Below are 115,343 nucleotides of genomic sequence, written 5' to 3'. Positions count from 1 at the left end.
TATTATCCTTTTAGTATTTCCCAAAATCTGTATTACTCAAAGATATTTTTGGCTTACTTTTAGTTACAGCTGCTTCATCTTGAGCTAATGATCTATTCTTTACCTGATTTAAATTTATCCTATCCCCTAAAGATATTTCATTATGAGTTACAGCGGTACCTCTTTTGAGATTGAATTTTTCAACCATATTTTTAAGCATTATTGCTTGTCCCGAGAGTTCTTCACTAGCCGCCGCACTTTGCTCTGCAGTTGCTGAATTAGTTTGTACCACATCTGAAACTTGCTCTATTCCCTTGTTAATTTGATATATTGCTGTTGCCTGCTCATTTGAAGCAGCCGCTATCTCTCCTACTAAAGTCGCTGCCTTAGATACTCCTATGACTATTTGATCAAGTGATTCTGCAGTATTATTAGCAATTTTTGTCCCAAACTCTACTTTCTTAATAGATCCTTCCACTAAATCTGTAGTTTCCTTAGCTGCATTCGCGCTTCTTGCTGCAAGATTTCTTACTTCCTCTGCGACTACCGCAAAGCCTTTACCATGTTGTCCTGCTCTCGCCGCTTCAACTGCAGCATTTAATGCTAACATATTAGTTTGAAAAGCAATATCATCAATAACCTTAATTATTTTTGAAATATTAGAAGAAGATTCATTGATCTCCTCCATAGATTTAAGCATTTCTTTCATATGAGAATTTCCAAGTATAGCTCCTTCTTTAGCGCTAAGTGCAAGTTCATTTGCCTGACTTGCGTTAACGGCATTTTGTTTAGTCTGAGATGCTACTTCTGTAATTGAAGAAGTTAGTTCTTCTATCGAACTTGCTTGCTCAGTAGTACCTTGCGAGAGTGCTTGACTTCCATCCGATACTTGATTTGAGCCTGACGATACCTGATCTGCAGCATTATTTATTTCTGTGAATACTTCATTATAAGATTGAACTATAAGGTTTAATGCGTCCTTAATCTTTGCAAAGTCACCCTTATATTCATTATTAATTGATAAATTAAGATTGGAATTAGACATTTCAATTAAAACCTCTGAAATTTCAGTTACATAAGATGCTAGCGAATCTATAGTATCATTTAATGCATTTTTGATATCTGCATGGTCCCCTTTATAATCTCCTTTAACATGTACCTTTAAGTTACCATTTGCTATTTCATGCAATACTTCTGATGATTCCCTAACAGGTTCAGTAATAGCATCCAATGTGTTATTTATACCCTCTACTATCTTTTTATAATCTCCAACGTGCTTAGTTGCATCTGCTCTTATGTCTAGCTTACCGGCTATTGATGCATCCACAAGCATATTCGTATCGCTTACAAGTAACTTTATAGCTAAAATCATTTTTCCAAATGACTGTGCTAAATTTCCAACTTCATCCTTAGTATTTATATCTACATTAACATTTAAGTTTCCTCCTGAAATATTATCTGCTACTTCAAGTAATTTTTTTATTGGTTTTGTAATCGATCTTGAAATTAATATCCCTAAACACATAGATAAAATTACACCAGCTATTATAAATCCAATCATTATAATTTTTGAACTTATAGCCGTAGCAGCATCATCATTAGAAGTTGTTTTTGCTAATTCAACCTTCATTTTAGTAAGCGCTGCCATATCATCTTCAACTGAGGCATTAATTTTCACTACGTCCCCTCTAAGTAAAGCAACCGCAGCATCATCCTTATTCGCTTTTGCAAGAACAATTACCTGAGCTATTATTTGATTATAATCTGCAAATGACTCGGTAACTTTATCATTTAATACTTTTTCATCAGCTGTAAGATATGTTTGTTTAAAAACAAGACTATTTTTATTGAAAACATCTTTACTGACATTATACCTAGACTCGTAAAGCTCTATATCTTTTGCACTCTTAGCTATTATTATATCTCTAACATCCACTCTCATTTTTACAAAGGATTCCGTCATATTGTAAAGATTACTCATTGGTGCAGTCATATTTTTATAAAGTTTTGTATCATTTTTACTTATTAAATCTATATTACTAACACCTATTATTCCAATTACTGCAGCAATAATCGATACTATAAAAAATCCTGTTAATATTTTCTTACCCAATTTAAAATTATTAAAAATTTTCAATTTAAAAGCCCCCTTTAATTAGTTTATATTTCTAAAATACCATTCACATCTAAAATAAGACTGATATTACCATCTCCAAGTATGGTACATCCAGCTATGCCTTTAGCTTTCTTAATATAAGTCGGTAACGCCTTTACTACTACTTGTTGTTGTCCTATTAAAGAATCTACAAATAAACATGCTGTCTTTGTATTATCTTCTACTAAAATCATTATGCCTTCATTTGAAGTGGTTACATTAGTATCGATATTAAATATTTTATGAAGTCTATATATTGAATAGGCTTCACCACGTATCATTATCATTTCATTTCCCGCGCTATCCGAAATCACTTCATTTTCTTTTGGCTTAAAAGATTCCCGAATCGCTGTAATAGGGATCGTATATTTTGATTTCCCAACAGCTACCTCTAATCCATCTATTATAGCCAAAGTTAAAGGGATTTTAATAGATATTTCACTGCCCTTTCCTTTTTCACTTTCAATAGATATAGATCCACCTATATCATCAATATTTTTTTTAACTACATCCATTCCAACCCCTCGGCCGGAGTACTCTGTAACATTTTCATTTGTAGAGAATCCAGGCAATAAAATGAATGAGAAGATTTCTTTATCTGTTAATTCTTCCTCAGCTTTACTAACTAATCCTTGAAGTTTTGCCTTATCATATATTTTTCTTTTGTCTAAACCTTTCCCATCGTCGCTAACGATTATAAACACATCACCGCCAGCATTTTTCGCCTCCAAAGTAATCTTTCCCATTTCTGGTTTACCAGAAGCTAGCCTCTCCTCTTTTTCTTCTATTCCATGATCTAAAGAATTCCTCACAAGGTGCATCAAAGGGTCTGAAATATGATCGATAATATTTTTATCAACCTCAGTTTCTTCACCAATAATCTCAAGTTCAACCTCTTTATCTAGCTTTTTACTCATATCTCTAACAATTCTATTCATCTTGTGAAAAGTCATAGATACTGGTATCATTCGTATAGACATTACTATATCCTGTAATTCATTAGTGAGTTTTCCTAGTTGCCTTGCTGCTTTATTAAAGTTATCCAAGGTCAGTCCCTCTAAATCCGGATTTTTTGCAACCATCGCCTCTGAAATCACAATTTCACCTACTAAATCTAAGAGCATGTCCAATTTCGAAATATTTACACTTATAATACTTTGTTGCTTTCCACTTTTAGCTATAGGTTCAGCCACTTCTTTATGTATTTCCACCTTATCTAACGGATCTTCAAGATTAATTACTTTTTTATCCTTTTTAGCTGTTGTTTCTTCAACCACAACTCCATGATTATCTTTTATAGCTTTAATTTCTTCTGGGTACTCATCTACTTGTAACAATTCTATTTCCCTTGAAAAAATAATTTCATCAAACTTTTCTTCGATTTTTTCTTTTTCTAGATTTGTAGCAAATCCCATTAAAAAACCATTTTTTCTTATGTTTTGAACACTATTGCTATTTTCTATGATATCTTCAGGGATATGATACATCTCACTAACTACATTTTTAAGATTGTGAACTACAGTGTAAGCTCTTACATTCTCCATCTCGCAACCGTCTTCGTAAAAAATTCTTGCAATATACTTTTGGTTAACTTCTATACTTGAATTCGGATAGGAATCTATCTGATACTTAGTATCTTCCCCTACTTCTAAATTATCGTTCTTTACGATTACTCCACTAGATTCTTTCATAACTTCAAGAATCTTTGAACCTCTTAGCACAAGCGACTCACTTGATCCATTTGCTTCTTCATTGTTTTCAATTTTTGCAACTTCCTCTTTGATAAAATCAATCCCAGAAAGCACCAAGTCAAATAAGCATGCAAAGTCTATAGTTACATCTTTATTTTCTCTTATAAAATAAAATAAGTCCTCCAGTGAATGGGCTAGAACAGCAATATCATTAAACATCATCATTGCTGATGAGCCTTTTATAGTATGCATTATTCTAAATATCTCATTTATCGCTTCTGTACTAAGATTTTCACTTTTTTCACATTCAATACTTATTTCTTCAAGTTGTTCCATTAATTGTGTTGCTTCGAAAAGATATATTTCTAGCATTGGCTCTCTAGTGATTTCATTATCAGACATATTTGTAACCTCCCTTATTAAACTATTATAATTTACTCAAAGATTTTACTATTGTTTCTTCATTAAATGGTTTTATCAAAAATCCTAATGCACCCGAAATCACAGCTTCTCTCACAACTGATTCTTGTCCCATTGAAGAAATCATCAAAACTTTTGCATTTTTATCAAAAGCCCTTATATGCTTTAATGCATCAAGTCCACCCATTACTGGCATTGTAATATCAAGAGTTACTATATCAGGTTTAAGAAGTTTGTATTTTTCAATAGCGCTAAATCCATTTTCTGCCTCTCCAACTACTACAAAACCATTCTTTTCAAGTATATTTTTTAATGCTACCCTTATAAATAATGCGTCGTCAGTAATCAAAACACGTTTAACCAAATCTATCTCCCCCTAAAAATTATTAAACTAATCCAAGCTTCTTCATAGCTATCTCTAGATCCTTTTTATATACCGGTTTTTCAATGTAAATATCATACCCCTCTGTTAAAGAATCAGTTACAAATTGAGTCTCAGATAGTGCAGTTATTACCATTACTTTTACCCGTTGATTTTTTTTCACTCTTTTTTTTCTCTCCATTTCACGTATGGAGTTTAAAACTTTGACCCCATTTACCTTAGGTATCATTATATCTAAACTGATTAAATCGTATGGCATACCTTCTTGTAAGGCTATTAAATATGCTTCTAAAGTTTCCATACCATCAACGGTTATATCACAATCTCCATACTTAGAAAGAGCCTTTTGTAAAAACATTCCACTTGCTTCGTCATCTTCAACTATTAGAATTCTCATTATTTTTATCTCCCATAAATTTAATCATTATCTTGTTAATTATCTGATACTCATCATTTAATTTGTTCACTAAGTTTTCAACTTTCACACCATCACCTTTTCTAGCAGCAAGCTCTATTTTAAAAGCTATAGTTTTTAAAGATTCTGCCCCTATTCTATTTGACAAAACTTTAATTTGATGAGATTCTTTCTCAATAAAAATTAGATTTTTAACTTGTAATAGTTGATTTACTTTATCCATAGATATATGTATTTCTTTAAGTTGCTCCAAATCTCCCTGCATAAGCTGAATATGTTCATCAGATGATACGACAAAATTACCATTAGCACTAACCTTAAATTTATTGTACGGAACTTCTAAAAATTCATCCTCATGAGTGACTTTATTTAACTTTAATTCGATTGGGAATTTTTCATCTTGTTTACTTCCAATTTTATAATCAATAATAAAACAGAAATCACTTCCCTTGCCTTCTTTACTTTCGAACCATATTTTGCCACCCATCATTTCAACAAGTTCTTTAGAAATGGCTAGGCCTAGACCATTTCCACCATATTTCCTTGAAAAAGAACCATCAACTTGACTAAAACTTTTAAATAATTTTTCTTTTTTATCTTCAGCAATACCAATACCAGTATCCGTAACCGTAAATTGTATTTCTATATTACCTTTTCTATGAGAAAGTTTATCAATTCTAAGACATACTTCTCCCTTATTCGTAAATTTAATAGCATTATATATCAAATTATTTAATACTTGTCTCAGTCTATTAGGATCACCAGTTAGATATTTTTTTATTGGAGAGGAATATTCTAAATTAAGTTTCAAGCCTTTTTCTGCTGCTAAAAATGAATGCACTTTGATTACTTCTCCTATGAGTTCTATAAAATCGAATCTAATTGTTTCTATTGCAAGTTTACCAACTTCTATACTAGAAAAATCAAGTATATCTTCAATAATCTTAAGCAAGTTTTTAGTGCATTTCTGTGCTGTTTTAATATATCCACTTTGTTCATTATCACTGTCCGTAGAAAGTGCTAAATCAAGCATCCCTGTAATTCCATTAAGCGGTGTTCGAATTTCATGACTTATATTTGCCAAAAATTCACTTTTTGCTTTGTTAGCCGCTTCAGCTTCTTCTTTAGATTTTTTCAATTCCACTTCTATTTTCATGATTCTTGTAATATCACGAAATATCATTACAGCTCCTGAAACCTTACCTTGCGAAAGCTTTATAGGTGAACAACTTGCGGATAAATATTTTTTTGTTCCATCTTTCGCTATAAGAACAGTTCGATTTCTAAGTCCAACTGAAGTACCTAACTGTAATGCTAATTCCACTGGACTTCTCATTGGCTCATTATTTTCGATATCAACTAAATTAACCACTTCATTAAATTTTTTCCCTCTTGCTTCATATACTTTCCATCCTGTAATAAATTCAGCCACATCATTCATAAAATCAATAATTTCATTATTATCAGTGGAAATGACACCATCTCCAATGCAAGTTAAAATTGCAGCCATACGTTCTTTACCCAAGTAATTATCCTGCTTATATTTTATATTAATCAATATCCCCTTCCTTCTTCTAATTACACATTCATTTGTTTCGTTTTAATAATATTTTTGAAGTCATTAATTTTGAATCTCCCTTCGATGAATTAATATTTTTTAAATGCTTCTAGAAAAACGTCAAGGGTACTTAGTACCTGTTCTTTAAATTTAAATTTATAGTCGCTTTTTCTCCATCGATATACAATAGCTAAAAAGGAACCTATCATTAAATCTGTTAAAATTCTACTATCTATCACGGGGTTCAAATTGTCAGATTTTTGTGCTTTTTCCATAAGTATTCTAAAATAAATTATTCTTTTATCTATTATTTCAGCCTCTTTCTTAACTAGTTCTCCCTGGTGCAACAACATACCTGAAATATTTATAAGACATGTACTTTCTGGATAATTCTCATAGTTTTCAGAATAAATAGAAGCAAAAAGCCTTATAGCTTCAATGGATGATAAATTTTTCTTCTCTACCGTTTCAATAATAGATGCATCAAGTTCCGTATGATACTTTAAAACAGCTAAAATAATTTCATTCATATTTTTAAAATGGCTAAATAAAGTTCCTTCTGATATTTTTTCTCGTTTTGCAATTTCTTTGCTTGTCAAACCTTGTATACCAAGTTCACTTATAATTTCTACAGTTGTTATAACTACACTATCCTTACGACTTATTAATGTTTGTCTCATATTAAGCCACCTTTTATATAAGTTGTTAAATTAATGTACATCTTTTATATACTTACAATTTTCCGAGTTTATACTCGATGTTTTAATTATATATAATAGTAATAATATGTCAAGCTTTTTGTCGACTATTAGTATAATTTAATACATTTTAAAGTTTTACAGTAAAAAAAGAATGAAATAACCAACAAACTTTCTTAATAACTTTATCCAAAATTAAAGAGTTTTAATTTTCTATAATAGCATCTTTATTGCTGCCAAAAAACATCTGCTCCCATAATCCTTCTTTCTGAAAAACCTCTATATTTCCATTTTTTTCAACCGTTAATTTGACTTCACCAATACATCTTATATAAGTAGGATTGACCCCCAAAGCTTTAACTATAAAGTTTCTTATTGGAGCAATTCCCAATCTATCAAGCATATTGAAAGCTAAAATATCATATTCTCTTTTAAATTCTATTTGATATTCAATTCCATTATCCTCTTGATGTATAAACGTCAAGTTATTATCAATGAATTTTTTAGTTATTTGGTGATATTTAGTATTCAATCTTTTAATTACTGTCTTTTCTTCATTATCATCTACTATAATCCCATCCTTAGCTATCATCATAACTGGCAATCTAGTATAGGCGTATTTCTTTTGCGTAATAATATCACACGCTATGATTGTATAAGGACCAATATTTGCACGACACCAATACCAATGATTCATGAGTTTTCTCATATGTATATTACCCCAGTTATGATCGTGATATCCATAACCATTTAACTCAAACTTTTCTCCTTTGTTCTTTAAAGTTGCACTAATATCTGCAGATGGTTGTGCAACAATCCATGCAAAATAATGTTCCTGTTTTTCTCCATAATACCAATGTCCTGTTCCCGGGCGCCACATTGGTAATTTAGGTTTCATTGTACAAGTATATTCAACATCGCCATCTATAAAATGTATTAAATAATTCCCTTTTAAATATTTAATACTGCTTTGACCAATTAATACATCACATACCTCCTTTGAAGCACGAATCTTTTGTCCCTTACCCTCAGAAATACGCTTTAATATCTTTTTCCCATTTGGAAAAGTTATCTCAAGCGATGCCGTTGGATTTGCAAGACCTCTTACATCAAATCCATTTTTTGTATAAAATATAACAACTACTTTAGTACCATCTGAGTACTCAGCATCAAAATACCACCATTCGTATGTACCTCTACCACCAGTGCTTCTCATTCCATCTTCCCAGGCTTCGACTTCTTTATTAATGCCTAATCGCTGATAATAGCTAATACTTTTGCCTAAAATTGCTTTTTCACTCATATCTCACCCTCCTTACCCTGATCCAATAATTTTTATAACTGTTTTGGCATTGTCAAGCTGCACTTGATACTTTCTCCATTAAATTATACTCCCAAACCATACACAATAAGAAAACCCACAACTTATTAATTAGTTGTGGATTTTACCTTTAAATCATCTCCCGGACATAAAAGAAGAACCAGATTAATAAAACCTGATTCTAGTTTTTCCATATTTAAAACATATTATTTTTCTAATATATTTTTAATTGTTTCTTTCATTTCTTCACATTTACAATTATCAAAGAAATATTCTTTGAATTTTTCTCCGCCTATAGCGCCTTTTAAAAGATCTTGATCAATATCTTTTAAAATTGTTGCCATATCTTTATATGTTACTTTTTTAACTTCATCTAATATCTTTTTATTTCTTTGTTCTGGAACAACTCTTTCTTTTGGATATCCCTTACCGCTTTCGCCTTGGAATAATCTTCCGAATATGTCTTCCAAATTTAATTCTGCTCCCCATCCAAATCCCTTAGCAAAAGGCATTGCGATAGCATTTCCATCATTAACTTGTGCAAACATATATGCATCTGAAGGATCTTGTACATGACCACATAATACTCCAGGAAATGAATTGCATGCTAGCATTGCTCCTTCGCCAGTACCACATCCAGTTATTACATAATCAGCTGCTCCTGAATTTAAAAGAATAGCTGCTAAAATACCATTTTGAACATATGTTAATTGCGCCTCATCATCTGCGCTGTACATTCCATAATTAAATACCTCATGGCCTTTTGGCAACACTACTTTTTTTAATGATTCATATATGATCCCATTTTTTCCTGCTTGGCTATTCTCGTTAATTAAAGCAATTTTCATTTATATTCCCCCTATTATGGCTATTGAAAACACTATCTTATTCTGGTTGTTTTCCAAGAGTAGCGAGTATTCCACCATCTACATATAACACATGGCCATTTACAAAATCTGATGCATCAGATGCGAGGAATACAGCTGGTCCTACTAAATCTTCTGTTGTTCCCCAACGTGCAGCTGGAGTTTTCCCTATGATAAAATTATTAAATGGATGTCCCTGGGTTCTAAGTGGTGCAGTTTGAGGTGTTGCTATATATCCGGGTCCAATTCCATTACATTGAATGTTGTATTCACCATATTCAGCTGCAATGTTTTTAGTTAACATCTTAAGTCCACCTTTTGCAGCCGCATAAGCTGAAACGGTTTCACGTCCTAGTTCACTCATCATTGAACATATATTTATTATTTTACCATGTCCCTTTTTAATCATTGCAGGTATTACAGCTTTGGATACTATAAATGGTGCGTTTAGATCTACATCTATAACCTTTCTAAAATCTGCCGCTTTCATATCAATCATTGCAACACGCTTAATTATTCCTGCATTATTTACAAGGATATCAATTACGCCAACTTCTTTTTCTATTTTTTCAACTAATTCATTTACCATCTGTTCATCTGTAACATCACATACATATCCAAAAGCTTTTATACCTTCTTCTGCATAAGCTTTTATTCCCTTATTCACAAGTTCTTGATTTATGTCATTAAACACTATTGTTGCTCCTGCCTCACTATAAGACTTTGCAATAGCAAATCCAATACCATATGATGCACCTGTAACTAATGCAACTTTACCTTCTAATGAAAATTTCTTAATTATATCCATGAAATATTCCTCCTCGAATTTATAATATTTATATATGTTAAAGAAATATATATTATTTATATGTTTCTTTAAAATTTTCAATTATTTTAACGTACCATTAACACCTTACAAAGTAGATTCATTCCAATTTACAATACACTCTAATACTTGTTGACCATTTTCATCATTTTTACTTTCAATTTGGTCTATTAAAATGTTTGCTGCTTGTTGTCCTTCCTTAAAAGCAGGTTGCACAATAGTTGTTATGCTAGGCGTTGCAAAATTAGTCCACTCAGTATTATCAAATCCCATAAGACCTAAATCAGGCATTAAAAAATAATAATCTTTTAGTGCAATAAATACCATTGGTAAAGCCCAACAGTTAGGAACAAAAATTAATTGTTTTTCTTTTTTATTAATATGTTTAACAAGGAAATCTAATATCTTTTTAGGATTCTTTTCATCATTATCTTCAACAATTAATTTTTCATAAGCTAAATCATTATCTAATAAAGCATCAATATAACCAGAAGTTCTTTCAATGCGAGTGCTTAACAAACTAGGATCAGCTGTTATTAGAATGAATTTTTTATACCCTTTATTTATACAAACAACAGTAGCTTCATAAGTAGCATCATAATTATTTGTTTTTACCCATTTTGTTTTATAATCGTATACATTACTATCAAAAAAAACCATTGGTTTTTTTGCTTTTTTAGAAATTTCCTTAAATTGAATTGTAGGTTGTACAATAAACCCATCAACACCCATAGATAACATTCTACCTATAAGATTTTCTTCCCTAGAATAATCATAATTACTATTTGCTACAATAAGTTGATAACCTTTTTTACTTGCTATATCTTCAATTCCTTTAACAATTTGGTTTGAAAATGTATTAGTAATATCTCCAATCATTATCCCAAGCAACTTGGTACTTTTTGAATTTAGACTTCTAGCAGCAATACTAGGTTTATAATTTGTTTCTTTTATTACCTCTGCTATTTTTTGTCTTGTTTTTTCAGACATTTTCTCAGTTTTACCATTTAAATAAAAAGAAACAGTCGTTTTAGAAGTACCTGCTAAATTTGCAATTTCTCTAATCGTAATCTTACCTGAATGCGTCATATCTAACCCCATATTTAAATAATTTATATTCCTATATTATTATATTAACATAAAAAAATAATTTAGTAAACTAGTTTACTAAATTATTTTATTTGTTTAGATATCTCCATCTACTAGCTGCTTAAAATTTATACTTTCTAGTTCTGCATTTAAACTTTTTTGTACTTTTGTCATTGCTCTATGCACAATGCATACCCCACTTATATTCAAATTACAAAAACTTGGTTCAATTACACACCTATTAACACATATAGGACCATCTATTGCTTCAATAACATCTCTTAAGTTTATTTCCTCTGGCAATTTATTTATAGCATATCCTCCCTTTACTCCCCTATAAGATTTTATAATATCTGCTTGTATTAGCTTCCTTAAAAGCTTTAAGAGAAATCTTAGCGGTATTCTCTCTTTTTCTGAAATTACTTTTGATTCTACCTTTTCGCCATAACCTAATTTACATAAATAAATTACTACCCTAAGACCGTAATCTGCTTCTTGTGTTATTTTCATAATATATCTCCCTAACTATACTCATTTGGTATACTTTATACTTTAAGATATTTACTGTATTTTGTCAACAAAAAGGTAATAAATGTTTAATATTAACATTAAAATCAAAATGGACCTACTCACGAGTTTTATTCATGAGCAGGTCCCAAATTTATATTTTCCTAAAATTACTTCATTGACTCGATGATACTTTCAGCAATTGCATCCATTGAATCCACATCGTCCTCTTTCATACTGGAGTTTAATGAGATTTCATTGTCTAAAATAGTTATTTCTTTCATCTCACCCAAAAGTTCACGCATCAGCTTACCAGATTGAGGAGCCCATGAACCATTTTCTATAAGAGTAAAATTACGTTTTTGAACATTTAATGCTTTCATATCCATTATATAAGCAAGCATTGGTGGATATATCTTAAGGTTGTATGTTACAGAGGCAAGAACCACATTACTATATTTGAATGTCTCAGAAATCAAATATGAGACATGAGTTTTAGAAACGTCGTACATCACGACATTTGTCATTCCCTTTTCCACGAGCCTTGTTGCTAAATCACTAGCAGCAGCCTCAGTATTTCCGTACATTGTTCCATAAACAATCATTACACCTTTTTCCTCAGGTGCGTATCTGCTCCACTTGTCGTACTTACCTAAAAAGTATCCCAAATCATTACGCCATACCGGTCCATGTAGTGGACAGATAATCTTGATGTCGATAGTTCCAGCCTTCCTTAAAAGGTCCTGAACATGAGGGCCATACTTGCCTACAATGTTTGTATAATACCTTCTGGCATCGTCAATCCAATCACGGTCAAAGTTAACTTCATCATTAAACAACTGGCCATCTAAGGAGCCGAAAGAACCAAAAGCATCTGCTGAAAATAATACACCATTTGTAGTATCAAATGTCACCATAGCTTCTGGCCAATGTACCATTGGAGCAGCCACAAATGTAACTACATGTTTTCCAAAGGACATTGTATCGCCCTCTTTAACTTCTATTACGTTTTCATCGATATGGAAACCGAACTGATGCATGAACAAGAAAGCTTTATGGTTACATACAATCTTTACATTCGGATAACGAAGAATAATCTCTTCAATGCACGCTGCATGATCCGGCTCCATATGGTTAATTACCAAATAATCTAAAGATTTACCTTTTAAAACTGATTGAATATTTTCAATGAACTGACGGCAAATTGACCAGTCAACTGTATCAAAAAGTACTGTCTTCTTGTCTATTAGTAGATAAGAATTATAGGAAACACCCCTTGGAATAGGATGAATGTTTTCAAAAAGGGCAAGACGACGATCGCTTCCACCAACCCAATAAAGATCCTCAGTTATATTTCTAACACAATACATATATATAATCCTCCTTTACACTAAAAACATATTATTATATTTAATTATTATAAAAATTAAACCTCTATAAACATATCTTTTTCTTCACCGCAAGCAGGGCAAGTCCATTCGTTTGGTATATTTTCAAAGAGAGTACCCGGAGCTACTTCGCCTTCATCATCCCCTACGCCAGGATCGTATTCATAACCGCATCCATTACATACATAATGTTTCCAAGTTGGAATAACTTCCTTCGGAGCTGCTGACTTCATCTTCACCATTGGTGGAGCATCTTTCTTTGCTTCTCCATTATCTAAAGCAGCAGTTAGAAGTGGTAATATTTCCATTATATCACCAACAATACCATAATCTGAATTTTTAAAAATTTTAGCTTTAGAATCAATATTTATAGCCACAATTGTACTAGCATCCTTTATACCTTTCAAATGCTGACCTGCACCTGAAATACCGCAAGCAATATAAAGATTTCCTTTAAATTTTTGACCAGACATACCCACATAACGATTTAGTGGTAAATATTTAAGGGTTTCAGCTACTGGACGAGAAGATCCTATAGCTGCACCGGCTTGAACTGCCAAGTCTTCTATAAGCTTCATATTTTTCTTTTCACCAATACCTAGACCTACACTAACTACCCTTTCCGCCTTAGTAATAGGAGTGTCCATTGGAATCCCAACTGTAAAATCATATTTATCTGCCTTAAGAGCTTCCACAAGTGCATTTACTTTTTCACTTGAAGTTCCATCGCTAAAAATTATTTTTTTACGATAACCTGTAGCAGGTCCACGCTTAGTAGCTTTACCTGGGTTCTCATTTTTTGGCATCTTACCTATGATGTGAGCAGCGATAACGACACGTTGGATCTCATTAGTTCCTTCATATATTGTACAAATCTTAGCATCCCTGTAAGACCTTTCGACTTCCATACCCTTTAAATAGCCGCTTCCACCAAATATTTGAAGTGCATCATTCACAATTTCAAGGCAAACGTCGGAAGCGTATTGTTTCGCCATAGCAGCTTCCATACTGTAGTTCTCATGATTTTCCTTAAGCTCTGCTGCACTGTAAATAAGTAATCTAGCTGCGCGAAGTTTTGTTGCCATATCTGCCAACTTAAAAGATATAATTTGTTGCTGACATATAGGTTTTCCAAATTGAACTCTTTCCTTTGAATACTCAAGAGCATTCTCATAAGCACCTTGTGCAATGCCCAGTGCCTGAGCTGCAACACCAATACGGCCACCATCCAAAGTTGCCATAGCAATTTTAAAACCACTACCTTCAGCGCCTAATAGATTTTCTCTCGGAACCTTCACGTCATTGAATATTAGCTCAGCAGTGACAGATGAACGAATACCCATTTTATCGTAATGCTTACCGAAGGTAAAACCTTCTGTATCCTTCTCCACAATAAATGCACTTATACCTCGAATACCTATGTCCGGCGTAGTAATTGCAAATACAATATAAATATCAGCCTTACCAGCATTTGTGATGAAGATTTTTTCACCATTTAAAATATAATTATCACCATCGAGTACTGCAGTGGTTTCAGTACCTCCAGCATCACTACCAGCATTTTCCTCGGTAAGACCGAATGCGCCAAGTTTTTCTCCCTTTGCGAGTGGCACCAAGTACTTTTGTTTTTGCTCATCTGTTCCATAAGCTGAAATTGGGTAAGAACCTAGTGATGTATGAGCTGATAAAATTACGCCTGTCCCACCATCAACTCTTGATAATTCCTCAACGGCAATTGCGTAGCTTATTATGTCAAGACCTGCTCCACCGTACTCTTTGGGATATGGTATTCCCATCATCCCCATATCTGCTAACTTATTAATAACCTCGCCCGGAAATTTGTTTTCCTGATCTAACATAAATGCAATAGGTTTAACTTCCTCCTGGGCAAACTCTCTAATTTTAATCCTCAAATTTTCATGTTGCTGCTTAGTCTTAAAAAGCATATATAATACCTCCCTTTAATTAATCTGTTTAATAAATATAAATTCGTAAACGTCTTCTTAAAGTGTACCTAAATTGTATACTTTCATTGTATACCTAAGAAATACACATTGCAACCTTAATTCCAACTTTTTTCCTTTTTCATTTATTATACAAAAAAGAACCTATATTAATAGATTCTTTTTTGTATCTATAATATATGTTCCATTTTATTGCTACACTTATTTCGTTTTCAGTTTGCAATATACACAATAAATGTTAAATATTCCAGTGTTCTATATTAACGTTTACTATTCCTCCTTCTGCATAAAAGAAAATGTTTTTGCTCTCCTTCTTAGGGTAAATTCTAGATGAAAAAGTTTCTTCGCCTTTATTTATGAATATTTCAACAGATGATTTATCCATGAATAAACGTATGCTTAATTTTTTACACTTCTCTATTTTGCACTTTCTCACACCCGTTTTACTTAATCCACTTTTGCATCTGTCCAATATTATTTTTTCCTCTTCTGTATTATAGTATAACAATGTTTTCTCATTTCCATTGTCATCACATCTAAGTTTAATCCCAAATTCCAAGACATTTTCCCATGAAAAATCACAAATCAGTTCAAAACAATCTCCATAAATATTATCCAATTTAATCTGTTCATTATTTATTAATACATTATCATACCTAGTTTCATTAGTTCTAAGTAATTTTATTTCTTCTACTGGAATTTGATAGATTTTATTATTTTCAAGATGAAGTTCTCTAACAATTGTTAGACAGTGAAGCCAATTATTCTTTACCGTAGGGCTATCTTCTTCCTCTGGAATACCCATCCAACCAACCAAGAGTAACCGTCCTTTTTCATCTCGTGAAACTTGAGGAGCATAAAATTCAAAACCTCTATCTAACTCAATAAAATCACCATAGGCTAATTTCCCCGTTTTATAATCTAATTTACCTAACAAATATCCACATTGATATCTATTATTATATAAGTCACCCTTAGGCTCTACCCCCTGAGGACAAAAAAGTAATATATCTTTTCCATCTAAGTTAAATAAATTTGGACATTCCCACATATAGCCTAAATAATTCAATCCATTTGTATTTGCACCAGCAACTTCTCCAATTTTATTCCAAGCTAGTAAGTCCTGTGAACTATATAAAAGTACTACTCCTTCTTCTTTCTCTGTTTGGGTTCCAATTGCCATATACCATAGCCCATCATATTTCCAAACTTTAGGATCTCTGAAATGCGTTGTATAACCAGTAGGCACATTGCTTATAACAGGGTTGTTTTTATATTTAACAAAGTGTTCGCAATCAATGCTTTGTGCAATACACTGATAGGTTTCTCTTTTCCCTAGTTCATTTTTTACATTTCCTGTATAAATCAAAGTTAATTTACCATTATTATTTACAGCCGAGCCAGAATAACATCCATGAGTTTCATACCACTCACTTGGACAAAGTGCAGGTGATAACATACTCCAATGAACTAAATCCGAACTTTTTACATGAGCCCAATAAACCATTTTATCTTTAGGATACAAAGGATTAAACTGATAAAACAGATGATATTCACTATTAAAATGAATAAATCCATTAGGGTCATTCAAAAAACCTACACTTGGCATTAAATGATATTTTAATCTATAGTAATCATTATTTCCATTCATAATATCACAACCATTTCAAATTTTATTTTTTTATTTTAAAACTTGAAAGAGAGAATGATTTCCTCTCTTTTTTAGTTAATTCCAACTCGCATTAATTCTTCCCCTTGTTTAATCTTACCAGATTTTAACTGATTAACAAACTTCATAGAGTCAGAATTTGTAATGACAAGTAATACAATAGGTGATTTAGCTTTTTCCTTCACTAAATCCAAATCAAATTCCATTAGTTTTTGTCCCTTCTTAATCACATCTCCAGAATTAATAAATGACTTAAAACCCTCCCCATTCATTTTGACTGTATCAATTCCTATATGAATTAGTATTTCCATTCCATCACTAGTTTTAATTGCTATTGCATGCTTTGTTTCAAACAAACATACTACAGTTCCGTCTACTGGTGAAACTACTATTCCATCTTCTGGATCTACTCCTATTCCTTTTCCCAATAATTCATCAGAAAAAGTTTTGTCTGGAACATCTTTAAGTAATATGACATTTCCATTTACAGGTGATACTAAATTTGAAACAGTATTTGCTTTTACTTCATTATAAAGTAAAATAACTTTATTATCCTTATCATTATTACCTTTCTCTTCTTTTTCTTCTTCTTCTTTTTCTTCTTCTTCTTCTTCTTCTTCTTCTTTTTCTTTTATTCCAAGGACAGAAGTAACTACAAAAGCTGTTGCAAAAGCTATAACCATACCTATTACATAATTCAAAATAGATGATGGTGGCACAATCGTTGTACCCGGTATTCCACTTACGCCCATGCCAGTCATTACTACTTTAGTAAATACTACATAACCACCACCTATAGCACCGCCTATAGCTGCCGCAATAAAAGGCCTCCTGTATCTCAAATTTACTCCGAAAATTGCCGGTTCAGTTATGCCAAGCACCGCTGACAATGATGCTGGGCCTGCTATTGACTTCATTTTAGCATTTTTCGTGATAAAATATACTGCAAAAGCAGCTCCACCTTGTGCAACATTAGCCATTGACCAAATTGGTAATAAAAAATCCCTATGAATACTCGGGTTAGCAAGTAACCCTGCCTCGACAGCTTGGAAACTTTGATGTATCCCGGTAATAACTATAAATGAATAAAATCCTCCAAATAATATACCAGCAAAAACACCTGCTGTATTGTATATCGTTACTAAACCAAATGATAGTCCATCTCCTAGAAATCTCCCTGCTGGTCCTATTATAAAAAACGTAAAAAACCCTGTAATCAATACTGTTAAGAATGGTGTTAATAAAATATCTAATATATCTGGAACTATTTTTCTTAAGCCTCTTTCTATATATCCCATAACCCAAACAGCAATTAGTATTGGAAGCACTTGGCCTTGATAACCAACCATACTTACATGAAGTCCATAAAAATCCATTGAATTTTTAATTCCCGTTCCTAATGTCCAAGCATTCTGGAGATCAGGATGTATCATTATGCCTGCTAATGTTGCTGCTAGAAAAGGATTAGTTCCAAATTGTTTAGCCGCGCTAAATGCAATTAAAACAGGTAAAAATACAAAAGCGGCATTCGAAAACATATTTAATAATATATACATCCCACTTTTAGAATCAACCAAATGAAAATTTTGAAGCATTCCTAAAATCCCCATTAAAAGCCCACTAGCAACTATTGCTGGTATTATTGGAAGAAAAATACTTGATAACATTCTTGCAAATCTCTCAAAAGGATTCATATTTTTCATTGCAGCTTTTTTATTATCACTTAAACTCGACTCTCCTATTTTAGTTCCTTCAATAAAAGCATTATATACTTTATTTACTGTTCCTTGACCAATAATAATTTGTAATTGACCCCCACTATTAAATACACCTTTAACAGCTTCCATTTTCTCAATTTTTTTAATATTTGCCTTTTTGTCATCATTTAGAACCAATCTCAATCTTGTAGCACAATGTGCAGCACTTGCTACATTGTTTTCTCCACCTAAATACATTAAAATTTCTTTAGCTATTTTGTTGTAATCCATTTTTACCCTCCTATATTTTTATCTGCACAAAAGTAATTATTGTATTATTTTGTGTCCATTAAGTAGCTGTTGCTAATTTAAATAAAAAAAACCTAGATTGAATTAATACAACTAGTGTATTATCTTCAACTTAGGTTTTGCCTGCATAACCAGTAACAATCCTGATATTAACTTTTTAATAAATGTATAAGTCTATAATTTTTCAGAAGATACCTTATACTTTATACTAGAAATAACTCGCTGAATATGAAGACTCAAGTAAACTATTTCTCCATCATTTATTGTGTAATAATAATTTTTCTCAATAAATATTTTTATCTTTAATGCACAAGTATATGGTTTATGATAATTTATTTCTACCATCTTCAGAAATTCATTACTATCTTCTGGTAACCTATTATTCGAAATTACCCTTTGTGAAAAATACTTCAAGTGCGTAACAAGTCTATCATAAGAAATATCGTTTTCATCAAATTCTATGTTGAAAAAGTATTTTATTATGTTTAATATTTCTTGAACTATTGAAATAATGTTTATTGTATTATCCATGCTTTGGTTAAGGGCAGCATCTACTAAATGCAGAGCAATATAACCCGCTTCATCTAAATCCATTTTAATACCTATTTCATCTTCAATACAATCCAGTGCCCATAAACCAACTTCGTATTCTTTTTTATGTATCCTTTGTATTTCCCAAAGCAGCTGATTTTTTAAGCTAATACCTTCTTTGTATCTTTTAATGGCAAAATCAATATGATCTGTTAATGCAATATAAATATGATCATCAAATTGTGTATTCAATTTTTCTTTCCCATAGCTTATAATTGTCTCTGATAATTTTATATGCTCCATCGGGATCTCATTTATCAATTTTAAAAATTTCTCATTCTCTATTTTATTTTCCAAAATAAAGACTTTTTCAATTTTCAAAACATCGACCATATCTCCATTTCTCTTTTGGAAAGCAATTCCTCTGCCCATAATTACCTTTTCACGCTTAGATTTTTCATCTATAGCCGTAACTACATTATTATTCAATATCCTTTTTATAATAATAGTATTCACCCCAATGCCACTATAATTATTAGATTTGTATTCAAATATAAAGCTGAAATTTCACACTAATATACAATTAAATTTACATTATTATTGTATGCTCACAAGGCAATCTTCTTTAGTTGCAATAAAAAAACCCAAAACAAGACAAAGTTCACACTCATCTCAAATTAGGTTTTGCCTGCTAATCAGTAACAATCCTGTTATTTAATTTATATGTATGATAACATTTTCATTGTTGTATGTCAATACATTTTTTATACAATATAATAAAAAACTAAGCACCTTAATATTCCTCTATTAACCATTAATTTATAAATTTACGCTTTATCGATTTCTATTGTAGGAAATTTTAAATCTTTATATTTACCAAACTTCTCTTTAACAATTGATAACTTTTCATCTGTGTAAAATCCACCTTGTGTATGATAAATTTCTTCTAAATGGTGTTCTCTTCCTTTAATAGTAGTACGGTCACGACTTAATCCATCTTTCGCAATAACAAATTTCCATTTACCAGTTTCTGTTTTCTCTAAGTCTCCACCAGCGCCACAAACTTGACATTCGATTGGGAAGTGCAACCCGTCCCATTGGACTTCCCCTAAAATCAACGCATTAGAATGACAATTTGGACACCAACCCATATTTTCATCTCCTAACCACACTCTTTTTTCTACTGTGGTATTTAATGATTTCATAACATTGTTACCAATTTCTTCAGCACGTTTAATCATATCATCATGTAATAAACATTGTTTTGGAGCTGGCACACGAGTAGCCAAATACATATCAATAATTTTAAAATCATTTGTAAAACAAGTTGCCTGCATAGCTTCTAATGCCATCGACTGCCATGAACGAGTAGATCCTCCCACAGCAATTAAAGCACCAACTCTATCTTTATGCTCAATTTCACCAATTGATTCTAAAAATGCAGATTCATAACTTAAATTTCTATGCATAAATTTTAAAAATGTTGCAGTTGGCATCAAATCATATGTAGGTGCTGAAAATATAACAGCATCTTGATTTAACATAACTTCCATAATTGCTTTTTTATCATCCTTTTTATCTAAGCTGCACCCAACGTTTTTACCAATAGTCATACCATTTGTACATGCTGTACATCCTGTACAATCCATAATGTTGTAATTCCTTAGATTAATCATTGTGATTTCTGCCCCTTGTTGCGCGCAGGCTAAAAGTGCTTCTTTTAACAAAATTTCAGAATTTGAATCTTTTCTACCAGCTGTAACGCCCATTACTTTAAAAGTCATAATAAAATCTCCTCTTTATATATCATATATATTACTATATTATTGTTAATACATGTTTTTTTTGTTACACTAACAAGTGAACATTTATAATATTAACATAAATTAATACACCATTCATCAGAAATAATTATGAAACTGCCATGATTTAATGGTATTATTTTAAAAATTTTTCTAATCCACAAAAGGAGGTAATTTTTTGGCTAAACTAAAAACATTATTAAATTTTCTTAAAAATAAACCAAACATTAAAATTTCGGGAACCCATAATCCGGATACTATTATTGATGAAGTATTTTTTTTAAAAGATAATATGGAGTTTTCTCCAAATGCTTTATATTTGGCAACAAAAAACCATAAATCTTTATTAATTAATAAAGCCAATATTTTATTTATCGTAAATAAAGCAAGTGAAAACATTCATATTTTACAGATTGAGACTAAAAGTAGTATAGAAGAAATTTATAGATTGATTTGTGAATTTATGTTTATAGACTATAAACTGTATGTAAAAAAATTAGATATTTATAATAGCCTATCTGCTTATAATGATATTAATAAAACTTTAAATATATGTGAAAGCTATTTAAATAACCCTATTTTTATTTTAGATACTAGTTATCGTATTATTGGTCGTTCCACTTTTGCTAATTCTATTACGTCTAATATAGAAACTTATAATGATCAAGCTTATCTGTTAATCGATACCGTTAATATTATGAAAAAAGATAAATGTATAGATAATATTTATAGTTCAAGTACATCTTTTTTTCACTTTTCTGATAAAAGTCTTATCTTTTGTGGTATTCGTATTAATAACGTTACTGTTGCGTATATATGTATTTTACAAGAAAACCGAGAATTTGTTGAAGAAGATTTAGAAATAACCAACACTTTGGTACAAACTCTTTCTATACAAATGCAAAAGGATAACTTATTTATAAATAGTTCAGGACTCGAAGAAGAATACTATTTAATGGATTTATTAAAAAATTCAATTAATAATCTAGACTATATAGAAGAAAGACTAAAAAATATAGATTTTAAACTACATAAAAATATATTATTAATTGTTATACCTTTTCGTCAAACATATCAAGATTACCGTCATAATTTTGGATTAAAGCAGTTAATTGTTACTACTAAAAATATATTTAGAAATTGTATTTCTGCTTATTATGAAGATAGTATAATTCTCATGGTAAGTAAAGAAAATGATGAAATATTTTCTGAAAACACAAAAACAAGGTTTATAGATTTTTTAAAACTCAACAATTTAAAAGCCGGGATTAGTTTAACATTTCAAAATATACTTGAAACAAAGGAGTTTTATAAACAAGCTACTTACGCCTTAAAATTAGCAGAGAACTTAAACATAAAGGGTTTCTTATTTTATTTCAAAGACTATATAGAATATTATTTATTTAATATATTGCAAAGCACGGATAATAATATTGAAAAAATTAAACTACACACATTAATTGATCCATCGATTAACAAGCTTATATGGATCGATAAAAACAATAATTCAGTATTATTACAAACATTAATAGCTTATTTAGAAAGTAATAGGAATGCAAAATTGACCTCAAAAAAACTAAATATTCATTGTAGCACATTTTTTTATCGTTACCATAAAATAGAAGAATTATTGAAAATTTCACTAAGCAACAGTGATATTTTGTTTAAATTTGAATTATCATTAAAAATTCTAAGATACCAAAAATAAGAACTGTATTGAATATTTCAATACGGTTCTTATTTTTGGTATGGATAAAACCACCGACTATTATTAAATCGGTGGTCTAATAGTAAATATTTTACTCAAGTTCAAAGGCACCAGTATAGAGCTGATAATACTTTCCTTTCTGTGCTATTAACTTTTCGTGGTTACCACATTCAATGATTCGGCCTTCATCAAGCACCATAATTTCATCAGCATTTTTCACTGTAGAAAGTCTATGAGCAATTACAAATACCGTACGACCTTGCATAAGTGAATCCATACCTCTTTGTACAATCGCCTCTGTACGAGTATCAATGCTAGAAGTGGCTTCATCAAGAATCATTACTGGAGGGTTAGCAACAGCAGCTCTTGCAATGGACAATAGTTGTCTTTGACCTTGTGATAATCCAGATCCATCTCCTGATAAAATAGTATCATAACCCTTTGGCATCATGGAAATAAACCCATCAGCATTTGCAAGCCTTGCAGCTGCATAAATTTCTTCATCCGTAGCATCAAGCTTGCCGTATTTGATATTTTCCATAATAGTTCCAGTAAATAAATTCGTATCTTGAAGCACAACTCCAAGGGAACGACGCAAATCACTTTTTCTAATTTTATTAATGTTTATATCATCATATCGAATTTTACCATCTTGAATATCATAGAAACGATTAATCAAATTAGTTATGGTGGTTTTTCCAGCACCAGTTGCACCAACAAACGCTAACTTTTCACCAGAATGTGCATCAAGGGTTACATTATGCAATACAGTTTTTTCTTCATTATAACCGAAATCCACATCGAAAAATTGCACATCTCCTGTTAATTTAGTATAGGTAACAGTACCATCTTCATGAGGGTGCTTCCAAGCCCATATTCCTGTCCGATTTTTAGTTTCACATAAAATATCACCCTCATATTTAGCATTTACTAGTGTTACATAACCTTCATCCTCTTCGGGTTTTTCATCCATCAATTCAAAAATACGTTGTGCACCCGCCAGTGCCATAATAACAGCGTTGAGTTGTTGAGAAATTTGACCAATAGGCATGCTGAAGGTTTTACTAAGCTGCAAGAATGAGGCAATAGCCCCTAGTGTTAATCCACCGATTCCACTTAGTGCTAAAACTCCTCCAACAATGGCAACCAAGACATAAAGAAGATTACCTAAATTAGACATAATAGGCATAAGTATATTTGCATAATTATTTGCTTTTGTAGCATTATCACAAAGTTCTTCGTTTAGAAGGTCGAACTGTTCTTTTGAATCTTCCTCATGGCAGAACACCTTAACCACATTTTGTCCATTAATCATTTCCTCAATAAATCCATTTGTTTTACCCATAGACCTTTGCTGTTTAATAAAAAATTCAGAACTCCTCCCAGTAATTTTTCCAGTAATAAACAACATAACTACCACCATTATAATTACAAGCACAGTTAAATGCCAGCTGACATAAAGCATGGCCAAAAATACACTTACAATAGTAATTGCAGAGGAAAACATCTGTGGAATACTTTGAGACAGCATCTGTCTTAAGGTATCTATATCATTAGTATAGCGACTCATAATATCGCCATGTGAATGAGTATCGAAATATTTTATAGACAGAGTTTGCATATGAGAATACATTTCATCTCTAATTTTCTTTTGTACTCCTTGGCCTATGGTTACCATTAATCTGTTATAGAGAAATGTCGACACAACGCCAATACAATAAATACCAGCCATCACAAGTATAGCTTTTAGAAGTCCAGAGAATACAGGATTTGAAACTTTAAGTAGCGGAGTAATGTAATCATCAATCACTATTTGAAGAAAAAGCGACCCCCCCACCCCTGCAAGAGCACTGAATAGTATACATACAATAACAATTATAAACTGTATTTTATAAGTACTTGTAACATATGAAAATAATCTTTTCATGGTTTTTCCATTTGATTTAGGTTTGGACTTATTATTATTTTTCATTTGTCTCTACCCCTTTCATCTGTGAAGTATAGACTTCTTGATAGATTTTATTGGTTTTTAAAAGTTCATCATGAGTCCCTATGGCATCTATTCTACCAGCATCCATTATAATTATCTTATCTGCATCCTCCACCGAGGATATACGCTGAGCTATAATAATCTTTGTGGTATTTGGGATTTCCTCTTTGAATGCAAGGCGGATTAGAGAATCTGTTTTCGTGTCTATAGCACTAGTAGAATCGTCTAAAATTAATATTTTAGGCTTCTTAAGCAGTGCACGTGCAATACAAATCCTTTGCTTTTGACCTCCAGAAACATTGGAACCTCCTTGTTCAATGTAGGTGTCATATTTATGTGGTAATTTCGCAATAAACTCATCCGCTTGTGCTAGCTTGCACACTCTTATGAGTTCATCATCCGAAGCATCTTTATTTCCCCACCTAAGGTTCTCTTTTATTGTTCCTGAAAAAAGTACATTTTTTTGTAGAACCATGGCAACTTCATCACGTAAGGCTTGTATATCATATTTGCGCACATCTACCCCACCGACTAAAATATTGCCACTTGATACGTCATAAAGTCTAGGAATTAGTTGAACAAAAGTAGTTTTTGCACTTCCAGTACCACCAATGATACCAATGGTTTCACCAGCCTTGATAGAGATATCAATTTTTTTAAGGCAGAGTTTATTTTTGTCATCATTATAGCTAAAATCTACATTTTCAAAGTTCACACAGCCATTAGGCACTTCATAAATTGGCTGCTCTGGGTTATGCAAATCACTTTTTTCATCTAGAACCTCTACAATTCTTTCTGCTGAAGCACGAGAAATTGTAATCATGACAAAAACCATTGAAAGCATCATCAAACTCATTAAAATTTGTGCAGCGTAAGCCAGTAAACTCATTAATTGACCTATGGTCATAGTTGAACCTACAATCATCTTTGCACCAAACCAGGAGATTAGGAGAATACATGTATACATGGTAAACTGCATGAGTGGACTGTTAAAAGCTAATAATTTTTCTGCTTTTGAAAAATCACTATAGATTTTTGTGGATACCTCTCCAAATTTGCTTTTTTCATGTTCTTCACGAACATAAGATTTTACAACTCTAATACCACTTATGTTTTCTTGTACAACATTGTTTAGATGGTCGTAGGTGCGGAATACTTTCTCAAAAATAGGATGGGCGTTGATAATAATTAAGTAAAGCCCAAATCCTAAAAATGGGATAGCTACAAGAAATACTAAAGCTAATTTTGCATTAAGGTTAAATGCCATAATCAAAGAAAAAATAAGCATTAACGGACTTCGTACTAAAATACGAATAATCATCTGGTAAGAATTTTGAACATTGGTCACATCTGTAGTTAACCTAGTTACTAGGCTTGCAGTTGAAAATTTTTCAATATCGGAGAATGAAAAACTCTGTATATTGTAATACATTTCTCTTCTTACATTTTTTGCATATCCTGCAGATGCTTTGGCTGCATATCTTCCTGATTGCATACCGAAAAAAAGTGAAAATATAGTACACAGCACTAGGACAATACCCATTTTACTGATATAACCTAAATTTCCTTTTGAGATTCCGTTATCAATAATTTGTGCCATTAGGAAAGGTACTATAACCTCCATAATAACCTCAAATGTTACAAAAACGGGCGCAAGGATGGTGTCTTTTCTATACTCACCTACGCATTTTGCAAGTCGTTTAATCATAATTTGGTAACCTCCATACATTAATATTTGTCATTATCCATACAGTTAGGTAACTAACAACACAGCAAAAAAATAACCGTCTGTCTATGCCTAACAAGATAGTTAACTATTCTATATTTTTTGAAATTTTGTTCACAAGCCGAAGGAAAGTTTCAATTTCTTCATTTGTTAACCCCTTCGCAATTTTTTGTTCTACTTGAATAATTTGGGCTTCTATCTTTAGATGAATGCCAAAAGCTTTTTCAGTGAGAATAAGTTTTTTTAATCGTGCATCGCAAGACACCGCTTCCCTAGTTATCAGTTCATTTTTTTCCATAAGTTGTAAAATGACAGTAGCTGTAGACCTCCTAATGTTAAACGCAATCTCAACATCTTTTTGGAAAACATCTCTTTTATCTACGTTATCACAAAGATAACCAATGATCCAGCACTGCATTCCTGTTATGCCATCAATCTCACATTTCGAAACACTAATATCAATTTGGCGTTTCACTTGATTAGAAAGTGTTTTTACTACAAATCCTATGGCCTTTGAACGATCCATAAAACGCCTCCCCATTATGTTAGTATACTAACAATTTTAATACTTGATGCTATAATTGTCAAACTTTATTAAAAATGACCTTAGCAGTTATATAATTATTTGAGGTTTTTACTGGTAGAGGCAGTGCGGTACCTTTAAAATACTTTTATCCATAATTTTCACAAAAAACAATTATTGGAGCAACTAAAATTTGATTTAGCTCCTCCAATTTATTATCTAATTTTCTTGCTGCACAATTTTATAATAAGTCTTGGCTGTCAATCCATAAACTACAGCGTATAACACTGCAAAAATTACAACAGTGCCAGCTATTGCAAGTATTAATGTACTGTTGCTATATAGACCAAACAAAGATAGTATTTTAGATACAACGTTGAAAGCAACGGCAATGTGGATTGCTGCTACTGCTAGTGGAAGGAAAAACACCATAAGTATTTGCTTGTTTATAGTATTTTTAACCTCTTTCTTGCTCATACCTACCTTTTGCATGATTTTAAATCTTTCGCTATCATCATACCCTTCAGAAATTTGCTTATAATAAATTATTAAAACCGTTCCCATAGTGAATAATAGCCCTAAAAAACATCCAATAAATATGAATCCACCATTAAGTATATAAAAATCTTCTCTGTCTGTATAAATACTTTGAAAATTACTGTTTTTCATAGCATTTACATGGCTTTTTAATGAATCACAGAATTTTATAATATCTTTTTTATTACCATCAATATTAAATGCAATACTATCATCCGCAGTTTCTAATTCTTTGACATTTTTTTCTTCATAGGTATCCTTTAATGTGTTCATATCCTTAACTACAATTCTATATTCATCTATTATATTGTTTTTATTTTTATTCGCTATCTTTATTTTATTAAGTTTGTCTTTCACTTTAAACTTTTTATCATTTAAAACAATAGAATCATAATTAAATTCCTTACCTACTGAAAAGATAAGTACTTCATTATCTTTTAAAGCCACAGCTTTACCTTCCATTTTATTATAATCTCCTAAGGTATAAATCTTTATACTTTTTATATCACTCATAACAGATACATCTGCTTTAGCAATTTTGAATGAGTTTTCATTTTGTGATGCCATTAATTCTTTATTATCAAATTCTACTTGGTTTTTTAGTGTTACATTACTTTTAGCAGCTTCTTCTTTTATCATATTTGATACGCTATCCTTTTCTTTAGCTGTTGTATTTCTTATAGTTATTGCTACATCTAATGGATAAGTAATTTTTAAGCTGCTTTCTTGTCCAGCATATAAAGCGACAGTTGTTGATATTGTTAGTAATACAGCTGTGCTTAAAATGCAAATATTAGCCAGACCTACAGCATTCTGCTTCATACGATAGATCATTCCAGATACTGAAACAAAATTCTTTGTTTTGTAGAAAAACTTCTTATTTTTCTTTAATGTCTTCAAAAACGCTATACTTCCAGCTGTAAAAGTACTATAGGTTCCAACAATAACTAAAATTACTGCTATAAAAAATATAACAAATGCTTTCAATGGTGATTCTAAATTAATGGCAAGGCCATACCCAACAGCTAATTCAATAACACCAGAAATAGCTAATATCCAAGATGTCTTTGGTTCTTTTTCCCCTTTTTGCCCACCTTTTAGTAATTCAATAGGATTTGTAAGCTTAACTTGTAGAAGATTTCCTATTAAAATAGCTACAAAAATTATACTAAATAATTCTATAGTTTGTGTTATTGCTGGCACTGATATTGAAAATGAAGATGAAATAGTAATATCCAGTTTCATTAAATTTATTAATATTAAAAATATTAATTTTCCGACTATAATTCCACCTAAAATACCTAAGACTAAGCTAATCGCAGCTACTATTACCGTTTCAATAGAAAGAACTTTTGCAATATGCTTTTTTTCCATTCCAAGCACATTATAAAGACCTATTTCCTTCTTTCTTCTCTTTATTAAGAAACTATTAGTATAAAATAGAAATACTATAGAAAATAGACCAATGACTTTAACTGCAAATTTCAGAATCATTTTTAATCTTTCTGCATGTCTAATCTTATCTAGTCCTTCGTTTAATACTATACAATCCATGGTGTAAAAGATAATGATTGCACTTATACAAGCTAATATATATGGTAAATAAGTTTTACTGTTTTTCTTTAAATTAGTCTTAGCAAATTTGAAATAAAATGAATTATTCATTTTCACCACCTCTTGTAGTTAACAGAGTTAGTGTATTGGAAATTTTTTGATACATTTCATCATTACTCATAGCTCCACGATAAATTTGGTTAAATAGCTTTCCATCCTTTATGAAAAGTACACGACTAGCATGGCTTGCAGCTATTGTACTATGTGTAACCATAAGAATAGTTTGACCAGATTTATTTATAGCTGAGAATAATTTCAGAATCTCCCCTGCGGACTTTGAATCTAATGAACCCGTTGGCTCATCTGCAAGAACTAATTTTGGATTTGTAATAATAGCTCTGGTTATTGCTGCCCTTTGCTTTTGTCCTCCTGATACTTCATAAGGATATTTTTCTAATATATCTTTGATTCCTAGCTTATTTACAATTGGTTGTAGTCTGCTATCCATTTCTTTATAGTCTTTTCCTGATAACACAAGTGGTAGGAATATATTATCCTTTATAGAGAAGGTATCAAGTAAATTAAAATCTTGAAACACATAACCTAAATGATTTCTGCGGAAGGCAGATATTTCACTTTCCTTTATGTTCACAATATTTTTCCCTTCTAATAAAACTTCTCCACTTGTAGGCTTATCAAGTGATGCCAATATATTAAGCAATGTAGTTTTACCTGATCCTGATTCCCCCATAATAGCTATATATTCACCAGCTTCAACTGAAAATGAAACATCATCTAAAGCTTGAACCTTATTACCCCCAAATCTTGTTGAATATATCTTCTTTAAATTTTTAACTTCTACTAATACCATAATGACCCCTCCAATTTTTACTTCAAGAAATTGATTTACGTTATTTCCTAACTTATAAATTAATTATACAAAAAAAAGGAATGCTCTGCCTTAACTTAAGCTTACACTTCCTTCTTTAACCTTACATTTATGTAAGGCTAGTCTATATTTATTTTTTCTGTTGAAAAATCAATAGCTACCTTTGTTCCTTTTCCTATTTCTGAGGTCATTGATATCTTATGGGATAATCTTGTAATAATTTCTTTACATAAATATAATCCTATTCCTGTTGATTTCTTGTCCATTCTGCCATTATACCCTGTAAAACCTCTTTCAAAAACCCTTGGAATATCTTCAGAGGCTATTCCTATGCCAGTATCCTCAATTATTAAGGTTTTCTCTAAATCCCCCTCTATGTAAATTGAAATGCTGCCACCTTTTGTATACTTTAATGCATTAGATAAGATTTGTTCTAGCACAAAGGTAATCCATTTTTCATCAGTTATTACCTTGCAATCAAATTCCTTCAAATTTAGTGAAATCTTCTTATATATGAAAGTTGTCGCATATTTCTTCACGGTTTGACTAATAATGTCATATAGTGAATATACCTCTAATTTTAAGTCAGAGGACAAACTCCCTAGCCTTATATAATGCAACACCATCTCTACATATTGTTCAATTTTAAATAACTCCTGCTCCATAAGTTTTTTTTCTATACCTGCCTGCATAGATTGAATAATCATAGAAAAAGCAGCAATAGGGGTCTTTATTTGATGTGCCCACATTGTATAATAATCTACCATCTCACTTAATTTATTGTCAGTGTTATATAATACTTCTGATTTTTCCTTATATATAGTTGTAATAATATCCTGGTAGTCTTTTTCTATTAAGGTCTTAGCCTTTGGTAGCTTACCTAGTTCAAATTGTATCCCACTGAGAATATCTTGAAGAGTCATATGCTTATCATAATATACCTTAAAATCATAAAGACTAAATAAAAAAGCTAATGTAGCTGCTAGTAAAGTTGCATATAAAATAGGCTCTACTGGAAGATGATATAACGAATATACAATGAAAAATATCATTATAAAAATCAAAAAATTAATAATTGTTTTTATTTTATCCATACAATAGGAAATTGCAATAGTCCATACATAATTTTTTCTCATCCTAATCACCCACTGTATATCCTATGCCCTTTTTTGTCCTAATAAAATCCTTAAGCCCTACATCCTCTAGCCTTTTTCGAAACCTAGTTACATTAACCGTTAAAGTATTATCATCAATAAAACTATCACTTTCCCACAACTTCCTCATAATATTATCACGAGAAACAACATTGTTTTTGTTTTCTAAAAGAATCTGTAATATCTTGAACTCATTTTTACTTAAATCCAACTTATTATTCTTATAGGTAAGCGTCAGCTCTCCTAAATTAAGAACAGCTCCATCACTTTCTAAAATGTTTACTTGTCCTTGAAAAGAATATGTCCTCCTAAGTAAAGCTTGTATCTTTGCAACTATTACATTTAGGTCAAAAGGCTTGGCAATAAAATCATCAGCTCCCATATTAATAGCCATAATCAAATTCATATTATCACTGGCGGAAGACGCAAAAATTATTGGGATCCTTGATATTTTCCTGATTTCCACACACCAGTGAAAGCCATTATAAAAAGGCAAGGTAATATCCAAAATCACCAGCTGCGGATCATATTTTATAAATTCATCTATAACATTATTAAAATCAGAAATAACTTCTGCCTCATAACCCCATTTGCATAATTGATTTTTTAATATACTTGATATAGTTGGGTCATCTTCTACAATCAATATTTTATACATACTAATCCTCCTTTACCATTATTTATACATACATTTACTATACTAAATGTCATATGTATATCAGTCAAGGGTTTCACTGGTAGATGCGAAATACAACCTTTAAAAATTATATATTTAAAACTGATTATATATATAAGTAATTCTCACATCTGACTGAAATAAAAACAAATAACTGCAACCTAAAATGACAGTAGTATAAATAATTATCATAAAAATCATATTAGTTTTTATTTTTGTTATAATATTTATCAATAGCTTCATTAACATATACCCAACCCTTCCAGCCTATGTGAGCACTATCCATTAGAAAGTAATTTTCATCTTCATATTTTGAAAAATCAGCAACTTCAAAACCATAAGAATTAACCATATTATTTATTTTTTTATAATAAGCTAGTCTATCATTTTTATTATATCCAACATAGTCATACCACTTGCCATTTACAGGGATATTTAAAAATAATGGTTTAATTCCTTCATCCTTGCAAACGTCTAATAGCAATTTGAAATCCTCATATTCTGGAGAGTTTATACATAAATTGTTATTAGGAGATACCCTTATTGTTTCTGGGTTTCTTTTAAATGCATGCTCATATACTTTATTGTCCATACCAAATTCATTATTAGTAGACTTCGCCTTAGCAATTTTTGAAGCTTTTTTTAATTCTGCGTTCCAGTTAGTAGTTATATGCGTTGGTTTTAAACCATTTGCAAGTTTAGGACCTAGCTTAAGATATTTATTGCTATTCATATCATCTTTTAAAACTAATAGTTCATATCTTAGCCAGTAATATGGGGTCATTAAGTACCGTTTTGAGGTAGTTAATAAGTCCTTATTGCTATAAAGATAACAGTATTCTCGCATAAGAGCAAAGTGCTTATTGCCATTTTTACCAGAAATCAACACTATTCTTTTAGAAAAATCTTGTTTTGTAATTAAACTTATATTCTTATTAAATAAAAATCCATATACCTGTAGTTCAGATGAATTGGCTTCAAAAGTATTTTTATCAATACCCTTTTTTACAAACCATTGTGGGGAAAGTACGAAAACTACCTTTTGACCCTTAAGTTCATGTCCGAGTGCTCCGAAATCAGCAGCATGTACTAAAGATTTATATCCTGCTTTTCCTATAAGATTAATTTGAAAACCAGCTTTTTTGCCGTTAAAAAATTTAATGGGTTGAGTATAATATTCAATAGTGTGTTCAAGTTCAGAAGAACCGAACATAAAAAGATTATCATTCTGCCTTGCGCCCATGCTTTGAAGTATCGGACTTTTAAATTTATGATCAGTTAAATTCTCTCCAAACTCGTTATAATATTTTTTTGAAATAAGACCTTCGTAATGCCTTTGATAAAAAAATAAAAAACCAAAACAGATAATAATAGAACAAATAAAAGTTATGACCTTTTTCATTATGAATCTAATCTCCCACTGTCAAATAAATTTTCATTACTCTCTTCACGTAAGTCCTCACCAGTAATTTCTTCTAATATATTGTAAATTGATTCTCGCATTTAAATTCCTCCTTTTATTTAAATAAAAATCCCGAAAATATTAAAAAGCTAAAACATACCAAATTAAAGGTTAAAAAAGTTGAAGCAATTTTAAAATAAACTTTTTTCTTATGTTTTTTGTAGAATGATTTTCTCTGAAAATAATCTGTAGCTATGAGTAAAACACCATGAAAGGCACCGTAAACAATATAATTAAGTTGAATTCCATGCCATAGCCCCATGGTTATCATGTTTATCATGAAACCAATGTAGGAGGCTGTATATCTACTCTTGAACCACTTTTTCTTAATGGCAGTCATTACGAATCTATTATAAATAAAATCTCTAAACCAAAAAGATAAACTCATGTGCCATCTGTTCCAAAATTCTTTTATATCTTTACTTATAAATGGAAGATTAAAGTTATCAGGTGTTTTTATTCCCATTATGTAACTTACACCTATGGCGATTAAACTGTAACCGGCAAAATCAAAAAACAAATAAAAGCTATAAGAATACATATATGTAATCGTATTTAATAAGGTGTGTGGTCTTAATAAGATTACGTTAATAAAATGCGTTTGTATATAAAATCCTATCAGAAATTTATATCCTACTCCTTGTAAAATTTTAAATATTCCATCACCTAAATATTCAACATATTGTCTGGAGGTTATAACCTTGTTGCTTTCCTCCGTAAATCTAATTGAACGGTCAATGGGACCAGAACTTAAGGTTGGAAAAAACAATATAAAATAGGCTAAATCAAACACATTTATTTTAGTAATATACCCGTCATAAATTTGTATTAATATCTGAATAATTTTAAAAGTCAAATAAGAAATTCCTAAAAATCCAAGTTCTTTGTGTATAAATATATTGCCCAGTTTTGAGTACAGTAATGGTGATAGACCTATTGCTATCATTATCCAAAGTAACCATCTTTGTTTAAACTTTTTTACAATAAAGCTGTAAAATATAATTAATAAAAATTCCATTATAAAAAACAAAATTAAGTATTCAGCTTGTTGTTTCGATTTACCAAAAATCAAATAAATCATAAGTAAGCTCGCTGGTAGCCCGTACCACTTTATCCTTTTACCAAGTAAACCAACAATAATCGCCGGGATTAAGGCCAAAATCATTAAATAGAAATATAAAAAATCTCCATAAGGAAGCATCTAAAATTCCTCCAGTATCTTTTTTCTATCTATTTTACCATTAGCATTCATTGGTAAAACTTCTATTACCTTTACTTTACGAGGTATCATATATGAAGGCAATAGGTCCCTTAAGAAATGTTTAACAACGAGAATTATGTTCCCTTCAAATGTATCATTTAGTATTATTGCTGCTGCTAAATATTTAATTTTGCCTCTTTCTATAATTGGTACTACAACTGCATTTTTTATAAAAGGAAGTTTTCTTATATTATTTTCAATATCTTCAATTTCCACTCTATAACCATGAAGTTTAATTTGATTATCTATTCGGCCCTCATAATATAATAGACCGTTAACAAGATATCCTTTATCTCCTGTTCTATATCCTCTTTTTTTTACACCAGAAATTTCGCTGTTAAAGAAGATTTTTTCTGTTAATATAGGGTCATCAAAGTAACCTATACTTACACTATCGCCTAATATTAATATCTCATTTGTATTTTCTTCTATGCTTATTTCACAGTCTTTTTTCACGTATCCAACTGGAAGAGTTTCTTTACTTAAAAGCATTTCTTTTTTTATTTCAACTGCGGTTACTGCGACTGTTGCCTCTGTTGGACCATAGAAATTTATTATTTTAATTGTAGGGAATCTTTCAAACAATCTTTTTACGCATTCCTTGGAAAGAGTTTCTCCACAAAATAACATTTGGTTCAATTTAGGTAATAATTTTTCGTTAAACTGTTCACTTTGTAAAGACATTTCTGCGAAAGATGGCGTAGAGACCCAGGTTGTAATCCCGGAAGATTTAAAATTTACAAAAAGTTCAGGTAAATTAACTATCATATCTTTATCAATACTATATAGTATTGAACCAGAAACCAATGATAAATAAGTGTCCATTACAGATAAATCAAAAGAAAAAGGTGCTTGATTCATGAATATTTTATCCTTTTCATTAATTAGAGTTATACTCCAATCAATGAAGCTTTGAATGCATTTTTTTGTTATCTGCACTCCCTTTGGTTTGCCAGTGCTTCCTGAAGTATAGATTATGTAATAAATATCTTCACCCTTAAGCCTATAGCTTATATTGGGTATTTTATTCTCATATTGTAATAGTATTTTTTCTAAATCACTCTTATTTAGTACTATATTTGCAGGAATATCAGCTAAGTCATCTGATGTATTTATAATTAATTTAGCACCAGATATAATTAAAATATCCTTAAGTCTTGTAAGTGGAGTCGAGATATCTACTGGAATATATGGATGTCCACTTTTAGCGCAAGCTAAAAAGCTTATAAGCATTAAATGATCCTTATGCCCAAAAACTATTATAGGCGTTTTGTCTTTGCAAAATAAATCTATGAGATTTACAGCAAGTGAATCTGATTTTGTTTTAAGTTCGCTATAAGTTAAATTACTGTTTTTATAAATATGGGCTACTTTATTAGTAGTATAATAATTTTCGATTACATTAATAAAATCCATAACTCTTCCTCCCTATACTTTAAAAATCTATTTTTCTCTTTTATTTCATATTTGCGAAGTGATAATTCTCTAGTCCTAATTACATTTTATTTGGGAGGTATTACACACATAGTACCTGGAGCGCACTTACTTATTTGATTTCAAGCGAAACCCCGAATTAATCGCACCTTGTTTACAGACTTTTTTGACTGCTGACTGTTCTAGGTTGATTAATTCTTCTGATTTATATTGAAAACTAAAACTAACTGGTGGATCTTTCCATATAGATATGTTATTTTTTTCAAGCAAAGTCTTAAGTTGTTCCGTATATTTAATACCAATACCCATCTCCTTGCTAATTAAACCGTTTGTCACACTTTTTTCATCATACTTATGCTTCGAGCCGTCAAGATTAACCATGACTTCATCAGAATATTTTTTATTAATATTTATACCATTTTTATCTTTAATCACATTTTTTTGACTGCAGCCACTTAAAACTGTACTCATCATCATAACTCCCACAGTTAGTAGCACTATAATTTTTTTCTTTTCTATTATCATTTTCATACTATATTCTCGTATAATAAATTTTCACAAACACTTGATGATTTTATTATATAGGAATCAAAGTTAAGCTTAGGTAAAGAAAAAGCGACCCAGAAAAATTTCTTAGGTCGTTTTAGAATTGTAATAAAATATGTTTTTCAGTAATCCTATGTGCTAATTCCTCAATTATCTCCTCTACCACTTCATTCACTTTTACCAAGCCGCCATTTTATAACTGTTTACTGTAGACATATCCAATAAATCATTAACAAGAGCTATCATCCGATTTGTTTGTTTTTTTACAACCTCCAAACTTTCTAAACAATCTTGCTTCGAAGGATCCTCATCTAAATACAATACATCAATATTGGTTTTTATCACAGTTAATGAATTTTTAAGCTCATGCGCAGCATAGGATGAAAAACGTGATTCTCTAATGAAGGTTTCTTCTAATCTCGAAAGCATAGCATTGAAGAAATCAGCTTATTAAGCAAAAATGTTATGCAGAAATCTTTGGATTTTTTCCTGACAATTGTTTTATTCTTTCCAACCTGTAATTTAAGGTTCTTGTAATTAAGAACCTAGATATAGCTCTAGATGTTTCTACGAAAGTTAGAGAAATATGATGTTGAAACCCTTTCATTTATGTATGATTTCAACATCCCATTCATACCTTAAAATAAATAATCACAGGCATTTCCTATTGAGAATGCCTGTGTAGTAACCTTTTTTTCTCTATTGACCATTAATTTGTATTAAGGTCTTTTCATTAGTAGTATTTAACAATGAATTAATTTCATTAATGGGTATTACAAATCCTATATCTCCTGCTGATTCAAATCCTGAATAATTTATTCCAATTACATTACCATATCTGTTAAATAGTGGTCCACCACTTGACCCATGAGTAATGCTTGCTGTAGTTTGAATATCTTTTCCGCGATCATTTTCTCTATTTATTCCACTTATAATCCCTTTACTTAAAGTATTCATATATCCTCCTGGGCTACCTATTGCAGTAACATTATCTCCTACTTCAACTGTATCGCTATTACCTAAATTAACAGTTGTTAAATTAGTAGCATTTGATAACTGTAGAATTGCTATATCTTGTTTTTCATTATAATTCAAAACACTTTTAACATCATACTTTGATCCATTTTGCAAAGTTACAGTTGCATACGAGGAGCCTTTAATCACATGGAAATTGGTTACTAGAACCCCAGTAGATTTCACTATAAATCCACTACCACTAACAGTGACATTATGATCCTTATCACTCACTTCAACATAAACAACTGCATTCCCGTATTTATTTATAATTTGTTTAGCAGTTAATTTCGTCGTGTTTATTGTTACGTCGTCTACAACAGGTGTTGTGGATAACTGCTCTATGTCACGCGCATTATAGTTAATTTTTTTATTTGCACTCTTATAAACTACATCAGGTATAACACTAACATCTACTGCTTTTCCTGTAATGTTATCTATCCAAATTCCTTCAAAATCTTTAACATAAATTGATCCACCAGCCGCTACAGCAGCTGTCATTTCAGTAGCATTCACCTCCATATTTGCATATTCAAGACTTACCGCTTTGTTCCCAATTACAACACTGCCACTAGCCATTGAAGCAAAAGTCGTTGTATATGTTGCTCCTGCTATTATAATCGCTACAAGAATTGTACTTCTAAATTTCATGTCATTCCCTCCATTTTATGTTTTATAATTTTTTAAAATACAACATTATAAGAACAAAAGCGGTAAATCCGTCCTTTCAAACTTATTAAACTTAATTATTTATTTTCAAAATTATTTGATCTCAAGCGAAACCCTGAATTAATCGCACCTTGTTTACAGACTTTTTTACATTCACCACAGCGAATACATTCAAGTGAATTAATACTCTTAGTGATTTCTACATTCATTTTGCAGTTTCTTTCGCATGCTTTACAGCCATTACATTTAATCTTGTCCACATTCATCTGATAAAAGCTAAACTTGTTAAACAATGAATACAATGCTCCTAAAGGACAAATATATTTACAGAATGGTCTGTATATAAGGATAGATGATATAATTGTTAAAACCAACAAGAATATTTTCCAATTAAATAAAAATCCAACTACTTGTCTCAGACTCTCATTTTTTATTACTAAGGGAATTCCACCCTCTAGCGTCCCAACTGGGCATATCCATTGACAAAAGTATGGAGCAGCTGTACCATACTTATCTGTCAAGAAAATCGTCATCAAAATTACTGGAATAAGTAAAACTAAATATTTTAAGTATCTCAAAGGTTTATCTATTTTTGCTGACACTTTAAGTTTCGGTGTTTTAATTTTGTGTAATAAGTCCTGTATAAATCCAAAGGGACATAGAAATCCGCAAATCAGTCTTCCAAATAAAACCCCAAAGAGCATAAGGATTCCTACTATATAGTAGGAAAAATTGTATTTTTTCCCTCCTAGTACTGATTGCAAGGATCCAATGGGGCAAGACCCTACAGCTCCAGGACAGGAATAACAGTTTAAACCGGGAACACATACTGCTTTTGTATTACCTTTATAAATTGTCCCTTCAGAAAAGCCTTTAAAGTTTGCATTTGTAAAGATAGTTGCTAATGTTTGAATAATAGGTCTTTTACTAAAAATCTTCTTCATATGCTTATCCAACTCCTATACATTCTAGACATATATTAATAGCTTTTCTTAAAACAATTTTCTGTTCTTCTCGGATCATAACTCCATATGTCATAAAAGCTAATGAAAAAATAAGCATCCAATATTTAAGATTATTTTTCAGCATTTTTATAACTTTCATAGCTATTTCCCTATCATTTTCAAGCGCTCATTAATTTTCTTTAAGTATCCTTCTGATATGCTTCCGTTCTCATTAACAGCACCCACAATTATATCTCCAACCAATTTTCCGGATTTATCTACAAATATAGTTGTTGGCACAGCCTTTACTTTACTAAGCAAGGTTTCTTTTATATTTTTGTCTGGAATAATTACTTTAAATTTACCTTTTACAGAATCTATAATTTCCTTTGCAAGATCTGGCTCATCTTCAGCATCAGTACAAATTGAAATCATATTGGCATTTTTGGGTAACTTCTCATATAACTTTTGTAACTCAGGCATTTCCTCCTTGCACGGTCCGCAATAAGTAGCCCAAATATTTATCATTGTAATATCATAATCCTTAAAGGAGCTTTCTGTTATATTTTGTCCGTCTAGTGTTTTTGTGTTAAATTTATCAATAGTACCTTTAAACCCAACAGCTGCTTCTTTTGTATCGTCTTCTGGAAATATACAGATATTATTTTTCAGCAATTTAATATCACCTATCAAATTTTTAATGTTTGCTTTATCTTTATCATTCAATGTTAAATTTGAATAATCCGTATTATAAGCTAAATAATAAGTATTCTTATTAAAAACTGCGATCTTTTCTATATTTTTATACAGCTCTTTCATCTGAATTTCCGTATCTTTTCCACCATCATTATTTTTTTCATCTGGAACTCTATATACAGCTGCATAATCAAATGACATTTTTGGTGATTTTTTCTCTAATTCCTTGTACGCATCAGCTGTTACTTTGCTTAAAGCTTTTAAACTTTCTGCACTTCCTGTTGATGAAGCTTTGGCTTTTTCTTCCTCTTTAGCTTTTTTGTCTGCTGACTGTCCTAGGTTGACTAATTCTTCTGATTCATATTTAAAATTAAAACTATCTGGTGGATTTTTCCATGTAAAGATGTTATTTTTTTCAATCAAAGTCTTAAGTTGTTCCGTATATTTAATACCAATACCCGTCTCCTTGCTAATTAAACCGTTTGTCACACTTTTTTCATCATACTTCTGCTTCGAGCCGTCAATATTAACCATGACTTCATCAGAATATTTTTTATTAATATTTATACCATTTTTATCTTTAATCACATTTTTTTGACCACAGCCACTTAAAACTGTACTCATCATCATAACTCCCACAGTTAGTAGCACTATAATTTTTTTCTTTTCTATTATCATTTTCATACTATCTTCTCCTCGTATAATAAATTTTTACAAGCACTTGATGATTTTATTATATAGGAATCAAAGTTAAGATTAGGTAAAGAAAAAGCGACCCAGAAAAATTTCTTAGGTCGCTTTAGAATTCTTATAATATTGTTCATGCAAGAGGAAGTACAATTTTAAAAGTACTCCCACTTGGATTAGCAGAAGAATAACTTATAGTCCCATGATGCTTTGAGATTATATCCATTGCAATTGCAAGTCCTAAACCGGCGCCTCCTACAGCTCGTGAGCGGGATTTATCTACACGGTAAAATGGGTCAAAAATACATCTTGATTGTTCATCACTAATACCAATTCCGGTATCATTTACACAAATAACACAACTATTTTCCTTAGGAAAAACTATAACTTCAATTTTTCCAGCTTCATAGTTATATTTTATGGCATTTTCAACAATGTTGGAAATTGCATGTTTTAACATGACAGAGTTTGCTTTTACACTACATGGTTTTAAATCCAATTGTAATAAAATATGTTTTTCGGTAATCCTATGTGCTAATTCTTCAATTATTTCCTCTACCACTTCATTCACTTTTACCAATCCACCCATTTTACAACTGTTTACTGTAGACATATCCAATAAATCATTAACAAGATCTATCATACGATTTGTTTGTTTTTTTACAACCTCCAAACTTTCTAAACAATCTTGCTTCGAAGGCTCCTCATCTAAATACAATACGTCAATATTGGTTTTTATCACAGTTAATGGCGTTTTAAGCTCATGTGCAGCATCGGCTGAAAAACGTGATTCTCTGATGAAAGTTGCCTCTAATCTTTCAAGCATGGAATTAAATGAATCAGCTAACTTATTTAGTTCGTCACCTGCAGAAAAATCCGTTATACGGGAAGACAATTGATTCTTATCTATTTTAATAATTTCTTGTGTCAACAGCTTTACTGGTTTTAATATAACACCTGCTACAATATACATTATTAGAGTACCACTGATGATAACACTAAGCATAAAAATAACACTAGCATTTGAAAATATATTGACATTCGATTGCATTGTAGCCGTCAATCTCTCATTAGAATCATTATTAGTGACAGTGCCCTCTGCGGATTCAGCAATAACAGAGTTGGCCGTTATTGCTGTTCCCATAGGTGTTACCAAATTCCAATTAAGATTATAAAAGTTGAAAAGTGTTAGTCCAACGCACATAAGTATAAGAATCAAAGAAGTAATCAGTGTTAGCCTCATACGTAATGATATTCTTTTGTTCATTTACCATTCTCCCTTACTAATTAGATAACCGTGACCTCGCATAGTAATAATTAATTCTATGCCACATGCTTCTTTAAGCTTTTTCCGTATATTACTTATGTGTACCTTAACAGAATCAGTAAAATAGTTTGCCTCGCTGTTCCAAATATGCTCTATTAGTTTTTCAGAGCTAACTACCTTATCAGTATTTAGCATTAGGTACTCCAATATAGCATATTCCTTTGGTGCAAGCTCAACTGTGACGCCCGCATTTGTTGTTACTTGTTTTAATTGGGTATTAAGTTTGATTGGTCCATACTCTAAAACAACATCTTGCTGAATAATTTCACGCCTCAAAAGAGAACGTACCCTTGCTTCAAGTTCACCAAAATCAAATGGTTTTGAAAGAAAATCATTAGCACCCATGTCAAGCCCTTTAATGCGATTCTCTACATCAGAACGCGCAGATAGAATCAATACTTTCTGTCTCTTATCTTCCTTGCGTATGGAACAGAGCACATCTATACCATCGATGGATGGTAGATTTAAATCAAGAATAATAATGTCATATTCATTTATATAATAAAGTTCTAAGCCCTCTTTACCATCTGTTGCGGTTTCAACCACATATCCTTTTTTCATGAATCCCTTTGCCAATGCACGAACAAGTTCTATTTCATCTTCAATAATCAATATCTTCATATGCTTTGTTACCTCCATCTTTTATTTTAAATTTATTATACCAAATAAAAGGTTAAGAATTAGTTAAAATAAATAGCATTGTATAAAAGTAATAAGATTTACCTGTGGCATAATCTAATTTGCTAACGTTATATTTTTCAGCAAAGGTTTTTCTTCTTAAGAATATTAATTATCATGCTTGTCTAAAAAATCTCGAGTTTTTTTCCCAATCTCTTGTGATTTCGTATAGAAAATGTAATGTTTTACTTCTATAGTAGAATAACTAAATTTAGTATACCGCTTAAATTCATTTAAATTTTTACTCATTATTTTTGTATATTTCTCATTATTTATATCTTTCATAGATCTAATTGCAATAAATTTTAGTATTGGCAAATTCTTTGACATTCTAGTTTTATTAACTGTTTCACAATTCTTTAATATCATATTAACTTCATTTTCCATAGTTTTGTTAAATGGATTTTGTACCCCCATTTTAACCAAATCATTTTTATCCTTTTGTGAAAAACAAGCTTCATCTTTATAAATGTTATTATAGTATATCCTATCAATGCCTAAAAAATTTCCTACAGTAGCTGCGATATATTGCTTTTTACCAATAGATAAATCAACTTTATCCGCTTCTTCTAGACATGCCTTAACTAATGTTGTATCCATCATAATTATTGCTTCAACTTCTTTCGGATAAACTGCTGCGTAATACTGAGCGTATATGCCTGATACAGAGTGAGGCATAAGTATATATGTTCCAACTATATTCGCTTCCTTCAATGCCGCCCTGGTTTCAGCAACAATATTTTCTACGCTACGCTCTTTTGGAGTTTCATCGCTAAACCCATAACCAAAGGGTTCAACAACGACTACTTTAAAGTCCTTTTTTAATTCTTTAATCAAAGGTTTAAAATCAATTGAAGGTGCAATACTTCCTAAACCAGGCATTAAAACAATTGTTTTTTTTCCTACTCCCTCAGAATATACGTGTATTTTTTTACCATCAACCTTAACTAATGTACCTAAATGATTAACATCGTCCTTTTCTAGATCTTTTCGAACTTGACCTACTATAGATATAATTGTTAACAATGCTAATATCACAACAATAATTTTTTTTAATATCTTTAGTGTCTTTTTAAGCATTATTATCACCTTCTTCATAGACCATCTTCACATAATTATTACTTATGAAAAAATAGAATAAAATCATTGTTATTGAATATAAGCATATCGCAATTATTAACTGGGTATTAAATGAAAAATTCATTATTTGTTCTAACATCTTCATTGCAATAATACTATGGAATATCCCTACACTACCAGGTAAAATAAATGAAATTCCAACTTGTACATACACAGATCTCTTTACTTCCTCTTTGCTCATACCTATTTTCTTCAATATTTTGTACTGCTCTTTATCCATGAAGGCATCCTTTAATATTTTAAAATAAATTGTACTAAAGGTTGAAAGTATAAATATTATAGACATTATTAACCCTAAAAAATGAAATATTTCTATTGCATAATAATCCCATGTATATTCATTAATATGTGGATATATCTTATCCTTTTTTATGACTTTACTTATATTTAATATTAATTGGTCTGCTTCTTTCTCCTTACTTATTTGAACGCAATTTAAAGATGTTTCATTAAACCCTTCCTTAACCTTTTCATATTCATCATCTTCTAAAATATATATATTCTTTTTTCCTAATTTCTCTATAATCCCAGTAAAAGGTACATCTTCTTGTTTTTTAATTACATATTCTCTATTTTTTATTTTTATTTCTTTTTTCAGAGCATTCAATGGAGATGCTAATGTTGTTGCACTTATTATAAAAACAGCCTCGCCTCCCTTAGGCTTAATATTATCTGTTACTTTATAATTCAGAAACTCTAAATTCTTTTTTAATGTTGAATAGCTTATTATTATTGCTTCATTATTATAATCTACTTTTCTAGGATAGTTTATATAGTCAATCTTTCCGAGGAAAAATTTATTTTCATTAATTCCAATTAACTTATTATTAGATTCATTAATTATTCCTACTACTTTCTCTTTTAATTTTTCATCGTTACTTTCATAACTAAAACTATATGGAGATTCTTTAATAATTTCTTTTTGGGCAACTTTCTCAAAGGATAAGCTTACTCCAAAGGCTGTTATAGCTGCTGCACATAATATTGCCGTCATAGCTAGATTACGATAATTCCCTTTTAGTCTAAAATACACATTAGAAATACTTACTAACCTAACATTCTTATATACCATTTTTTTGTTTTTAATCATCTTATTAAAAACTATGGACATGAAACTTCCAAAGAAAAAGTATGTTCCTATTGAAACACATAATAGTGCTGTCATAGATGAAAACATCAAATCTAGATCCCATATCTTAATCATAACTCCAACTAAGTAGCCAGCTAAAATTAATAGTACCCCTAAAATTCCCTTAAAATACCTTAACTTTTGTAGATCTTCCTTTTCCTTTGTAGCATTAATCATATCTATGAGTTTACTTTTTTTTACCACTCTATATTTCTTATAACCTAATATTCCAAAAATACATGAGAATACTATAATCACTATAAAAATAGAGTTTAATGATATTTTGAAAGGTATCTCTACATTTAAAGAAATTGATTTTGCGAGTAACATAAAAAATAATTTAGATAAAATCATACCAAATGCAAGTCCACTAACTATAGAGGTAACCCCAAGCAATAAACTTTCTATTGCAAATACCTGTCCAATTTTTGATTGAGTAATTCCCATTAACATATACAAGGCGGTCTCCTTTTTCCTATTTAATAGAAAAAATTTATCTGCATTAAATATAAAATATATTACTGTACATACTAAAATAAATCCACATGAAAGACTTGCTACACTTGCTGCCTGAAACCTTTCACTAATTGCAGTAAATGCATCATTGTTTTCTATGGCTAAAAAATTATATAAAGTTGCAACAGATACAATTGTTATAAGCAAATAAAGTTTATATACCTTTATATTATCCTTAAAAAGCTTCAATGATAGTTTAAATGAGTTCATCGCTTTCTCCCCCCATCATAGCTATCATATTAAGAATCTTTTTAAACATCTCGTTTTTATCTCCATTGCTATCCAACTCACCAAATATATTTCCATCTTTCAAAAACATTACTCTATCTGCATAGCTTGTAGCCCTAGCATCATGACTTACCATTATAATTGTAGTATTATAATTTTTATTTATATTTACAAAACATTCAAGAACTTCTATAGCTGCTTTAGAATCTAAAGCACCGGTTGGTTCATCTGCAAAAATCACCTTTGGAGATGTAATTAATGCTCTACAGATTGCTGCTCTTTGCTTTTGGCCCCCTGACAATTGATAAGGATATTTATCTAGATGTTTTTCAATTCCTAAGAGTTTTGTTAATTTAATAATCTTTTCTAATATTATCTCTACCTTTTCATTGTTTAAAGTTAATGGCAATGCAATATTATCTCTTATTGTCATATTATCTAACAAATTAAAATCTTGAAATACAAAACCTATTACGTCTCTCCTAAACCTAGCCAATTCATTTTCTTTTAGACTGTTCACATCTTTACCATCAATTAAAACCTCTCCCGAAGTTGCTTTGTCTATTGTTGACATTACATTTAAGAGGGTAGTTTTCCCTGAACCTGAAGGTCCCATTATACTAATAAATTCACCTTCATTAATTTCTAAATCTACTTCCTTTAATACTTTATATTTATTAGTTAACCTTCCATATTCTTTAATTAACTTTGATACCGCTACAATTTTTTTCATATTATCACCTCGTATCTATAGTATAATTTATACCCGATTACTCCTCCACCTATCAAGGTTACAAATTAGATTCTAATGTGACATTGGTGTAACATTATAGTAATCGGCTAGCTTGTAAAAGCTTAAAATAAATTCAGAGTACTCTCCCGCTCTACTTTCTACCTTTAAATCTATATTTAAATTATTACACATCTTTTTTGCATAATATAAGCCAATGCCAGTTGATTTAGTTCTAGTTCTTCCATTTTTCCCAGTAAATCCTTTATTAAATATTCTATTTATATCTTCCTTTGGAATACCAATTCCATTATCTTTAATATGTAAATAATAAGCCTTGCTATCCTCTTTACTCAAAACATGTAATTGTCCATTTTCATTGGTGTACTTGCTACTATTATTAATAATTTGAGAAAGGATATAGTGAATCCATTTTCTATCACTTAGTATATTAAAACCTTCAACATCTAATATTATTTCAATGTTTTTGTTTATGAAAAATATTGCATTCACTTTTATTGCCTTTCTAATTTCATCTCCTACTGCTACTTGCTCACTTTTCACATCTAAATTATAATTATTTGCTCTTGTAACATATAGAACTTGATTTACACTAAACTCCATTTGTTTCATTTCAGATATTATCTTTTGCGATTCATCCTCTTCCAAGTCTTCTAATAATAAATCAACAATAGCAATATTAATTTTAATATCATGAACCCATTTTGTAATATAATCTTCAAAATCATTTATATTGTTTTTTAAACTTTCTTCCTTCTTTAGATATTCTAAACTTTGTTTTTCTAAAATATTTGAAACAATATTTAAATGAAAATCATTTGTTTTATTAGCTAATCCCTCATTGAATTTCAAAATATTACTGTATTTATTTTTTTCTTTTATATATCCATAGGTAAAAGTTATAAATGCTATTAATAAAATAAGTACGTCCATATACACAATATCTTTAACCGTTTTATTTATAGTACTACTGCTATATACTATACAATTAGTTATTATAAAAATTATTATATTATTTGTTAACCATACTTTATTAATCTTCATATAATCAATTATCTTCATCTACTATTTTCCCCTTTTTATCCTTTATATAAATACTTATATTTTTTGTCTCTTAAGAAAAAGCCAACCATTCAGGATTTTTATCCAAACAGTTGACTTAGTATCATAATATTATATATCCAATGCCTTTTTGTGTTATTATTAAATCTTTTATTCCAACTTGCTCTAAGCGATTTCTTAATCTATTAATATTTACTGTTAAAGTATTCTCATTAACATATATATCGTCATCCCAAAGCTTTTTCATTAGTTTGCTTCTAGAAACCCCTTTTCCCCTATTCTCCATAAGAGTTTGTAAAATGAGCATTTCATTTTTTGTAAGTTCTAAAGAATTTTCATTATATAAAAGGGTTGTATTATCTAAATTTAACAATAAATCATCACATTTTAATACTCTTGCTTCTTCATTTTTATACTCATATGTCCTTCTTATAATAGCTTGTATTTTTGCAATTAACACATTTGAATCAAATGGTTTTTGTATATAATCATCTCCACCATTGTTAATTGCCATTACTATATCCATATTACTATCCCTTGAAGATACAAATATAATTGGTATTTTAGATGTTTTTCTTATATTTTTACACCAATAAAATCCGTCACAAATTGGAAGATTAATATCCATAAGAACAACCTTAGGTTCACATTCTTTAAAGCACTCTATTATTTTTTCAAAATCTTCACATACAATTACTTCAAATCCCCATTTGCTTAGAATATTACTTAACACTTCACACATGTTTTTATCATCTTCAATTATCAATAATTTATATGTATTAATCATTTCGACGCCCTAACCCACCCTAATTTATCTATTAGACAATTTTATTCTTAGATGTTGATATTATATCATCTTTCCTCGCAAAAACAAAAGATAGTTATCTTCTCTTGCTCTTCTTAATCATACTTATTTAATATTTATTATTAAATAATCCAGCCCCTTCTATGATCTCCTGCTCAGTAAATAAACTTAAGACAGCTTCATTGTATTCACTTAAGTTTTGTGACTTCTTTATTTTTTTAGCATATTTTTTATTATTTGAAAACATGTAAATCATATATCCCCATAATTCTTTCATTCTAAATATTGCATTTCTATCTTCATCAAATACTTCTATATATTTATTTAAAATTTCATCATGAAAATCTTTTAATATTTTTTTATCTATATTAGCATTATTTTTAATCTCATTCATCAACCTTGGATTGGCTATTATTCCTCTTCCTAGCATTACTGTTTTTACTTCTGGAAAAGTTTTCATTAATTTATTATGATCATCACTAGTGAAAATATCCCCATTATAACATACTGGATTTATGCTTAAAGATAATGCATCTTTAAATACCTCTAAATTAGGTTTATTCCCATAAAAATCTTTCTGTATTCTCGGATGGATAATTAATTCTTCTAAAGGATATTTATTGTAAATTTTTATTAGCTCATAAAACTCTTCTGGATTATCTTTTCCTATTCTAGTTTTTATAGAAATTTTCATATCATCTATTTTAAATATTTCACCTAAAAACATATCGAGTTCTTCTCTTTTGGCTAGAAATCCTGAGCCCTTATTTTTTGAAACAACCGTTCCAGCAGGACAGCCTAAATTTAAATTAACCTCGTTATACCCTAATTGTTGTAATTTTCTAGAAGTAATAATAAAACCTTCTGAATCGTTAGTAAGTATTTGTGGAACTACATTCATTCCTTTATTATTTTCAGGTAAAACATCTCTTAATTCTTTAGACTTAAGACTTCTACTTTTATTTGTAACAATAAAAGGTGTAAAGTATTTATCAATATTATTAAAAAATTTTTTATAAGAATTTCTATATACGTATCCCGTAATTCCTTCCATTGGTGCTAAATAATACTTCATTTAATAACTCCTTTATAACTATTCTAAAAACATTATATCAGAATTTTATAATACTTTTAGAAAAAATACTGCCATAACTATTATTGCTGGAAGTGATTGTTTGAAAAATACGCTCTTTGTTACAGTAATTGCTCCATATATACCCGCCATTATTACACAACACAAAAAGAATATAGCCACATTATTTGACCACATATAGTCTTTAATAAATAAAGACCATATTAAGCCTGCAGATAAAAACCCATTGTATAACCCTTGATTTGCTGCCATGACTTTAGTTTTAGGAAATAAGTCCTCTGGTAAAACTTTAAATACTTTTTTACCCAATGTAGTCCATGCAAACATCTCAATCCACATTATGCATAAATGTTCAAAAGCTATTAATCCTATTAAAATTTTTGATGCAACCATAACTATATTTTCTCCTTTATAAAGCTAATTTTATGTTATCAAACTTATAGTTTCATAAAAATTTAAATCGCAATTTATTTATTAATAATTCAATTCTGATAAATGATCTGCGATATGCATTGCAAAATACTTATCATAATTAATCTTTGTTAATTTTCCAAACAAAAGGTGTGGATATAAATCAGATTTATACCCCAAAAATTTGTCTATGGAAGAAATTAATTTTTGCATTGCTTCTACCGCATCCCCTTCATTAGGTATTACTGGAGCATCTGGAACTGGTGCAGTTAAACTATGTTTCATAAATCCTTGCTTTAAAAATTTTTTAATGGCTATTTTGCCTACAGTAATTTGAATAAACTTAGGTTTTAGTTTAGGATATCCTTCCATAGAATATTCAATTGTTTGACTACAATGTACTAAAATCTTATATAAAGACCATATTGGCGCTTCTACTCTATTTGATTTAGAAATATTTAATAGCTCTTTTTTAGCTTCTTCAAGTGAATAAAGCTTTAATAATTTTTTATCCATTGATACTTACCCCCCTTAAAAATAACCAAATCATCTCCTGCGTAGCTACAATATTACTTATATTCGTCTTCTCTTGCTTTCTCAAGTGCCTCTAAAAATATTTCAGGTTGTTGTGCTCCAGATACCGTATATTTATTATTAATTACAAAGTATGGAACACCACTTATTCCAAGCCCTGAAGCTGTTTCTTCATCTTTTCTTACTTCGTTACTATACTGATCTGATTCCAAAATACTTAATACTTTTTCGCTATTAAGACCGACCTCGTAAGCAAGACTAGCTAATACTTTATTATCAGATATATTTAAAGAATCTACAAAATATGCCTTTAAAATTCTTTCTGATAACTCATTCATCTTACCTTGTGTTTTTGCATAATGTGCTACCCTGTGAGCATCAAAAGTATTCGTTGGAATTAAATCATCAAAATTATAGTTAAGACCTATAGCCTTAGCCTCTGCAGCTATTTGGTTATTTGATGCTTTAGCTTGTTCTACCGGTATGCCATATTTTTTTGCTATAATCTCATGAATATTTCCATAAAATTTCTTTTTAGATGACGGATCAAGCTCAAAACTTTTAAAAACTAATTCAACCTCATCCTTATATTCAAATTTTTTTAAAGCAATTTCTAATCTCCTTTTACCTATATAACAAAACGGACACACAAAATCGGACCACACTTCTATTTTCATTATTATTCCTCCCATTTCCATATTTAATTATTCTACTAATTCTGCTTTATATATAACGCCTCTGGTTTTAAACTTATTAGAAATAGAGTTGATTTCGTTTATCCTACCTAATATACAGCTTTTTTTCATTCATTCACCTCGTTGGTTAGGGTATGAATTAATATTAACTCTTAAAACTTTTTTGTCAATACTTATTATTATACAATAATATAACTCTTGAACATGTACTCTTTGAAATATAAAAAAAGCAGAACTAACCAACTTTTTTTGGCTAGCACTGCTATTAGTTATAATATCCACAACTTTTGAGTTCATTAATAATTTATAACTATTTTACTGTAAGAATTTCTTTAATCAGACTTTGATCTCTTGAGTCTGAACCTACCATAATTTCAAACTCTCCTGGCTCAACTACATATTCTTCATCAGCATTTACAATAATAAGATCTGAAATGGCTAAATTAATATTTACGGTGTTTGTCTCTCCAGCTTTTATAAATACTCTTTTGAAGCCTTTTAATTCTTTTACAGGAGTCATAACAGAACTTACAATGTCGTTAATGTATAACTGTACAATTTCTGTACCATCAGACTCACCCACATTAGTGACATCAACACTTACTGTTATAGTATCCTCTTTTGAACATATTGCCTTAGAAAGCTTGAGATTAGAATACTCATAATTAGTGTAAGACAGTCCATAACCAAAACTATATAAAGGTTCTGCTACAGGCATATCTGCATATTTAGGACTATGCCAACCTGGCAAATGATTATAATATACAGGCGTTTGCCCACTATGATATGGGAATGAGATAGTAAGTTTTCCACAAGGATTAAATTCTCCAAACAGAATTTGCGCCAATGCTTTTCCACCTAAGGTTCCAGAATTAAAAGTTTCTATGACTGCATCTGCATTTTGCGTTATCCATTGAATTGATAGGGGTTTGCCATTAACTAGTACAACAACCAAAGGTTTATTTAATTTTTTTAATTCTTCCAAAAGCTTCTGTTGAGATCCAGATAAATCAAGAGTAGCTCTATCTTTAAACTCACCGTTTAGTGCAAGGCAGTCTCCCACCACAGCAATTATTACATCCGCATCCTTGCATGAGTTAATAGCACCATCTATATCTATGTCTTCTTTATTCATAATATCGCAGCCTTTATGATAGCTAACTTCTACCTCTTTAGATGAAGCCAATTCTTGGATCCCTCTTAACATGGTATAATACTCAAAATTAGGTATAGCATCGGGGCTAGGATTCGGATGGCTGAAAAATGTCCAATCCCCGAACTGAGCTTGTATATCATCTGCATTAGGACCTATTACAGCGATTTTTTTAATATTTTTAAGTGGTAATGTGTTATTTTTGTTTTCTAACAATACCATAGATTCTCTTGTGAGCTGAATATTAGCTTCTTGATGTTCAACGCAATTAATAACGTCTTTAGAAACATAACCACGTCTTTTCTTACCATCAAAGAGTCCCATTGAAAACTTAATATTTAGTATTCTCTTAACGGCTTCATCAATAAGTGATTCAGAAATTTCACCTTTTTTAACTTGCTCCAAAGTAGCGTCATAAAAATCATTAGTATTCATAATCATATCATTTCCGCTTTCGATAGTTTTCTTAGACGCATCGAAAATGTCAGGAGATACTTTTTGATTACTCACAAGGCTCCCTGTATTATTCCAATCTGTAACTACAAATCCTTCAAATCCAAGTTCATCTTTTAATATGCCTTTTAGCATTTTTTTATTGGCTGCCATAGGTGTTCCATCTATAGATTGATATCCCGTCATGAAGGTAGCACAACCAACTTCAACTGCCTTCTTAAATGGTGGCAAAAAAACTTCTCGTATTTTTCTTACCGTAACTTCAGTGTCGTAAGCATCTTTAGCACCTGTACTTTCACCATAAGCTAAATAGTGTTTAGCACAAGCCAATATACTATTTGGATCAGATAAATTCTCACCTTGATATCCTTTGATTATTGCAGAAGCTAATATCCCTATAAGATAAGGATCTTCTCCAAATGTCTCATCAATACGTCCCCATCTTGCATCGCGTCCAATGCAAAGTACAGGAGAAAACGTCCAATGTAAGCCATCAGCAGCAACTTCTTTAGCCGTTACGCGCCCAGCTTTTTCTATAAGGTCTGTATTAAAGCTACATGACATAGCAAGTTGTGAAGGAAATATTGTTGCCCCATTAAGAAGTCCATGACCATGTATAGCATCTATACCAAATATAAGCGGAATTCCAAGTCTTGTAGATAATGCTAATTCTTGAAGATGATCTGCATTATCTCCTAGAACGTGAAGGAAAGAGCCTGAGAATTTTTTGCTGACCCACTCTTCCGCTTCAGTTGGATTCACCATGCTATAACTTATTTGCATCATCTGTCCAACTTTTTCTTCCAAAGTCATAAGTGAAAGTAGGTTTAATGTTCTTTCCATTGGTGTAAGTGAAGGATTTTGATATATATAATTCATTAATGACACCTCTTTACGTATAGTTTTTTTGATAAATTTATACTGTGTAATTCTATTGAAAGATTATATATAGTAATACTTTTTTTCCTTATATTACATTCAGCATGTTATCTATTGAATTAGTTTAGTTTAGACTTTAGTTGTATTACTTTGTCACATAAATTCTTTATAATTGTTCCATCAGGTAAGTACATATCTATATTGGCTTTATTAGGATTATAAATACCAATATTAAAATTCCCATTTAGCAGTTTCCAGCTTACACCAATTTCTCCTAGCCTTGTTACAACTTTTCCTTTAGCCCAGGTAAGCGGGCCTAGTTTCGGATCAATAGTGACACTGTCAGCATTACCCTCGCTTGGTTTTACTCCTAGAATCTCTGCACAGAATTCATATAGATGCACTGCCCCCCAAGCATGACATTCACTACGCTGTGTTACAGGGTCTTCATTCCATGTTGTAACATTTAAGTTCGTCATTTCCCTCCAAGCATCCCACAATTCAAAGGATTTATCATAAAGTCCAGTTTTCGAAAGTGCTCTAAAAAGAAAATAAGACATAGCATATGAAACTTGTGCAATAGTTTTGATTTTAGTTGCAACTTCCATAAGATTTGAGGCCTTTTTTCCTTCAATTGCACCCGATAACACAGCCCAAATCTGAGCATGTTGACTGTATAATTCTACAGCAGGTCCATCTCTGAACATTTTATTCTCTTCTGACCAACAATTTTTTATAACAGCATGGTTAACTTTTGTGGCTCTTTCTAAATACTCCTGTGCTATTCCTTTTCTACCTACAACTATGTTTAATTCTGCAGCCTTTTGTAAAGATACCGCATACATAAGGCTGTACACTGTCAAAGATCCTGTTTTTGCAGCTTGTGGAACTCCTCTACTACTTCTCCACTCTGGAACCCAGTCAACAAACTTCCAATACTGATCTGGGATATTATCCACCAACCCTTCCTCATTTAAACGTCTATCAAACCATTCAAGCACTGTATCCATGGTTGCACGGTACCTTTTCACCAATTTACTATCTCTAAAATAGCTATAATGATCATGCAACATTAGAATCCAATAAAAATTAAATGCAGGTATAATTTGAGGTTCAATTGAAGGATACCGGCTTTGTAACAAACCTTGCGGTAATAATGAACTATGAAAATCATAAATAGCTTTTCTTGCTAACCTATCATCTCCACTGACATGATAAGTAAAAAGTGTCTGAAGGTACGTGTCCATAGTATACTGAAACTGTTCGTAATAAGGACAATCTTCATAAGTCTCATGCATGCAGCGTCTCAATGTGTTAATGCTTATATCCCAAAGTTTGTGTAAGGAAACATCTGAACATTGAAACTCTGCCTTTACTTCGAGGGGATATCCTGTCTCTCTATAATTAAAACTATGAATATATAGAGGGCTTTCACCCACAGTAATTTCTATTCTAATAAATCGAAAGGTTCTAAACCAAAAGGGCTCATAGCTTTCAAATATGTTTTCATCTTTATTACCTCTGCCTGAAACCTTATAAATATCAATATCGCCATATAATTTGCCTTTCTTCTCATCATCTCTAACCCCTCGGTCCCTTGTCCAAGGTATTTCAATTGGTTCATTTTCATAACATTCAGCGCAAAGAATTTTAATTTTACTATCCTTACCACCACTTAGCCTAATCTTTATATATCCAGTTGTTAGTATCCCTGCATCAATTTCTACTATAAAACGCTTTCCCGAATCAAGTTTTAAACATCCCTTATTAGTTGAAGAAAACTTTTCTAATATATCCGCTTTTTTAATTTCTTCATCATTCACGTACTTTATTCCAACAAATTCTTTACGCTCTTCATAAAGCATTGGAATGGTTCTTTTAGTTAGCTGCCAAGTATTCAAAACCCCCGTTGAAATATCTAAAGAATCATAGCAAATACATCTCTCCCAGTGATTATCATCATACTCCAGTTTCTCCCACTCAAAGTTACAAGATTCTCCTTCTACTCTTTCAGCCCCTCCCAAAAACATAGTATTGTATCTACCTTCCACAAAGCGAATAGACTCATCCTTTAGGCAAACCCAAGAATCATCTGAAACTATATTTTCTAATTTAGTTCCGTTACTATCAGTCAATTCCCCATCAAAAACAAGCATACCCAAAGGTGAACGCCATACAGAAATATTTTCTCCTATTGGTGGATGATGTAAAACTTTGACTGCAATAATATTTTTGCCAACCCGTAATCTGTCTGATAAATCAACTGTTTCGTAATAAAAAGAAAAGCCATTTCCTTTACAAGGTCCCACTGCTACAGGCTCACCATTTAAATACATTCGATATCTGCTATCTGCTGAAATATGAGCTAAAAATCGGCATCCAATATCTTCAATTTCAAATACTTTACGAAAATATACAACTTCATTTTCTGCATTAAAATTTCTTTTTTTGCCATGGTCTCGCCATATGAATTTTGATTTCCATTTTCTACTTTGTTCTTCCACACTAGTCCTCCTATCACATATAGTTAATTTTAAAACTCCCATACCCTGGTATATATAAGCTTAAGCGGGATGGGAGTTTATTTTACATAATCTTTTTTATAACTATCAATTTTGCTACTCTTTAACTCCTCCACTAGCAATTCCAGAAACTATTTGTTCAGAGAAAAAGAAAAACATAAAAATTATTGGTAAAACTGATAAAGTAACTGCTGCAAATAAATAATTCCAACTTTGCAGTAATGTTGCTGTATAATTATTAATCATTAATGGAAGTGTCATATTACTTTTAGTTGATAAAAATACAAGTGGAATAAAAAAGTCGTTCCACGTTGCGAATGTTGTAAGTAATGCCACTGCAGATATAACAGGTCGTGCTAGTGGTAACATGATTGAGTAAAAAATTCTAAATTCACTTGCTCCATCTATTTTACCCGCTTCGTACAACTCTCCTGGAAGATTTTTAAAAAACATAGATAAAATAAAAACAGGAAGAGATAGATTTGAAATTCCTATTATTACTACTCCAAAAATATCATTATTGAGATTAAGCATTTTTATAATATTATAAAGAGGTATTAATTTTAACTGTACGGGCAACATCATACCCATTAAAAAATATGCTAATATTAAACCTTTAAATTTAAAATTAAATTTCGAAATTCCATAAGCAACAGAGCAAGCTAAGGCTATGGCACCTACAACTACTAAAACTGTAATACCAAAGGAATTTAAAAGACTTTTTAAGTATCCATTCATAAACACATGTTTAAAACTTTCAAAGGATATTGTTTTTGGTAATCCAAATGTATTATATAGTAAATCTTGTCTTGTCTTAAAAGAATTAGATGCGGTCATTGCAAGCATATATATTGTAAATGAACAATACATAACAAGCAGCACCGTAAAAGATTTTTTCCATTTTTTTTCTGATTTACTAAATTTAAAATCAATAGATTCTTTTTTCATAATATTTCCACCGCCCTCAAATTTCCAATTTTTTAAGTAATTTCGACTGTATGACTGTTACACTTAATATCATAACAAACATTACCACACTAACAGCTGCTCCGAAACCAAAAGCCGCATCTCCATTTAATGAATTACCAAAAGCATACCTAAAAAAGAATGTGCTCATAAAGTCTAATGAGCCTGTTGCCCCACCATTGGCTCCGGCAATCATATATGGTAAATCAAAAACAGTTAAACCCCATATTGTGTCAAGCACTATCACATTAGTTATAGATGGCCACATTAATGGGAGTATTATAGAAGTAAACCTTTTTAATGCTCCTGCACCATCTACTAATGCTGCTTCTATAATTGATTCAGAAATATCTCTCATATTTGCTACAAACAAGATCATACCATAACCTACACCTGACCATGTAACAGCTATAATCAATACTATAAATGAGTATTTAGGATTACCAAACCAATCTTGTTGAAACTTTTGAAGATGAAGTGTTTGTAAAATATTATTAATTAATCCTATTTGTCCATTAAACATCATCATAAAAAAGAAACTAGTAATGACATTGCCAATTACCCATGGCATAAGAATTAGCATTTGAAAAATTTTGTATCCTCTGATTTTTGTATATATTAGATATGCAAACAGAACTTGTATTGGGGTAATAATCAAAAGAGTCCAAAATATGTATTTCATATTATTCATGAATGCAGATAAAAACATTGTTGAAGTTCTTGGATCAACCAACAGTTTATAATAATTTTGAAGGCCTATAAATTTCATGGGACCAATTCCAGACCACTCGTAAAAACTATATCTAATTGAATCAATCATAGGATAAACACTAAAAATTGTATATAAAATTAGTCCTGGTAATATAAATAATATGTATGGTCTTTTTTTAAAAAATTTCATATTCCACCCCTCCATATAAGTTTTTTTAAAATTAAAGCAGAGTTTTTAAGACTCCACTTAAATTCTAAAAATAATATTAGTTATCTTTTTTTCGAATAATCTTGTACAGCATCAAGTTCCTTTATTAAATCCTGAGCAGTTATTTTTCCCCCAACCCACTTTGAACTATCATCTTCCCAAAGCTTTCTTGGATTTGAACCCTCTTTAGCTCTGTACCCAATAATTGAATAGAAACTATCTACCTGTCTGTTAGCAGTACCCATGTCCTTTGTTAATTGATCATTAGCCTTTAAACTTGCTATTCCTGGAACACTTCCTGTAGATGTAACAAACGCTTGTTGTGCTTCTACTGATGCTGCAAATTGTAAATATTTCAATACCTCAGCCGGATGTTTTGTCTTTGCATACCCTGACCAACCGACTGAATAAGTAACAACCATTGATTTTCCTCCTTTAACCATTGGCATCTGAAAAGCTCCTAAATCCACGTCTGGATTACTACTTTTAATATCACTTACAAGCCAAGATCCATTTATAATCATAGCAGCATTCTTCTTTGCGAAATTTAGAGTTGCTGCAGTAGCATCTGACCCTAATCCATTGTTCGTAAAATATCCTTTTTTCTTCCATTCTTCATATTTTTTTAAGGCTTTAAGCAATCTTGGGTCATTGATCTTCGCTTTTCCAGCTACAGCTTCATCCAACCAATCAGGTGATACTCCTGCAATTATTGGTTCTAAAGTGAATAAAATATCCCAACTTGATTTTTCTCCTAAAGACATAGGTGTAACGCCATTTTTAAGTAATGTATCACAAGCAGTTTCAAATTCTGCCAAAGTATTAGGAACTTTTATTCCATATTTTTTAAATATGTCCTTATGGTAATAAATAACCCTCGTATCAATTGTAGCTCCTGGCGTTACATATAGTTTATTCTTTCCTGCCGCATCCTTTAAAAATAGAATTGCTTGAGCATTCGTGTTATATTTTGTTAAGTCTATTTTATCAGTCAAATCCATTGCTCCACCATTTTTTACAATACTGGACAGTTTATTATCTTTATTACCATTTGACCAAAATATATCGGGTGCATCTCCTGCTTGTATTGCAGTATTTAACAAAGTATCATACTGTTCACCTTTGTTTTCAACCGTAATTTTGATATTAGGATTTTTTTTATTAAATAAATCAATTATTTTCTGGTCAGCCGTTGAATAAGGTTCATTATGATCCCACAATGTAAGATTTACAGTTTCACCTTTAGTACCACTTTTAGATGTACTTGATGAACTAGCACCACAACCTGATAAAACTGAACCTATTAATATAGTTGTAATTATAAACGATAAACTTTTAAAATTCTTTTTATTCATTAGTATTCCCCCCTATAATTATATAAAATTAATTACTTTTTCTTATATTTCTATTATAGCTTAGAAAAATATTTTTCATAATAGTTAAAACTTATAGACTTCTGCAAAATATTAGCCATCTATACGTTTACAATTATCGAAAATACAAATATTAAGAATAATGTGTAAAATATTTAGATTTTGATTCCAAAAATTAAGATTTTTTATATTCTGTAATATTTTTCCCTGTTGTTTTTTTAAAAACCTTTACAAAATAATTGACACTATTAAATCCAACTCTTTCGGAAACCTCAATTGCAGATAAACTTTCATTTTTTAATATCATTTTTGCTTTTTCAATTCGTAATTGTGTTAAGTAATCTATAAAGTTTTTATTCATTTCTTTTTTAAAATACTGACATAGATAATTTTTATTCAAATGAAATTCTTCTGACATAAATTGCAAACTTAGTTCTTCACTATAGTGGTTATCTATATAAGTTTTTATCTTATTTATTAATTTTATTTGAGTAGATTGTTTTTCAATATTTTGTTCTATTTGTTCTAAACAACGGACTATATACTTTTCTATTGTGTTTGCATATTTAATATCTTCTATTAATCGGTAAGGAGTAAGCTGTTTACTATTATATATATTTTGATCTAAACGAAAGTCAAAATATTCAACCAAATAAAAATTAATAGAATACAAAATACTATTTACTTCTTGTTTGAATATAGACGGTAATATGTTTTGTTCCGTCATGTATTTAAAATATTGTTGGATGCCTTGAACCATTTTCGTTTTGTTAAAACTATAATTGAATTTATCTATGATATTATCTTTAATTTTTTTTATATTATTAATGTCTGTAATACTGTTAAATTTCATTGTAGATTCATAATAAACAATACTGCCTTTCCCATTATAAAATCTAAATAAAAAAGCTTCTTCGGCCTCTGTATATGCTTTTTTTAACAAAACTAATGAATTGTGCATTTTACTTATTCCAACTGAAATACTGCAATTAAAATATTCATTAAGTGATCTACAGATATTCTCAATTAGGTAATTTACCTTTTCAAATATTACCTTCTTACTATTTTCTTCTTCAATTGTTATTAATACTATGATTCTTAAATCTTTATCAATGAAAACTTCTCCTAACCCATATCTATTAAATATTTCATCAATAACACTTATTACTGACTTTAAATCAAAACCGTTTTTAATATCAAAAAATTCATCATCATATTCCTCATCAATTCCCAGCATAACTAATATTAAATTATTTGAACCTAATCTTTTGCAGTATGTTGAAATTTTATTTTGCAATTCTTCGCCCACAAAATCATCTTGTTGTAAATTCATTAATTCACTTATAATACTTTTCTTCATTTCGTCCAAATTTACTGCAATTTGTATACTACTACTACTACTACTACTACCTTTTTCATTAAAGATTTGTTCCTTAATTTTCAATAGAATGTCAATTAGTCCATTTTCCTCAATTTCATACTTTAAGATATAATCATCGGCGCCTTGCTTAAACGCACCTCTTATAAGTTTAAAATCATCATGACAAGTTAAAACAACAATTTTTATGTCGTTATATATCTTTTTCAACTCCTGGATTAGCTGCATTCCATCCATTATAGGCATAGTGATATCTGTTAACACAATATCAGGTTTGCTTTTCTTACAATATTCAAGAGCATCCTTACCATTAGAAAATGTGTTAACTACAGTAAATTCTTTTGAATCCTCTATATAAGATTTAATTCCAAGTCTAACTAAAATTTCATCATCTACAATTATTATATTACACATAAAGTGTTCTCCTTCTTTAAATAATTTTATAATATTAACGGTAGCACAATTGTTACTATAGTTCCTACCCCAAAAGTACTTTCTATGCTTATCCCATATTTATTGCTATAGTTTAGAACAATCCTGTCATTTATATTTTTTATTCCCATTTTATTGTAGGTATTATCGCTCTTCCCTAAGTATAATTTACTTAAATCTTCCTGACTCATACCAATTCCATTATCTTTAATTTGAATATACAGTTTTTCTTCTTTAATGAATATTTTTATATTTATTTCTCCAAACATACCCTTTTCGCTAAACCCATGCAATATACAATTTTCTACTACAGGCTGAATTGTAAATTTCATAATTTTATTGTTTTTAATGTCCTCAGGCACCTCATAATTAATATTAAAGTTCCCGAATCTTACATTTTGTATGTACACATAGTTATCTAGTAACTCAATTTCCTCTGTAATTGTTATTAACTCATCACCATTTTTAGCTACATTTCTTAAAAGTTTAATAAATGCACTAAGCATTTTCTTAATTGCATCTTGCTTATTCAAAATTGCAATAAACTTTATTGAATTTAAAGTGTTATACATAAAATGTGGATTAATTTGTGATTGTAACGCTAATAATTCAGCTTTTCCTTTTTCTTTTTCCTTTTCCTTCACTTCAGTAACAAGTTCATTTATTTTTTTAACCATCACATTAAATGTTCTACTCAGAGCTCCTATCTCATCTTCACTAGTGTCATCAACAGTAATCGTAAAGCAGCCTTCTTGCACCATTTTAATTTTTTCGCTTAGATTTTTAATAGGTTTAGTTATTTTTTTAGGAAATATATAAATTAGAAAGGATAAAAAAATTATAAAAATAACAATTATAGTTAATATTATGTTCTTTATTGAATATACTTCCTTAAGAAGTTCATGTAATGGAATATAAGAAACAAATGTCCATCCGGTAACATTAGATGTAGAGAATACTATAAGAGTTTTTTTATTCCCTATTTTTTCAACAAAGCTACCATTTTTTAATTTTACAGCTTTTTTTAAATAATCATTCTCTAATTGTTTTCCTATTAATTTCTTGTCCATTGATGAAACTACTGTTAGATCTTGGGAAACTACAATATTAGTAGAGGTTTTACTTAAGTTAATATTCTTGTAAATATCATTAAAAAAGCTATCACTAATTATTAATACAAGTGTACCAACTTTTGTTCCATTCTGTGATTTAATTTCCCTCACAGCACTAAAACCCATATCGTTTAATATAGATTGTAACTTTTCAGTAGGAATCCATACAACTCTACCATCTGCTTCAAAAGCTTTTTTTCTTATCTTTTCATAGTTTCCATCATTATAGGGGGTACCATACCCACTATAATAAACACGTCCATCATTAGTCATTATATAGGAAGAAAGAACATATTTATCAATATTAATTAGGCTTAACATTATATCCGCTACTGATTTTTGAATCTCATATTTTTCATAAGTATCCTTATATGGTTTTTTCATACTTTCGATTATAGCTTTATTGGAATATATTTGCCTTGTAAGATTATTATATATCATAAGTTTTGAATCTATGGTAATATTCACTTGATTAATCAATTGCGATGTATACATTTGAGTCTTATCGCTAATAAAATTAAAATATATATTATACATTATAACTAATACTAATATAGTTGGAATAAATATTAGTATTAAGAAAGAAACTAAAACCTGATATTGAAGTTTGTGATTTAACGATTTAATTTTAATAAATAATTTTTTGAAAGAATTAACTTTCATTTTAATAACCACTCCTTTCGATACTTCATCTAATACTATAAATCCTATTTAATATACCTTGAATCACAGCGAGGGAATTATCCAACAGTGGCTTATATTAATTACATTAATATTCTTCCCTACTATTATATCATTATTAAACTTAGTTAAAGAATCTTGTATCATGTCTATTGTTATATAAACATCATATTCTATAATAATAATTCCGAATTATAGAGAAATAGCTACCTTTTCTAATCATAAAATGGACCCTATAATGTGGACAGTTAAAAAAAAAGGCCTAGATTTCTCAAATTAACTGATTCTACTTTGTAGGGTCTTTTGGTTATATTTAATACATTAAGTTGGGAGAGTGATACTATGGGGGAAATCATTTTACAGAAGAACAACAGAGCGAACTACGAACCAATATTCAAAATGTAAGTGCAAATTCAATTGCCTATACAAAAGAATTCAAAGAAAAGAAATATTGGACTGTGGGCAGATTTCTTAAAAAGATAAAATCCCTTTACAGGTGCACTAAGTTTTTTAAGATAAGCTTCCGACATCGAATAGTTTACTGTATAATCATATATTTGTATGCAGTTTTCTCTGATTCCATTTGATTTGATATTTGTCAGACACCAATATAGGCATGATATAACTCAGATGCTTTTGCTGAGATATCACTGCTATAGGATAAACCTGAGCCCCGTTGATTCCACCATACTACCGTAAAATATTCATCAAGTTCCGTAGGATATGTCTCCGTAAGCTGATATTCCGACATACCGGGGCCTCCGTGAACAAAAATCAGTACTGGATTTGATGTATTCTTACTTTTAATAATCATTCCCATCTTTACTCCGTTAATTTCAACATAAACTTTTGCGAAATACTACCTTTTATTGCTTTTCCGTTTTTATCTATAAATGGTTTTACTTTTCCTGCGCTTTGTACTAATAAAATAATTGCAAGTGCAATGATACATAGAGTAATGAGAGAAAATGAAATCAAAATTATTTTACCAACCCTTCGTGCTAAACCTCGTTTAAAAGAAGTAATTATTTTGTACTTTTTCATTTTGACAGTTTCTTTCATTTATAATTGCTCAGCTATATCCTAACAATCTCTTATACCACATGCAATAGCAATTGTCCCGTGTTACAAATAAACTGTCATTACTTACAAAAAGCCACCTTCCGGCAGCTTTTTACTATTTTCTAATATCTAATTATTCCTCTATGGTTCCTATTTTTCCCTCTTTTTTCACTCTGTCAATTTTTTGTTGATATAATCAGCATCCTTTCTTACCCCTACCAATCGTAGTGAATATCCAATTTCCAGAATATAGGTTCTTGTAATGATAACCTTTTCATCAATGGTTAATGTTGCTTTAATCGACTATTAAAAAGTGTGGTTACACTATCTAGTACATCAATATGCATAATCGGGTACCTTATTTGTACTTCCAGATTACTCTCCTTATCTTCTATAAGTACGATATCCACTCCTGTACTCCTTTTTCCAAGTTGCTCACAAATAATATATACTTCTCATAATTTCACAAGCATTTGCTTTTTAATCTAATTGCCAAAATGATACAAAATAAATATCATCTTGTAAATCTTCATAGTGTTTAATATACATGTTGTAATTTCATTTTTTTTATAAAATGCAGATAAAGGATCCCCTTTAAAACTTTTTTATTTATTGAGAAAAGCTAATCACTACAGATAGAATTACTCAGTCAAACATATATTGTTTAACTGGATGTTTCTAGGAATTACTATGCGTTTTCAAGCGGAAGAACAACAGTAAAGGTACTCCCTTCACCAGGAGTACTAGTTACCTTAAGCTGTCCGTTGTTAAGCATAATGATTCGTTTTACAATTGGTAGTCCAAGACCGAGACCGCTTACGGATATACTGTTTTCCACTTGGTAATATTTTTTAAAAATTTGTTCAATTTGTTCATCTGTCATTCCTATGCCAGTATCACTAATCGAAATTTCAATCTCGCTATCATTTGACCGAGATTGAATAAATATCTCTCCATTTTCAGGAGTGTATTTTATTGCATTAGTTAATAGATTAATCCATAAATGATTCATCATGTCAGCATTTCCAAAGAATGGAATTTTAGGCAATTCAAAAGAAACTTCAAGTTTCTTTTTTTCCCACTCAGAAACCAACATAATAGCGCATTGACGAATCTGTTCATCCAAATAATAACTAGTTTTGTTAATCACAATATTTTGGGAATCAAGTTTTGATAATAATAACTGACTTTGTGTAAGCGCAACAAGCCGTTCACTCTCTGATGCAATTATGGACAGATATTTTGTTACTTGTTCTTGTGAGCAGTTTCCATCTAATAATAGATTGGAGAATCCATTAATGGAGGCAATAGGAGTCCTAAATTCATGTGAAAATTCATTTGCAAAATCATTCCTTAATGTATCAATGCTGTTTAGTTCATCACACATGATATTAAAGTTATGGTAGACTTCTTTTAATGGGCCACCACTACTCTCGTTCAATTTGACGTTAAATTCGCCTTTCGCAATCTTAGATATTCCATTCGTTAACTCAGAAATATGATGATAGAGTGTTCTGGAAAAAGCCGTGGTAATAGCATATACGAGAATACTCATCGGAAAAAACATTCCAATTCCTGAAATAGGTTTATAGTCATAATTTTTATATAGAACGTAGTTAGTAATAAAATCGGTTAATTCGTATATTAGGATAGAACCGATAACCACAACCATGCATTCTATCCTCATCCATCCAAGTAATCCTAAATTAGATTTTAATTTTTTTTTAGACTTCTTCATAGCAGGGGTCTCCCTTCTTAATTATCTATAATAATACCTTTGTAACCAAGTCCCTTAATTGTTACTATTTGAAATTCCTGAAATTCTACAAGCTTATTGCGTAGACGACTTACATGAGTCTTTACTGTATCTTCACTACTCTCTGAATCATAGCCCCATATTTCATTTAGAAGTTGGGCTTTTGTGAATATCATGCCAGGATAGGAAAGAAATTTATATATTAAGTCAAATTCTTTTGGAGGCAGTTCTATAGTCATACTGTTTTTTGAAATTGTATAATTAGCTTCGTTAAGCGTAACATCACCAATGCGGATAATGCGCTGTGATGCTATATTAGCTCTTCTAAGCAGGGCATCAATACGCCAATGAAGTTCATCAAAATTAACGGGCTTTGTCATATAATCATCCGTTCCAAATGTAAAACCAGTTTGTTTATCTGAAAAAGATTGTTTTGCAGTCAGTATCAAGACTGGAAGTTTCATGCCATCCTGTCTGATTCCATTTAATAATTGGAATCCATCCATTTTCGGCATCATCACATCTGCGATTAAAAGATCAATATGTCTGGATAATAGAATATCCATTGCCTCAATTCCATCATTAGCAAGAATAATTGTATAATAGTGTTTTAGACGTTCATCCAATAGTACTTGTAAATTTTTTTCATCTTCTGCAATTAAAATTATTGCCACGAATGTCCTCCTTTCATGTGTTTTTTTGTATCAATTTGTTTATATTGATTATTATTATTATTTTGAGATTATTTGAAATTATATATGAAGTATGTAAATCATTTTAACATATACCAGGAATAAATAAAAATTGTTTACGTTCATGTTACTTTAGATAAGTATAATACAATTATAGACAACAAGGGAGGAAAAGAAATGGCAGTGATTGAAGTTAATAATTTGACGAAAGATTATGGTCACGGACGTGGAATCTATGATGTGACCTTTGAAGTAAATAAAGGTGAAACACTAGGGTTCCTTGGACCAAATGGCGCAGGGAAGTCAACAACGATTAGACATCTTATGGGTTTTGCAGCACCACAAAAAGGATATGCGAAAATATTAGGAATGGATTGTAGAAAAGATTATGCAAAGATTCTGAAAAGTGTAGGATATCTTCCCGGGGAGGTAGAACTTCCAGAAGGATTGAATGGAAATGGATTTATAGATATGATGCAGGGACTAAGAAAAGCCAAGAATCAGGAAGGAGTAATAAAACTTTCCGAAATATTTGAAATAGATCTACAGCAAAATGTTAAGCGAATGAGTATTGGTGAAAAAAGAAAGCTTGCAGTAATTGCAGCATTTATGAATGACCCTGAAATACTTCTGCTTGATGAACCAACTAGTGGACTAGATCCAGTTATGCAGGAGAAATTCATAGAGTTTATTAAAGATGAAAAGAAAAGAGGAAAAACGATTTTACTTTCGAGTCATATGTTTGCTGAAGTAGAGGCACTTTGCGACAGAATTGCAATTATAAAGGATGGAAGAATAGTTTCTGTTGTTGATGCAGCTGAGGTAAAACATGGCTTGCGTAAAATTGTAGAGATTACATTTATAGGAAAGGAAGATTATAAAAGATTCCTGAATGAAAAGTTTGAATTTGAAAGCATGAATGAGAAGCAACTAAAAGTAGAAATTGTTATGGAAGATGCAGACGTGAATAAGTTTCTCGCTGTTATAGTAAGTTATAATGTGAAATTTTTTGTGGAAAATCCAGTAACATTAGAAGAATATTTCATGCATTTTTATAAGAGTGATAAGAAGTTTGGAGGTGTGACTAATGGAAAAAATCATTAACATCAGTAATCTTACCAAGGATTATGGACATGGGCGAGGAATATTTGATTTTTCATTTGATATAAAGCGTGGCGAAGTGTTTGGTCTCGTGGGGACTAATGGGAGTGGAAAAACTACAACAATAAGAAATATGATGGGTTTTATAAAACCACAGAATGGTAAAATTACTATCAATGGAAATGACAGCTGGAAAGACGCCTATGAAATTAAAAAGTCCGTAGGATATATTCCCGGACAGATTGATTTTCCCGATGTTGGAACCGGAACTGATTTTCTAAAAATCCAGGCTGATTTTTTAGGAATCAAAGATTTGTCATATATGAACAAACTGATTGATATGTTTAAGCTTGATTCAGATGCCAGTTTAAAAAGAATGAGTAAAGGAATGAAGCAGAAAACTGCAATTGTTGCAGCATTTATGTCGCAGCCGGATATTCTAATTATGGATGAACCGTCGACAGGATTGGATCCCATGATGCGTGATAAATTAATTGAATTAATTCTGGAACAGAAGAAAAAAGGCAAAACCATTTTTTTAAGTAGTCACATATTTAAAGAATTAGAAGATACTTGTGACAGAGTTGCATTTATACATAATGGCAAAATGATTAATATCGTAGATCGTGCACAGTATGAGGAAAATATGGATAAGCAATATAAAATTGGGTTTGCTGTCCCAAAAGAATACCAACAGTTCTTAAAATGCAATTATGAGATTTTAACTCAAAATGAAAATTACAATCATCTGGTAATCAAAATAAATGATACACAAATGAACAGACTTTTTAAGAGTTTGCAACCTTATAACATTAGATATATTAATTATCAGCCATATACATTGGAATGGTATTACACAAACATTATAGAAAAACAGGAGGTACAGAAATATGTTTAGTTTTCCTTTATTTAAACAAACAGTTAAATCAAATTCAGTAATATGGGGAGCAATGACATTGGTTATGACATTGTTATGTGTTCAGTTTGCAGGCATGGAAATGACGCAGTCCATGTTATTTGTCATTTTTTATGGAATGATGACCACAATCCTGCCTGGAATCTATGTACTGGTTACAGCTAACAAATTGTTAGCCAGCCAGGTGGACAGTGGCTCCATGGCATATGTACTATCAACACCAACAAGGCGCTGCACTGTAGTATTTACTCAGATAATTTATTTGACTGGTTCGCTTGTTGCTATGTTTGCAGTTCAAACAGTTGGACATTTAATAGTAAATAATGTTACCCCAATTGCACTCGCAAAACTAGGCTACAAACAATTAACTGGAAACCTTACAAACACAATGATTTTGCAGGTGAATATTTCAGCACTTATGGTATGCATTGCAATGGCAAGTGTCTGCTTCCTATTTTCAGGCATATTTAACGCATCAAAGTATTCTATTGGATTTAGTGGAACATTTATTGGAGTTATGGTTCTTGCAAATATGCTATCAATGTTTGGTAATCTTGGCATAGGTGGCTTAGAGAATTTCAAATACCTCACAATTTGTTCATTCTATGATTATAAGTCAGTGTTATACGGAGTGAATGACTGGATTTTTAAAATGATATTCCCTATTGGAATTGCAGTAGCTTCATATGTAATAGGCAGCTCATGGTTCTGTAAGAAAGACCTTCCACTGTAAGATAAAATAAATAATTAGTAATCCTCCAAAGTATACGCAGCCTTCATGTATAATCCATATTTTTCTACATTTAGTTTATTAAATATAATATTTTTACCAAAAGAAACAGCATCTATAAATTAAAATGGCCCTATAAGGTAGACAGTTTAAAGAAAGAGACATACTTGTCTCAAATAAATTAACTGACGCTATTTTACAGGGTCTTTTTTGTTATACTTAGTACATCAAGTTATGAGAGTGCTGCTATGGAGAGAACTTATTATACTGAAGAACAACAGAGTGAACTTCTGAAGAATACATATGTCCGGAAGGTAAGCGCGAAATCAATTACTTATACAAAAAAAATTCAAAGAAGAATTTGAGGAATAATATCTTGGTGGAAAACTGCCAGTGCAAATTTTAGATGATATGGGTCCTGATCATCTTATACTTGGAAGAAAACGAAGAGTCAGCATTGTAACCCGACTGAAACGTTGTGAGTTAAGGCCGGAATGCTTTGAAGACATAAGAAAAAATAACTCGGGGCGTCACCTTCTGAATCAATGAATTAGAATGAACCGCAAAAAAATACAGCGCTTTATGGACAAATACAGGCTAATATGTCCAATATGAAAGGCAAATCCATATCGACGTATGGCAAAAGCCATGAAAACCAGCAATGTTTCTGAAAAGCTGGTAACCCGAGAGTTCCAAGAACATGGTCCTGGTATGATACTTCTCACCGATATAACTACCTTTTCTACAATCATGGCTACAAGCATATCTTTTCGACAGCTTTTAAAAGACAAGAAACTACGCCAGTCTATGTCTAGGCGAGGCTACTGTTGGGACAATGCTCCACAGGAATCATTCTTTGAACATATGAAGGATGAAATACATCTTGAAAGATTCTATAGTATCTTAGATTTAAAGCTTGTGATTGATGATTATATGGATTATTACAACAATGACCATTATCAATGGGACTAGCAAAATTATCACCAAATCAATACGTAACTTACTTAAGACCCGTTGAATATCCCATAAACATATAGAAAAATACCCTCACAGCATATTTATGACAGGAGGGTATTTTATTTAAGTCTCTTTTTTTAAAATGTCTTTGACACAGAGTCCACTTTATCATTAGAAAAGGTAACTCTTTTTTTCAAGAAAAATCATAAAACAATTTTAATAAGCAGTCCAACCGCCATCAACAGTCAAGACCGTACCATTAACAAAACTGGAATCGTCTGTTGCTAGGAAAAGCGCTGCTCCGGCTATTTCTTCCGGCTCACCGAGCCTTTGAATCAGACTCATTCCAGTATTACATATTGCTGCACCCCGCTGATTAACATTTCCCATAGATGCACTGATATTGGTCTTTATGGGGCCTGGAGCTATGGCGTTGCATCGGATTCCTTCCTTTGCATATTGGAATCCTGTATTCTTGGTAAAGCCTACCACTGCATGTTTGGAAGCTGTATATGCAGCACCAGCTGTACTACCACGAAGGCCACCTACTGAAGCTATATTGATGATTACCCCAGCTCCTTTAGTCAAAAATATCGGCAACACTTTTCTAGTAGCTCTCATCACTGAAGTAGTATTAACTGCAAATACCCTATCCCATAGTTCATCTGTAACATCCCCAGCTGCAGCCATATTGTCCATTATACCTGCATTATTGACTAGTATATCAACTGTGCCATAAACTTTAACGGTAGTATCAATTAAGTTTTGTATGTCTTCTTCTTTGGTTACATTGGTTAATACCGCCATAGCAGATCCACCATTTGTTTCAATCTCAGCTACTGTTGCTTTTGCACCTTCCAAGTCAATGTCTGATACTACCACTTTCGCTCCTTCCTTAGCATATAGAATGGCAATCGACCTTCCCATCCCTGACGCAGCCCCTGTTACTATTGCAATTCTTTCATTAAGTTTCATTATTATTCCTCCTTTAATATTTGTATAAGGTCTTAGTTATTTGCAGAATGTTGTTACTTTTTCATTGATTTCATACCAGATATTAGTCCTCCATCGCAAAGTATGTCCGTACCCGTTAAAAATCCATTTCTTTTATCAATACAAGAATTAATTAGATATGCAACTTCCTTGGCATAGCCAAATCTTTTAATTGCACACAATTTTGTTAATTTATCTGCTCCTTCAGATTCTAATTTCCCCATCGGTGTTTCTATATTTCCTGGAGACACTGATACTACACGGATTCCTTTATCTCCATATAGCGCTGCACATTTTTTTGCATACCAGATTACAAAATTTTTAGATATGGGATATGCAATGCTTGCATGCATATGTTCTGGAAAATGCTTTACTGATTCTACCATCTTTTTTATAAATTGCTCTTTATCTGTAAAACTTATTTCATAATCCGATACAGGTAAAGACTCATCCGGCAACATATATGCCGAAGTAGATGCAACATCCAGAATACAAGTTTCTTTTCCCATTTTAGCACTAAAAACCTCATTCACATTAATAGTTCCAAGTGCATTAACTTCCATAATCTTTTGTGCATCACCCATATGTGGTGATAACCCCGCTGAATGAATGACCGCAACTATTTTTCCAACTTCACCTGCACGATCAGCCAATTTTGTAACCGATTCAAAATCTGATACATCACAAGCAAAAGCTTCTGCCTCAATTCCTTCTGCTTTTAACTCATTAAGTGCTGATTGTAATTTTTCAATAGTTCTTCCTGAAATAATTATATAATGATCTTTTCCCGCCAGTTTAGCCGCCGCAAATCCCATTCCGCTTCCGCCACCAGTAATTACACATACATCTTTCATAATATTTATCCCTCACTTTATTTATAATATTTTTAAGTTTTTCTTTAGCTGATAAATATATAATAAGTTAAAATGAAGATTTTATACTACGTCATTATCTAAGTTTGCCCCAGAAAACTGACTATTATAAAGATCTGCATAGAATCCATTTTTAGCAATAAGCTCATTATGGTTACCCATTTCAATAATACTTCCTTTATCCATAACTAAAATTAACTCTGCATCTTTAATTGTAGAAAGTCTATGTGCAATTACAAAACTTGTTCTATTTTGCATAAGTTCTGTCATAGCCCTTTGTATATAAACTTCTGTTCTTGAGTCGACACTACTTGTGGCTTCGTCAAGTATCATAATAGTTGGATTTGCAAGTATTGCCCTAGCTATAGTGAGAAGTTGTTTTTGGCCCTGTGATATATTTGATGCTTCTTCATTTAGTATTGTATTATATCCATCAGGAAGAGTCTTAATAAAGTGATGTGCATGAGCCGCTCTTGCTGCCTGCATAGCTTCCTCATCTGTTGAGCCAACTCTACCATAAGCAATATTTTCCATTATAGTACCATTAAATAGCCAAGTATCTTGAAGTACCATACCAAACATATTACGTAGATTTCCACGTTTTATATCTCTTATATCAACTCCATCTATTGAAATTTTACCAGCATCAATTTCATAGAACCTCATAAGCAAGTTAACAAGCGTAGTCTTACCAGCACCAGTTGGTCCAACAATTGCAATTGTATGTCCCCTCTTTACATCAATATTCATATCTTTTATAAGTGATTTTTCTGAATTATAACTAAAATCAACATGTTCGAACTTAACTTCTCCCTTAGGAAGCTTAATTACTTTAGTCGCAGAAGTTTCTTCAAGTTCTTCAACCTCATCCAACAATTCAAAAATACGCTCAGCTGAAGCTACTGTTGATTGGATGATATTAGCAATATTAGCAGTTTGAACTATTGGTTGTGTAAACTGATTAGAGTATTGGATAAAGGCTTGAATATTACCAATAGTGACTTTACCCTGTGTTGCTAAAAGTCCACCAACAACACAAACTACTACATAACCTATATTACCAACGAATTTCATAATAGGCATTATTATCCCAGATATGAACTGAGCTTTCCAGCCCGCGTCATATAACTTATCATTTATGTTTTCAAATTCTTCAATTGAATCTTTCTCATGTCCAAAAGATTTAACGATTTTGTGGCCAGTGTACATCTCTTCAACATGACCATTAAGTTCTCCAATTTCTTTTTGCTGCGCTGCAAAATATTTTTGAGACCTTTTTGCGACTAATGCTGTCACACCAATATATAATGGCAATGTTAAAATTACAACTAGTGTCATTATTGGGCTTATTGTAAGCATCATAACGATAATACCAATTATCGTAACAATAGACGTAATAAGTTGTGTAAGACTTTGTTGAAGCGTTGTTGATATATTATCAACATCATTTGTTACACGACTTAATATCTCGCCGTGAGTTCTTGCATCAAAGAATTTAAGAGGTAACCTTGATAACTTATCCTCAACCTCAAGACGCATATTGTAAACAGTTTTCTGCGCAACTCCGGACATAATATATTGTTGAAGGAAGCCGAAAACTGTACTTATTAAATACAATACAATTAATATAAGGATAATATTTTTTATATATGTGAAATCTATATTAACGCCATTTACGTTTGTTATACCCTCAACCAATTTGTCTATCGCTTTTGCTGAAATCTTAGGTCCTACTATTGTAAAAATAGTACTGATGATCGCAAATATAAATACTAGAATAAAATTAGTTCTTTGTGGCTTTAAATAACCTAAAAGTCTTTTAAGCGTCCCTTTGAAATCTTTGGCTTTAGCTTTAGGACTCGCAAGCGATCCCATTGGGCCGTCTGAGTCTCCTATTCCACCTGCTGATTTATTTTCTTTATTGTTTGCACTCATGATAATTCCTCCTCTGAAAGCTGTGACGATACAATCTCATGATATATCTTACAACTAGTTAAAAGTTCCTTGTGAGTTCCTATGCCGCAAATTTCACCATCATCTATTACTATAATTCTATCTGCATCCATAACAGTTGCAACTCTTTGAGCAATTATTATTACTGTGGATTTTACCGTTTCTTCTTTAAGTGCCCCGCGAAGTTTTGCATCAGTTTTAAAATCAAGCGCTGAAAAACTATCATCGAAAATATATATTTCTGGTTTTCTAACTAAAGCACGAGCTATAGACAGACGCTGTTTTTGACCACCGGAAACATTTGTACCTCCTTGAGCAATCTGATGTTCATATCCTTCTTCCATTTCGCAAATGAAATCCGTTGCTTGTGCAACTTTTGCTGCATGCTCTATTTCTTCAATAGAAGCCTCATTATTACCATATTTAATATTTTCAGCAATTGTCCCAGAAAATAGTACAGTATTTTGAGGCACAAATCCTATTTTGGCCCTTAGGCTTTCTTGACTCATTTCACGTACATCCACTCCATTGATAAGTATTGCACCACTAGTTACATCATAAAAACGTGGTATTAGATTTATAAGAGTTGATTTACCAGAACCTGTACCGCCAATAATTGCAGTCGTTTCGCCAGGACTAGCATTAAATGTTATGTGATTAATAGCTGGCTTTTCTGCGCCAGGATAACTAAATGTTACATCCTTAAACTCAACATATCCACTTTTTGTATCAGCTAGTTTTGTATTCAATGGATCCTTGATTTCAGATTCCATTTCTAGCACTTCGTTTATTCTTACCGCAGAGGCTTGAGCCCTTGGTAACATAATGAACACCATAGCAAGCATCAAGAACCCCATTAAAATTTGCATTCCATATTGTATAAATGCTATTAATGAACCAACTTCCATACTTCCAACATTTATTCTTTTAGCACCAAACCAAATTATAGCAAGCGTTGTAACGTTCATTACTAACATTATTATAGGTATTAAAAACGCCATAATTTTATTAACTTTTACAGCATTGTCCATAAGATCAGTATTAGCTAGATCAAATCTAGCCTTTTCAGTATCTATACGATTAAATGCACGTACAACCCTAATACCAGTAAGTCCTTCACGTAATACAAGATTTAATTTATCTATTTTCACTTGCATAACTTTAAATAATGGGATAGCAAATTTAAGAGTTATTGCAATAATTATTCCAAGTAGTGGAATTACAACTGCAAAAATTAAGCTTAGTGATATATCCTCTCTTAACGCCATAATAATACCACCTATAGCTGTTAAAGGAGCAGGAAGCAGAATAGAAAAAATCATTATTGATGCTGTTTGAACCTGAGTAACATCATTTGTAGTTCTTGTTATAAGGGTAGCAGTACCAACCTTATCAAACTCATGTAGCGAAAATCCCTCAACTTTAGCAAACAATTTACTACGAATAATTCTACCTAGCCCTACAGCAGTCTTTGATGATAAGAATGTAACTGCCATTGAGCATATAACAGCCCCTGCTGAGAATATTAGCATTAGTCCGCCTATTCTAAGAATATAATCTATCCCTTTATACGTACCACTAAATCCTAAAAACGAAACAGTATGCATTACATCCTTCTGTGATATACCTTTGTCAACTACATCAGCCATTAGCGTAGGTAAATATAGATTTGCAAGTACTTGAACAAAAGTTAATATAACTATTACTATTATCTGCAGCTTATACTGTTTTAAAAACCTAAACAATTTAATCATAAGTATCATCCCCATTCATCTTGATCTTTTTTTACTCGAAAGTTCCCCTAGCCCTTAAAAATATAGCCACATGATGGATATTATCCCAAAATGTGACCAAAGTTTATATGTATTTCAACTTTGACAATAATATCTTCACTTTAATTTAAGTATTTCATCAACAGCTTTTTTATATCCTCCTGCTTCTCTAAGCGATCTTCCAAGCTTTTCACTGTTTATTCTAAATGTATTGTCTGAAAGAATTTTAACTACCGATTGATTCAATGTCTCAGGGGTAATTTTATCTTTTTCAATAACAATACCTGCACCGAGCTCCGCTACCCTATTTGCTACGGCAGGCTGATCAACTGATTGAGGAATAAGAATCAATGGAACATCATAATACAGAGCTTCATTAGTACTGTTCATACCACCATGGGTAATAAATACATCTGTATGTTTTAAAACTTCAAGCTGAGATACATAATTGCGAACAATAAAATTAGATGGAATATCACTAAATATATTAATATTTGTGTCTTTACCTATAGACATAATAACCGTTGCATCCATATTACCAAAAGCTTTAAAGCAATTTTCATAAAACTCAATAGACGCATTAAATAGAGTACCTAAAGATATATAAATAACCTTCTTCTTACCATTAGTTTCTAAAGAAAAATCCAATTCATCCTTTCTATCTGATATTGATGGGCCAATAAATTTGTAACTTTCATCAAAACTTTCACCACAAAGTTGAAAATACTTAGAAGTATATACAAGATTAATCATGCCTGTCCCAGTAACTGCAGTAGTTAAACTAGGAATCTTTATATCATATTTTTCTTTTAAATTTTTAGCTAAATTTATGTACACGGGGCTATTTACAAGTTGCTGTATTATAGGTCCATATTGCTTAAATACCTCTGAAAAAACATTTGCTTTTTCGTTAGTTGCAAAAGTAGTAATAGAACAAATCGTAGGTATTTTTAATATTCTTCCAACTTCACTTCCTATAATAAAAGCTGAATCGTAAAAAATATAATCAAATTTTTCTTTTGAATTAAATACATAGTCAGTTATTTCTTCAATCATTTCTTTTAACTCTTCTAGCGGAGACTTACTATTTTTCGAATCTGAATTTGAATGTCCATTAATTGAATTTGATAAACTAGTATGGCTTTTAAATTCAGCTCCTGTCTTTTCTATTTTCTCTCTAAACTCTTCACCAGCAGTATAAGTAACCTGTTCTCCTCTACTCATTAATTCTTTAACTAGACCTATTGTAGGGTTAAAGTGTCCATTACCGAACAAATTTATAAATAATATTTTAGCCATTTTATTTTAACCATCCTTTTTATTTTATTAGTATATTAAATCTATAGTTCTTATTTTTCATTGTCACAAGCTACTTCTTCATATATCCCCTTAAAGTTATCATTATTTTTTAAGGTCTGAAGATACTTCATAAATGGAACCTTTAATTCAGGTCTCTTTAAAGCAAACTCAACTGTTGCTTCGAGAAATCCCAATTTATCACCTACATCATATCTACGTCCTTCAAATACGTATGCATACATATCTTGCCTTGAAATCAATGTTTTTAGAGCATCAGTTAACTGAATTTCTCCGCCCTTGCCAGGTGATGTATTATCTAATATATCAAAAATTTCTGGAGTTATTATATACCTACCAAGTATAGCTAAATTAGAGGGTGCTACATTAACATCAGGTTTTTCAACAAGATTATTTACTTTGTATACTCGATCACTAACTTGAACTCCATCAACTATGCCATATTTATCAACATTTTCTTTCGCTACTTCTTGAACTCCAACGATTGTTACATTCTTTTCCTCAAAACAATTCATTAACTGCTTTAAACATGGAGTTTTAGCATCAACTATATCATCACCAAGCATTACAGCAAAGGGTTCATTACCTACAAAAGCTCTTGCTTTATTTATAGCATGTCCAAGTCCTTTTGGTTCCTTTTGCCTTATAAATTGTATATTCACCATGTTTGATATGTCTCTAACCTGTTTAAGAAGCTCCTCCTTATGTTTATGTTCTAATTCTAGCTCAAGTTCTACTGATTTATCAAAGTGATCTTCAATAGATTTTTTATTTCTTCCTGTAATAATTAATATTTCTTCTATGCCAGAAGCAACCGCTTCCTCTATAATATATTGCATTGTAGGCTTATCAACTATAGGTAACATTTCTTTAGGTATTGCCTTTGTTGCAGGCAGAAATCTTGTTCCAAGTCCTGCTGCCGGTATAATAACTTTTTTAATTTTCATATACTATATCTCCTTTTTATGTAAGTTATTTTTAATATTTAATTGTTTACTTGATGACCTTATTATATTATGCCGATATTAAAATGTTTTTAAAGAAATGTTAAAAAAATGTTAAATTGAATATAGGAGTTTTTTCCCCAAATAAAAAAGAGCTGTCTTTTCTAATGATTTTTTAAATCATTAGAAAAGACAGCTCCTTATCAGTTTTATTATAGTACTCTTATCACGTCTATATGTAACCTTGATTTGATTTCATATTGTACTTTCTCATAGAATTCTTCCGAATATTGTTCCGTCGTTCGTACATATATTTTTCTTGTACTCGGTCCGTTGTCCTCATATTTAATTGCTTCAAAAAAGAAACCGGGAGCACATTTTTTTGCGATTTTATTTGCTTTTCTTAAAACCGAGGCGTGATTTTTACCAAGCATAATACGTTGTATATAGATAATCATATACAGTCCAAGAATTGCCGAAGCGCTTCCCAATATCATTCCTGACATTCCGTTATAAAAAGAAGCATCCCCATCATAAGAAAAAGACATTATGGCAGTCTGCGTAAGCACAAGTGATATCATAGAAGAAGCAAGATTTGTCAGCTTAATTGCCTCAATTACAGGCTCTTTATCTCGTCTTGTCACAATTGCGCCTTGAATTGACACTCCAAGCTCTGTAAAAGTAAAAACAGCGATTGCTAACGAAACAATCATCGAATATTTGACACTGTCACCGCTGACAAACATTCTGATACAATAAACCATGTAAACAATACTTGATATGAGAACAATAATTCCACCGAGGTAATAACAGTGATATTCTCCTTTTCCGTATCCGTCTGGATGTTCTTCATCAGGCTCCTTTTTACCATCATAATATTCCTTTATAAAAATTGTTTTTGCCATGCCCATTGCGATATTATAGAAAGCATTTATGCATAAAAAGAAAGATAAAGAAAAAATTCCTACAAGTATTTTCCCGACCGCCATAATTACATTTAACAGTACGGATAATTTGGTAAAAAACAGTATCCGCTCATAATTTCTTTTTTTCATAACTTCCTTCTCCTCTAATAGGATCTTCTTGATATTTAATTGTTTATTTGATGATTTTATTATATTATGCAGGTTTTAAAATGTATTAAATTTACATATGTAAACTTATCGTAAAAGTAGTTCCCTCATTTGGTCTACTATCTACTTTAATCTCTCCATCAACAATATCCAAAACTTTCTTCACCATAGCAAGTCCCAGCCCATTTCCTTCTTTAAAATGAGATACATCTCCCTGATAAAACTTGTCAAAAATATGTCTTATTATCTCCTCATGCATGCCGCATCCACTATCCCCAATTGTAACAATCGCTGTGTCTTCTTCTTTTCTCAATTTCAAATTTATAATACCACCATCATCAGTAAATTTAATTGCATTTCCTATCAAATTATTCCAGACGATTTCTAATAGGCTTTCATCACTAGATATAGTCACCTCATCAAGTTCGACTTCCAGCGTAATATTTTTTTCTTCCCATTTTTCCTCATAGTCAAGCGCACAACAACGTAATTGTTCATCCAGACTATACTCCACAGCTACCGGAAATATAACCTGATTCTCCAATTTATTAAGTCTTAGGATACCCGTTACAAGGGATGACAGTTTTTGTGTTGCATTTACTATGGTCTTTGTATACTCTCTCCTCTCTTCTAATGAAAGATCATCATCTTGTAATGCCATAGAATAGCTTTGAATCACAGAAAGTGGTGACTTAATCTCATGTGATACATTAGAGATAAAGTCATTTTTCATCATTTCAATACTTGACAGTTCCACTGCCATCTTATTAAAATCATCAATCAAAACCTCTATATCATCTTTTTTACCATCTGTACGAAATGGCGCAATTCTTACCGAGAAATCGCCATCAGCAATTTTATTCGCAGCTTTACAAACTTTCTTAATCGGTTTACCTATAATATGCTGTCTTATTACTCCTAGAGCAATGCAAATGACTAAACATAAAAAGATTAAATTCCCCATCAATAAACCGTTAATAATAAAAAAAGACGAATCATTATCACTTTTTAAACTGTAATTCAAACTGTCGTAAGTATTGATTACTATAAAAAGCATAATGAATATTAACGAATATTCTTTTAATGAAAAAAGGCTTGCATTAATTCGCTTATTTTTTATTTTTCTATCCTTTTTCATTTTAGCACCGCCTTATATCCCAGCCCATGTACCGTTACTATTTCAAAGTCTTTGCAATCGGAAAATTTATTTCTTATTTTTGTAATATAAACATCAACAGTTCGGCAACCGCTTTCACTGGATAATCCCCAAAATTCATCCATCAACTGACTTCTAGTAAATGTGCGTTTCGGATAGGAAAGCAATTTATACAATATATTAAATTCTTTAACTGTTATCGGAATTTCTTCTTCATCCAAGGTTGCTGTCATCTCGTCAATGTTCATCTCCAATCTTCCAATCGTAATCTTCCTTGCATTAGCAATGTTCGCACGCCTCAGCAGAGCTCCAACATGAAGAATTAATTCATCCATATCTATCGGTTTCACCATATAATCATCAATACCAATACGGAATCCCTTCTGCTTTGATGAAATATCATCACGGGAAGTAATAAATAGGATTGGCATTGTCTTATCCTGTTCCCTCATAACCTTTGCAAATTCAAAACCATCCATCTCTGGCATCATAATATCTGAAATAATCAAATCACACATGGTGGAGGCCATTTTATCAAATCCTTCTATCGGATTCTTGCATCCATAAGCGTTGTACCCATTACGGTTAAGATAAGCGCATATAATATAATTCAATTTTGTATCATCTTCAACAACAAGAATATTAAACATCGCCTGCGTTTCTCCCTTCATTTTATAAGACTTCATTAATAATTATATTATACAATATTAATGTTAAAAAGTTGTTAATTTTTTAACTGCAATTCTCATGTTATCATAAAATATTTTTTGTATATTTTATAAATTACTATGGAAATTAATTAATTGATTGTAAATTATGGTTAATTAATCAATTTAACATTTTTTTAACATTACTTTAAAAGCATTTTAACACCGGTATAAGATAATAAGGTCATCAAGTGAACAATTAAATATTAAGAATATGTTGGTTTAAACATATAAACCATAGAAATACCTTAATGAGGGGAGATTAAAATAAGAAATAAGTGAATCATTGTTTTTTTAAAACTTTATAACAACTCAAAAGATAAGGAGTGTAAATATGGAAGAAAGAATTATAGATACAAATATTATTGAAGGTGAAGACCGAAAACTTAAGTTTCGTGAGAAGTTAGCTTGTGGTATCGGTGGATTGTCTGGAACTTTTCATTATGAAATGATACAAATATTTTTACTCTTTTTTTATACTGACATAATGAAAATTAGTGTGGCTTATGTTGGAGGATTATTTCTAGTTGTTCGTGTTCTCTCTGCTGTATCAGCGCCAGTTTTTGCAGTTTTTGTGGATAGAGTAACTACACCATGGGGTAAATACAAGCCATGGTTTATAATACTAGGTGTACCTTTTGGTATTTTTGGTTTCTTAACCTATACAAATATGGGTTTAAGTCCTACGGGAAAGTTAATATATGTAACTATCACTTATACTATCTATAGTCTTGCAGACGCATTTGCAAGCGGACCAAAAGCTGCAATAATACCTGCTATTACAAAAAGAATTGATGAGAGAGTATCAATCGGGCAGATTTCCATGATGGGTGTTATGCTAGGAGCTATATTAGCTACCATAGGGATACAACCTTTATATAAACTGTTAGGTGGTGGTAATGATTCTAAAGGATTCTCTTTACTTATGGCAGGCGTTGGTATTATTACTGTATTAATATCACTATTTGAGGGCTTTACCTTAAAGGAAAGATATATAGCAAAAGTAAAAAAAGATGAAAATGCCCCTTCACTTAAACAGATGTTTATGGCTGTTATCACAAATAAAACTGCTGTAATTGTATATATATATATGTTTGCAACAAATTTATCTACTGGTGTTAAATCTGCTGTCATGCTATATTATTTTAAATATTTTTTCCACAATGAGAATTTGATGGTCACCATGGGAATTGCTGCTTTGGTTCCTTCTCTTATTGGTGTAATCATAAGTTCAAAAGTAACTAAAATCTTTGGTATTAAAAATAATATAATAATAGGTGTTATCGTCAATGTGATAACATTTGCAGGAATTATGCTAGTTCCAGCTACTTCAACTGGTTCTACATTTTTCTTAATTTTAATGGGCACCGCTGGTTTATTTAATGGAATATCTACTCCAGCTCTTGCTACGCTGATGCCAGCTGCAATGGATTATACTGAGTGGAAGAGTGGGCTTAATATAAATGCATTTATGGGTTCTATTCAAAAATTCTTACAAACTTTATCTACTGCGTTATCAGGTGCATTAGTTGCAAGTGCACTAGTTTTTGTTGGATATGTACCAGGAGCAGAGCAAAACAGTTCCACACTCCTTGGACTTAGGGTATTAATGAGTGTTGTACCTGCTATTATTGCTATATTTACTGGAGCTATAATGTGGTTGGATCTTACAGGTGAAAAACAAGCTCAAATTACTAAAGAACTTGCACAACGCAGAAAAAATGATTAAAGTAACAATTCATCTGAAGTTATTCCCCCTTTAAATAGAAAAAGGAATACTCAAAGCGCTTACATTGCTCTGAGTATTCCTTTTATTTATTAATTAATCATATATTTTAATATCCTTCCATACTTCAAATGCTTCATGACCCGGATTATATTCAATAGAACATTTATTATTAAAAATAAATGTTGTTCTTTTTTCATCTGTATAAGGCTCCCATAGCATAGGAAGTGTTCCATTTGGGACACCATTTTTAGCAAAATTCACCCAAGCACCATGCATATATTTATGAATTCGATCAATTCTTTTCTTCGGTGTAAACTTATCTAAAGCTCCTACATAAATATCCAATGCTGGCCCTACATCAGAACCATGCGTTGCATTGAGTCCCATTAATTTCAATAACACAGTTACAAAATCAAAGCGATATGCATAAGTCTTACCATGAGTGCACTGTGCCTGTATGCATTTAATATAATCTGCCCAGAAAGCCCTGTCTCTACCCAACTCCATCATTGCCTTCTTTTTACTTTTACCTTTATATAACCTCTTTAATCCTTCTAACTTTTCTGAGCATCCACTAAGCGCAAGCATCTTTTCGACTTGATCCCAGTTTCTTGGAAACATCTTCATGTTATAAAACAAGCTTCCTTCATCATGGCATGTACCAAAAATAACATCTACACCCTCCGCACTTCCATTTGCCATTGCCTCCCATGGCTTCATCGGTATTAAATCATCAATAACTGGACCTGCAATAAGAATTCCCGGATATGAATCACAATTTTTTTGATAAACATACTCGGCTGCACTATACATTTTTTCAATTGGCATAGTTTTCAACTTATTTAGCTCTTCTTTTTTCATGTTCATTTGCTCAATGAACAATCCTATGTTAAGTTGCTGAGTTTTTGGTGTGGAAATATTCCCCGCTAAACCACTCTGCGCAATTGCTTTATTAAATAAACCTTTTGCACTAGGAGCGGAAAGCATAGAATATACTGCTGTCCCACCTGCTGATTCTCCTGCAATCGTAATATTGTCAGGGTCACCACCAAAAACTTCAATATTTTCCTTCACCCATTTCAATGCATTGATCATATCTGATACTGCACAATTCGAATCAAAACTATCATCATATATAGAAAAATTATAAAATCCAAGTGGACCTACACGATAATTAAAATTCACATAAATAATATCATCCTTAGTAAATGATTCACCAAAATAATGCGGATCAGAACCTTCACCAACTGTATTTGCTCCACCATAAATCCATACGAATACTGGAGATTTTTTTGCCTGTTTAGGCGCCCATACATTTAAATAAAGACAATCTTCACTTTCTGGAACTGTCTTCATATCTTTACCAATGCCACCCATTGTGGCAAACTGATATGGTCTATTTCCAAATTCTCCTGCATGTTTTATGCCATTCCAATTATCACAAGGAACCGAACGCTTAAACCGTAATTCTTCAACTGGTGGCTTAGCATAAGGAATTCCAAACCATTTATACATTCCATCTACTTCAAACCCTTCAACTTTTCCATTTTTTGTCTCAACAACTAAATTTACCATTTTAAATTTCTCCTTCTTCTATGTTCTTTGATTATCTGTTTATATCTCACTAATTTTTAGCATCTCATCATCTCAAAAATATATTACTCGCGTGTTGCTTATCTTGTAATTTGAATTATAATATTTATAGTACTTCAAATCAATTGCCAAATATAACTCATATGTGGCGTAACTTTCAAAACATCAATAAAAAGGAGAAAATTAATGGAAAACAAAAATGATGCAAGGTATAAACGCACTCAGAAGCTACTAATGGATACCTTTAAAAATATGATTATTGAAATGGATTTTTCAAAAATTACAATTAAAGATTTAACTAGTATAGCTGGCATAAATCGAAAAACATTTTATTTACACTACCATTCTTTAGACGAAATACTGTATGCACTTCAGAGCGAGATTATAAACAGTCTGATGGATATACTTAATCAAGAAACTTCTAATGAAAATTCTATTGATATTCAAAAATTAATGACGGCATTTTCAACATTATTAAATGATCAACCGATTCATCAAAGATTATTTTGTTGCGAAAATTATCGTTTTCTTGTAGAAGGAATTCAAAATATTACAACAGAAAAACATTCAAAAAAATTATTTGCTGGCAAAAATATTGACACTGCACATCAAAATATGGTTATGACTTATTTAAGTCATGGTGTTTTTGCTCTATGGCGAAACTGGTTTCTATCCGGATGCCAGATGGATAAAGATGAAATGGTCCGTTTTTCTACTCAACTTGTTTGCCAAGGTTTAGATAGTATTAACTAACACTACTAATTACTAAAGGTATTATATTATTATTAAACTATTTATAAATGTATTGACATTTTCTTTTGTTGTAACTATAATGGTTACAAGAAGAGATGCTAGTAATAAAAATTATTAAGGATCTAAATAAAAGAAAAAAATATTTTTTTTAAGTACATTGTAACCTTAGTGGTTACAATATACTTGGTGAATTATTAATAAATAAATAAATAAATAAGGAGGTACTTTAATGAAACCTAAAATATATTATGTAATGGATACAATGTGTGGTTGGTGCTATTCCTTCAGCGATGTTGTTACAAAAATCTATGAAGAATTTAAAGATCAGGTAGATTTTACAATTGTTCCTGCAGGAATGTGGGTAAATAAAGATGTAAAAGAAATGACACCTGGATTTAGTGACTTTATTAGAGAAAATAATGTTAGAATAACTCAACTTTCAGGGAAAGAATTTGGAGAAGATTACTATCTTATGCTTAAAGATAGTAATACAGTTTTAGATAGTCTTCCAGGTTCTAAGGCTATTAATGTTATTATTAACCTTGATACTCAAGCTAGCTTTAGCTATCTGAAAACGCTACAGAAAGAATTTTTTATTAATGGTAAAAATATGAATGATGTAGAGGTTTATTCTAAAATAGCTGAAGATTTCGGAATAGATAGTGATAGCTTCAAAAAAGAATTTTCTTCAAAGGAATTAATTGATCAAACTTTTAAGCAATTTAACTTTGCAAGTGAGTTAGATGTAAGCTCATATCCAAGTTTAATTTTGGTTAATAATGAAAAATCATCTTTAATATCCTCTGGTTATTTACCATTTGAGGAAGTTAAAACCCATATTGAAAAAAGTATTGGATCATTGACCTAATAAATAAATAAATTCAAATTCTATGGTTATTTTAAAAAATGACATATAATTTGAGATCATGAATAATCAGGGATTAATATACACATAATACTTTAAAAAACACATTAGTATAAAGGGGATAAAATTTTATGATTAAAACAATTGAAACAAAACAAAATAATGTAAAATTAACAGTATTTACTTCAGATGAGACCAGTTTTATGGTTACGTCTACTCTAATTGAAAAGGCAGGGCATGCATTTTTGATTAATGCAAAATTCACTCAATCTGATGCTAAAGAAATTGTTGATTACATTGAAAAAAACAACTTAACTTTAGACAAAATTTTCATTATTCATGGAGATCCAGACTACTATTTTGGACTAGAAACAATCAAAGCAGCATTTCCAAAAGCAATTGCATATGCAACACAACCAACTGTAGAACATATTGCTTCTTCTGTATTAGGTAAATTACAAGTTTGGAACCCTATTCTTTTAGAAAATGGACCAACCAATATTGTTTTACCACAGGTTTTTGCTGAGAAAACAATTGAATTTCAAGGTTTAACCTTTGATCTTGTTGGTTTAGACAATCACAGGATAAGCTTATTCAATAAAGAATTAGAGTTATTATTTGGTGGAATTGATACATTCAACGAAATTCACATCTTCTTAGCAGACACTAGTTCCAAAGAAGCAATGGAAGATTGGACTGCTAACTTAAAAAAATTACAAGAATTACACGCTAAAATTGTCGTGCCAAGTCACGGTTCAATTGAAAAATCATTCGATGATCAGTTACTCACTGCAACTATAGATTACCTTGAAACTGCTATCAAAGCATCTGAGCAAAGTAAAAATTCTGCAGACTTTATTGAAAAGCTTGAAGCAGCATATCCAGGATTTGCAAACAAAGGTGTATTAGCATTAAGTGCAAAAGTTGTAATGAAAGAAATTCCTTGGGGGTAATGTTATGAATAAATATCAAAAATTATTACATGAAACTTACGTGTTAAGTGGTGAAGGAAAATTAGAGGAATTCAAAACGTATTTAAGCGATAATGTGTCATGGACAGAAGCTGCGGGATTTCCTTATGCTGGTATATATATAGGCCCAGATGAAGTGGTGAAAAATGTACATGAACGTTTGGGAACAGAATGGGAAGGTTATGCCGCCAAAGACAATATATATACATTTAATAAAAATATTGTTATTGTCTATGGAAACTATAGCGGAACCTATAGATTAACAGGTAAATCCTTTATTGCTGATTTTTGTCATCTATATGAATTTGATGAAAATGATAAAGTTAAAAAGTTTATTCAAATTGTGGACAGTGCAACTGTCAATAAGGCGTTAATTTCAAATTAGTCATGTTTATTAGTTTATAGTGTGCAAATTATTATCAAAAAAATCTCCGTACTCTCTATTTTAAGAGTACGGAAATTTTAATCCTGTTACAAATCTTTATTCTACTTATCCCAAGACAAAATGCCTGTAACTTCTGCCTTTTCATATCTGTCTATTTTATAATTCAGTCTATCTAACGTTTTTGCCATATTCGCCATTTTTTCCATAAGTTTTCTGCGTTCTTCTACTAAAAGTTCTTTTCTGGCTGTTACTGTCAAATCTCCTTGCTGTGTAAGTACACAATACTCAATAAGGGCTTCTATTGGCACTCCAGCCAAACGCATGCATTTTGCGAGTTCAATCCATTTACAGGATTCTTCTGTATAATCCCTGATACCACTTTTCGTACGGTTTACCTGTGGTATCAGTCCAATACGTTCATAATAACGCAATGTATCCTGAGAAAGATCAAATCTTTTACTTACTTGGGTAATAGTCATCTTTGATTTCCTCCAATCTTCTATTCGTAACTACTCAATTTGGTGACTTGTCTAATTGTCTAATTTCCAAATAGTTTAACAGCCTGTTTCATTTTATTAATAATATCCACACCAAATGGAACACCAATACTTAACATTTTTTTAATCATTGGCCAGTTTGGAATTATCCATAGTACGGAAAATTGCAGCTCCCACATTATATAGTGCAAGGAACTGAATGGATATTGCCGTAATCATAAGATATGTATTTGATATGTATAATAATAAAATGTTATTGTTCATACAGATCCAACGCCTTGTAATAGTTTATCATCTGGAGTGAACTCCAAGTCAAGTGGTTTTATAAAAAATTTTGAAAAGCCTTCCTTTTCGTCTTAACTCAAAGTTATTCACAATTACAAAGTTTTATAGTCCCATATAAAGCAAAAAGAATGTACCCATTACAGATACACTCCCCTCTTACTTCGGCTGATATTTTAAATATATTTTCAATATCTTCTTTTGCAAATCCCTACTGTCGAAGCAAGATTTATAATGCTCAACGAGCCGTCTTCATTTTTCCAATGCCATTTTTTTGTTATTATATCGCTTTCTTTTTCAGACAGTAGAGAAAAATTTACAAGTAGAGTGTCGACCCTTACTTGTATACGAGTTTTATTTCCGCAAATCGAATAAATTATCCACTTAAATTCACACATTTTCGTTCCTACTGTATTTGCCTTTATTATGAATATCAATTCGTCCAAGAAAATATATGATATATTTATAAATGTAAGTATCCTTTGTTTTTGTGTTGTATACTCAAAACTGTTAACGAATAAAGTGTGTTTTCATACGTGGCTCATACTTTGGTGCGGGAACACCGTTTTTGCGCCCTGCTTCAATGTTTTTTAAGAGCCACGCCATATTTTCACCGAGTGTTCGCATGGTCTGTAATCCTTCCTCGTCCTTGCGCACATCATCAGGGGTGAAACCATGTACCTGATTCCAATACTGAGAGGACACGATAGGCATATTGCAAATCGTGAAGTATTTATTCAGTTGGTCAAATGCTGCTGATGCACCACCCCGACGGCAGGATACAACAGATGCGCCGAGTTTTCCAGCCATACGGGGTTCACTACAAAAGAACAGGCGATTTAAAAAAGATGTGAGTTGTCCGGTCGCTCCTGCATAATATACTGGTGATCCAACTACAATCGCATCAATATCGTCCAGTACAGTCAATACGCTATTAACTTGATCGTCAAACACACATTTGCCTGTTTGAGCGCATTTCATGCAGGCAATACAACCTGCAATAGGTTTCTTACCCAAATACAAGATTTCAGTTTCAATATCGTGTTTATCAAGCGTATCTGCAATTTCCGAAAGCGCTGTGTAGGTACATCCATGCTCATTTGGACTTCCATTGATAAGTAACACTTTTACAGTGCTCATAATAATACCTCCTAAAATTTCTTATTCCTTTATTTTGTTTTAATTAATCGTAACGCCCAGATTTCTAGCTTCTTCTAAAACAGACTTGCCTTTAATATCCCCGACAGCCGTCACACCACCAGCGAGCACCTGACCGAGGTCGTTCCAGTTCAGGTGTTTCATCAAAGATTTGTAATAGTAGACAGTTTCCTCAAAACCATAACCCTCAGCTGCCATAAGAAGAATTGCATCCTTCTGTGGATTGCGATAGTTAGGATCGCATTCAGCAACCGCAAACAGGCGGTCAAAAGCAACCTTTAATTGACCGCTAATGCTCCAGTAATACAGCGGAGAGGCAAGCACAACTATGTCAGCTTCTTTGTAGAACGGATAAATTTTATTCATGTCATCCGTCTGTACGCAAGGGCTTTCAGAATTTTTGCCACCGCTAAAGCAGCCTTTGCATCCATTAACGTTCATGCCATCTAAAAAAAAGGTTGTAACGATATTGCCGGCTTCCTCTGCACCTTTTGTAAATGCCTGAATTAATGCGGAAGTATTGCCCTTTGGTCTTGGACTACCATTCAGAATAATAATTTTTTTACTCATATTTAAAATCTCCTTAAAATAAATCAGCCAGCGCCGCCGCTTTTTTTATACCATCAGTTTTATCAATATCACCAGGATTGAGAACATTGGGAACCAGCACCTCGCCGACAGATTTCCATTTTAGCAAAGCCGCGGTACGCTCGTAAGGAATTCGAACACCGTCCATTACAGATATATCATTTTCCTCACAACAGGTGATCAGAGCGCACTCCTTTCCAGCGATATTCTTACCGCCAACAACAAAGCAGAATAGCTTGTCAATTGCAGCTTTTATCTGCGAAGGCATAGAATACCAGTAAACCGGCATGGTAAAGACGATTGCGTCCGCTTCTTCAATTGCCGGAGCCATTTTGTTAAAGTCATCATCAAAGCTGCATGGCTTTCCAGTCTTGAAGCAAGCTTCGCAGGCGTGACAACCTCCTAAGGTCATTCCAGCCGCATCAAAGCGAGTGATGGTGTGGCCTTTTACCTCGGCAGCTTTAATAAAAGCCTCAGTCATTGCAAAGCTGTTTCCTGTTTTCCGGGGACTGCCGGTAATAATTATAATTCTTTTTCTCATGTTTTATCTCCTTTTTTGTTTTAATTGTTTAGAAAAAGTGGCTGGATGTTTCAACCTAATCACCTTGCCTCAAAATTACTTTTTAATTGTGTTGGAATTCTGGTTGTAAACCTTAGCTACGACCTTCCAGCCGTCCTCCATCTTCATCATCATCAAATAATCAGTGAAGTTGTGTCCGCCCCAGTTATCCTCGATAACCTGTACGATGGCTACGGTTTCCTCGATGGTGAGAACGTCAACACGATAAACATATTTCGGATCAGAACCTGCATTATCTAGGTTGTCGTAGAGATTTTGGATACCGCCGTGCTCCAGTCTGCCGTCCAGATAGCCGAACATTACTGCTTCGTCATAGAAATACGGTTTACAGATTTCACTTTTACCCGTGGCAACAGCCTCGGCAAACTTTCTTGCGGCCTTTTCAACTGCTTCGTAATCGCTAATATTGTTTCTCATGATAAAAGACTCCTTTTTAATAATTTATTATAATAAGGATCATTGATCCAAGTTATCTGATTAGATGTTGTTGACAATTTCATATCCACCAAAAACCGCCCGCATGATTTTTCCAACTTGTATGCCGTCGCCGGAATCACAAATCACGGCACCGTTGTCAGAAAGTTAGATTTGATTGACAACAATGTTTTTATCTACTACGATTATATTGCAAATAGGAAATCAATCAAGTACGCACATCTATGTGCGATACTAACAAAAGCGTTTAATACTTACCAAAAGGAGAGTGTAAAAAATGGGCATAGCATGTATTGCAGATGCTGATCTTGAGAAAACAGGATTCAGCTATACATTGTCCCTTATCAACGGCAAATATAAAATGGTAATTCTCTATTGTCTCATGGAGTTCGAGGTAGTGAGGTTCAATGAGATGAAGAAGTACATCAATACAATTTCATATAAAACTTTGAGTGTGATGCTGAAAGGATTGGAAGCAGATCACTTGATCCATCGGGAGGAATATCCACAGATTCCTCCAAAGGTGGAATACAGCCTAACTGAGCGCGGCAAGTCGCTAATACCGATTCTAGACAGTATGTGTGAATGGGGCGACAATGTCAGATGTTGTAATAAAAAAATTTGATGCAAGAAACCTTATAGGTAAATGTCCAATTTGTGGTGGTAATATTGTAGAGAATTTTAAGGCATATAGCTTGAGCAATGGAAGGAATGTCTTAAACTAACGGGTGAAAGTCTATAGTTGGCAAAAGTTAGCTGGAAATCAAGCAATACAACTTATTAAAAATGGCACATCAAGGTCTCTGATATTTCAGTGTTTTCTTGACATGCCATTTATTATATATTGTACACAAGGATAGGCTGTACCAAAACAACTAGATCACGCCTGCTTTTGATGCAAGTGCGTTACAGTTCATTAACTAAATTATTAAAGACACATTCTAAATATATTTTCAATATCTTTCTGATTCAATGGTTTAAATGCTGGAATCACTCCATCCATACATGCTTTCTTTGCCATAACTGCAAAATTAGATTCATCGATACCGATTTCTGTAAATGTGCTCTTTAAATCTAATGTATTAAATAAAAACTCTTTTACAAGTTCAATGCTCCTCTTTGCAACTTCCATAGGTTCCATTCCATTATCAATTCCAAATACATTGGTACCAAACTGATAGAATTTTGAGACTGTCGCCATATCTAATGTGTACTCCATCCAATGTGGCGTTAAAATAGCAAGACCTAAGCCATGAGTAATATCATAAATTGCAGATAGCTCATGTTCCATTGGATGGCAACTCCATAATATGATTTAACATATCTGCTGCACCAGAAGCAGTCTGAAACTTGCTTACTGTGTAGGTATTGGTAGGATCAAGAAAAGAAACTTTTGGTTGCATTGGTGGGAAAATCAAACCAATCTTGTCCTTTGTATCAGGATTACTAATAACTCCGCCTGCATCCATTTCAGAACCTGTAGCTGCGAGTGTTAGCACGGTAATAACAGGAAGACATTTTTCCACTAGTGTCTTGCCCAACAAAATATCCCAAGCATCTCCATCGTAATAGATAGCCGCTCCAATATATTTAGTTCTGTTCATTTTGCTTATTTTAACTTTCCGTACACTTCATCTGTAACTGCTTCTAACCATTCATTAGAGGCGCCTTCTGCAGGTACTTCCACTGCCAAGTGTGAAAAAGTACTGTCTTTTGCTGCTCCATGCCAATGCTTTACTTCAGGTGGAATGTTAACAACATCACCTGGATGTAATTCTTGTACCTCTTTTTCCCATTCCTGATACCATCCTCTTCCCTCTGTTACGAGAAGAATCTGACCACCATTATGATGAATATGCCAATTATTACGGCATGCTGGTTCAAATGTTACATTTCCAATTGGTACACCAGTAGTCGTAAGCATATTTAAATATGCCTGGCCAATAAAATATTTGGAAAACTTCTCTGGAAGCGGCTCTCCTTTTGAAAAAATTGTATTGTTATTTAATTCCTTATTATTACTCATATTATATAATCTCCTTTTACAATAAAATTTACAACATAATTATTCTACTACTTAGAGTCAACTTCAAGTCAAGTAACAGTTTCAGCTTTTATTTCCCCATCTGAGCAGCTGCATTATTTAGGCAGCTGAGTGCATTAAGACTTCTTGGATAACCTATGAACGGTAGGCACTGTGAAATAATCTTAATTAAAAACTGCTTATCATTACCAATCTTCATATTGGCTGCAGCATGGCTTGTAAGTTGTGACTCACAACCACCCTGTGCGAATAAGAAGCAAAAAGTAATCATCTCGCGCTGCCCATAGTCAAGGCCACTTCGCGTATAATAATCGCCAAAGCAATTATCAGCTAACCAATGATTGATGTGACGTGATTCCTGCGGTCCTGACTTATAAAATTCTTTCATTCCATCTCCAAAGATGTCAACCTGCGCCTGAACTCCTTTTTCTAAACGATTTTCAGTTGTAGTGCTAACCTGTCCTTCAAGTGGTAACTTAATACCTCTTGCTGTTAATACATCATTAGTGCTATGAAGGAATGGAATTACCCTTCCCATTCCAAGGTAAGCTACGGCTTGATATACAATTTCTTTCACTTCTACTGGTGTTACTCCAAAATTAAGTGCAGCAGGTACCATCACTTTGAACTCATCGATACCTTGACAGCCAATCAATGTCGCAATAATTACCATCATTCTAGTACGATCTTCCAAATCATCCTGATTTACAACTTCATCAAATGCAAAGTTATCAAATCGCTCAACAAATTCTGGGTCTGTTTCTAAAAGCTTTGATGCAATGCCTGGAAACATCCTTTCATGATACTCTTTTGAAAAGTCTGTAATTGCCATTTTTAATTCCTCCTTTATTTCTATCCAAAAATGATTTCGAGTTCCTCGATCATAGGCAGAAATAATTCCTAAATTCTATATAAATCATAGTTACGAGTTCCAACTCCAATTTCTTCTGCATATTCTACTGTATGAATTCCATGTCTAGACTCCATTCTCTCAATAAGTGCTTTTCCATCGGTCGCTGCATATACTAGATCAACACATGCTTGATCCAATGCCACTGGGTCTAAAGATGCAAGTATCCCAATGTCATTCATTTCTGGTTTTGCTGGATTAGAATCACAGTCACAATCTACAGATAAGTAATTCATAACATTGATATAAATAATGTTTTCTCCCACATAACTGGCAACAGCTTTTGCAGCTTCAGCCATGGACTCTAAAAAATCATCCTGAGGTGTATTCATTGAAAATCCAGTCTTTTCCTTACCTGCACTATGAATCAGACTCTTTCCCATAGAAGACGCAATTCCTATGGACATATTTTTAAGAACTCCGCCAAATCCACCCATGGCATGCCCTTTAAAATGTGCAAGGTTAATTACAAAATCATAATCTGCAAAATGTGAACCAACCATATCTTCTTTTAGATGTTTTCCTCCAACAACTGGGATACTCATAGAACCATCTGCATCCATGATGTCAACGGTCGCAATCTCTGTAAATCCATGTCTTTCTACAACATGACGATGAGCCAATGTATCTCCACGTCCTCCACCATATGCAGTATTGCATTCTACAATTGTTCCATTAACTAACTGAACCAATGGTGCAATCAATTTTGGAGATAGAAAATAATGACCTCCAGGTTCACCACTTGATATTTTGACAGCTACTTTTCCTGCTGCAATGCGACCTAATGCTTCGTAAATAGCCATTAATCCTTCTGCACTTATATCTTTTGTCATATATACAGAAGCTTGCGTTTGGTTATTACTGTTTTTCTTGTTTAATAATAATTTCATATCATTCTCTCCTTTTAAATAACTGTTCTCTTGCTTCGCATATCATTTAATGTATAAGATTAGTTGATATATTCTTTTCTCTCAGGCAATGCCATTAACTTTTATCAACCAATCTATATATCTTATATTATGCTACGTTAAAATCATCTTATAAAATTAGTAAATGTAGCAGTTTCTCGTTCTGGCATTTCTACACCATTCTTAAGACCAACTTCCTTGCATTTTAAGAAAAATGCCATATTTCTTCCAAGAGTTCTCATAATCTGAAGTCCTTCTATATCCTGTTTTACTTGCTCTGGAGTTGCGCCATGAACCATATTCCAATATTGTGATGAAACAATTGGCATCTGCATTAATCCAAAATACTTATTCAATTGATCAAAGGTTGCAGTTGTTCCTGCTCTTCTTGCTGATATGACACATGCTGCAGGTTTTAAATAGAATGACTGTCTGCCACTATTAAGATCTGCATAAAATACTCTATCTAAAAATGATGTTATAGCACCACCTGCTGATGCCCAATGCACTGGTGATCCAAAAAAGAATAATTTTTATTAGTCGTTTTAGTTTTTCTATTACTCATTGTATTTATCATTTCTTTTCTATATTTTGTATTTCATATTTTCGATACTATATATAGCCTACCACTTAGAGTGCACTCCAAGTCAAGCCCTTTTACTTATGAAATTTATTTGTTAAAACTAATAAGTAATATGTTACTACAATATAGATGCCCATAATTGATAGATAAGATAAGAAAAATCCTATGGTCGACTCGTCAAAATTCCAATAGCTAAAAGTTGTTTGCATGAATAACTTTTAACTGATATCCAAATCAAAAAGGATTTAATTCCATATACCACAATACCAAGTGTTGTGAGACGTTTAATAATTGTTACTATAATATTCTTATCAGTATGCCCAGTTATTTTTGTTGTCATATTAATCAGCATTTGCCAATGCATACCAACATGTACAGACATAAATACTAATCTCCATGTAGCTGCAAATGTATGTAACCCACGTACCGCAAATCCACCACTTATTTCAAGAAATGCAAACACATCTTTTGATATCATAATTCCTGTTATCATCAAAAGTATCATCGGTGATAACATAAGCACATTTACCACTGTGCTTATAATACAGCGCAAATTATATGTTAACTGAATAAAACATAATCATTTACATTCCAAATTAATTAACCATAAAAATGCCCCATAGAGTGACTTTTTTTAATTGTCTACTCTATGGGGTACATTTTCTTTATTTTTTATTCAAGTATTTATTGAAAAACTGCGTGAGTTTATCAAAAGGAATTAGATCTGTTCGATCATAAAGATCAGCATGCCCAGCATTTGGAACAAGATACAATTCTTTCGGTTCAGCAGCTTTTGCATAAGCATCCTTACTGAATTCAATGGAATGAGCCTTTGTACCAGTAATGAAAAGCAATGGACGCGGTGAAATTGTTTCAATATCATTGAATGGATAAAAATTCATGAATTTCATATTGCCCGTAAGCGTCGGCTGTGTAGTTGTATTAGCAGCTCCTCTAGAAGTACGATAGAAATCGTAAAATTCTTTAGCAATTGGCGAAGATTTCGCATCGATTTTTTCCGGTGTACCACTTGTATATTTCAGTTGACCGCCTGCATATTCGATATCACGCTGACTTGCTGCATCTGCGATAATCTTTTTACGCTGCGCTAACGTCTGGCTGTGATTCAGTGCATTACGATTTACACTTCCCATATCATACATGCTGACCGTAGCAACCGCCTTCATACGCGGATCAATTTTAGCTGCACTTATTGCAAAACTACCACTGCCGCAGATACCAATGACTCCAATGTTTCCACGGTCTACATAAGCCAAGGTATCAAGAAAATCAACCGCGGCGCTGAAATCATCCGCATAAATGTCTGGTGATACATTGTTGCCAGGTTCCCCTTCACTGTCCCCCCAGAAGGACATATCATACGAAATTGTTACATATCCCTTATCTGCCATTTTTTGAGCATAAAGATTTGCACTTTGCTCTTTTACTGCGCCCATAGGATGTCCGACAACAATGGCTGAATGTTTTTTGCTTTTATCCAAGTTCTTTGGCACAAACAAATTACCAGCTACCTTCATATTGTAACTGTTGTGAAACGTAACTTTCTGAACATCTACTTTGTCGCTCTTGTAAAAATTGTCTGCACCACGTAACATATCGCCTGCTGGCAGACTCACTGGCAGTTTCTTAACCGCTTTAATTTGTGTCTGTTTCACATGTTGCGCCGCCAAAGCAACTGCAGCACCACCGCCCACAATTGTAAGTGAAAGCCCCAACATAATAGTTTTTGCTAATTTATTACTAAAAAGCTTCATTTTCATAATAATCTCCTCTTTCTTTTATTGATTACATATTTGTTTTATTAATATTCATCTTTTTTTCATTCCTTTATTTTACAATTAATGTCTTAATTTCAAAAATATCACTTCCTTACTTTTCGTGAATTTGATAAGCAATAATTTTTGTGTTTCCATAATATAAGAAATATCTTTGTTGCCTGTTTTTATCGTTATATAATAATTACTTTTCATAAAAGTGCAGACATGATTGATTCAGCAGAACAGTTAATTGCTCGCCTTGGTTTAATATTTCCAATATTTTAAATTGCTCCAAATCTGTCAATTAAATCAGTTCTGTTATCTATGTACTACTACAGTTTAAAGTTTAAAGTTAACTTTAAGTCAAGTCTTTTTTAGAAAATTAATTAAAATATATGTCTGCTTATTTAATGGAAAGACACAAGATATCCTAGATTCTTATATCAGTAAGATACTTTACATTGCTTAAGGCTCTGACTTTTTAGTGTTTACAGAGTTAAAGGCAAAGGCATTAGAACCAAAAATTCTGATGCCTTTGTTTTCATATTACACCAAAACAATTTTATAAAGCTTCCATCAGGAAAAAGTATAAGAGGCTATGTTTTCTTTTTTAGAAAACATAGCCTCTTTTTTTATTGCCTTATGCAAAACTTAAAAAGGCCGTAGGAAATCACTTTCGCCCAAGCCGTGGCGTATGAAAACGCACACGGATTAATGTAGGCTGCTACCTTTAACCTTCGCTTTCAATTGTACCGGACACTTCTCGCCATCTGTAAACCATTTACAGTCACGGCATTCAAAGCATGGCTTGTAATTGCTGTCCTTTAATGACCTTTCGATAAATCTGGCATCAGCTAAAAACGGCTTCCCATATGCAACAAAATCGCAGTAGTTATTTTCAATCAGCGCGTTGCCTCTACCCAGTGTCTTGATGTTATTTACGCAGATAACAGGAATTTTTACATGTTTTTTGACGTATCCGCCAGTATAAACTATTTCATTATACTGAAAATCGGACGGAAGTTCTAGCTTTCTTTCTCCTGGTATACCCGTAGACACATGCAACATATCAATTCCTATGTCCTCAAGTTTTTGTGCAATCTTTACGTCTGCATCCAAGCTATCCCCCCATCCCATTCGATAGGATACGATGAAACTATCTCCAGCGAAGCTCTTAATTCCCTCAGTGATTTCCTTCACTAAAGATAGCCTTCCGTCCAAATCGCCGCCATAACTATCTTGACGCTTATTGGAATGCTCAGATGCCATCATGTTCAGAAAAAAAGAATGTGCTCCATGCAGTTCAATTCCATCAAGGCCAGCCCTTTTGCAAATCTCTGCCCCCCTAATAAACTCGTCTCTAATTTTGATTAAATCCTTTTTAGTCAACTTATTAATATCTCTGGAATTGTCGTCATAAAAACCGAAACCAGGAAGAGCAAGCTGTGCAAAAAAAACAGTTCCGTTCTTATGGTAAGCTTCAGCTAATTCACTCAGATATCCGACATGTTGGTCGGAGTAGACGCCAGCCCCGCCAGATGTACCACCAGCCTTACTTGATGTATTACAGTCAGACGATACGGAAAGTGCTTGACTGATGATTAGCCCAATTTTTTTATCGGCTCTACTCAAATAGTCATTCATAAGTTTTTCACCCATACTTCCCTCATAGCTTGGTAAGCCAAAACGTACAAGAGGAGCCATAACTATCCTGTTACTAAATGATACATTTTTTACTTGAAATGAACTAAAAATATTTGACATATAATCACTCTCCTATAAAATAATTAACGAAAAAAAAAGGGATAACCTATTAGCACCTTTTATTTCAATAAACTTTTATTAAATAATTCAATTCCTTTTTTCAAACGTGCAAGACCGTCTTCAAGCCGTTCTCTTGAACATGCCATATTGATTCGAATAAAGCCTCTTCCAGTTTCCCCATAGGCTTCTCCTTTTGAAACATATAGTCCAGCTTCACTTAGCAGGATCTTGCACAAACATGTTGTGTCCTGTGTAATCCCACTACAGTCAATCCACAACAGATATGTAGCATTGGCAGGCACCAGATATAATTCTGGCAGCTCAGTTTCCATGAACTTCTCTGCAAACTTTCTGTTTCCTTCTATATAAAAGCATAGTTCCTTCAGCCACTCTTCTCCCTTAGTAAATGCCGCTACTGTCGCTTCCATGGCTATTGCATTTGGCTCAGCTATTTCATCTGTATTCAATGCCTTATTCATTTTGTGCCTAAGCACCTCATCTGGAACTACAACTGCTGCGGTTTGAACACCTGCTATGTTGAATGCTTTTGTCGGTGCAATACATGTAATACTATTCTTTGCACATATCTCCGAAACAGATGCAAATGGAATATAATCATGCTGTGTATCTGTCAAATCACAATGGATCTCATCTGAAAGAACAAGAACATGATGTTTATAGCACAATTCCCCAATCCTCTCCAATGTATCTTTGTCCCATATCTTTCCTATTGGATTGTGCGGATTACACAGAATCATCATAGTTGTTTCTGCATCTGTTAGTTTATTTTCTAAATCTTTAAAATCAATACTGTATTGTTTTCCATCGTACAGCAGCTTATTTTCCACAATATTTCTACCATTATTCACAATAGAATTAAAAAATATATTGTAAACAGGTGTCTGCACCAGTACGTTTTCTCCTACTGATGTCATTTTTCTAACTGCACTAGAAACTGCAGGCACAACTCCTGTACAAAAAATCATCCATTCTTTATCTATCTTAAAATCATGCCTTCTTTCCCACCAGTTACTTAAAGCATTGTACCAAACATCTGGTACAATGGTATAACCTAAGATACCCTTACATACTTTTTCCTGAATTGCATCTATTATCTCAGGAGCTATCTTAAAATCCATGTCTGCTACCCACATTGGAAGCACATTTTCATCAACATTCCATTTTAGCGAATTGGTGTTGTGCCTGTCTGTTAATGCTTCAAAATCATACCGCATACTTTATCCCTCCATTCCTTCTAATTTCATAAGCTTGTACAATCATTTTAGTGAATCCCACCAAGTAGAAGGCGTAATGTGAAAATCTGAATCTAATCGAACATTTTCACCAATTTTAGGGGCTAATAGATTTACATCTTCTTTTTTTGCCGCTTTTAATGCTCGTTCTATAGGTTCATTCCAGCCATGATAAGCTAATGAAAATGCTCCCCAATGCATTAACATCATATTCTTACCACTTACATCCAAATTAGCTTGGACAGCTTCTTCTGGTGTCATATGTACCCAAGACCAAAGCCTGTCATATTGACCACCATCCAACAATGTTATATCAAAAGGTCCATATTTTTTTCCAATTTCTTTAAAATGTTTACCATATCCGCCATCTCCGCTATAGTATAAACGTGTTTTTTTTCCAAGAATGACCCAACCACCCCATAAGGTAGAGTTCTTATTAAAAACGCCTCTTCCAGAGTAATGTAAGGATAGAGTCAGCGAAACCTTTAAACCTTGGTAATCCATTTCGTCCCACCAATTTAGTTCTGTAATCTTTTCTTTTGGCACACCCCATCTAATAAGATGATTACCTACTCCCAGAGGAACGAAGAAATGTGCTACCTTGTCCTTTAACTTTACAATTGATTGATAATCTAAGTGGTCGTAATGATCATGTGAGATAAAAACTGCATCAATTGGTGGCATTTTATCAATAATATTGAGCATATTTTCACTATATTTATATTTCTTGCTTCCTGCAAAGGATACTGGTGATGCAACAGGCCCCAGCATAGGGTCTAATAGTATCTTTTTATTATCGATACTAAGTAGAAAAGCAGAGTGTCCAAACCAAGTTACACTGTCTTTATCACTTTCAATTTTATTCCAATCAATCACTGAAACAGGAATTACACCATCTGGTTTTCGATCTTTAGTACCTGAAAAAGACTTCATAATCATTGAAAAATTATCTGATAGACTCATGGCTAAACTTGTCGGAACATCATTAACAAATTCCCCATTCACATAGTTACTAAATTGTTTATAACTATTTTTTTGCTCTTTAGTTGGATTTCCGCCAAAGGATGGTTCTAAATTTAGAAATAATATAATACCAACGCATAGTAATAGTAATATACTTGATAAATATAATATGACTTTTTCCCCCTTTTCCTTTTTATTTTCATTTTCTTCTCCCTTTTTTAATATTGTCACTAACAGATAATTTTACAATTAAAAATAACTGCATGATAGCTGCAGCTATTAAATTTGAGAAGACAATTCCATGTGTCACCTGATATTTTTAAAGAACCAAAGACATACTTCCAAGCTATCTTGAGTTTTAAAAATGGAAGACTAAAGTCATGCCCACTGCCGTTTTTCACCGCGGCAATGGGCTTCTTTCTTATTGTAGTCTTCCAGTATTCTTTTGTTTACTCATAATCTTAAGCCTGAGCATATGCAGTCTTTAAAATTTCTAAGACTTCCTCTGCAGTAAGCACTTTATATCCACCTAAAAGTACAGTTGAATTTGCAATTAGTGGAAGCATTTCTTCTGTCGCACCAAGCTCCTTAAGGCTCGTCACTATACCACATTGTTTTACGAATGTTTCCATAGCATCAATACCTTCCAAAGCAACGTCTTGCTTTGTCTTTCCAGTTTCATCTACACCCCATACTTGCTTAGCAAAGCGAACAAACTTATCTAAACCAAACTGATATATGTATCGGTAATATGGGAATGAAATTGCTGCCAGTCCCATACCATGTGTACAATTTGTATAGGCCCCAAGCTGATGTTCAATCATATGAACTTCCCAGTCTTGTGTTTTACTTAACCCCATAATCGGGTTCATCGCAAGAGTAGAGCTCCACATTAAATTACTTCTTGCTTCATAGTCTTTAGGATCTTTCACTGCAATTTTTGCACTGCTCATAATAGAACGAAGAACTCCTTCAATCATATAATCAGTAGTAGTATCATCTTCACCGGAGAAATAAGTTTCCATTAAATGTGACATCATGTCAAAAATTCCACTTACCATCTGATATTTAGGTAATGTAAATGTATATTCCGGATTCAATATTGAAAATTTTGGATTCACATTTGATGGGAAAACACGACCGATCTTAAGTTTCATATCATCATTTGTAATAACTGATCCACCATTCATTTCGGATCCTGTTCCTGCCAATGTAAGAATAGATGCAACTGGTATTATTTCATTATCTACAGGCTCAAATTTTAACCAGTAACGTGTCCACGCATCACCTTTACAATATGCAGATACCGAAATTGCCTTTGCACAATCAATAACGGAACCGCCACCAACAGCTAAAATAAGATCTACCTTATTCTCACGTACAAGAGCAGCACCTTCCATTACTTTTTCATAAGTTGGATTTGCCATAATTCCGGATAATTCAACGATGTTTTTACCACTTTTCTTTAAGATAGATGCAATCTGATCATAAAGTCCGCTTTTCTTAATAGCACCTTTTCCATAAGCAAGCATAATGGTATCACCACAACTTACAAATTCACTGCTTAAGTTATCTAAAGCAGTCTTTCCAAAATAAACCTTTGTTGGGTTTTGATAAGTAAAATCTAAATTCATTCTTTTCTCCATTCCTGCACATTTTTTGCGCATCGATTAATTTTTATTACTTTACACATTTTATACTTATATAATTCATCAACATAAACTTATTTATCAGATAAAAGCTGTCCCCCAAATCCAATGTTGTCCGACTCATTTTCTTTTATTAGAACAGTAAATGCCTGCTCCGGTACATTCATAATCTTTGATGCTATTGTTGTAAATTCTTTTACCATCTTGCTTTTTTGATCTTTATTCAATTTTCCTGCTTCTAAAGTAATTACTGGCATATTTTTTCCTCCTTCTCTTATTATTAATCCTTATTTATTGTAAAGACTTTCCTAACACATATGCTTGATTTGGAAAATTCGTCTGTTCAATCACTTCTCTAACTGGACACCCTGTCGCAAATAACTTTCCTGCATCATTCCAATTCATAAAGCGAAGTATAGCTTCATAATTTTTCTCCAATGCCTCCATTGTCCAATCATCTGCACCATAAGAAGTAGCCAAAAGCATTGATTTTTTGTTACCTGCCAATTTTTCATTATTAGCATGGAAACGGTCGATAACTGCTTTTATCTGTGATGACATCCCATAATAATATAGCGGCGTTACGAATACTATCATATCTGATTCTATCAATTTTTTATACCATGTGTTCATAACATCCTTTCGTACACACTGTCCATCATGACTTGCACAATAGTCACATGCCAGGCATGGTTTAACCTCTTCAAATGCTGCATCAAAACGAAGTATCTCATGTCCTGCTTCATTTGCTCCTTGGATAAATTTATCTGCGAGCAATGCAGAAGTTCCCTGCTTGTGTGGACTTCCAGTAATAACTGTTATTTTCATATTTATTCCCCTTTCAAATTAAAAATCATATTTTCTTACCCGTTGATTCTTTTTAAACAATAGAATAACTATAAACCCTTAAGTCAACTTCATGTCAAGTGCTTTTTCAGTTTTTTTTCTGTTAGCTTTCCAAACATCTATTAATTCATTTGTAACAGGCTCACACTTTTCTTCATAAGTATCAATTTTATAATTGATTACATCCAGAGTTTCCTGCATATCTTGCATTTTTTTATCTAATCTAGTTTTTGTTTCAATAAGTATTTCTCTTCTTACTTCCTTTGTTGATTCTCCCTGAATAGCAAGATGTATATATTCACGAATATCCTTTAATGAAACTCCTGCTTTTTTAAACCTCATGGCAAACCCAATCCAGTGAATTGACATCTCATCATAATCTCTAATTCCTGATTCATTTCTACGAACCTTCGGAATTAAACCTATTCTTTCATAATATCTTAAATTATCTATAGATATCCCGGTTATTTTCGCAGCCTCCTTTATTACCATTGCTCTGCCTCCTTAAATGTTTTTGTCTACTATTTTGATATTCAAAATAATGTTACCACCTTAAGTCAGCTCTAAGTCAAGTACTAAATATAATTAAACTTTTAAAAAGTGAAAATGTAAATCATTTGCCATGAATACTTACAAATGTATCGGTGTTAGGAATGTTTAACAACATTTCACAAGAAAAGTGGGGGTATCTCACAATAGAAATTACTATCTATTGTGAGATACCCCCTTTAACCTAAGATACCCTTACATACTTTATTTCTCCGTTATAATTTGTGTTTTTTCAGGATCTATTTTAGTTTTATCCATAATTAATTCGCCAATACCCTCTGCCCGTATTATACCAGCAGATGGATTTGTAACACTACCAATAGTACCGTTAATCTGTACATCTACTGTGGAATATTCAAATGCCAGTGTAGTGTTCAATAATTGGCAGTCTTTCATTACAAGGTTGTCAATATAGCATAATCCCTGCAAGCTTTCAATAGTACAGTTTACAAAGGTCACATTCTTAGAATTCCATCCCAAGTATTCTCCCGAAATAAATGAATCATAAACTGTTACATTCTCACAGTTCCAGAATGCATCCTTTGCCAGAATTTTCGCACTATGAATTTCAATATCTTTTCCTCCATCGAAAGCGTAGTTTCCGGCCAGTTGGAATCCATCAATTTTAATATTTGTACTATTCATACCAAAGTAATCCCCTTTGGCTGTTACATTTTTCAAAGAAATCTCATCACAGTTCCAAAAAGTCTCACCAGCATTTTGCATAGTAACATTCTCTAATTTAATACCCTTTGCACGCCTAAAGATCTTCGGTGCTTCAATTATAGTGTTTCTTATTACAATATTTTCTGTATACCAGATTCCCGAACGAGACATTTCAAGAAATGTACTGTCTTCTACTACAATGTTTTTACAGTACCATAATGGATATTTCCATTTAAATATACTGTGATCTATATTAATATTTTGACTCTCCTTTAATGGAGACTCCCCATCAGCAAACGTTGAATAGGAAACCTGTAAATCTTTGCTATTAAATAATGCTCTCTCTCCCTTAAGTATCTGTTCTTTTACTAATTTCATAATTTTATCCTTCTTCCATTTAAAGATAGTGTTAACACTATCTTTATTTTATTTATTTAAAACCTTGCTCTTGCATGGTTTGTAGCTATTTTAAAATATAATACCACTCACGGTAGAAGTCCTTCTTTATCTTAGTAACACCTCTATCATAATGGTTAAAGTTAACTTCATGTCAATGCCTTAATTAAAATTCTTAAATTTTATATTATTCAACATGGAATGTATACACCTTTTTATAATTTTCCCGATGGTAATATCGCACCTCACCACTGCTTTGGTTGTAGACTACACTCCATTCGGTAGATTCAGCATCTTTAAAGTTATGCTTGCTTACGCTATCCATTGCATCACGGACTTCTTCCATGCTCATGGTTGTTGTCTTACTTAGTTGCTTCATTAAAATATCATATCTAGAATGGGATTGGGCTGTTCCAATTCCATTTTTTTCACCAGAAGCTAAATAAAAATTGGTAATTACAGGTGTTTTTGTTACAATCATCTTATTATCAACATATTCCACAACCACACTGTGTCCTTCAGTATCAGCCAAAGCAAAATGCACCATCAACCCCATCGAGGCATGCATATCATGCTGTTTTAAAAGATTTATTGCTTGATCTACATTTGCAGCTTTATCCAGCAACAAACGAATGGCAGTTGTCGTTGTAATATCCGGTTTTTCGGTATTCTGATTGATATTATCAGAATCTTCAATCATCAGCACCGCTGCACTAAGTCCTTTTTCATTCATACCGTCCAGCGGTGCATAAAGCGCTACCATAGTGCGCACTTTCTCTGGCAATTTATCTATGCTTCCTCCATATCCAGCACTGATAAAGTCCATATTCACTGTAGAAACAGAGGCATAGCCGTCTGAAGGTTTTGAAGAAACCACCAATGCATTACATGCCTGCCAATCAAAGTTTCTTCCAAATAAGGCATCGCCCTTGGGACTTTTGACAGATAGCGTACTGCAACCAAAACCTTCAGTTTTAAGTGACAGCTTATCTGCTCTTGAAACCAGATTATTTTGGGTTAAAAATTTAATTACAGCTGTATCAGAAGATGCCCCCCCCTGTTTAAGAAAGCTATCAAATCCATAGTTTCCCTCATATCGAACAGCAGAAAAATAATCTTCCAGCTTTGTTTGCTGCGTAGTAGGCTTTACTACGTTGCCATCATATTTTGGAACATTTACCATTGTGGAACCCTCCTTATTCTTCATAAACCTTATTCCTACGAATCCTGCCAACAAAAATATAGCTAAAAGTACGGATAGTATTAACACACCTGTTTTTTTCTTCATTCTGTATCTCCTTTCTGATCTCAACAATTTGCTTGTTCATTAGCATAATATATAAAAGTCTGAAACCAGTATCTTTAGTAAAAACTATCCACACAAATCATTTCCCAGAATCAGTTCTGTCAAAGCAGTACGCGAATTCCAACCCCCGCTCCTAACATGATAATAATGCTTCCAAGAATGTAGTTCAATCTAACGAACACCTTCCCAGTAATACGATTCCTAAACAACTGAATCATAGCGATAATGAGTCCCCACCAAATACATGTACCAATGAATATTCCTAAACAAAGTCCAAAGCATTGCACAGTGGAGTTAATACTACCGATATGGAATATCGAGAATGCTAAAACAAATGTTATAATCGTTGTCGGATTTGTTATAGCTATCACAAAAGAGGACATAAAGAAAGAAATTATCTGTGAAGTTTTTGCAGTTTCCTTAACAACCGCCTGCTTCTTCAAAATAATACCAGCGCCCATCATGATAACCATAGCTCCTCCCACAAGGCTGATTATGCTTTGATATTTCAGCATAAAACTTGAAAACAATGTCAATCCAAAAACACTAATAAAAGAATATAGGAGATCGGCAGTAGAGCATCCTATTCCAGAGGCTAGGCCTGCAAAAGTACCATGTGTAATTGTTCTTCTTATTGTAAGAGCACCTATCGCTCCCACTGGTACTCCAAAGACAAGACCTATACATATACCCTTCAATAAATATTCAATTTCCATTTCCACCATCCTCTCCTGCCTTACCCCTACTTAACAGAGATACTCTAACCATTGCTTATAAGACAGTTTACAAATGTCATTTTGCAGGACTGATTGAAATGATTTTGTTATCCCATCCCTCTACCACAGCATTGTTTTCTACAGCTTCTTTGAGCCCGTCTATATTCTTAAGTTGTCCTACTTTAGTAAAGTTTCCCTTCACTTTTGCATCCTGATAAAAGAGGATGATTCTGTTAGGGGAAGAATAGTATAATTCCCCTGCTTTTTCCGTAGTAACTGCTTTAGGGTCGGAATCGATCTTATAGCTGCTTGGAATATCATAATACTGCATGACGTTAGAGTCACCAAAATGATAAATCGGCAGATTCCAATCGGCCTGTCCAATATACCTTCCAATCTCTGTTGCAGTATTGTTACTGTCGAGATTTAGGGTAAACTCATTGCTCTTAGGGCCAAAGCGGACCTCCAAATTAGGTAGCTTTCCGCTTGTCTTATCCCCAGATTCTATATTTGATTTGTCAGTGCTGCTTACAGTGTTCGATTCGGTTGCTGCTTTCTGTTCTTTCTGGCTTGTACATCCGGCAAAAGACATCGCTAGCAAAGCAACTAACATTAATGTAAATATTTTCTTTTTCATAAAAATATCATCCTTTCTTTTTTATATATTTTCATGCTTATTAGTTATATTATTTATTGATTAAAGTTGTAATATCTACCTTTTTAATTTTTCTTGAGAAAATGTATGCAAATACCACAAATAGTACGATTATAATGAACGGAATCACTATTCCATTTTCAAATCCAAGTGTCGACTCAAACTTGCTTATACCAAATAATTTTAATAATATGGTTATCACTGGATCAGCAAAAATGCAACTAAGAACAATTCCAATTACCGTACCTGCCGTCACAACAATACCAAACCGCATAACAAAGGCAACTCTTAATTTTAACGATGTAAATCCGATACTTTTGAAAACAGCCATATCTCTCTGTTCTGCAAGTAGCATTTTACTGCTGGTAAGTCCTATTACCACCGAAATAAAGATTGCAACAATTACATACATAAATTTGGTTAAAAGGTGCATGGTACTCACGATTCCATCGAGTCCCGACCAGCTATTTGTATGTACCTCCATATCCACCGGATATTTTTTTTGAAGATATGTTTTAATTTCATCACTCACCGATGAGTTTGCAAGAACATAATGATGACACCATATATAGGAATTAACATTACCTATTTTCGCATAACCTTCTCTGCTCATTCCTATGTTGGCACCCATTTCATTCGCACATTCATAAATACCAGTTACCATATATGTATGACTGAGGGTCCCATTCTTAATAGTTACACTGTCACCGATGCCTGTCCCTAACTCATCTGCTACAAATTCCGTTATGACAATCTGGTTATCTGCACGAATGGTATTACCAGATAATATGTGAAAGCGTGAAGGTTGATCTATTACATTAGCTGTATAATTCACACCATTTACTGTTACTTTCTCCATTGCAATCTCGTATTTATCTTCTATTTGAGAATAAGAAGAAATGATATTCTCGACTGTTTTCATATTCACATTACTAAGAGGCTTAACACCCAGATCGTGGTCAGCAACGCTAAACACATTCATAAGTCCTTCTCCATTTGGTCCAATCCAAGTGTCCATCCTTCCCACTACAGAAACAAAAAACACAAGTAATATTGTGACAATGCCTGTTCCGACATATCGCTTTCCTCCAGATGCAATTTGACGCAAGGCAAGATGAAACGCTAATCCTTCCGACTTAAAAAGTGTATTACTTTTTATATATGATGCATGTCCCTGTGTATTGCCATTTATTGCACGAAGCGGTGATATTTGAACAATTCTCACTGTTTTTATATATATAAATAGTGCAAATACACATAATATGATTACAAAAGTAAGCATACACCATCCATATGGAAGTGTTGTTGGCATAAGCAGACCAGTTGATGTTATAGTAAGTCTTGCTGCCAAATCAATGACATAGATTGAACAGACGAATCCTAAAATCATTCCTGCCACAATTCCTGAAACATATTGTAAAAACTGTAATAACCTCAATTTCCCACTTGTACAGCCTATGCTCTTAAATATACCCATATCTTTATATTCCTGCTCAATTGCATTTGATATACTGTGACCCATGACAATCATAGATATAACAATAAGGATAATAACAAATGTAATCAAAAATCCTGTAAAAATATTTTGTAAAATAAGCATAAATCCATATATTGACGAATCTGAATAAGCAAATTCTGTATATTGGGTAAGTCCTGTATTAGTATTGACAGATTTATTGAATTCTGATGGTGAAAGACTGCTGCTACTTCTCTGGAAAATATGAAGCATTGCTCCATCCCTTCCCAAAATATCGAAATCTGATGTTTTACTAAGGATATCGTTAACGTCCAACAAATCCGCTTCACTTATCAAAAAACTTTTCATGTCTATCATAGAACTGCCCATAAATGGATCTTCAAAATATCCCTTAATAGTAAAAACCTTTTCCTCACCATTACGTGAAAGTTTAAAATGAACCTTATCACCTATCTTCACATTATGTTTTAACTTTAGAGACGGTGAAATGTAAATTTCGCCCTTTCCTACCGCCCTTACATCCTCATGTTCACTTAAGCCGTTATTTAGGAATTTATAAGGATACTTATCAGAATCATACGCAATCAACTGCCCATCGTCATCAGAGTTTATACCGTTTATGCCATAACCTGCAAATACAACTGTCTGGTTCTCTACTTTTTCCACATCCGAAAGACCTTGTATTTTTTCTGTCAGCTGATTCAAATTATCAACGTTACTCACCCACGCTGTCATATCTCCATAACCCATTCTTGACATCTCTTGACTAACGTAACTACTCGAATTGATATATACAGTAAGTGCCATTACCAACGTAACTGACACAGTAAAAATAAGTATAAATAGTCCTGCTATGCTCCCCTTTTGCCGTTTAATTCCAGCTTTCAGCAATGTTATAAAACCCATACTCCACCTCCTACCATTTCATAGAAGCAAGCCAGTTATTAAGCTGTACTTCCCTGTCCTTTCCATCCGATTGTTCATAAGATGGCATTTCTTTTTCGTCCACGATTTTTCCATCCTCAAGATACAGCAGCCTATTACCACGCAAAGCTGCACGTAAATCATGTGTCACCATAATAATGCTTTGTCCCGACTTATTTAATTCGCTTAAGATATTCAATACTTCTTGCGTATTGTTCTTATTCAATGCACCAGTAGGCTCGTCCGCAAACACAATTCCAGGTTCATTAATGATTGCCCTTGCCACTGTAGCCCGCTGTGCTTCGCCTCCTGAAACCTCCGACGGAATTCGGTCCTTTTCATTACCGACATTCATTTGCTTAAACAGTTCTTCTGTTCGTGTACAAGTTTCCTTCGTGCTTCGCTCTTTTCCCAGATACCCGGCAACTGCTACATTTTCAAACAAGGTAAGATTACTAACAAGATGAGTCTGCTGAAATACAAATCCAAAATCATGTGAACGAAGGTTTGCTATTTGCTTTTCACTAAGACTGCTGATTTCTTTCTCTTTATATATCACCTTGCCTTTACTAATCTTGTCCATACCGCTTAAAGCATAAAGTAACGTCGATTTTCCAGCTCCAGAAGCACCCATAATAATAGTAAAATCACCTTCATAAAAGTCGACGCTAACATTATTTAGTACATCCACATGATTTTTTCCTATTTTAAATGATTTACAAACATCCACTGCTGATAAAAGTATTTTTTTCATAATTCACTCCTTTACTCTTATATTAATTACATATTTATTTTACAATCAACCGCTTCTTTCCCGTCTGTGGATCAGGTAAGATTTCTTCTACAAACCGTACATTAAAGCTCACATACTCTAGATGCTTTGTACTCAATATTTCTGCCATATTTTTTAGCATTCCCAATTGAATACTATTTTTCTTTCCTTCATCAGAAACTTCAATCATCATTTCAAATGAATTACAATCTATTTGCCTAAACTGATAATCCAAAAGTCCTTCAACACAAAATCCTTCTATTGCAAGTGGGTGAAGAAATTCGCTATTTCCATCTTTATCTTCAAACCAAATTATATCCTCATTTCGGCCCACGATACTTTCCACTTTATTAAATGGGTAAATACATTTTTCATCTGACTCCTTTAGTAATAACTGATCTGAGATTTTATAACGAATTAAGGGCTGTGCAAAATTGTAAAGTGATGTAAGATACATAGTTCCATCTTCCACCTCAATATAATTCATATCATCAAACAGATACATACCTTCTTCATGATTAGTTTCAACACCCAAAGCCAAAGATTCACTAGCACCATAGATATTCACAACATCTGCATGAAAAGTTTTTTCTATATAATCTCTTAATTTGCAGCAAAGTGGTTCACCACAAGAAATCACCCTAGATACTTTGAGTTGTACTTCTCCCTTTTCCAAAAGTTCTCCAAGAATCTTGATAGCTGATGGATAACCTATAATCATATTGGGTTTAAACTTATGTAAATTTTCTATCCATTCTGCAATAGGCGTCTTAATGTCCAGAAATAATTGATTTGCATGCACCCCTTCTACACCGCTGCTAACTGCCATAGCTCCACCATAACGTCCATCTGTTGCAGCAATATATACAATTCGAGGTCTTTTGAACAAAAGCTTTAATATTTTAGGCATGGACATATTCCAAAAGGCAGCCCTTATAATGCCCAAAAGCATCTGATCCCACGCTTCCTCATCGTATACAAAATACCCCGGTTTTCCAGTACTACCTGAGGAATGCACTACATGATATTTATCCTTGAATTTTATGTGGTCTACAGACTCTTCTTTATCAAATTTTCGTATATCATTCTGATTCAAAACATCATTAGTTACCAACTCATCAAAATGTTTCATAAAAAGGTCTTTATCTATAATTGGAAAAGCTGAAATTGGAAGTGTAGAAATCTGTTCTCTTGTTATTCCCGCTTCTTCGAACGTTCTGTGATAATACTTTGAATTCTCGTATGCATAGTTAAGCAGTTTCCTTAACTTTTTATTTTGTAAACTTTTAATTTGCTCTATGGTCTTCACTGTATTTCCTTTTAACTTGTACAAATTCCATAATAATTTAAAATACTTCATTAATTCCTCCTATTTAAATCATTCTTTTTTAAGCTTCATAACAAACTCAATCAAATTAATTGACATCTCATCATAATATATAAAATAATATTACCACCTCAAGTCAGCTCTAGGTCAAGCGCTAAATGTAATAAACTTTTTGAATTTTCAATCTTTTCCGCATATAACTTTAGATACCTTATAACTCTAGCTAACATAAAGAAAACTAAGACTATTACTTCGCCAAATCAAAAGTAACCTTAATATTACCATCACCAACAACTTGTACAAAGCTGGCCGCATCATCAATATATCCAATACGAGTATATTTATAAGAACTGGAGAAGGTTTTATAGAACGCCACTAGACAGTTATCGCCGTAAAGCATTATATCTCCTGCATGAATTTTTTCCGGTTGCTCAGAAGCTGTAGGAAGCGTATTCGATAAATTATAGTATTTTTCATTGCCGTTTAGTTCGCTCATGTCAACTGTGAGCGGAAATTGCTTAACTAACGCCTTCGTCGTTTGGTTATTATAAAGCTTTGCCGAAAATTCCTTGTTCCCCACCGTAACGATCAAATCTATCATCGTTAATGTCTTTGATGCGGTGCCATTATCTGTTTGTTGTGTAGAATCACTTTTTGGTGCTTCTTGTTTACTGACCTGATTGTTTTCATTCGTTTCACTATTATCGCAGGCAGTAATGGAAAAACATAACATAATCAGACATATTATCGAAATTACTTTTTTCATGTTCAATATCCTTTCTGTGTAAACTAAAATAATAGCATTTTGCTACGATACACAATACATTGCCACAAATCAATCATCGCCACCCAATCTAAAATAAGATTAAAACAACAGAATTACTCCTGTCTGGATACTATTATTGAGTTCTATATAATCATACATCTTAAAGTTAACTTTAAGTCAATGTTTCTTTTTTAAATTTTTTTTATCTATACAAATAAAGAAGTATCTTTAAATAACTAAGATACTTCTTTATTTGTATTTTTCCTTACGAAACTGAACTTTACAGAGCTTTTCCAAATATCTTCATATCAGCAAACATTTCGGCTGATTTGTTGTTCCCGCCATATACCGTCTTAATTCCTTTGTCCTCGGCTTCAAAGTAATTAATTACACGTTTATACTGCTGTATTGCAGGATCATAAACCCCTGGAGCACCAGAGCTTAAAAACAATGCTGTCTGTGAAACTTTACGCGGTTTTCCAGTTGCGTAGAAACGTGTGAGGGCAGACTGTAACTGACCGGTGATAGAGTGAAAATAAATTGGTGAAGCAAATACCAGCATATCTGCTGTTTCCAATTCTTTATAAACTTCACCCATATCATCTTTCTGCACGCACTGACCATTCCCACGAGTATGGCAAAATTCACATCCAAGGCATCCGACAATTTTCTTTTGTCCAACAGGTATGATATTCACTTCATGCCCCTTTTCCCGTGCACCTTCTGCAAACGCATCCACCATGGCTGTTGTGTTACCGTTTAACCTTGGACTCCCGTTTAAAACTAATATTTTCATACAATCAATCCTCCAATTCTTAAAATTTAATTGTGTTTACTACTCCTTATAATTTATTTCAATTTACTATGTTCTTCATTTTTACCTATTAACACAATACATTGCCACAAATCAATCATCAACATATAATCTAAAATAAGATGAAAACAACAAAATTACTCCTGACTGGTTTCGATTTTCTTTATAATTTTCGCAGGAACACCACCTACAATAACATTTGCAGGTACATCCTTGGTCACAACCGCACCAGCGGCAATGACAGCACCGTCACCTATGGTCACACCGGCAACGACAGTGGCATTTGCTCCAATCCATACATTATTACCAATTACAATTGGCGCTGGATGCATATTGCTACGTTTTCTCGGATCAATGTCATGATTGAGCGTAGCAAGCATTACATTGTGCCCAATGAGAACACCATCGCCAATTACAATTCCGCCCTGATCCTGAAAATGACAGCCTGTATTGATAAAGACATTCATGCCTACACAGATGTTTTTCCCACAATCCGTATAAAAAGGAGGAAACATGGCAAATGTTGCATCCACCGGTTTGCCAATCAACAAAGAAAACAGTTCCCGTACCTCTTGTGGAGTATGATACTTACCGTTCAGCTCGGCAGTCAACTTTAGTGCTTCCTGAGAGGCATCTATCATTACCTGATGTAATTCCGAACCGCCCTCAACCACTTCACCTCGATTTAAGTGTGCTAATAAATCATTGATATCCATTTGTATCCTCCTTATCGATAAGAATTTCTTAGTACATCTACAACATCCTGGTTAGTCATTTCACATGGATTTGCTGTAAACAAAAAGCCGTTAGTTTCACGAGCATTGGTCGCAATTTTATCAAATTCATCAGGTGCGATACCATAATCGCTCATTTTGAGTTCGTCCACACCACAGGCTTTTTGCAAATCCACAAGCGCAGTGATGAAATCCTCTGGCTTATTAGCTTCTTTGATTCCCATTGCCTTTGCCATGGCGATAAATCTCTCATCACAAGCATGCCTATCAATAAAAAATTCATAGAACGCTTTTGAAATCATAATAAGCCCTGCACCGTGAGGCAACTCCTGATGATATGCACTCATTGCATGCTCAATAGAATGCTCAGCAGTAGTAACGCTCACAGTCATAACTATACCAGAAAGGGTGTTTGCAAATGCCATATGTTCTCTTGCCTCCATATTGCTACCGTCCTTTACCGCACGTGTAAGATATTTAGCTGCATTTTCAATAGCAGTCAGTGCATACATATCACTCATAAGACTTGCATATTTCGAAATATAGCTTTCTGTAGAATGGAAAAGTGCGTCAAATCCTTGATAAGCGGTAAGTTTAGATGGAACTGTCTTCATAAGTTCAGGATCGATTATAGAAATCAACGGGAATAAACGATCATCACCACCAAAACCAATTTTTTCATTGGTTTCATCATTTGTGATAACACCATATGGGTCTGCTTCTGAACCTGTT

Annotated in this window: 108 protein-coding genes and 1 pseudogene (1 of these 109 cut by a window edge); 11 read left to right on the top strand and 98 right to left on the bottom strand. The window is 32.3% G+C overall.

Translation table 11 applies throughout. The features are described 5' to 3' along the window. Positions 1 to 10: 10 nt before the first annotated feature. The 17 genes from KPL44_RS09280 to KPL44_RS09200 form a co-directional block, all read right to left on the bottom strand. The gene (locus tag KPL44_RS09280; protein WP_216248971.1) at positions 11 to 2,116 is read right to left on the bottom strand and encodes a HAMP domain-containing methyl-accepting chemotaxis protein; all 2,106 of its coding nucleotides are present in this window, start codon (positions 2,114 to 2,116) and stop codon (positions 11 to 13) included. A gap of 23 nt (positions 2,117 to 2,139) precedes the next feature. Beyond that, positions 2,140 to 4,227, bottom strand: a complete 2,088-nt coding sequence (locus tag KPL44_RS09275) for a chemotaxis protein CheA (RefSeq protein WP_216248969.1) — start codon at positions 4,225 to 4,227, stop codon at positions 2,140 to 2,142. Between the two features lie 25 nt (positions 4,228 to 4,252). Further along, positions 4,253 to 4,609: a response regulator gene (locus KPL44_RS09270; protein WP_216102800.1), complete on the bottom strand. Its 357-nt coding sequence runs from the start codon at positions 4,607 to 4,609 to the stop codon at positions 4,253 to 4,255. Positions 4,610 to 4,631: 22 nt separating this feature from the next. Continuing rightward, positions 4,632 to 5,024 (bottom strand): response regulator transcription factor, encoded by a 393-nt coding sequence (locus tag KPL44_RS09265; RefSeq protein WP_216248966.1) that lies wholly within the window; start codon positions 5,022 to 5,024, stop codon positions 4,632 to 4,634. Then, positions 5,005 to 6,600, bottom strand: a complete 1,596-nt coding sequence (locus KPL44_RS09260) for an ATP-binding protein (protein ID WP_216248964.1) — start codon at positions 6,598 to 6,600, stop codon at positions 5,005 to 5,007. The genes KPL44_RS09265 and KPL44_RS09260 overlap by 20 nt, the downstream gene beginning before the upstream one ends. A gap of 89 nt (positions 6,601 to 6,689) precedes the next feature. Further along, positions 6,690 to 7,280, bottom strand: coding sequence for a TetR/AcrR family transcriptional regulator (locus tag KPL44_RS09255; RefSeq protein WP_216248962.1), 591 nt, complete (start codon positions 7,278 to 7,280; stop codon positions 6,690 to 6,692). 223 nt (positions 7,281 to 7,503) lie between these two features. Further along, positions 7,504 to 8,601 (bottom strand): hypothetical protein, encoded by a 1,098-nt coding sequence (locus KPL44_RS09250; protein WP_216248961.1) that lies wholly within the window; start codon positions 8,599 to 8,601, stop codon positions 7,504 to 7,506. Between the two features lie 224 nt (positions 8,602 to 8,825). After that, positions 8,826 to 9,467 (bottom strand): RpiB/LacA/LacB family sugar-phosphate isomerase, encoded by a 642-nt coding sequence (locus KPL44_RS09245; RefSeq protein ID WP_216248959.1) that lies wholly within the window; start codon positions 9,465 to 9,467, stop codon positions 8,826 to 8,828. Between the two features lie 37 nt (positions 9,468 to 9,504). Beyond that, positions 9,505 to 10,293 carry a gluconate 5-dehydrogenase gene (locus KPL44_RS09240; RefSeq protein ID WP_216248957.1) on the bottom strand — a complete coding sequence of 263 codons (789 nt, stop codon included), beginning with the start codon at positions 10,291 to 10,293 and terminating at the stop codon, positions 9,505 to 9,507. Positions 10,294 to 10,398: 105 nt separating this feature from the next. Continuing rightward, positions 10,399 to 11,400 (bottom strand): LacI family DNA-binding transcriptional regulator, encoded by a 1,002-nt coding sequence (locus KPL44_RS09235; RefSeq protein ID WP_216248955.1) that lies wholly within the window; start codon positions 11,398 to 11,400, stop codon positions 10,399 to 10,401. A 96-nt stretch (positions 11,401 to 11,496) separates the two neighbouring features. Continuing rightward, positions 11,497 to 11,910 (bottom strand): RrF2 family transcriptional regulator, encoded by a 414-nt coding sequence (locus tag KPL44_RS09230; protein ID WP_216105688.1) that lies wholly within the window; start codon positions 11,908 to 11,910, stop codon positions 11,497 to 11,499. A gap of 167 nt (positions 11,911 to 12,077) precedes the next feature. Further along, a complete protein-coding gene (locus KPL44_RS09225; RefSeq protein WP_216248953.1) occupies positions 12,078 to 13,277 on the bottom strand; it encodes an FprA family A-type flavoprotein in 1,200 nt (399 codons plus the stop codon). Between the two features lie 56 nt (positions 13,278 to 13,333). Next, positions 13,334 to 15,241: an acyl-CoA dehydrogenase family protein gene (locus KPL44_RS09220; protein ID WP_216248951.1), complete on the bottom strand. Its 1,908-nt coding sequence runs from the start codon at positions 15,239 to 15,241 to the stop codon at positions 13,334 to 13,336. A gap of 256 nt (positions 15,242 to 15,497) precedes the next feature. Continuing rightward, positions 15,498 to 16,910 (bottom strand): glycoside hydrolase family 32 protein, encoded by a 1,413-nt coding sequence (locus KPL44_RS09215; RefSeq protein WP_216248949.1) that lies wholly within the window; start codon positions 16,908 to 16,910, stop codon positions 15,498 to 15,500. A 71-nt stretch (positions 16,911 to 16,981) separates the two neighbouring features. Continuing rightward, complete coding sequence (locus KPL44_RS09210; RefSeq protein ID WP_216248948.1) at positions 16,982 to 18,916, bottom strand: sucrose-specific PTS transporter subunit IIBC; 1,935 nt, start codon at positions 18,914 to 18,916, stop codon at positions 16,982 to 16,984. Between the two features lie 192 nt (positions 18,917 to 19,108). Beyond that, on the bottom strand, positions 19,109 to 19,981 hold the full coding sequence (licT, locus tag KPL44_RS26030) for a BglG family transcription antiterminator LicT (protein WP_331702641.1): 873 nt from the start codon (positions 19,979 to 19,981) through the stop codon (positions 19,109 to 19,111). A gap of 311 nt (positions 19,982 to 20,292) precedes the next feature. Then, complete coding sequence (locus KPL44_RS09200; protein WP_216248945.1) at positions 20,293 to 21,249, bottom strand: flavodoxin family protein; 957 nt, start codon at positions 21,247 to 21,249, stop codon at positions 20,293 to 20,295. A 196-nt stretch (positions 21,250 to 21,445) separates the two neighbouring features. Between KPL44_RS09200 and KPL44_RS09195 the strand changes: the two genes are divergently transcribed. Then, positions 21,446 to 22,975: a PucR family transcriptional regulator gene (locus tag KPL44_RS09195; protein ID WP_253201686.1), complete on the top strand. Its 1,530-nt coding sequence runs from the start codon at positions 21,446 to 21,448 to the stop codon at positions 22,973 to 22,975. A 91-nt stretch (positions 22,976 to 23,066) separates the two neighbouring features. Here the strand turns inward: KPL44_RS09195 and KPL44_RS09190 are convergent, their stop codons facing one another. The 39 genes from KPL44_RS09190 to KPL44_RS26025 form a co-directional block, all read right to left on the bottom strand. Next, positions 23,067 to 24,947 carry an ABC transporter ATP-binding protein gene (locus KPL44_RS09190; RefSeq protein ID WP_216248944.1) on the bottom strand — a complete coding sequence of 627 codons (1,881 nt, stop codon included), beginning with the start codon at positions 24,945 to 24,947 and terminating at the stop codon, positions 23,067 to 23,069. After that, on the bottom strand, positions 24,937 to 26,673 hold the full coding sequence (locus KPL44_RS09185; protein WP_216249029.1) for an ABC transporter ATP-binding protein: 1,737 nt from the start codon (positions 26,671 to 26,673) through the stop codon (positions 24,937 to 24,939). The genes KPL44_RS09190 and KPL44_RS09185 overlap by 11 nt, the downstream gene beginning before the upstream one ends. Before the next feature lie 106 nt (positions 26,674 to 26,779). Beyond that, on the bottom strand, positions 26,780 to 27,217 hold the full coding sequence (locus KPL44_RS09180) for a MarR family winged helix-turn-helix transcriptional regulator (protein WP_216248942.1): 438 nt from the start codon (positions 27,215 to 27,217) through the stop codon (positions 26,780 to 26,782). A gap of 216 nt (positions 27,218 to 27,433) precedes the next feature. Next, positions 27,434 to 29,416 carry an FtsX-like permease family protein gene (locus KPL44_RS09175; RefSeq protein ID WP_216248941.1) on the bottom strand — a complete coding sequence of 661 codons (1,983 nt, stop codon included), beginning with the start codon at positions 29,414 to 29,416 and terminating at the stop codon, positions 27,434 to 27,436. Beyond that, on the bottom strand, positions 29,409 to 30,176 hold the full coding sequence (locus KPL44_RS09170) for an ABC transporter ATP-binding protein (protein WP_216248940.1): 768 nt from the start codon (positions 30,174 to 30,176) through the stop codon (positions 29,409 to 29,411). The genes KPL44_RS09175 and KPL44_RS09170 overlap by 8 nt, the downstream gene beginning before the upstream one ends. 137 nt (positions 30,177 to 30,313) lie before the next feature. Further along, the gene (locus KPL44_RS09165) at positions 30,314 to 31,330 is read right to left on the bottom strand and encodes a sensor histidine kinase (protein WP_216248939.1); all 1,017 of its coding nucleotides are present in this window, start codon (positions 31,328 to 31,330) and stop codon (positions 30,314 to 30,316) included. Position 31,331: 1 nt separating this feature from the next. Next, entirely contained in the window at positions 31,332 to 32,006 is a 675-nt protein-coding gene (locus KPL44_RS09160; protein WP_216248938.1) for a response regulator transcription factor, read from the bottom strand. Between the two features lie 220 nt (positions 32,007 to 32,226). Beyond that, positions 32,227 to 33,426, bottom strand: a complete 1,200-nt coding sequence (gene dltD / locus KPL44_RS09155; RefSeq protein ID WP_216248937.1) for a D-alanyl-lipoteichoic acid biosynthesis protein DltD — start codon at positions 33,424 to 33,426, stop codon at positions 32,227 to 32,229. Between the two features lie 115 nt (positions 33,427 to 33,541). Beyond that, positions 33,542 to 34,687 (bottom strand): D-alanyl-lipoteichoic acid biosynthesis protein DltB, encoded by a 1,146-nt coding sequence (gene dltB / locus KPL44_RS09150; RefSeq protein ID WP_216248936.1) that lies wholly within the window; start codon positions 34,685 to 34,687, stop codon positions 33,542 to 33,544. Then, positions 34,688 to 36,163: a D-alanine--poly(phosphoribitol) ligase subunit DltA gene (dltA, locus tag KPL44_RS09145; protein ID WP_216248935.1), complete on the bottom strand. Its 1,476-nt coding sequence runs from the start codon at positions 36,161 to 36,163 to the stop codon at positions 34,688 to 34,690. Between the two features lie 126 nt (positions 36,164 to 36,289). Next, positions 36,290 to 36,712 (bottom strand): hypothetical protein, encoded by a 423-nt coding sequence (locus KPL44_RS09140; protein ID WP_216248933.1) that lies wholly within the window; start codon positions 36,710 to 36,712, stop codon positions 36,290 to 36,292. 192 nt (positions 36,713 to 36,904) lie between these two features. Then, entirely contained in the window at positions 36,905 to 37,156 is a 252-nt protein-coding gene (locus tag KPL44_RS09135) for a histidine kinase dimerization/phospho-acceptor domain-containing protein (protein ID WP_216248931.1), read from the bottom strand. 270 nt (positions 37,157 to 37,426) lie between these two features. Continuing rightward, on the bottom strand, positions 37,427 to 38,392 hold the full coding sequence (locus tag KPL44_RS09130) for a S1C family serine protease (protein ID WP_216248929.1): 966 nt from the start codon (positions 38,390 to 38,392) through the stop codon (positions 37,427 to 37,429). Positions 38,393 to 38,487: 95 nt separating this feature from the next. After that, positions 38,488 to 39,354 carry a 4Fe-4S binding protein gene (locus KPL44_RS09125; protein ID WP_216248928.1) on the bottom strand — a complete coding sequence of 289 codons (867 nt, stop codon included), beginning with the start codon at positions 39,352 to 39,354 and terminating at the stop codon, positions 38,488 to 38,490. A gap of 4 nt (positions 39,355 to 39,358) precedes the next feature. Continuing rightward, positions 39,359 to 39,514 (bottom strand): CD1871A family CXXC motif-containing protein, encoded by a 156-nt coding sequence (locus KPL44_RS09120; RefSeq protein WP_216248925.1) that lies wholly within the window; start codon positions 39,512 to 39,514, stop codon positions 39,359 to 39,361. A 2-nt stretch (positions 39,515 to 39,516) separates the two neighbouring features. Further along, positions 39,517 to 40,734 carry a TlpA family protein disulfide reductase gene (locus tag KPL44_RS09115; protein ID WP_216248923.1) on the bottom strand — a complete coding sequence of 406 codons (1,218 nt, stop codon included), beginning with the start codon at positions 40,732 to 40,734 and terminating at the stop codon, positions 39,517 to 39,519. A 136-nt stretch (positions 40,735 to 40,870) separates the two neighbouring features. Beyond that, positions 40,871 to 42,004, bottom strand: a complete 1,134-nt coding sequence (locus KPL44_RS09110; RefSeq protein WP_216248921.1) for a sensor histidine kinase — start codon at positions 42,002 to 42,004, stop codon at positions 40,871 to 40,873. Next, positions 42,005 to 42,685, bottom strand: coding sequence for a response regulator transcription factor (locus KPL44_RS09105; protein WP_216248915.1), 681 nt, complete (start codon positions 42,683 to 42,685; stop codon positions 42,005 to 42,007). It abuts the gene before it with no gap. 165 nt (positions 42,686 to 42,850) lie between these two features. After that, positions 42,851 to 43,822, bottom strand: coding sequence for an alpha/beta fold hydrolase (locus KPL44_RS09100; RefSeq protein ID WP_216248914.1), 972 nt, complete (start codon positions 43,820 to 43,822; stop codon positions 42,851 to 42,853). Further along, positions 43,815 to 45,737 (bottom strand): FtsX-like permease family protein, encoded by a 1,923-nt coding sequence (locus KPL44_RS09095; protein WP_216248913.1) that lies wholly within the window; start codon positions 45,735 to 45,737, stop codon positions 43,815 to 43,817. Before KPL44_RS09095 ends, KPL44_RS09100 begins: the two co-directional genes overlap by 8 nt. After that, positions 45,724 to 46,488: an ABC transporter ATP-binding protein gene (locus KPL44_RS09090; RefSeq protein WP_216248912.1), complete on the bottom strand. Its 765-nt coding sequence runs from the start codon at positions 46,486 to 46,488 to the stop codon at positions 45,724 to 45,726. The genes KPL44_RS09095 and KPL44_RS09090 overlap by 14 nt, the downstream gene beginning before the upstream one ends. A gap of 72 nt (positions 46,489 to 46,560) precedes the next feature. After that, a complete protein-coding gene (locus tag KPL44_RS09085; RefSeq protein WP_216248911.1) occupies positions 46,561 to 47,568 on the bottom strand; it encodes an ATP-binding protein in 1,008 nt (335 codons plus the stop codon). A gap of 103 nt (positions 47,569 to 47,671) precedes the next feature. Then, the gene (locus KPL44_RS09080; protein WP_216248907.1) at positions 47,672 to 48,355 is read right to left on the bottom strand and encodes a response regulator transcription factor; all 684 of its coding nucleotides are present in this window, start codon (positions 48,353 to 48,355) and stop codon (positions 47,672 to 47,674) included. A 127-nt stretch (positions 48,356 to 48,482) separates the two neighbouring features. Next, positions 48,483 to 49,448, bottom strand: a complete 966-nt coding sequence (locus KPL44_RS09075; RefSeq protein ID WP_216248906.1) for a tRNA dihydrouridine synthase — start codon at positions 49,446 to 49,448, stop codon at positions 48,483 to 48,485. A gap of 45 nt (positions 49,449 to 49,493) precedes the next feature. Beyond that, positions 49,494 to 49,859, bottom strand: coding sequence for a DUF1304 domain-containing protein (locus tag KPL44_RS09070; protein ID WP_216248905.1), 366 nt, complete (start codon positions 49,857 to 49,859; stop codon positions 49,494 to 49,496). Positions 49,860 to 49,940: 81 nt separating this feature from the next. Further along, positions 49,941 to 50,393 carry a DUF1569 domain-containing protein gene (locus KPL44_RS09065; protein ID WP_216248904.1) on the bottom strand — a complete coding sequence of 151 codons (453 nt, stop codon included), beginning with the start codon at positions 50,391 to 50,393 and terminating at the stop codon, positions 49,941 to 49,943. Positions 50,394 to 50,446: 53 nt separating this feature from the next. Then, the gene (locus tag KPL44_RS09060; RefSeq protein WP_216248903.1) at positions 50,447 to 51,088 is read right to left on the bottom strand and encodes a DsbA family oxidoreductase; all 642 of its coding nucleotides are present in this window, start codon (positions 51,086 to 51,088) and stop codon (positions 50,447 to 50,449) included. Between the two features lie 328 nt (positions 51,089 to 51,416). Then, on the bottom strand, positions 51,417 to 53,591 hold the full coding sequence (locus KPL44_RS09055) for a glycoside hydrolase family 3 N-terminal domain-containing protein (protein ID WP_216248902.1): 2,175 nt from the start codon (positions 53,589 to 53,591) through the stop codon (positions 51,417 to 51,419). 119 nt (positions 53,592 to 53,710) lie between these two features. Continuing rightward, positions 53,711 to 56,095 carry an alpha-L-rhamnosidase-related protein gene (locus KPL44_RS09050; protein WP_216248901.1) on the bottom strand — a complete coding sequence of 795 codons (2,385 nt, stop codon included), beginning with the start codon at positions 56,093 to 56,095 and terminating at the stop codon, positions 53,711 to 53,713. 114 nt (positions 56,096 to 56,209) lie between these two features. Further along, the gene (locus KPL44_RS09045; RefSeq protein ID WP_216248900.1) at positions 56,210 to 57,061 is read right to left on the bottom strand and encodes a carbohydrate ABC transporter permease; all 852 of its coding nucleotides are present in this window, start codon (positions 57,059 to 57,061) and stop codon (positions 56,210 to 56,212) included. A gap of 16 nt (positions 57,062 to 57,077) precedes the next feature. Then, a complete protein-coding gene (locus KPL44_RS09040) occupies positions 57,078 to 57,980 on the bottom strand; it encodes a carbohydrate ABC transporter permease (RefSeq protein WP_216248898.1) in 903 nt (300 codons plus the stop codon). Between the two features lie 80 nt (positions 57,981 to 58,060). Then, complete coding sequence (locus tag KPL44_RS09035) at positions 58,061 to 59,353, bottom strand: ABC transporter substrate-binding protein (protein ID WP_216248896.1); 1,293 nt, start codon at positions 59,351 to 59,353, stop codon at positions 58,061 to 58,063. 193 nt (positions 59,354 to 59,546) lie between these two features. Next, positions 59,547 to 61,163: a response regulator gene (locus tag KPL44_RS09030; RefSeq protein ID WP_216248894.1), complete on the bottom strand. Its 1,617-nt coding sequence runs from the start codon at positions 61,161 to 61,163 to the stop codon at positions 59,547 to 59,549. A gap of 26 nt (positions 61,164 to 61,189) precedes the next feature. After that, positions 61,190 to 62,956 carry a sensor histidine kinase gene (locus tag KPL44_RS09025; protein ID WP_216248892.1) on the bottom strand — a complete coding sequence of 589 codons (1,767 nt, stop codon included), beginning with the start codon at positions 62,954 to 62,956 and terminating at the stop codon, positions 61,190 to 61,192. Between the two features lie 616 nt (positions 62,957 to 63,572). Then, the gene (locus KPL44_RS25265; RefSeq protein WP_253201684.1) at positions 63,573 to 63,725 is read right to left on the bottom strand and encodes a hypothetical protein; all 153 of its coding nucleotides are present in this window, start codon (positions 63,723 to 63,725) and stop codon (positions 63,573 to 63,575) included. 71 nt (positions 63,726 to 63,796) lie between these two features. Next, entirely contained in the window at positions 63,797 to 64,018 is a 222-nt protein-coding gene (locus KPL44_RS25260; RefSeq protein ID WP_253201683.1) for a hypothetical protein, read from the bottom strand. Positions 64,019 to 64,320: 302 nt separating this feature from the next. Next, positions 64,321 to 64,446: a hypothetical protein gene (locus KPL44_RS25755; protein WP_301182949.1), complete on the bottom strand. Its 126-nt coding sequence runs from the start codon at positions 64,444 to 64,446 to the stop codon at positions 64,321 to 64,323. A gap of 278 nt (positions 64,447 to 64,724) precedes the next feature. Then, on the bottom strand, positions 64,725 to 65,774 hold the full coding sequence (locus KPL44_RS09015) for a HAMP domain-containing sensor histidine kinase (RefSeq protein WP_216248890.1): 1,050 nt from the start codon (positions 65,772 to 65,774) through the stop codon (positions 64,725 to 64,727). A gap of 17 nt (positions 65,775 to 65,791) precedes the next feature. Beyond that, entirely contained in the window at positions 65,792 to 66,466 is a 675-nt protein-coding gene (locus KPL44_RS26025; protein WP_216248887.1) for a response regulator transcription factor, read from the bottom strand. Between the two features lie 195 nt (positions 66,467 to 66,661). On the opposite strand from KPL44_RS26025, the gene KPL44_RS09005 reads away from it, so the two are divergent. The 4 genes from KPL44_RS09005 (at position 66,662) to KPL44_RS26190 (ending at position 70,203) form a co-directional block, all read left to right on the top strand. Beyond that, positions 66,662 to 67,588 (top strand): ABC transporter ATP-binding protein, encoded by a 927-nt coding sequence (locus tag KPL44_RS09005; protein ID WP_216248885.1) that lies wholly within the window; start codon positions 66,662 to 66,664, stop codon positions 67,586 to 67,588. Beyond that, complete coding sequence (locus tag KPL44_RS09000) at positions 67,572 to 68,483, top strand: ABC transporter ATP-binding protein (protein ID WP_216248882.1); 912 nt, start codon at positions 67,572 to 67,574, stop codon at positions 68,481 to 68,483. The genes KPL44_RS09005 and KPL44_RS09000 overlap by 17 nt, the downstream gene beginning before the upstream one ends. Next, positions 68,476 to 69,234 (top strand): hypothetical protein, encoded by a 759-nt coding sequence (locus KPL44_RS08995; RefSeq protein ID WP_216248881.1) that lies wholly within the window; start codon positions 68,476 to 68,478, stop codon positions 69,232 to 69,234. Before KPL44_RS09000 ends, KPL44_RS08995 begins: the two co-directional genes overlap by 8 nt. A 708-nt stretch (positions 69,235 to 69,942) precedes the next feature. Next, the gene (locus KPL44_RS26190) at positions 69,943 to 70,203 is read left to right on the top strand and encodes an integrase core domain-containing protein (RefSeq protein WP_441303726.1); all 261 of its coding nucleotides are present in this window, start codon (positions 69,943 to 69,945) and stop codon (positions 70,201 to 70,203) included. Between the two features lie 201 nt (positions 70,204 to 70,404). Here KPL44_RS26190 and KPL44_RS08985 read toward each other — a convergent pair whose 3' ends face one another. The 9 genes from KPL44_RS08985 to KPL44_RS08945 all read right to left on the bottom strand — a co-directional run bounded on the left by KPL44_RS08985 (position 70,405) and on the right by KPL44_RS08945 (position 80,918). Beyond that, positions 70,405 to 71,163, bottom strand: a complete 759-nt coding sequence (locus KPL44_RS08985; protein ID WP_216248878.1) for an SDR family oxidoreductase — start codon at positions 71,161 to 71,163, stop codon at positions 70,405 to 70,407. Positions 71,164 to 71,216: 53 nt separating this feature from the next. Next, the gene (locus tag KPL44_RS08980; RefSeq protein ID WP_216248877.1) at positions 71,217 to 72,035 is read right to left on the bottom strand and encodes an SDR family oxidoreductase; all 819 of its coding nucleotides are present in this window, start codon (positions 72,033 to 72,035) and stop codon (positions 71,217 to 71,219) included. 81 nt (positions 72,036 to 72,116) lie between these two features. Next, a complete protein-coding gene (locus tag KPL44_RS08975) occupies positions 72,117 to 73,988 on the bottom strand; it encodes an ABC transporter ATP-binding protein (protein WP_216248875.1) in 1,872 nt (623 codons plus the stop codon). Beyond that, the gene (locus KPL44_RS08970) at positions 73,985 to 75,760 is read right to left on the bottom strand and encodes an ABC transporter ATP-binding protein (RefSeq protein ID WP_216248873.1); all 1,776 of its coding nucleotides are present in this window, start codon (positions 75,758 to 75,760) and stop codon (positions 73,985 to 73,987) included. Before KPL44_RS08970 ends, KPL44_RS08975 begins: the two co-directional genes overlap by 4 nt. A gap of 135 nt (positions 75,761 to 75,895) precedes the next feature. Beyond that, positions 75,896 to 77,077, bottom strand: coding sequence for a macrolide family glycosyltransferase (locus KPL44_RS08965; RefSeq protein WP_216248872.1), 1,182 nt, complete (start codon positions 77,075 to 77,077; stop codon positions 75,896 to 75,898). Between the two features lie 50 nt (positions 77,078 to 77,127). Continuing rightward, positions 77,128 to 78,042 (bottom strand): UTP--glucose-1-phosphate uridylyltransferase GalU, encoded by a 915-nt coding sequence (gene galU, locus KPL44_RS08960; protein ID WP_216248871.1) that lies wholly within the window; start codon positions 78,040 to 78,042, stop codon positions 77,128 to 77,130. A gap of 209 nt (positions 78,043 to 78,251) precedes the next feature. After that, the gene (locus tag KPL44_RS08955) at positions 78,252 to 79,094 is read right to left on the bottom strand and encodes a cation transporter (protein WP_301182948.1); all 843 of its coding nucleotides are present in this window, start codon (positions 79,092 to 79,094) and stop codon (positions 78,252 to 78,254) included. A 91-nt stretch (positions 79,095 to 79,185) separates the two neighbouring features. Next, complete coding sequence (locus KPL44_RS08950) at positions 79,186 to 80,076, bottom strand: HAMP domain-containing sensor histidine kinase (RefSeq protein ID WP_253201695.1); 891 nt, start codon at positions 80,074 to 80,076, stop codon at positions 79,186 to 79,188. 170 nt (positions 80,077 to 80,246) lie between these two features. After that, a complete protein-coding gene (locus tag KPL44_RS08945) occupies positions 80,247 to 80,918 on the bottom strand; it encodes a response regulator transcription factor (protein WP_216248868.1) in 672 nt (223 codons plus the stop codon). Positions 80,919 to 81,309: 391 nt separating this feature from the next. On the opposite strand from KPL44_RS08945, the gene KPL44_RS08940 reads away from it, so the two are divergent. After that, a complete protein-coding gene (locus KPL44_RS08940; RefSeq protein ID WP_216248867.1) occupies positions 81,310 to 82,704 on the top strand; it encodes an MFS transporter in 1,395 nt (464 codons plus the stop codon). A 93-nt stretch (positions 82,705 to 82,797) separates the two neighbouring features. Here KPL44_RS08940 and KPL44_RS08935 read toward each other — a convergent pair whose 3' ends face one another. Next, the gene (locus KPL44_RS08935) at positions 82,798 to 84,279 is read right to left on the bottom strand and encodes a carboxylesterase/lipase family protein (protein WP_216248865.1); all 1,482 of its coding nucleotides are present in this window, start codon (positions 84,277 to 84,279) and stop codon (positions 82,798 to 82,800) included. 204 nt (positions 84,280 to 84,483) lie between these two features. On the opposite strand from KPL44_RS08935, the gene KPL44_RS08930 reads away from it, so the two are divergent. The 4 genes from KPL44_RS08930 (at position 84,484) to KPL44_RS08915 (ending at position 87,271) form a co-directional block, all read left to right on the top strand. After that, a complete protein-coding gene (locus KPL44_RS08930; RefSeq protein ID WP_216248863.1) occupies positions 84,484 to 85,050 on the top strand; it encodes a TetR/AcrR family transcriptional regulator in 567 nt (188 codons plus the stop codon). A 229-nt stretch (positions 85,051 to 85,279) separates the two neighbouring features. Continuing rightward, positions 85,280 to 85,918: a DsbA family protein gene (locus KPL44_RS08925; protein WP_216248861.1), complete on the top strand. Its 639-nt coding sequence runs from the start codon at positions 85,280 to 85,282 to the stop codon at positions 85,916 to 85,918. Between the two features lie 128 nt (positions 85,919 to 86,046). Further along, on the top strand, positions 86,047 to 86,868 hold the full coding sequence (locus KPL44_RS08920; protein WP_216248859.1) for an MBL fold metallo-hydrolase: 822 nt from the start codon (positions 86,047 to 86,049) through the stop codon (positions 86,866 to 86,868). Between the two features lie 4 nt (positions 86,869 to 86,872). After that, positions 86,873 to 87,271 (top strand): nuclear transport factor 2 family protein, encoded by a 399-nt coding sequence (locus KPL44_RS08915; protein WP_216248857.1) that lies wholly within the window; start codon positions 86,873 to 86,875, stop codon positions 87,269 to 87,271. Between the two features lie 101 nt (positions 87,272 to 87,372). On the opposite strand, the gene KPL44_RS08910 is transcribed toward KPL44_RS08915, so the two are convergent. From KPL44_RS08910 to KPL44_RS08885, 6 genes are all read right to left on the bottom strand, one after another. After that, a complete protein-coding gene (locus KPL44_RS08910) occupies positions 87,373 to 87,750 on the bottom strand; it encodes a MerR family transcriptional regulator (protein WP_216124982.1) in 378 nt (125 codons plus the stop codon). 488 nt (positions 87,751 to 88,238) lie between these two features. Then, entirely contained in the window at positions 88,239 to 88,448 is a 210-nt protein-coding gene (locus KPL44_RS08905; protein WP_216248855.1) for a cysteine-rich KTR domain-containing protein, read from the bottom strand. Between the two features lie 112 nt (positions 88,449 to 88,560). Beyond that, positions 88,561 to 89,190, bottom strand: coding sequence for a flavodoxin family protein (locus tag KPL44_RS08900; protein ID WP_216248853.1), 630 nt, complete (start codon positions 89,188 to 89,190; stop codon positions 88,561 to 88,563). Between the two features lie 39 nt (positions 89,191 to 89,229). Beyond that, positions 89,230 to 89,778 carry a flavodoxin family protein gene (locus KPL44_RS08895; protein WP_216248851.1) on the bottom strand — a complete coding sequence of 183 codons (549 nt, stop codon included), beginning with the start codon at positions 89,776 to 89,778 and terminating at the stop codon, positions 89,230 to 89,232. 13 nt (positions 89,779 to 89,791) lie between these two features. Further along, positions 89,792 to 90,337 carry a flavodoxin family protein gene (locus tag KPL44_RS08890; RefSeq protein ID WP_216248848.1) on the bottom strand — a complete coding sequence of 182 codons (546 nt, stop codon included), beginning with the start codon at positions 90,335 to 90,337 and terminating at the stop codon, positions 89,792 to 89,794. A gap of 75 nt (positions 90,338 to 90,412) precedes the next feature. Further along, entirely contained in the window at positions 90,413 to 90,793 is a 381-nt protein-coding gene (locus tag KPL44_RS08885) for a nuclear transport factor 2 family protein (RefSeq protein ID WP_216102838.1), read from the bottom strand. Between the two features lie 295 nt (positions 90,794 to 91,088). Here KPL44_RS08885 and KPL44_RS08880 point away from each other — a divergent pair, with 295 nt between their 5' ends. Beyond that, positions 91,089 to 91,436, top strand: a complete 348-nt coding sequence (locus KPL44_RS08880; protein ID WP_216248846.1) for a winged helix-turn-helix transcriptional regulator — start codon at positions 91,089 to 91,091, stop codon at positions 91,434 to 91,436. A gap of 303 nt (positions 91,437 to 91,739) precedes the next feature. Here KPL44_RS08880 and KPL44_RS25245 read toward each other — a convergent pair whose 3' ends face one another. From KPL44_RS25245 to KPL44_RS08755, 26 genes and pseudogenes are all read right to left on the bottom strand, one after another. Next, the gene (locus KPL44_RS25245) at positions 91,740 to 92,102 is read right to left on the bottom strand and encodes an iron-containing alcohol dehydrogenase (protein ID WP_253201681.1); all 363 of its coding nucleotides are present in this window, start codon (positions 92,100 to 92,102) and stop codon (positions 91,740 to 91,742) included. Continuing rightward, the gene (locus tag KPL44_RS25240) at positions 92,092 to 92,415 is read right to left on the bottom strand and encodes an iron-containing alcohol dehydrogenase (protein ID WP_253201680.1); all 324 of its coding nucleotides are present in this window, start codon (positions 92,413 to 92,415) and stop codon (positions 92,092 to 92,094) included. Before KPL44_RS25240 ends, KPL44_RS25245 begins: the two co-directional genes overlap by 11 nt. A gap of 5 nt (positions 92,416 to 92,420) precedes the next feature. Then, a complete protein-coding gene (locus KPL44_RS08870) occupies positions 92,421 to 92,837 on the bottom strand; it encodes a cupin domain-containing protein (RefSeq protein WP_216248843.1) in 417 nt (138 codons plus the stop codon). Positions 92,838 to 92,925: 88 nt separating this feature from the next. Then, positions 92,926 to 93,687, bottom strand: coding sequence for a carboxymuconolactone decarboxylase family protein (locus KPL44_RS08865; protein ID WP_216248842.1), 762 nt, complete (start codon positions 93,685 to 93,687; stop codon positions 92,926 to 92,928). Between the two features lie 68 nt (positions 93,688 to 93,755). Then, on the bottom strand, positions 93,756 to 94,655 hold the full coding sequence (locus KPL44_RS08860) for a DUF362 domain-containing protein (RefSeq protein ID WP_216248840.1): 900 nt from the start codon (positions 94,653 to 94,655) through the stop codon (positions 93,756 to 93,758). Positions 94,656 to 94,798: 143 nt separating this feature from the next. After that, positions 94,799 to 95,200, bottom strand: a pseudogene (locus KPL44_RS08855) (flavodoxin family protein); the annotation flags it as partial. Between the two features lie 219 nt (positions 95,201 to 95,419). Beyond that, entirely contained in the window at positions 95,420 to 95,779 is a 360-nt protein-coding gene (locus KPL44_RS08850; RefSeq protein WP_216248838.1) for a DUF4405 domain-containing protein, read from the bottom strand. A 142-nt stretch (positions 95,780 to 95,921) separates the two neighbouring features. Next, on the bottom strand, positions 95,922 to 97,037 hold the full coding sequence (locus KPL44_RS08845; RefSeq protein WP_216248836.1) for an alpha/beta hydrolase: 1,116 nt from the start codon (positions 97,035 to 97,037) through the stop codon (positions 95,922 to 95,924). Positions 97,038 to 97,745: 708 nt separating this feature from the next. Continuing rightward, positions 97,746 to 98,798: an oxidoreductase gene (locus tag KPL44_RS08840; RefSeq protein ID WP_216248834.1), complete on the bottom strand. Its 1,053-nt coding sequence runs from the start codon at positions 98,796 to 98,798 to the stop codon at positions 97,746 to 97,748. A 59-nt stretch (positions 98,799 to 98,857) separates the two neighbouring features. Next, complete coding sequence (locus tag KPL44_RS08835; protein WP_216248832.1) at positions 98,858 to 100,033, bottom strand: MalY/PatB family protein; 1,176 nt, start codon at positions 100,031 to 100,033, stop codon at positions 98,858 to 98,860. A 42-nt stretch (positions 100,034 to 100,075) separates the two neighbouring features. Further along, complete coding sequence (locus tag KPL44_RS08830) at positions 100,076 to 101,245, bottom strand: MBL fold metallo-hydrolase (protein WP_331702434.1); 1,170 nt, start codon at positions 101,243 to 101,245, stop codon at positions 100,076 to 100,078. Positions 101,246 to 101,475: 230 nt separating this feature from the next. Next, positions 101,476 to 102,648 (bottom strand): iron-containing alcohol dehydrogenase, encoded by a 1,173-nt coding sequence (locus KPL44_RS08825; RefSeq protein ID WP_216249025.1) that lies wholly within the window; start codon positions 102,646 to 102,648, stop codon positions 101,476 to 101,478. Between the two features lie 89 nt (positions 102,649 to 102,737). Further along, complete coding sequence (dmpI, locus tag KPL44_RS08820; RefSeq protein WP_216248830.1) at positions 102,738 to 102,920, bottom strand: 4-oxalocrotonate tautomerase DmpI; 183 nt, start codon at positions 102,918 to 102,920, stop codon at positions 102,738 to 102,740. 34 nt (positions 102,921 to 102,954) lie between these two features. After that, positions 102,955 to 103,491, bottom strand: coding sequence for a flavodoxin family protein (locus KPL44_RS08815; protein WP_216248828.1), 537 nt, complete (start codon positions 103,489 to 103,491; stop codon positions 102,955 to 102,957). Between the two features lie 78 nt (positions 103,492 to 103,569). Further along, on the bottom strand, positions 103,570 to 104,001 hold the full coding sequence (locus KPL44_RS08810; protein WP_216248826.1) for a MerR family transcriptional regulator: 432 nt from the start codon (positions 103,999 to 104,001) through the stop codon (positions 103,570 to 103,572). Between the two features lie 261 nt (positions 104,002 to 104,262). Beyond that, complete coding sequence (locus tag KPL44_RS08805) at positions 104,263 to 105,102, bottom strand: DUF3737 family protein (protein ID WP_216248824.1); 840 nt, start codon at positions 105,100 to 105,102, stop codon at positions 104,263 to 104,265. Between the two features lie 205 nt (positions 105,103 to 105,307). Next, positions 105,308 to 106,408, bottom strand: coding sequence for a carcinine hydrolase/isopenicillin-N N-acyltransferase family protein (locus tag KPL44_RS08800; RefSeq protein WP_216248822.1), 1,101 nt, complete (start codon positions 106,406 to 106,408; stop codon positions 105,308 to 105,310). Between the two features lie 119 nt (positions 106,409 to 106,527). Continuing rightward, positions 106,528 to 107,142 carry a LysE family translocator gene (locus KPL44_RS08795; RefSeq protein WP_216248820.1) on the bottom strand — a complete coding sequence of 205 codons (615 nt, stop codon included), beginning with the start codon at positions 107,140 to 107,142 and terminating at the stop codon, positions 106,528 to 106,530. Between the two features lie 76 nt (positions 107,143 to 107,218). Next, the gene (locus KPL44_RS08790) at positions 107,219 to 107,779 is read right to left on the bottom strand and encodes a cyclophilin-like fold protein (RefSeq protein ID WP_216248818.1); all 561 of its coding nucleotides are present in this window, start codon (positions 107,777 to 107,779) and stop codon (positions 107,219 to 107,221) included. Positions 107,780 to 107,828: 49 nt separating this feature from the next. Further along, complete coding sequence (locus KPL44_RS08785) at positions 107,829 to 110,180, bottom strand: ABC transporter permease (RefSeq protein ID WP_216248816.1); 2,352 nt, start codon at positions 110,178 to 110,180, stop codon at positions 107,829 to 107,831. Positions 110,181 to 110,190: 10 nt separating this feature from the next. Beyond that, positions 110,191 to 110,952 carry an ABC transporter ATP-binding protein gene (locus tag KPL44_RS08780; RefSeq protein WP_216248814.1) on the bottom strand — a complete coding sequence of 254 codons (762 nt, stop codon included), beginning with the start codon at positions 110,950 to 110,952 and terminating at the stop codon, positions 110,191 to 110,193. 34 nt (positions 110,953 to 110,986) lie between these two features. Continuing rightward, positions 110,987 to 112,330, bottom strand: a complete 1,344-nt coding sequence (locus KPL44_RS08775) for a phenylacetate--CoA ligase family protein (protein ID WP_216248812.1) — start codon at positions 112,328 to 112,330, stop codon at positions 110,987 to 110,989. Positions 112,331 to 112,544: 214 nt separating this feature from the next. Then, positions 112,545 to 113,063 carry a cyclophilin-like fold protein gene (locus KPL44_RS08770; RefSeq protein WP_216248809.1) on the bottom strand — a complete coding sequence of 173 codons (519 nt, stop codon included), beginning with the start codon at positions 113,061 to 113,063 and terminating at the stop codon, positions 112,545 to 112,547. A gap of 280 nt (positions 113,064 to 113,343) precedes the next feature. Then, on the bottom strand, positions 113,344 to 113,859 hold the full coding sequence (locus KPL44_RS08765) for a flavodoxin family protein (RefSeq protein ID WP_216248808.1): 516 nt from the start codon (positions 113,857 to 113,859) through the stop codon (positions 113,344 to 113,346). A 155-nt stretch (positions 113,860 to 114,014) separates the two neighbouring features. Beyond that, positions 114,015 to 114,593 (bottom strand): DapH/DapD/GlmU-related protein, encoded by a 579-nt coding sequence (locus tag KPL44_RS08760; RefSeq protein WP_216248807.1) that lies wholly within the window; start codon positions 114,591 to 114,593, stop codon positions 114,015 to 114,017. 11 nt (positions 114,594 to 114,604) lie between these two features. After that, positions 114,605 to 115,343, bottom strand: the 3' portion of a protein-coding gene (locus KPL44_RS08755; protein WP_216248806.1) for an iron-containing alcohol dehydrogenase. 449 nt of this gene lie beyond the right edge of the window; 739 of the gene's 1,188 nt are visible here — the last part of the coding sequence; its start codon lies off the right edge, out of view; it ends in the stop codon at positions 114,605 to 114,607.

The sequence above is a fragment of the Clostridium sp. DSM 17811 genome (assembly GCF_018861905.1).
Classification (GTDB): domain Bacteria; phylum Bacillota; class Clostridia; order Clostridiales; family Clostridiaceae; genus Clostridium_AD; species Clostridium_AD frigoriphilum.
The sequence above is the reverse complement of the archived record's forward strand: the minus strand, read 5'-3'. Positions and strand labels throughout refer to the sequence as shown.

Excerpts from the sequence above, each read along its gene's own strand:
- KPL44_RS09275 (WP_216248969.1), bottom strand. The coding sequence starts at position 4,227 with ATGTCTGATAATGAAATCACTAGAGAGCCAATGCTAGAAATATATCTT.
- KPL44_RS09265 (WP_216248966.1), bottom strand. The coding sequence starts at position 5,024 with ATGAGAATTCTAATAGTTGAAGATGACGAAGCAAGTGGAATGTTTTTA.
- KPL44_RS09255 (WP_216248962.1), bottom strand. The coding sequence starts at position 7,280 with ATGAGACAAACATTAATAAGTCGTAAGGATAGTGTAGTTATAACAACT.
- KPL44_RS09250 (WP_216248961.1), bottom strand. The coding sequence starts at position 8,601 with ATGAGTGAAAAAGCAATTTTAGGCAAAAGTATTAGCTATTATCAGCGA.
- KPL44_RS09245 (WP_216248959.1), bottom strand. The coding sequence starts at position 9,467 with ATGAAAATTGCTTTAATTAACGAGAATAGCCAAGCAGGAAAAAATGGG.
- KPL44_RS09240 (WP_216248957.1), bottom strand. The coding sequence starts at position 10,293 with ATGGATATAATTAAGAAATTTTCATTAGAAGGTAAAGTTGCATTAGTT.
- KPL44_RS09235 (WP_216248955.1), bottom strand. The coding sequence starts at position 11,400 with ATGACGCATTCAGGTAAGATTACGATTAGAGAAATTGCAAATTTAGCA.
- KPL44_RS09230 (WP_216105688.1), bottom strand. The coding sequence starts at position 11,910 with ATGAAAATAACACAAGAAGCAGATTACGGTCTTAGGGTAGTAATTTAT.
- KPL44_RS09225 (WP_216248953.1), bottom strand. The coding sequence starts at position 13,277 with ATGTATTGTGTTAGAAATATAACTGAGGATCTTTATTGGGTTGGTGGA.
- KPL44_RS09220 (WP_216248951.1), bottom strand. The coding sequence starts at position 15,241 with ATGCTTTTTAAGACTAAGCAGCAACATGAAAATTTGAGGATTAAAATT.
- KPL44_RS09215 (WP_216248949.1), bottom strand. The coding sequence starts at position 16,910 with ATGAATGGAAATAATGATTACTATAGATTAAAATATCATTTAATGCCA.
- KPL44_RS09210 (WP_216248948.1), bottom strand. The coding sequence starts at position 18,916 with ATGGATTACAACAAAATAGCTAAAGAAATTTTAATGTATTTAGGTGGA.
- KPL44_RS09200 (WP_216248945.1), bottom strand. The coding sequence starts at position 21,249 with ATGACTTTTAAAGTAATGGGCGTTACAGCTGGTAGAAAAGATTCAAAT.
- KPL44_RS09190 (WP_216248944.1), bottom strand. The coding sequence starts at position 24,947 with ATGAAAAATAATAATAAGTCCAAACCTAAATCAAATGGAAAAACCATG.
- KPL44_RS09185 (WP_216249029.1), bottom strand. The coding sequence starts at position 26,673 with ATGATTAAACGACTTGCAAAATGCGTAGGTGAGTATAGAAAAGACACC.
- KPL44_RS09180 (WP_216248942.1), bottom strand. The coding sequence starts at position 27,217 with ATGGATCGTTCAAAGGCCATAGGATTTGTAGTAAAAACACTTTCTAAT.
- KPL44_RS09175 (WP_216248941.1), bottom strand. The coding sequence starts at position 29,416 with ATGAATAATTCATTTTATTTCAAATTTGCTAAGACTAATTTAAAGAAA.
- KPL44_RS09170 (WP_216248940.1), bottom strand. The coding sequence starts at position 30,176 with ATGGTATTAGTAGAAGTTAAAAATTTAAAGAAGATATATTCAACAAGA.
- KPL44_RS09165 (WP_216248939.1), bottom strand. The coding sequence starts at position 31,330 with ATGAGAAAAAATTATGTATGGACTATTGCAATTTCCTATTGTATGGAT.
- KPL44_RS09160 (WP_216248938.1), bottom strand. The coding sequence starts at position 32,006 with ATGTATAAAATATTGATTGTAGAAGATGACCCAACTATATCAAGTATA.
- dltD (WP_216248937.1), bottom strand. The coding sequence starts at position 33,426 with ATGAAAAAGGTCATAACTTTTATTTGTTCTATTATTATCTGTTTTGGT.
- dltB (WP_216248936.1), bottom strand. The coding sequence starts at position 34,687 with ATGCTTCCTTATGGAGATTTTTTATATTTCTATTTAATGATTTTGGCC.
- dltA (WP_216248935.1), bottom strand. The coding sequence starts at position 36,163 with ATGGATTTTATTAATGTAATCGAAAATTATTATACTACTAATAAAGTA.
- KPL44_RS09140 (WP_216248933.1), bottom strand. The coding sequence starts at position 36,712 with ATGAAAATGATAATAGAAAAGAAAAAAATTATAGTGCTACTAACTGTG.
- KPL44_RS09135 (WP_216248931.1), bottom strand. The coding sequence starts at position 37,156 with ATGCTTTCGAGATTAGAAGAAACCTTCATTAGAGAATCACGTTTTTCA.
- KPL44_RS09130 (WP_216248929.1), bottom strand. The coding sequence starts at position 38,392 with ATGAAATTTAGAAGTACAATTCTTGTAGCGATTATAATAGCAGGAGCA.
- KPL44_RS09125 (WP_216248928.1), bottom strand. The coding sequence starts at position 39,354 with ATGAAGAAGATTTTTAGTAAAAGACCTATTATTCAAACATTAGCAACT.
- KPL44_RS09120 (WP_216248925.1), bottom strand. The coding sequence starts at position 39,514 with ATGAAAGTTATAAAAATGCTGAAAAATAATCTTAAATATTGGATGCTT.
- KPL44_RS09115 (WP_216248923.1), bottom strand. The coding sequence starts at position 40,734 with ATGAAAATGATAATAGAAAAGAAAAAAATTATAGTGCTACTAACTGTG.
- KPL44_RS09110 (WP_216248921.1), bottom strand. The coding sequence starts at position 42,004 with ATGAACAAAAGAATATCATTACGTATGAGGCTAACACTGATTACTTCT.
- KPL44_RS09105 (WP_216248915.1), bottom strand. The coding sequence starts at position 42,685 with ATGAAGATATTGATTATTGAAGATGAAATAGAACTTGTTCGTGCATTG.
- KPL44_RS09100 (WP_216248914.1), bottom strand. The coding sequence starts at position 43,822 with ATGCTTAAAAAGACACTAAAGATATTAAAAAAAATTATTGTTGTGATA.
- KPL44_RS09095 (WP_216248913.1), bottom strand. The coding sequence starts at position 45,737 with ATGAACTCATTTAAACTATCATTGAAGCTTTTTAAGGATAATATAAAG.
- KPL44_RS09090 (WP_216248912.1), bottom strand. The coding sequence starts at position 46,488 with ATGAAAAAAATTGTAGCGGTATCAAAGTTAATTAAAGAATATGGAAGG.
- KPL44_RS09085 (WP_216248911.1), bottom strand. The coding sequence starts at position 47,568 with ATGAAGATAATTGATTATATGAAGATTAATAAAGTATGGTTAACAAAT.
- KPL44_RS09080 (WP_216248907.1), bottom strand. The coding sequence starts at position 48,355 with ATGATTAATACATATAAATTATTGATAATTGAAGATGATAAAAACATG.
- KPL44_RS09075 (WP_216248906.1), bottom strand. The coding sequence starts at position 49,448 with ATGAAGTATTATTTAGCACCAATGGAAGGAATTACGGGATACGTATAT.
- KPL44_RS09070 (WP_216248905.1), bottom strand. The coding sequence starts at position 49,859 with ATGGTTGCATCAAAAATTTTAATAGGATTAATAGCTTTTGAACATTTA.
- KPL44_RS09065 (WP_216248904.1), bottom strand. The coding sequence starts at position 50,393 with ATGGATAAAAAATTATTAAAGCTTTATTCACTTGAAGAAGCTAAAAAA.
- KPL44_RS09060 (WP_216248903.1), bottom strand. The coding sequence starts at position 51,088 with ATGAAAATAGAAGTGTGGTCCGATTTTGTGTGTCCGTTTTGTTATATA.
- KPL44_RS09055 (WP_216248902.1), bottom strand. The coding sequence starts at position 53,591 with ATGAATTATATATATCAAAATCCTTCACTTACACCAATGGAAAGAACA.
- KPL44_RS09045 (WP_216248900.1), bottom strand. The coding sequence starts at position 57,061 with ATGAAAAAAGAATCTATTGATTTTAAATTTAGTAAATCAGAAAAAAAA.
- KPL44_RS09040 (WP_216248898.1), bottom strand. The coding sequence starts at position 57,980 with ATGAAATTTTTTAAAAAAAGACCATACATATTATTTATATTACCAGGA.
- KPL44_RS09035 (WP_216248896.1), bottom strand. The coding sequence starts at position 59,353 with ATGAATAAAAAGAATTTTAAAAGTTTATCGTTTATAATTACAACTATA.
- KPL44_RS09030 (WP_216248894.1), bottom strand. The coding sequence starts at position 61,163 with ATGTGTAATATAATAATTGTAGATGATGAAATTTTAGTTAGACTTGGA.
- KPL44_RS09025 (WP_216248892.1), bottom strand. The coding sequence starts at position 62,956 with ATGAAAGTTAATTCTTTCAAAAAATTATTTATTAAAATTAAATCGTTA.
- KPL44_RS25265 (WP_253201684.1), bottom strand. The coding sequence starts at position 63,725 with ATGTCGGAATATCAGCTTACGGAGACATATCCTACGGAACTTGATGAA.
- KPL44_RS25260 (WP_253201683.1), bottom strand. The coding sequence starts at position 64,018 with ATGAAAAAGTACAAAATAATTACTTCTTTTAAACGAGGTTTAGCACGA.
- KPL44_RS09015 (WP_216248890.1), bottom strand. The coding sequence starts at position 65,774 with ATGAAGAAGTCTAAAAAAAAATTAAAATCTAATTTAGGATTACTTGGA.
- KPL44_RS09005 (WP_216248885.1), top strand. The coding sequence starts at position 66,662 with ATGGCAGTGATTGAAGTTAATAATTTGACGAAAGATTATGGTCACGGA.
- KPL44_RS09000 (WP_216248882.1), top strand. The coding sequence starts at position 67,572 with ATGGAAAAAATCATTAACATCAGTAATCTTACCAAGGATTATGGACAT.
- KPL44_RS08995 (WP_216248881.1), top strand. The coding sequence starts at position 68,476 with ATGTTTAGTTTTCCTTTATTTAAACAAACAGTTAAATCAAATTCAGTA.
- KPL44_RS26190 (WP_441303726.1), top strand. The coding sequence starts at position 69,943 with ATGATACTTCTCACCGATATAACTACCTTTTCTACAATCATGGCTACA.
- KPL44_RS08985 (WP_216248878.1), bottom strand. The coding sequence starts at position 71,163 with ATGAAACTTAATGAAAGAATTGCAATAGTAACAGGGGCTGCGTCAGGG.
- KPL44_RS08980 (WP_216248877.1), bottom strand. The coding sequence starts at position 72,035 with ATGAAAGATGTATGTGTAATTACTGGTGGCGGAAGCGGAATGGGATTT.
- KPL44_RS08975 (WP_216248875.1), bottom strand. The coding sequence starts at position 73,988 with ATGAGTGCAAACAATAAAGAAAATAAATCAGCAGGTGGAATAGGAGAC.
- KPL44_RS08970 (WP_216248873.1), bottom strand. The coding sequence starts at position 75,760 with ATGATTAAATTGTTTAGGTTTTTAAAACAGTATAAGCTGCAGATAATA.
- KPL44_RS08965 (WP_216248872.1), bottom strand. The coding sequence starts at position 77,077 with ATGGCTAAAATATTATTTATAAATTTGTTCGGTAATGGACACTTTAAC.
- galU (WP_216248871.1), bottom strand. The coding sequence starts at position 78,042 with ATGAAAATTAAAAAAGTTATTATACCGGCAGCAGGACTTGGAACAAGA.
- KPL44_RS08955 (WP_301182948.1), bottom strand. The coding sequence starts at position 79,094 with ATGAAAAAAAGAAATTATGAGCGGATACTGTTTTTTACCAAATTATCC.
- KPL44_RS08950 (WP_253201695.1), bottom strand. The coding sequence starts at position 80,076 with ATGGGGAATTTAATCTTTTTATGTTTAGTCATTTGCATTGCTCTAGGA.
- KPL44_RS08945 (WP_216248868.1), bottom strand. The coding sequence starts at position 80,918 with ATGTTTAATATTCTTGTTGTTGAAGATGATACAAAATTGAATTATATT.
- KPL44_RS08940 (WP_216248867.1), top strand. The coding sequence starts at position 81,310 with ATGGAAGAAAGAATTATAGATACAAATATTATTGAAGGTGAAGACCGA.
- KPL44_RS08935 (WP_216248865.1), bottom strand. The coding sequence starts at position 84,279 with ATGGTAAATTTAGTTGTTGAGACAAAAAATGGAAAAGTTGAAGGGTTT.
- KPL44_RS08930 (WP_216248863.1), top strand. The coding sequence starts at position 84,484 with ATGGAAAACAAAAATGATGCAAGGTATAAACGCACTCAGAAGCTACTA.
- KPL44_RS08925 (WP_216248861.1), top strand. The coding sequence starts at position 85,280 with ATGAAACCTAAAATATATTATGTAATGGATACAATGTGTGGTTGGTGC.
- KPL44_RS08920 (WP_216248859.1), top strand. The coding sequence starts at position 86,047 with ATGATTAAAACAATTGAAACAAAACAAAATAATGTAAAATTAACAGTA.
- KPL44_RS08915 (WP_216248857.1), top strand. The coding sequence starts at position 86,873 with ATGAATAAATATCAAAAATTATTACATGAAACTTACGTGTTAAGTGGT.
- KPL44_RS08910 (WP_216124982.1), bottom strand. The coding sequence starts at position 87,750 with ATGACTATTACCCAAGTAAGTAAAAGATTTGATCTTTCTCAGGATACA.
- KPL44_RS08905 (WP_216248855.1), bottom strand. The coding sequence starts at position 88,448 with ATGTGTGAATTTAAGTGGATAATTTATTCGATTTGCGGAAATAAAACT.
- KPL44_RS08900 (WP_216248853.1), bottom strand. The coding sequence starts at position 89,190 with ATGAGCACTGTAAAAGTGTTACTTATCAATGGAAGTCCAAATGAGCAT.
- KPL44_RS08895 (WP_216248851.1), bottom strand. The coding sequence starts at position 89,778 with ATGAGTAAAAAAATTATTATTCTGAATGGTAGTCCAAGACCAAAGGGC.
- KPL44_RS08890 (WP_216248848.1), bottom strand. The coding sequence starts at position 90,337 with ATGAGAAAAAGAATTATAATTATTACCGGCAGTCCCCGGAAAACAGGA.
- KPL44_RS08885 (WP_216102838.1), bottom strand. The coding sequence starts at position 90,793 with ATGAGAAACAATATTAGCGATTACGAAGCAGTTGAAAAGGCCGCAAGA.
- KPL44_RS08880 (WP_216248846.1), top strand. The coding sequence starts at position 91,089 with ATGGGCATAGCATGTATTGCAGATGCTGATCTTGAGAAAACAGGATTC.
- KPL44_RS25245 (WP_253201681.1), bottom strand. The coding sequence starts at position 92,102 with ATGGAACATGAGCTATCTGCAATTTATGATATTACTCATGGCTTAGGT.
- KPL44_RS25240 (WP_253201680.1), bottom strand. The coding sequence starts at position 92,415 with ATGAACAGAACTAAATATATTGGAGCGGCTATCTATTACGATGGAGAT.
- KPL44_RS08870 (WP_216248843.1), bottom strand. The coding sequence starts at position 92,837 with ATGAGTAATAATAAGGAATTAAATAACAATACAATTTTTTCAAAAGGA.
- KPL44_RS08865 (WP_216248842.1), bottom strand. The coding sequence starts at position 93,687 with ATGGCAATTACAGACTTTTCAAAAGAGTATCATGAAAGGATGTTTCCA.
- KPL44_RS08860 (WP_216248840.1), bottom strand. The coding sequence starts at position 94,655 with ATGAAATTATTATTAAACAAGAAAAACAGTAATAACCAAACGCAAGCT.
- KPL44_RS08845 (WP_216248836.1), bottom strand. The coding sequence starts at position 97,037 with ATGAAAATGAAGCTTTTTAGTAATAAATTAGCAAAAACTATTATGTTG.
- KPL44_RS08840 (WP_216248834.1), bottom strand. The coding sequence starts at position 98,798 with ATGTCAAATATTTTTAGTTCATTTCAAGTAAAAAATGTATCATTTAGT.
- KPL44_RS08835 (WP_216248832.1), bottom strand. The coding sequence starts at position 100,033 with ATGCGGTATGATTTTGAAGCATTAACAGACAGGCACAACACCAATTCG.
- KPL44_RS08825 (WP_216249025.1), bottom strand. The coding sequence starts at position 102,648 with ATGAATTTAGATTTTACTTATCAAAACCCAACAAAGGTTTATTTTGGA.
- dmpI (WP_216248830.1), bottom strand. The coding sequence starts at position 102,920 with ATGCCAGTAATTACTTTAGAAGCAGGAAAATTGAATAAAGATCAAAAA.
- KPL44_RS08815 (WP_216248828.1), bottom strand. The coding sequence starts at position 103,491 with ATGAAAATAACAGTTATTACTGGAAGTCCACACAAGCAGGGAACTTCT.
- KPL44_RS08810 (WP_216248826.1), bottom strand. The coding sequence starts at position 104,001 with ATGGTAATAAAGGAGGCTGCGAAAATAACCGGGATATCTATAGATAAT.
- KPL44_RS08805 (WP_216248824.1), bottom strand. The coding sequence starts at position 105,102 with ATGAAATTAGTAAAAGAACAGATACTTAAGGGAGAGAGAGCATTATTT.
- KPL44_RS08800 (WP_216248822.1), bottom strand. The coding sequence starts at position 106,408 with ATGAAGAAAAAAACAGGTGTGTTAATACTATCCGTACTTTTAGCTATA.
- KPL44_RS08795 (WP_216248820.1), bottom strand. The coding sequence starts at position 107,142 with ATGGAAATTGAATATTTATTGAAGGGTATATGTATAGGTCTTGTCTTT.
- KPL44_RS08790 (WP_216248818.1), bottom strand. The coding sequence starts at position 107,779 with ATGAAAAAGAAAATATTTACATTAATGTTAGTTGCTTTGCTAGCGATG.
- KPL44_RS08785 (WP_216248816.1), bottom strand. The coding sequence starts at position 110,180 with ATGGGTTTTATAACATTGCTGAAAGCTGGAATTAAACGGCAAAAGGGG.
- KPL44_RS08780 (WP_216248814.1), bottom strand. The coding sequence starts at position 110,952 with ATGAAAAAAATACTTTTATCAGCAGTGGATGTTTGTAAATCATTTAAA.
- KPL44_RS08775 (WP_216248812.1), bottom strand. The coding sequence starts at position 112,330 with ATGAAGTATTTTAAATTATTATGGAATTTGTACAAGTTAAAAGGAAAT.
- KPL44_RS08770 (WP_216248809.1), bottom strand. The coding sequence starts at position 113,063 with ATGAAAAAAGTAATTTCGATAATATGTCTGATTATGTTATGTTTTTCC.
- KPL44_RS08765 (WP_216248808.1), bottom strand. The coding sequence starts at position 113,859 with ATGAAAATATTAGTTTTAAACGGGAGTCCAAGGTTAAACGGTAACACA.
- KPL44_RS08760 (WP_216248807.1), bottom strand. The coding sequence starts at position 114,593 with ATGGATATCAATGATTTATTAGCACACTTAAATCGAGGTGAAGTGGTT.